The following is a 115343-nucleotide window of genomic DNA, read 5'->3' as shown; positions in this document are numbered from 1 at the left end:
CAGCCCGGCGCGCAGCCGGAGTGGTTCTACAAGGGCGATGGCGCGATCGTCGTTGCCCCGGGCGAGGCCTTGCCGTCGCCGTCGTTCGCCCTGGATGGGGGTGAAGAACCGGAACTGGTCGGGCTGTACGTGATCGGTGCCGACGGTACCCCGCATCGCCTGGGCTTTGCCATTGGCAACGAGTTCTCCGATCACGTGACCGAGCGGCAGAACTACCTGCTGCTGGCGCACTCCAAGCTGCGCGCCTGCGCCGTCGGTCCGGAGCTGCGCAGTGGCACGTTGCCGGCCGATCTGCAGGGCAGCAGCCGCATCCGTCGCAATGGCGAAGTGGTCTGGGAAAAGCCCTTCGTCACTGGCGAAGCCAACATGTGCCACTCGCTGGCCAATCTCGAATACCACCATTTCAAGTATCCGGGCCATCGCCGTCCGGGTGACGTGCACCTGCACTTCTTCGGCACCGCCACGCTGAGTTTTGCCGACAACGTGCGCGCCGAAGAAGGCGATGTTTTTGAAATCGAACTGCCGGCGCTCGGCGCAGCACTCGTCAATCCGCTGCGCGGTGAACCCGCCAGCTTCGCCCTCGGTGGCGTTGGCGCGCTCTGAGCGGCAACAGTCAAAGCAACAGGAGATCGTTCCGTGAACATGCGTTTCCAGAGTTACATCAATGGCCAGTGGATCGAAGGCAACAGCGAAGGCGTCGATGAAAATCCGTCCGACCTGGGCGCGCCGGTCGGTGCCTATGGCAGCGTCGACGCTGCACTGACCTCGCAGGCGGTGGAAGCCGCCGCCGCTGCTGCGCCCGCCTGGGGCTTGAGCAATCCGCAGCAGCGTGCCGACATCCTTGATGCGATCGGCAGCGAGATCATTGCCCGCCGCGAAGAGCTCGGCCGCCTGCTGGCGCTGGAAGAGGGCAAGACCCTGGGGGAAAGCATCGGCGAGGCCACCCGTGCCGGGCAGATCTTCAAGTTCTTTGCCGGTGAGGCGCTGCGCATTCCGGGCGAACGTCTGGCCAGCACCCGTCCGGGCGTGGACGTGGAAATCACCCGTGAGCCGGTCGGTGTCGTCGGCATCATCGCGCCGTGGAACTTCCCGTTGGCGATCCCGGCGTGGAAGATCGCTCCGGCGTTGGCGTACGGCAACACCGTGGTTTTCAAGCCGGCCGAGATCGTGCCGGGCTGCGCCTGGGCGATCGCGGAGATCATCAGCCGTACCGGCCTGCCCGAGGGTGTGTTCAACATGGTGCTCGGTGCTGGCCGCGTGGTTGGTCAGGCAATGGTGGAGCATCCGAAGCTGGACGCGCTGACTTTCACCGGTTCGGTGGGCACTGGCAATGCGCTGCATCGCCAGGCCGCTGCGCGCGGGCTGAAGATCCAAATGGAAATGGGTGGCAAGAATCCGTTGGTGGTGCTGGCTGATGCCGACCTCGACAAGGCCGTGGAATGTGCGGTCAATGGCGCGTTCTTCTCCACCGGCCAGCGCTGCACTGCCTCCAGCCGCCTGATTGTCGAAGAAAGCATCCACGATGCCTTCGTTAAGCGCGTGCAGGAGCGTCTGGCGCAGATCAAGGTCGGCAATCCGCTTGACAGCAGCGTGCACATTGGTCCGGTGGCAAGCGAGGCGCAGCTGGAAACCGATTTGGCCTACATCCGTGCCGGCCACGAAGACGGCGGCCAGCTGCTGTTTGGTGGTGAACAGGTGCAGTGCGCGACCGAAGGTCACTTCCTGGCACCCACCCTGTTTGCTGCCGAGGCCAACCATCGCATCGCCCGCGAAGAGATCTTCGGGCCTGTGGCGGCGGTTCTGCGCGCACGTGACTACGACCATGCGCTTGCACTGGCCAACGACACCGAGTTCGGTCTGTGTGGTGGCATCGTCACCACCTCACTGAAGTACGCCACCCACTTCAAGCGCAACGCACAGGTTGGCATGGTGATGGTCAACCTGCCCACTGCAGGTGTGGACCCGCACGTGCCGTTCGGCGGCCGCAAGGGCTCCAGCTATGGTCCGCGGGAGCAGGGCCGTTACGCGGTGGAGTTCTACACCACGGTCAAGACCGCCTACACCGCGGCTTGAATCAGTCCGGCAGGCGGAAGGGGCCTGCCGGCACATCACGCACGTTGGCTGGAGGGCCGCGTGCGTGATGGCCTGGAAATCTGAGGGAGGGAAGATGGATACCAAACGTTTCGTTCTGGGTGCCGTGCTGGGCGCGTGCGCACTGCTGGGCGGTTGCGGCGGCAATGACAAGGGCGGTGCCCAAACCGCGCAGGCCACCATCGGCTTCAGTCAGGTGGGTGCGGAAAGCGAATGGCGAACCGCCAATACCCGCTCGGTCAAGGAAGGCCTGGAAGCGGCGGGCTTCCGCCTGAAGTTCTCCGATGCCCAGCAGAAGCAGGAAAACCAGATCAAGGCGATCCGTTCGTTCATCGCCCAGCGTGTGGACGTCATCGCGTTCTCGCCGGTGGTCGAGTCGGGCTGGGAAAACGTGTTGCGCGAAGCCAAGGCGGCCAACATTCCGGTGGTGCTGACCGATCGTGCAGTCAAGGTGTCCGATCCCTCGCTGTACACCTCACTGATTGGCTCGGATTTCGTCGAAGAAGGCCGCCGTGCAGGGCGTTGGCTGCTTGAAGACCGCAAGGACCACGAGGGCCCGGTTCGCATCGCCGAGCTGCAGGGCACGGTGGGTTCGGCGCCGGCCAATGACCGCATGAAGGGCTTCCACGAAATCATCGAGGCTGACCCGCGCTTCACCGTGGTGCGCTCGCAGAGCGGCGATTTCACCCGCGCGCGGGGCAAGGAAGTGATGGAAGCGTTCCTGAAGTCCGAAGGCCGCAACATCGATGTGTTGTTTGCCCACAACGACGACATGGCGATTGGCGCCATCCAGGCCATCGAAGAGGCCGGCCTCAAGCCGGGGCAGGACATCCGCATCGTCTCCATCGATGGGGTGCGCGGGGCCTTCGAGGCGATGAAGGCGGGCAAGCTCAATGCCACCGTTGAGTGCAACCCCTTGTTCGGCAACCAGCTGGCCGGGCTGCTGGCCGACGTGGTGGCCGGCAAGCCGGTGCCGCAACGTGTGGTGGTCGAGGAAGGCGTGTTCACCCAGGACCAGGCTGCCGCCGAACTCCCGCGACGCGGTTACTGAGGAAGCGCCGGTGATTCCTGATCACGGCAATGCCGTGCCTGTCCTGCAGGCACGAGGGATCGGCAAGCGCTTTGCTGGCACGGTCGCGTTGGAGGAGGTGGACCTGTGCCTGCGTGCAGGTGAGATCCATGCGCTGATGGGCCAGAACGGGGCCGGCAAGTCCACCCTGATCAAGGTGATTACCGGCGTCATTGCCGGCGATCAGGGGCAGATTCTGCTTGGCGGCCAGCCGATTGCACCGGCGACCCCGGTTCAGGCGCAGGACCTGGGCATCAGCACGGTGTACCAGGAAGTGAACCTGTGCCCAAACCTGTCCGTGGCCGAGAACATCTTCGCTGGTCGCTATCCACGTCGCTTCGGCCTGGTTGACTGGGCGAAGATCAATGCGCATGCCGAAGCGGTACTGCAGGGCGTAGGCGTGCAGGTGGACGTGCGCAGCCCATTGGGCAGCCATCCGGTGGCAATACAGCAGATGGTGGCGATTGCCCGCGCTGTGGACGTGTCCGCGCGCGTGTTGATCCTCGATGAGCCGACCTCAAGCCTGGACGAGGATGAGGTGCAGGAACTGTTCCGCGTGATGCGGCAGCTGCGCGCACAAGGCATGGCGATTCTGTTCGTGACCCACTTCCTCGATCAGGTGTATGCGGTCAGTGATCGCATCACCGTGCTGCGCAACGGCCGGTTGGTGGGTGAGTACCTGGCCACGGCGCTACCGCAGGCGGCGCTGGTATCGGCCATGGTCGGGCGCGAGGTTGCGCTGGCCGGGGGCCGCAAGGCGGACGCTGCTGCTCTCAGGCAGGGCGCTGCGGTGATCGAGCTGCAGGGATTGGCGCGCCGAGGTGCACTTCAGCCGGTTTACCTGACCATCCACGAGGGTGAAGTGCTTGCGCTGGCCGGCCTGCTCGGGTCGGGGCGCACTGAGCTGGCCCGTCTCCTGTTCGGCCTTGATCGCCCTGAAGCGGGCGAGCTGCGGCTGGACGGTGCGGCCAGGCAGTGGCGGCATCCGGCCGATGCCATTGCGGCCGGCATCGCCTTGTGCCCGGAAGAACGCAAGACCGAGGGCATCGTGGCCGAGCTCAGCGTGCGCGAGAACATCATTCTGGCCCTGCAGGCGCGGCAAGGTTGGACCCGCGCGCTTGCGCCGGCAGAACAGCGGCGGCTGGCCAGCCATTGGGTACAAGCGCTGGGGATCAAGACCGCCGATATCGACACACCGATCGGCCTGCTCTCCGGTGGCAACCAGCAGAAGGTGGTGCTGGCACGCTGGCTGTTGACCGAACCGCGCCTGCTGGTGCTCGACGAGCCCACCCGCGGCATCGACATCGCAGCCAAGCAGGAAATCATGGGCGAAGTCGCGCGACTGGCCGGGCAGGGCATGGCTGTGCTGTTCATCTCGGCCGAGATCGAAGAACTGACCCGCCTCGGTGATCGCATCGCGGTCCTGCGCGAGCGCCACATGGCCGGCGTTCTGCCTGCTGGCAGCAGCCAGGCGCAGGTGCTGGAACTCATTGCCGGGCACGAGACGAGGGCCGCCTGATGTCTGCTTCTTCTTCCCGTACTGACCACGCGATCGCGGCACCCCCTGCGGCATGGCGCAACGTGATTTCCTGGCCGCTGTTCTGGCCGCTGCTGACCTTGCTGCTGCTGTTGGCAGGCAATGGGCTGTTCAACCCCGGGTTCCTGCAGCTGCAATGGCGGGACGGACATCTGTACGGCAACCTGATCGACATCCTCAACCGCGCCGCGCCGCTGATGCTGGTGGCGATGGGCATGACCCTGGTCATCGCCGTACGCGGGCTGGACATCTCAGTGGGCGCGGTAGTGGCCATCGCCGCCACCGTGGCGACCTGGACGCTGGGCCACGTGCTGGCGGCGGGCCTGGGTGGGCCCTGGCCCGTGCTGCTGGCCATCGCTGCTGCCTTGCTGGCGGCACTGCTGTGTGGGCTCTGGAACGGTGCCCTGGTGGTCAAGGCCGGCATGCAGCCGATCATCGCCACGCTGGTGCTGATGGTGGCAGGACGCGGTATCGCCCAGCTGATCAGTGATGGACAGATCCTCACCGTCTACTACCCGTCGTATGCCTGGCTCGGCACCGGCTTCCTGCTTGGCCTGCCCGTGCCGGTGTGGATCGCGTTGCTGGTGCTGGCAGCACTGCTGCTGCTGATTTCGCGCACCGCACTGGGCCTGTTCCTGCGCGCCATCGGCCACAACCCGGCGGCGGCCCACGGGGCCGGCATCCGTACCCGCAGCATCACCTTGGCGGTGTATGTGTTCTGTGCCTTGTGCGCCGGTATAGCCGGCCTGCTGGTCAGTGCCAACGTCAGCAGTGCCGATGCCAACAGCGCTGGCCAGTTGTTCGAGCTCGACGCGATCCTCGCGGTCAGCCTGGGCGGCACCTTGCTCAGTGGTGGCCGCTTCAGCCTGGCCGGCAGTGCGATCGGTGCGCTGATCATCCAGACCCTCACCTCGACCATCTATGCCATCGGCGTGCCACCGCAGGTCAACCTCCTGGTCAAGGCGTTGCTGGTATTTGCGGTGATGCTGCTGCAATCCAGCGAGTTCCGCAACGGCGTACGCAGCGTGCTCGCGCGCGGTGGCAAGGGAGGCAGCCGATGAGCGCCATTGGCAACCCGGTGCTGCCTGCACCCCGTGCGCGCCGCTGGCAGGCGGCACACCTGCCGCTGATGGTGACCATCGCCCTGTTCGTGGCGATGTCGCTGGCCGGCGGCATGATGTTCGATGGCTTCCTGTCACCGCAGGTGTTTGCCAATCTGCTCATTGACAATGGCTTCCTGCTGATCGTCGCCGTCGGCATGACATTCGTGATCCTGGCCGGCGGCATCGACCTCTCTGTAGGCGCGGTGCTGGCCTTTTCCACTGTATTGCTGGCCGAGCTGGTGCAGCGCCACGGTTGCCCGCCGCTGCTGGCGATTGCTCTGGTCCTCTCGCTGGGCACCGGCTTCGGTGCGCTGATGGGCTGGTTGATCCAACGCTATATGCTGGCACCGTTCGTGGTGACGCTGGCAGGCATGTTCCTCGCGCGCGGCGCGGCAACCCTGCTCAGTGTTGATTCGATCAACATCGACCAACCGTTACTGGTGAGCTTGGCGAGCGTTCGTGTGCCGGTGCTGCCGGGCGCATCACTTACCCTTGGCGCCGGCATCGCCCTCGCGGTAGTGCTGGCCGGTGTGTTGCTGGCCGTCTGGACCCGGTTTGGCCGCGCGGTCTACGCAGTGGGCGGAAACCCTGCCTCCGCGCGGCTGATGGGGCTGCCTGTGCGCGGTACCGTGGTTTCGGTGTATGCGCTGAGCGGCTTCTGCGCCGCGCTGGCCGGCGTGGTCTATGCGTTGTACATGCTGTCCGGCTACAGCCAGCACGCACTGGGCCTGGAACTGGATGCCATCGCAGCCGTGGTGATCGGCGGCACGCTTCTGTCCGGTGGTTGCGGCTACGTCGCAGGCACGCTGTTCGGCGTGTTGATCCTGGGCCAGATCCAGACCTTGATTGTGTTCGACGGGACGCTCAGCTCCTGGTGGACACGCATTGCCGTTGGCGTGCTGCTGCTGGTGTTCTGCCTGCTGCAACGCGCGCTGGCCGCTGGCCGCAGCCCAAAGGGAGAGTATTGATGAGCACCGATGACACGCAGGCGTCCTCCGGACATGGCTGGAGCCGTCGCGACATCCTGCAGGCAGGTGCGGCCTGTGCCGCTGCCATCACGGCCTCGGCAGCGTTGCCTGCGTCGGCTGCGGTGACTGCCACGCCGGCAGCACCGGCACGCCATGCGACGGTGCAGTGGCAGGAGCAGCCGTTCACACTGGGCCAGGTCACTCTAGGGGACGGGCCTTTCCTGCAGGCCAAGCAGCGCAACCGTCGCTTCCTGATGTCGTTGCCCAATGAGCGCCTGTTGCACAGCTTCCGTGTCACCGCAGGCCTTCCTTCCAGCGCCGAGCCGCTGGGTGGCTGGGAGTCTCCACACTGCGAAATCCGCGGCCACTTCAGCGGCGGCCACTACCTCTCTGCCTGTGCTCTGCTGGTGGCCTCCACTGGCGACGAGGCGCTCAAGCGCAAGGCAGATGCGCTGGTCGACGGCCTGGCGCAGTGCCAGGCCGCCGACGGCTATCTCGGTGCATACCCGAGCGAGTTCTACGATCGGCTGGCCGCAGGCACCGAGGTGTGGGTGCCGATCTACACCCTGCACAAGATCATCGCTGGCCACCTGGACATGGCGCGCCACTGCGAAAACGCGCAGGCAATGCAGACTGCGATCCGCCTGGCCAACTGGCTCGGGACGTGGATGGATCAGTTCGATGACGCGCGCTGGCTGGACATCCTGAAAGTGGAGTTCGGCGGCGTACACGAATCGCTACTGGAGCTGTATCTGCAGACAGGCAGGGAGGACTACCTCCGTTGGGCCGCCCGCTACGACCAGCCCAGCCTGTTGCAGCCGCTCCGCGAGCGGCGTGACGCCCTGGACGGGCTGCATGCCAATACCCAGATTTCCAAGATTGTAGCCAGTGCCCGTGCGTACGAAGTGACTGGCGACCAGGCGCAGCGTGGCCTGGCTGAGTACTTCTGGCAGCAGGTGGTGGCGCACCATACGTACTGCACCGGTGGCACCAGCGACTACGAGCACTTCGGCCGCCCCGGCCACCTGGCCGGTCGCCTCAGTGGCCACAGCCACGAGTGCTGCTGCAGCTACAACATGCTCAAGCTGAGCCGCCACCTGCATGGCTGGAAGCCCGACGCACGCTACATGGATTACTACGAGCGGGTGATGTTCAACGCGCGCCTGGGCACCCAGGATGCCAGCGGCATGATGATGTACTTCGTGCCCATGGATGCCGGCTACCGGAAACTGTTCAATACACCCGATGCCTCCTTCTGGTGCTGTACGGGCACGGGGGCCGAGGAGTTCGCCAAGGCACAGGACACCATCTATTTCCACGGCGATGCCGGGCTCAGCGTCAACCTGTACATCGCTTCGCGGCTGGACTGGCCCGAACGTGGCCTGCGCCTGACCCAGCAGACCCGTTTCCCGGAAGAGCAGGGCAGCACGCTGCGCTTTGAGCTGCGTAAACCGCAGCAGCTGACCCTGCGCCTGCGCATTCCCGGCTGGGCAACCGGCGCGCGGCTGCGCCTGAACGGCGTGCTGCAGGATCTGCCGTTGCAGCCTGGCAGCTATGCCAGCCTGCAGCGCCGCTTTGTCGATGGTGATGTGGTGCAACTGGAACTGCCGATGGCGCTGCACGCTGCACCGCTGCCGGATGAGCCCAGCCTGCAGGCCATGATGTTCGGACCGCTGGTGCTGGCCGCGCGCATGGGCACAGACGGCATTCCCGCTGCGCAGTTGCACGTGTCCGATCAGCGCCCCTCGCTCAACCGGATCCATGGCCAGCAGTTGCCAACGGTCTACCAGCAGGGCGACGCCGCTTGGGCCACCGCACGGCCCGGGCAAGCCCTGGTGTTCGAGGCCGAAGGCATCGATGGCACGCTGGAGCTGGTGCCGTTCCATCAGATCCTGCATGAGCGTTACTCCGTGCATCTGCGCGTGCGCCCGAAGTGGGAGAAGCTGCCTCAGTTCTGATCCACCGTCGCGGCCCGCCGTTGGTCGCATTCGCAGCAGGCGGGGAAGCGGATATTCTCGCCATCCATGCAGGCCAGAGCCGGAACAGAGTCCCTTGAAATGAGCTGAACAACGAAAGAATGCTCCGGCGTGGAGGGCACGGCCGAGGCAAGCCAAGCAATGCAGGAGCTCAAGAGGAGGGCGCATGCAGAACCAGAAGTTGAGCGTGGTCGAGAAGATCGGCTACGGTGCCGGCGATATGGCGGTGAACGTGGTCATCTCGTCGATGATGTTGATCATCACGTTCTTCTACACCGACATCTATGGCCTGAAGCCCACCGATGTGGCGCTGCTGTTCATCGTGGTCCGGCTGATCGATGCGTTTGCCGACCCGCTGATGGGCGTGTTCACCGACCGCCACACGACACGCTGGGGTCGCTACCGGCCGTACTTCCTGATCATGGCGGTGCCTTTCGGTATTTCGGTGTTCCTGACCTTCACCACGCCTGACCTCTCGTACAACCTGAAACTGGCCTGGGCCTACGCGACGTACCTGCTGGTTATGCTGATCTTCACCGCGGTGACCATTCCGTACATCTCGTTGATCGGCGTGTTGACCGCCGATCCGCAGCAGCGCCTCTCCGCCAATGGCTACCGGCTGTTCTTCGCCAAGGTGGCCGCGTTCCTGGTCACCATCGTGGTACCGCAGCTGGCGGTGGTCTGGAGCAGCGGCGGCAACCTCGCGGACGGCTACAAATGGGCGATGGGCCTGATGGGGCTGATGGCCACCGTGCTGTTCCTGTTCTGCTTTGCCAGCACCCGGGAGCGGATCCAGCACGAGGTGGACCGCAAACCGATACGCGAGCAGATCAAGCTGCTGCTGCGCAACGACCAGTGGCTGGTACTCGGCGCGGTCTGCGTGATCGGTACCATCGGCTACGTGATCCGTGGTTCGGTGGCGGCCTATTACGCGAAGTACTTCCTTGGCGGTGATGCGGCGCTGATGTCTGCGTTCATGGCGACCGGCGTGGTCGCGGCGATCCTGGCGATGGTAGCCTCGACTTGGATCACCAAGGTGTACTGCAAGATCAAGCTGTTCCGCTATAGCCAGTTGGCCGTCGGCCTCCTCAGCGTAGCCATGTATCTGCTGGTCAAGCCGGGCGACACCGTGTTGGCCTTCGTCCTCTACTTCCTCATCTGCTTCGTGGTCGATCTGCATGCGCCGGTGTTCTGGTCGGCCATTGCCGAGGCGGTGGATTACGGCCATGCCCGCAGCGGTAAGCGCGCGGCTGGCATGTCCTTCGGCGGCATCTCGTTCTGCCAAAAGGCCGGCATGGGCGTGGCCGGTGCCATCGTCGGCGTGCTTCTGGCGGCCTTCGATTACGTGCCTGATCAGGCGCAGAGCGCACTGTCGCTGACCGGTATCGCTTTGATGCTGACCATCATCCCCGGTGCCTTCCATGCACTTATGGGGGCGCTGATGTTCCGTTACCGAATCACTGATGAGTACTACCTCACGCTCAAGGAGCAGATCGTACCCGAGCAGGCGCCAGCAGGCGGCGGACAAGCGCCACTGCCGATATCCCAACGCACCACGGAATGTATGCCATGATCCAGACCAACCCCTTCATCCTCAACCGCGCCGACCCCTTCGTGTTGCGCGAAGACGGCCACTACCACTTCACTGCATCGGTACCTGAGTACGATCGCATCGTGCTGCGTCGTGCGCCGACCCTGCCGGGGCTTGTTACAGCCGAGGAGCGCGTGCTGTGGCGTGCGCCGGCCGAAGGCGCCTGGAGCCAGTTGATCTGGGCACCGGAAGTGCATCGCTTCGAAGACGGCTGGTATGTCTACTTCGCCGCCGCGCCGACCCGCGAGATCAAGGACGCGCTGTTCCAGCACCGCATGTACGCCTTGCGTTGCGCCGATGCCGATCCGATGACCGGTACGTGGGCGTTTGCCGGCCAGGTGGATAGCGGAATTGACGCGTTCTGCCTGGATGCAACGCGTTTCCGTCTTCGCGGCCGGGATTACTACCTGTGGGCCCAGAAGCACCCGGACATCGCTGGCAACTCCAACCTGTACATCGCGCCCCTGGCCACGCCGACCACTCTGGCAGGCGAGCCGGTGCTGCTCACCAGGCCGGAACTGGACTGGGAAGTGCAGGGCTTCGCGGTCAATGAAGGTCCGGCGGTGCTGGTGCGCAACGGCAAGGTGTTCGTCACCTATTCGGCCAGCGCTACCGACGAGCGCTACGCCATGGGCCTGCTGTGGGCCGATGAGAACGCCGACTTGCTCGATCCGGCCAGCTGGAGCAAGTCGCCGGTGCCGGTGTTCAGCAGCGATTCTGAGCGCGAGGTCTTTGGTCCAGGGCACAACAGCTTTACGACCAGCGAAGACGGACGGACCGATCTGATGGTGTATCACGCACGCAACTACGTCGGCATCGAGGGAGACCCGTTGTGGAACCCCGATCGCCATGCCTGTGTGCAGCCGCTGCAGTGGGACGCTCAGGGCATGCCGGTGTTTGGCCGTCCAGTGCGGGAGGTGCAGGCATGAGGCACCGTTCGTTGGGTCTCGCCCTGTGCCTGGCCTTGGCGCTGCCGGCAGCCGATGTGCTGGCGCAGCCGGTAAGCACAGCGCAGCCAGGACACACCAACATGCTGAATGCACCGCCGGCGGCAGCCACCAATAAGGGGCCAACGTCGGACGTGCTGGCGCATGACCCGGTGATCCAGCGCCAAGGTAATACCTGGTACCTTTTCACCACCGGTCCTGGCGTCAGCGTGTGGAGTTCCAAAGACCTGAAGAAGTGGGTGCAGCAGGCACCGGTGTTCGCGCAGAGCCCTGCGTGGACGGAGCACATCGTTTCGGGTTTCAACGGCCACATCTGGGCGCCGGAAATCTCCTTCCACGATGGCGTTTACACGCTGTACTACTCGATCTCGTCCGGTGGCAAGAACACCTCGGCGATTGGCGTGGCCACCAACACCACGCTGGACCCGGCGGATCCGGCCTTCAATTGGGTGGATCACGGCACGCTGCTGCGCTCGATTCCGCAACGTGACCTGTGGAATGCCATCGACGGCAACCCGATCGACGATGTCGACGGCACGCCGTGGCTGTCGTTCGGCTCGTTCTGGGGCGGGTTGAAGCTGGTCAAGCTGGGCCCTGACCGTCGCAGCTTGGCTGAGCCGCAGGAATGGCACACCATCGCCAAGCGCGAGCGCTCGATCTTGGTAGATGATGCCGAGCCGGAACCCGCGGCACTGGAAGCGCCACATATCGTCCACCATGACGGCTGGTTCTACCTTTACCTGTCCTGGGACCATTGCTGCCGAGGCATCAAGAGCGATTACCGGGTGATGGTCGGCCGCTCACGCACCCTCCAGGGCCCGTACCTGGATCGCGACGGCAAGCGCCTGGACCAGGGCGGCGGCACCGAAGTGCTGCGCGGCAACAGCCGCTGGATCGGTCCGGGTCACAACAGCGTGCTGCGCGACGGCGGCAAGGACTACCTGGTGTTCCATGCCTACGATCCCAAGGACGATGGCCTCCCTAAGCTGCAGTTGCTGCCACTCACCTATGATCGCGAAGGTTGGCCACAGGTTTCGTTTAAGTGAGTTAGACGACCCCGCTTCGGCGGGGTTTTTCATGGGCCGCAGACACGGGCCAAGCTCATTACCCGACAGCCTTGCCGCAACGTCCTGCAGGACGTTGCGGCGCGCTAGGGCATCCTCGCAGCAGTTGCGATCAATTCATCGTAGTCCCTGAAGCTGATGAAGTCCTTCTGCTTGCAACGATCTGAAATTGCGTTCAGTGGTTGCACTCCCAAAGCGATATCTTTCAGTAGGCCTCCAACAAACTCACTGATAGCCTCGATTTGGTTCTCATGAACCACATCAAGTGAATCTTTCGGTGGTTGCCTCTTGGGGGCATTTGAGAAAGCCTCTAGAGCAGCAATTCCGTCAGATTGCTTTCCTTCTAAAAGAAGCAACACCCCCTGTAGATATCGAGCGCATGAAGAGTGGGTCGCTGTGAGTTCATCGAGCATGTTCTCTAGAGGGCGGGTGTCCTCGCTCTTCCCAATATTGAGAAGGACATCCAAACTAAAGAGGCTCATAAGGGCAAGATCGCATCCTCCATCGGCGGATACGATCTGGCATCGCAACGCTTCGGTGTGGTTGCCCATCGATGTAAGATGGGCTGCCATTTCGTAGCATGCCCCGACATGGCCCAGGTTGTGAGCCATTGATAGCCACCTCAGGCAGTTGTCATCCTTGATGCCCCTGAGTGTCGTGCCGATCCAGTACATGGCACCGACATGTCCATTGCTTGCGGCCAGCAGAATTACATTCTTCTCCGCCAGCGAAAGCGTGTGTCGCGCCATCAGAAGGGGGATGCACCTTTCATTTATGACCTGTTTGAGCTTCTTGATGAGCTCGTCCCACTCAAGTCCAAAATCGCGCTTTGAGCAGCTATTTAGATGCTTCTTGGCAGACGGGTATGGCTTGTCGGGCAGGGTGGAGTACTCAGCCTTTCTTTCAGCCTTGTAAGCGTCCGCTGTCTGTCCATTTGGCAGATAGAGGTCCTCAGTCGCAATCTCGAGGAGTGCTTCTGAGAGATCGCTGTGGAGGTGGCCAAGCCAGCGGCCTACGCTGAGAACGTAAGTCGTGCCGTTGTGCGAAACGGAAGTGGTCGTGCGATTCTTCATGGCCGCCCTTGCTTAGCTATGCGCTCGATCGCAGTATGCTTGCGCCGCGAAAACTGCTTCGCTGAAGGACATGCCAGGGTGGCGTTCCATGTAGTCAATCGCAATGTTGAGCACCAGTCGCTCGGGGCCAAGCGGGCCGGAGGCAAGCATCTTCTGCTCGGTATCAATACGCGCAAGCGTACGCCCTTTGTGCTTGCGACGTTCACGGGTGGCGAGCAGGGAAGGGATGATATCTGCCATTGTTCAGCTTCCTAGGTAAGGTGCAGGAGGCTGATGACGCTGACGCGCGGATCCACCCCCCACTGGTTCAGACAAGTGAGAAAAGAGAATCCGTAATTTGCGCGTGCGCCGACCACGAATAATGTCGTGGGGAAACGGTAGCGAACCCCCAGCGAAAGATCAAGTAGGGAGCACGCACTTGAATGCCGCCCTCAAGCTGAGGATGGCGGTCGCTTATTGTTGATGGATGCCGCGGGCGTCAGGTCGCGGCACCTACAGCGTCCATCCCTACCTCGCAGCCGGCCGGAGAGGTGCCGGCTGCGAGGTCCAACAGTCCTTACTGCAGCTTCAGCATCACGATCGCCTTGGCTGGCAGCTTCACCTGCAGCGAACCCCCACGGAGGTCTGCACCGGTAAACGCCTGCGGTACCACCGCATCGGGTTTGTCGAAGGTGTTCAACGAAGTGATCGCCGGTGCACTGAGGATCTGCCCGCTGACCGAGGAAGCCGAGGCCAAGCCATCGACCTGCACGCTCACGCTGGCCGCGTTGTCCGGATCCAGGTTGGTCAGCGCCACGTACACATGCCCATCCTTGGCCTTCACAGCCGAACCATGCACAGCCGGCACCGTGTACTTGCCGTACGTGTACTTGGGCGCCTGCAACTGCATCGGCAGATGGGTGGCGTCCTGGTACGGCTTGTACATCGCAAACACGTGATAGGTCGGCGTCAACAGCATGCGGTTGCCATCGGTGAGGATCATCGCCTGCAGCACGTTGATCATCTGCGCGATGTTGGCCATGCGCACACGGTCGGCATGCTGGGTGAAGATATCCAGCGTCAGCGAGGCCACCATCGCATCACGCAGCGTGTTCTGCTGGTGCAGGAAGCCCGGGTTGACGCCCGGCACGCCCATGTACCAGGTGCCCCATTCGTCCACGACCAGGGCAACCTTCTTCTCCGGGTCGTACTTGTCCATGATCGCGCTGTGCTTGGTGATCAGCTCGTCCATGCGCAGCGCTTCAGACAGCGTCTCGATCCAGCCGTCCTCGTCGAAGTCGGTTGAAGAGGCGCGCGGCGGCCACTGCCCGGGCACCACGTAATAATGCAGGCTCAGGCCGTCCATGAACTTGCCGGCCTCGCGCATCATCACTTCGGTCCAGTTGTAATCGTCCACGTTGGCGCCGGGGGCGATCTTCAGGATCTTCTGGTCGGCCGGTGCCTTCACGAAGGTCTGGTAGCGGCGGTAAAGATCAGCAGCGTACTCCGGACGCATGTTCCCACCGCAGCCCCACAGCTCGTTGCCCACGCCGAAGTACGGCACCTTCCAGGGCTTGTCGCGGCCATTGGCACGGCGCTCTTCGGCCAGGGTGGAGCGGGTCGGGGCGGTCATGTACTCCACCCATTGCGCCATTTCGTCGGCAGGTGCGTTGCCAACGTTGCCGGCGACGTAGGCGTCGGTGCCCAGCAGTTCGGTGAACTCCATGAACTCGTGGGTGCCGAAGGCGTTGTTCTCTTCCACGCCACCCCAGTGGGTGTTGATGCTGGTCGGGCGCTTCTCGCGCGGTCCGACGCCATCTCGCCAGTGGTACTCATCTGCGAAGCACCCTCCCGGCCAGCGCACGTTGGGCACCTCGATGGCCTTCAGTGCGGCCATCACGTCGTTGCGGTATCCGCGGGTATTGGGGATCGGTGAATCCACGCCGACCCATAGGCCGCCGTAGATGCCAGTGCCCAGGTGCTCGGCGAACTGGCCGAAGATGTGCTTGGACACCTGCGGTCCGGGTTGATCGGCCTTGAGCGTGGCACGCACCTTGACCTCGGCGGCGTTGGCGAGGCCGCTAACCAAGGCCAGCGCGGCCAGTGCGAGCGGGAGCCGGCGCAACCACGGCCGACGGTTTCCGTTTGAATTGATGGGCATCAGTGTTCCTCCTGTTGCCATTACATGCGGATCGGCAGGCCCGCCTCGGGTAGTGCACCTGGTGGGCCCGCCGACGGCCGCGGTGCAGAGTGAAAAGGATCAAAACTGGTAGCGCAGGCCGACCGCATAGGTACGGCTGAACATGCTGGTGCCCAGGTTGAACAACTGGCGGTTGCCGTAGTAATCCTGGTACTTCTCGCCGGTGAGGTTGGTGGCATCCAGGGTCAGCACCAGCGAAGGCGTGGCCTGCCAGCTGAACTGCAGGTCCATCGAGCCTTCGCCTGCCGACCACACCTGGGTAGGCATCGAGCAGCAATAGTTGTAGCTGGTCAGGAACTTGTCCCGGTCCACCCAGGACAGGCGCGAGGAGAAGCGGCCGCGCTCGTACATCAGCACCACGCTGTAGGACCAGTCGGAGACACCGATCAGTGGGTTGGTCTTGTAGCCCAGCAGCCGGGTGGAGTCCGCCTCGTCGTATACCGGGTCCTTGGATTCGCCGTCGATCCAGGTGTAGTTGCCCTGGATGCCGATGCCACGCAGCCACTCGGGCACGTTGTCCGGGAAGTACTGGAAGCCCAGTTCGAGGCCCTTCAGCGTACCGGCACCGGCATTCTGCGGTGAGGTCAGCACATAGTTGCCGTTCAGTGCCGGGCTGCGGTCGTCGACGGTGATGCTGCGGTCGGCGTTGAAGATGAAGCCATCGACATCGCGCAGGAAGGCCACGGCGTAGATGCTGTTGCTGGCGCTGAAGTAGTACTCCAGGCCCAGGTCGATGGTCTTGGCATCCACGGGCGCCAGGTTCGGGTTGCCGCTGGTGGCGTAGCCGAATGTGGCCGCGGTGGAAGAGGGGGGCGTCAACACCATGGCCGGGTTGAGCTGGGCGAACGCCGGGCGGCTGATGGTCTCGCCGTAGGCAAGGCGGGCCCTCAGCTTTTCCGTCGCGTGCCAGCGCAGCACTGCGCTGGGCAGGACGTCGGTACGGCTCTTGCCCATGGACGTCGGCACCCAGCCCTGGACAAGACTGTTGTAGCTCATCTCGGTGCGGGCACGCACTGCGCGTACGCCGACCTGGCCATCGAGCACGCCCACCGGCAGGTCGGTACTGAAGTCGGTCTGCAGGTAGGCGGCGTAGGTGTTCTCTTCGATATCGAAGAAGCGTGCCGGGTCATACAGCGGACGGCCACTGCTGAAACCATAGAGTGCCCGCATGTCATCCGAGTGCGAGAGAAGGTACTGGTGGTCGGCAATGATCCAGCGCCGCGGGAAGTTGGCCTCGCCGGAGTAGAACGAGGCCGGGCTGGTCCGGTACAGATCCGGGTGCAGGTCCACATCACGCTGGCTGGCACAATTGGCCACTGTACCGCAGTCGGCCGAGCGGTCACCGGCCTGCGAGGTCGCGCTGCGACGATCAAGGCGCACGCCGAACTTCAGCGATTCGAAGAAACCGGCGTCGAAGCGGTACTCGCCGTCGGTCTGCCAGGTCAGTGCATCACCTTTGTCGCGGCCATGCTGGTCGTAGTACCAGGCCAGGCCCCAGCCGCGTGGATCGGTCAGGTCGCTCTCGTCGATGTCCGCGGTGGCAGGGTTGTCCGGGAAGGACAGCGAGGGCGTGCCCGAGCCTGCGTTGTTGAAGTCGACCGCCATCCTGTGGCGCACGCTGCCCATGTCCAGGATCTGGTTATGCCAGTCGTACTGTGAGGTCTGGTAGACCACTTCAGACTTCAGCTTGAAGTTGTCGGTGAACTCCCACTTTCCACCCAGCGCGTATTGGAACGTATCGGTCCTGGCGTTGCGCGCCTGGGTGCTGGTGAAGATGTACGGGTTGTTGATGTAGTTTTCCTTGACCACGTTGCTGTCCGGGTACAGCACGCTGTCCTGGTAGCGGTCAGGGTTGTTGGCGAAGGCGAACAGCAACGAGTTGGAATCGGTATTGCGGTAGCCGTTGTAGAACGCCTCGAAGGTGTACTCGGACCAGTCATTGGGCTGGAACTGCAGGGCCAGGTTGGCAGCCGGTCGCTTGCGTTCGCCAAAGCGGTTCCAGCCGCCCAGGGCATCGCGCAGCAGCACGTACTCGCGCTGTGTGCCATCGACATCGAGGGTGGAGCCGGGCGTCGTGGACAGGGGCGTGCCGCGGTCGACGATGCGCTGGCCGTTGGCCCCGAACTCGGGAACGCGCTGGAAGGTATCGGCGAAGTAGGGGTCGGCCGAACCATTCCAGATGTTCTCGTCGCGGTAGTTGGTGCGCGCGTAGCTCAGGTTGAGCAGGGCACCGAACTCACCGGCGCGGGTGGACCAGCGATCGCTGAACAGCGCGCTGAGGTTGGGATCGAACTTTCCGGTATTGCTGGCGTGGATGCCGCGCGCGGCGACCGAAACCTTGGAACCGTCGAAATCCAGTGGCCGATGCGTGCGGATGTCGATCTGCCCGGCGATGCCGCCCTCGACCAGATCGGCCGAGCGGGTCTTGTACACGGTCACTTCCGAAAGCAGGCTCGCCGGGATATCGGCCAGCGCCACCGAGCGCCCGGTGGAGGTGAACATCTGCCGCCCGTTGATCGTGGTGGAGGCATCCCCCAGCCCGCGGATGGTCACCCCGGCCACCTCGCCACCGCCACGGCCAGTGGTCTGCACACCGGTCACCCGCTGCAGTGCCTCGACGACGTTGTTGTCCGGGAACTTGCCGATGTCTTCGGCAACGATGGCGTCGACCACCTGGCGGGTGGCCTGCTTGATCGCCTGTGCCGAGATCAGGCTCTGGCGTACACCGCGAACTTCCACGGTGTCCAGGGCGACCGCATCATCGGTGGTGGTATCGCCGCCGGCCGCCGCTGGGCGGTCCTGCGCCTGGGCCGGGCCACTGATCGCTAGGGCCAGTGCCAGTGGCAGCAGTGCAGGGGGTGGGAGTGAAGCGTGTGCACAATTCATTGCGTTTGACCCTCAGGCTGAAGTAGCGGGGAAAACGTCGTGCGTGGGGGTGCACGAGACCGCTGCAGGGCCTTCATGGCCCTGCAGTTGCAGTCAAGCGGGGGAGATCAGAAGCGGAAGCGCAAGCCGAGCGAGAACGTGCGCTCGGCCATGATCAGGTCGCGCGGGAACAGGTTCGGATCGCTGCCGAAGTAGTTGCGGGTAACCTTGCCCAGCAGATTGGTGGCTTCCAGCGAAACCGTCAGCGACGGATCGATGTCATAGCTCATCGACAGATCCAGATAGTCGGTGGGCGCCACGTAGATTGACTGCGGCTGGTCACCACTGGCGGTATAGCTGAGCGCGTACTCGCTGCGCTTGTTCCAGGCCAGGCGGCTGGAGAACCCGCCCTGCTGGTACATCAGCACGGCGTTGTAGGCGCGGTCGGAGACGTTGACCAGGTCCTGCTTTTCGCCGGTCGGCGAGCTAGTCTGCGCGTCGATGAAAGTGGCGTTGAGTTGCACGCCAAAGCCGGACAGCCAGCCGGGCAACTGGTCGAAGAACTGGGTATAGGCCAGCTCGATGCCTTCAAGGCTGCCGCGCCCGGTGTTGCGCGGTCGGCTTACCGAGTAGACGACGCCGTTGATCAGTTCGTCGTCGGCGTAGGTCTGGATGTAGCCATCGATGTTGCGCTTGAACACCGCGGCCGACAGCATCGAGCCCGGCCGGAAGTACCACTCCAGCGAGACATCGAGGTTCTCCGAGGTGATCGGTGCCAAGTCCGGGTTGCCGCCGGTACCGGTGGCGGGCACGGTGTCGGTGGCCCGGTACAGCGACAGCTGCGGGTTGAGCGCTGCGAAGCCCGGCAGGGTGATCGACTTGCCATAGGTGGCGCGCAGCAGCAGGTTGTCACGCAGGCCGAGATTGGCGCTGAAGCTGGGCAGCACTTCATCGCGGCGCTTGGACAGGCTCACAGGCGAGGACGTGCCATCGAGCACGGTGGTGCCGGCCAGGTCCGATTCCATGCGCGCCGCGCGCACGCCGATCGCACCATCCAGCGGCAGGCCGAACAGCTGCATCGAGTAGCGGCCCTGCAGGTAGGCGGCGTAGCTGTCTTCCTGGTCGTTGAAGTACAGCAGTGGGTTGGCGGCCGGCGCGGCCGGACTCTGCCCCATGGCGCTGCGGACCAGCCCGGAGTTGCGCAGCAGGTAGCCGCGGTCGGCAACCATCCACTGCGGCGTGGAGGTTCGACGCTCGCCGTTGAGGAAGTTCGACGGGGTTGTCGAGGCCAGCCCGGCGAGCTGGTTGACGAACACCGTGCTGCCGCTGATGTTGGCCATGCCGCCGGTATCGGCCGCAACGTTCAGCGCCTCACGGCGGCTGGCGCGCACACCGGCATCCAGGCCGGTGAACGGGCCGGCGTCGAGCTGCAGGTTCATGTCGGTCTTCCAGGACCAGTCCTTGCCTTCCTGGCGGCTCCAGGCATCGAAATACTGGTTCAACCAGTACTTCGATGGATCGGTGACGTCCAGTGGCCGGCCATCGGCAGTGCGTGCCTGGGCGTTGCTGGCCCCACCGTTGCCGAAGTCCATCTCCAGCAGCGGGGCATTGAACGCGGTATCAAGGATGAAACTGCGGTTATCGGCCTTGCTGTAGGTATAGGCCAGATCGCTGGAGAGGGTGATTCGCTCGCCGCGCCAGCGCCCTCCGATCGCGCTCTGCCAGGTATCGGACGAATTGGCAAAGGCCTGGTTGCTGGTCAGCGTGAACATGTCACGCGCAACCAGGTGTTCCACCACCTGGCTGCCGGGCTTGAGGCCCATTTCCACCACGTTGCCCATATTGACCAGGGTCGGTAGCGGAATCAGGAAGTTGACCTGGCTGTCGTTGTCGTACTTTGTGTAGAAGTTCTCGAAGTACAGCTCGGTCGAGTCGTTGGGCGCCCATTGGAAGGTAAGGTTGGCCGAGCTGCGCGTGCGATCGCCGAGCGTGTAGATCGAGCCGATGGTGTCGGGAATGTAGACCTGCTGGTCGCCACCAGTCGGGTCATCCTTCAGGCTGTAGATGCCGTTGAAGGTGTTGCTTTCCTGATAGTCCTGCGACTGGTAGGAGGCGCTGGCCATGATGCCGAAGCGGCCATGCTCGCCATCCCACAGTTTGTTGATGGTCAGGCTGGCGTTCGGGTCTGCCTGCTCGGAGTTGCGGCTGTAAACGGCACGCGCGCTGCCGGCGATGGTGAACGGCTGATCGAAATCGAAGGGGCGGCGCAGGCGCACGTCGATCAGGCCGCCGATTCCGCCTTCGATGTTCTCCGCGCCGCTGGTCTTGTACACGTCGACGCGCTGCAACAGGTCGGCCGGGATATCGGCCAGGGCCATGCTGCGGCCAGTGGTAGTGAAAACGTTGCGGCCATTGATTGTGGTCACCACGTCGGGCAGACCACGCACGAGTACAGTGCCTACCTCGCCGGCGCCCCGCGCCACTTGCACGCCCGTGACGCGCTGCAGTGCGGCGGCCACGCTGTTGTCCGGCAGCTTGCCGATGTCTTCTGCAACGATCGAATCCGTGATTTGCGCACTGTTTTGCTTGAGCGAAATGGCGCTGGCGATGCTGTTACGCACGCCGCGCACCTGTACCGTATCCAGTTCGGTAGCGCCTTCTTGCGTGGTGCTGGCCTGCTGCGCCTGTGCGCTGCCAATGATGGCCAATGCCAATGCAGCTGGCAGAGCGCCGGTGACCAGCGGCTTACGCCGCACGTTCTTGCTCACGATATGCATCGCGTTGAACCCCTCCCAGAGTTTCTCTTGCAGGCACGACCGGTGATACAGCCGCTGGTCCGACAGGCAGGATGAAGGTCGCTGCGGAGCCGAGCATCGAACGTGGGGGCGGTTCGATGGCTCTCAACCGCGCCCCTCACCAGGCGCCATCGGTAACGACGACTGCTAGTTGGCAGTGAAGGGGAGGATAGGACAGCGACTGATAACCTACTAATAATTTGTCACCGCTTTGCCATATGGCTATTGCAATGCTGCGGTGCGGAATTTTTCGGTGATGCCATGCCATCGCGATGAGGACCCATGCAGTATTTGCCATGGTTGTTGTGGGCGCTGCTGACTATGCTGCCCCGCACTGAAGAATTACGGGGCAACGAACGTGACGCAGCGAGTGTTTGGTGAGCTATCCGATGGCACCATCGTGCAGGCCATTGTCCTGAAGAACGCGTATCTGAGGGCTGAGATACTGACCCGCGGTGGGGTGCTGCGGAGCCTGCAGGTGAACACTCCTAACGGCCCGGTAGAGGCCGTGCTGGGCCTGCCCGACCTGGCAGCATACGTGGCAGATACCGATAACCTCGGCATTCTGGTGGGGCGTTACGGCAATCGCATTGCTTGCGCGCAATACGAGCATGCGGGTGTGCGCCATCGGCTGGACGCTAATGAAGGGCGCAATCACCTGCATGGTGGACGGCATGGTTTCGGCCGCCGGCTCTGGACCGTGCTTGAGCAGACGCCGCACCGCCTTGTTCTTGCGCTTACCTCACCCGCTGGCGAGGGGGGCTATCCGGGTGCCTTGGATGTCACCGCTACCTTCGAGCTTTCCGGTGCTGCACTTCTGCTGACCTATCACGCGAGAACCGATGCCGAGACACCGGTGAACCTCACCCACCATCCGTACTTCAACTTGGCTGGTGACCCACAAGTCCCTGCCGACAGGCAATGGCTAAGGGTCCCGGCGAGTCATTTCCTGCCGGTGGATGCCGAGCTGATTCCCACAGGGGAGGTGCGTGATGTCACCGGCGGTGCTTTTGATTTCCGTCAGGCAGTGGAAGTCCGGCTGCGGCGTACCGACGAGGCGCAGGTGACCGCCTCGTCCGGCTATGACCACTGCCTGGTTCTGGATGACGATGCCGATTGCAGTGCAGAGCTCTACTCGCCGCATAGTGGGGTGGCGATGCGGATAGCCAGCCCGATGCCGGCGATGCAGTTCTACGAGGGACAGGCGCTCGACCACAGTCAGCCTCAACTGGGCCGTGGCTTCTGCCTTGAACCGCAGGGATTTCCGGACGCGCCGAATCAACCACATTTCCCTTCGACGATGCTGTCTCCTTCGCAGATCTACTTCCATCCGATTCGCTACACCTTCGCACACCTCGACAATGTCAGCTCGTGGGATGAGATTGTGAAGGAATTGGATGCTCGCGCGGGCACATGAACGTGTAGGGCCCCCGGCAGTGGCATGAGTTCCACAATGTGACCTACGCCACCGACGCGACTCTAATCAGGTCCCTGGCCCGGTTGTCGCATCCCTGACCGGGCCACAGGCAAATCCTCAGGCCTCTCCACCGAAGAGCTCGAGCATACGAGCTACTTCGCTTTTGTATGTTGCTGCCTCGCCTAATCGCTCATCAGCTTTGGAAGCTGCCCGCCTGTGGTTGATTGGCAACTGGACGGGCGGCGTGTAGCGGACCAGCAGGTCGAGATGCTTCTTTCGGGCGAATCAGGCCTCTTGTGGAAGCAGGTCTCATGCATTATTGGCTTCTCCTTGCAGTTGCAATCGACCAACGGCTTGAGGGCGCGAGCGCTGCGCGGGGGCAGGCGTGTCTGCTTCCACTGAGGCTGCGGCCAGTGTAAATGCTATCCGCTATAGTGGTGTGGACTTCCCTAAAGGATCTGGGCTGCAATTGACATGGAAGAACATGATGAAGAGTCGAAGTCCGCGGGCCTCAAGACGAAGCGAGCTTGGAACAGCGCAGGTGAGTCGTTCAGTCCAGATGACATCGAAAACCCTGAAAAACTAGACGCCATGCGCGCGACCCAGCCGTTATGGGATGACGACCTAAACGAGCTAGTCATCTTTCCCAAGGGGGAGGCTAGGGCGGGACGAAAAGCCACCCGCGCGCATTTCAAGCTTAAGGCGGGGCAGCCACGGACGATCCTCAACAGAGACAGCGCTGATCCTGCGCACAACGACGCGATCACGATTCTTTACGACAGCCTGCGTAGGCGAGATGTTACGAAGGAAATTTACGCTAAAGCCTGGGGTGCGAACAACAAACGTGCCGACGTTGAAGTCTGGAAGGAACATGTCGCAAGCGATTACGTATGGCATCGCGACCCTGGTACTCGGATTCTGATCGCGCCGGATCGCTTCATTCAGCCTGATATCGTCGGCTTCGATTCCAAGAGGATGAACCGGACGGTCCGCAATCCAGCCGTCATCATAGAGGTCGTCCATCATCATTGGCCAGACCTTGATACTTGGGCGTATCTAAAGAGCCTATCGTCGATGCAGCACATTGTGGTGTTCTACTTCGTGAGTAGCCATTCTGGATATAGTAACTTTGCGAGCAGTTTGAAGCGCTCGGAAGGGGGCACTAAGATTGTTGGAAGTCACTTCCTCAAATCCGGTGAGTGCTACGAGGAAGAGCGACTTGTAGCGTTCTGCGGGGATGAAGGGCGCTTCTATCAAACGTGCAAGCGGATGGGGATGGATTGCGGGCGAAGGGCGTTTAAAAGCCAAGGGGTCCTGCCCAAAGAATAGGGTTGTTCTGTTGGCTGAAATACCTCTCAAGATCGAGGCTGCCGTCCGAAGAACCGTTCATTTGATTGTGCACTGCTAACAAGTTCGACCGCCCGCCTCATGGCCTCGAGGTCGTTGCTCATTCGGATGCTCTCAAGTTCAATGAAGTCCTCCGTTTGAGCCTCGCTCAGCGTGGGAGGGGGGGTAAGCGCTTCTGGTGTGACGCATCGATAGACGTCAGATGCAACAACTTGGAAAAGCGGCCCGGCGGCCTCTAATCTGAAGCTGGCGATGTAAACATGGGTTGTGGATCGGTAAGCATGGATGGTTTGCCACGGCGAATGAATGGGTTTGCCAGTCTGGAGGCGCAGTTGCATGCCAACACCATGGGCGAGGATTGACTCATGAACGGCGGACAGATCGCCAGTTTGACTAAAGAAGGTCGCAGTCCAGCGTACTAGGTCTTCCAGTTGCGCCGGGGTGAGTTCGGTGCCCAGATTGGCGCAAGCCTCTTTCCAGTCACGCGTGGGTGTGAACCGGATAGCATCGGCACCGAGAACGAGTGCAGCCACCAAATGCGGCTGGATGTCGATGAACGTGCATTCGTGGCGAGCCATGGTTTGATCGCAGGAAGAATCGTGGTGGTTATGGCAGTTCCTTGTCGATTGTCAACCTGACGCAATCCCCGGTGCGCAATGAGGAGTGGAGCTTTCAAGGATAGAACTTGCCCGGGTCGCTAAGCTGCTTTGCAAATTGCCCCCTCTGGTAGACCGGCAATTCCACCGGTGGCGTGTAGCGGGCCAGAAGGTCGATCTGTTTCCTTCGCGCGAGCTCTGGCTTCTTGTGGAAGTAGGCCTCATGCAGCACCGGCACCCTCTTGCTGATGCTGTGGCCCGTCAGCAAGGCAATGTCCTCGTCGGGGATTCCCTTGTGATGGAGCTCCGTGGCGATGGTGTGCCGAAACGCGTGCAGCCCAATACCCTTCCCGAAACCTAGGCTCTTCAGGTAGGTGCTGAACTGGTTGAGCGCGGCCTGGCTGTAACGCTGGTTCGATTCACCCGTCTTGCGGTTCACGCCGGCGGTCAGGTGGGGGAATAGTCGGGGATGGCCGCATGCCCGGATATCGGCCACAAAATCCAGGAACCCCGCCTCGAGCACGGGGGAGGGGACGGGCAGGGTTCGAATGGCTGACTTTCCTTTCAGGCGCTGCCGGCTCCGATCGCGGGTCTTATGCGCAAGGTCGGGATCGACGGTCTTCTGGATCCGGATGCACCAGACGCCTGCCTCTTGCACCACATCCGCCAGTTTGAGCTGGGCGATCTCGTTGATGCGCGCCCCCGTGCAGAGGCCGAGGATGGGAAGCCACCAGCGGTGGGGGTACTTGCTAGCCCATGGAACATATGTCCCAGGGTTGAAGATGCGCTTGAGTTCTGCGTCATCAAAAAGGCGTTCAGGCTTGTCGGGATCCACGACCAAATCCTTCTTGATCTCGTCGAATGCGACCATAGGGGACGCAACGATGGCCTTGGATTTTTCGAGCTTCTTGAAGAACGTCGATAGAAATCGACGGTGTTTCTCAAGAGTGGCCGGGGCTGGTGGTGTGACGTTGAGTTGCTTGCCGCACTCCACTGCCTGGTTGTAAGTGAAGCCCCGGTATGCCGGGTCGGATAGGAACCGGTCCGGTAGCCAGCGAATCAAGTCCCAAAGCCTGTAGATATGGGCGTGGTCGATGCGCGAGACGGGGATGTCACCGCAGGTCAGCAATAGCAATCGCAGGGTGCGTGAGGTTGCTTCGACCGTCTCTTTGGCGAGGCAGCTGTAGTCGCCGCGATTGCGGACGTAGTCATCGATTTCCACGGAAAGCAAACGACCTGGTGTCGCCACAGGTAGCGGCTCGGGGTAGCGCGTGCCGTTCTTCGTAGAGCGCGGTCGCCTAGTGCGCTCACAGACGGTGTTGAAGATGTCTTGAGCGTGGATTGCCGCCTCTCGGCCGGTAACGACCAGCTTTCCGATACGGACCCTCCCGATACGGATGTCGGTCATCTGCAAGGAGTCGCTGGGGTCGTCGACGTAGGATTGTAGGGAGGGTAGAAGTGTCTCGCGGGGCATTTCTGGCTTCCATCGTTTCGATGGAAGTACGAATAAAACAGGCTGCAAAATCGTCAATAGAAAATGACGTCTTCCGTTTTTGCCTCAGGCCATTCCTGAGGTGGTGGTTGTAAGGCCTTAAGTCGCAAATGTGTTACTGCGCATGGTGGCGGTCGCACCTCTTTTGAATCAAAGGGTTGCGGTGGGTGAGCTTCACGATTTTCGCAGTCATTTTTGTACTGTTTAATTTCTACAAGCTAACAACTCCCTCTGGGATGCTAGTTTAGTTCTGTACGGCTGTTAAACGGCGCGGTCAGTTGATGGCTGAGAAATCACTTGGGAGGTGGAGCTGTGGCGCAACGACTCGGTCCATTGTTAGGGATTGCGATCCTCTTCGCGCCCCTGGCTGCCAGCGGTGGGACGCCCACTGACCCCGAGCTGCGCGGTGAGCTTCTGCGGATGAAGGATGCCGATCAGGCGGTGCGGGACCTCCCGCTGACCACCGAGGGCGAGGAGAGGGTGCTCAGTGCCGTCGATGCGGTGCACACCGCTCGGCTGAAGGCGATCGTTGCGGCCCATGGCTGGCCGACCGTGGCGCAGGTGGGCCAGGACGGGGCGGACGCGGCCTGGCTGCTGGCCCAGCATGCCGACAAGGATCCGGCGTTCCAGCGCTCTGTTGCGGAAGCCATGGAGACCTTGGTAGCGACGGGGCAGGTCAAAGCGTCCAATTACGCCTACCTATGGGACCGCACCCACGACCCCCAGCGCTACGGAACGCAGGGGCGTTGTGTGGACAAGGGGCGTTGGGAGCCCCGCGCGGTCGAGGCGCCTGAGAAGCTTGAGCAGCGTCGTGCTCAAATGGGCCTGACGCCCATGGCGGAGTATCAAGCGATGGTCTCCAAGCACTGCGAGCAGTTTGGGCGTTAAGATCGAACCCGCAGTTGGGGCACTGCGCGCGGAGAGGCAGGGGTGAGGCCTGCTTTTCTAAAATGGATCTTGGGAGCCCCAAACAACTCCGGTGGGCCAACATGGTGTCGCAGGGGCTTGCTGGTGGGCAGCTACTTGGCGGGGGATGGACGCATGGGCGCTTTCGTAGGTGGTGCGAAGAGTCTGCTTTGGACGGCGCTAGCAGTGGGCGCTTTCAGCGTGCCAGTAGCGGCGCGCAACCCGGCGGCGGCGTCGCACGCCTCGGCTGCAGCTCCGCACGAGGCGGACATCCCCTTCGAGCGCTTCACGCTTCCCAATGGGCTGCGTGTCATCGTGCACACCGACCGGAAGGCCCCCATCGTGGCAGTTCACCTGTGGTATCAGGTCGGATCCGGTGATGAGCCTGCCGGTCGCACGGGTTTTGCGCACCTCTTCGAGCATTTGATGTTCCGCGGCACCGAGCATTACCGCGACGCCTACTACGGCCCGCTGCAACGCGTCGGCGCCACCGACGTCAATGCCACGGTTACGCCGGAGCGCACCAACTACATGCAGGTGGTTCCATCCACGGCGCTGGACCTGGCGCTCTGGATGGAGTCCGATCGGATGGGGCATCTGCTGGGTGCCATCGACCAGAAGGCGCTGGACACCGAACGGGGCATTGTCGAGAACGAGAAGCTGCAGCGGCGTGGCGTGCCTTACGGGCTCGTATGGGAGCAGCTCTCCCGGTCAAGCTACCCGCCGGGGCACCCGTACCATCATTCGACTTTCGGATCCGCACGCGATCTGCAGGCGGCCACGCTTGCCGACGTCCAGGATTGGTTCCGGACCTGGTATGGCCCAAACAACGCGGTGCTGGTGCTGTCAGGCGATGTCGGCGTTGAAGAGGCCAAGAAGAAGGTCGAGTCCTATTTCGGGCATATCCCAGCGGCGCCCGACGTAACAAGGTATCCCGTGGACGTCGCCAAGCGGGCGTCTACCACCCGGGAAACGTTGTCCGATCAGGTCCCTCAAGCGCGCGTTCACCGCACATGGAACATCGCAGCTCGTGGGACGCCGGACTTTGATCAACTGCGGGTGTTGGCTCACATTCTGGGAGGAGGCAATGCCTCCCGGCTGGGCAAGCGCCTAGTGCACTCCGATCAACTTGCCACTGACGTCACGGCAGAGGCAGGGGGGCAGCTCGGATCGCGCTTCATGATCGTCGCCAACGTGCGCGACGGTGTCGACCCGTCGGCCGTGGAAACCGCCATCGAGGTGGAGCTTCAGCGTCTGCTGAAGGAAGGCCCCACCCTCGATGAGGTGCAACGTGCGCGGACCGCGATGCGGGCCGAGTTCGTGAAGAGCATCGAGCGTAACGGTGGGATGGACGGCAAGGCAGAAGTGCTCGCCGCCTGTGAGGTATTTGAAGGCGATGCAGGCTGTTATCGGCGGTCCGCCGACGTGGTGGCAACCGCCACGCCCGACCAGCTGGTTCGCGTCGCTCGACGCTGGCTGGGGCAGGGGGATCACGTTTTGACGGTCATTCCGGGCGCCCGTGCTGCGTTCGCTGAGGAGGCCGAGCCGGTTGACGCGGTGTCCCAGGCGCAAGGCCCAAGCAAAACCCATCGCGCTGCAGCACCGGGTATGGATCGCAGTGCAGGGCCGCCGTTTCCTGAAAGCTATCCGGAGTTGAGATTCCCTGCGATCGAGCGGGCGGCGCTGTCGAACGGCACCCACGTGATACTGGCTCGACGGGAGGACGTCCCGCTTGTTCGCATGTCGTATCAGTTCCCGGTGGATCCCGCGGCAACTGCGGGTCTGGCAGACATGGCGTTCAGCATGCTGGCGGAGGGGGCAGGGGATCACGATGCCCTGGCGTTCGCGGCGCGCGCTGAATCGCTGGGGGCGGAGCTGGGTTCCAGTGTCGACGTGGGCAGCGGCGCGGTGACCCTGGTCGGTCTCAGGGACACGCTTGACGATTCGGTTGCGCTGTACGCGGACATGCTGCGCCGACCGCGTTTTGAGCAGGCAGCAATGGAGCGCATGCGTGCCGCCAAGGTGAGTGCGCTTCGGGAGGAGGCGGCTAACCCACAGCGCTTGGCCACGAGCCTGTTTCCTGCGCTGCTGTACGGGCTCGATCATCCGTACGCCCAGGCCTTCAATGCACCGGGCACCGTGGCCTCCGTTGAGGCTTTGCGCCGCGATGACCTCGTGGAGTTCCACCGCGCCTGGATCCGGCCGGAGCGGGGCACGATTGTCGTGGTCGGGGATACGACGCTCCAGGAGCTGATCCCGGTCCTTGAGAGGCATCTGGGCGACTGGCGCGGGTCGGGTGGGATCCCTGAGGTGCGCATCGACGACCGCCTGCCCGCGCAGGCCAGGCCACGGGTGTTTCTGGTCGACAGCCCTGGCGCTCTGCAGGCCACCCTGGTGGCCGGGCAGCTGGTCGCGCCGAGTTCAGACCCCCAGACGTTGGCCTTCGAGGTCGCCAATTCCGTCCTGGGGGGATCGCCAAGCGCGCGCCTCAACATGAATCTGCGAGAGGCCAAGGGCTGGTCCTACGGGGTGATCTCCAGTGCGGCCAATGCCCCGATAGCGCGACCCTGGCGCGTGGTGGCGCCGGTGCAGTCCGACCGCGTGGCGGAGGCCATGGCGGAGATTCAGCGCGAGATTGCGGAGTACGCGTCCGGACCGGCGCCTGCCAGGCAGGACGAGGTTGCACGCTTCCGGGACAGCCAGGTGCGGCGTCTGGCGGGCAGTTTCGAGACACGGGAGGCCGTCGCTTCGGAGATCGCAGACATCGTGCGGTTCGACCGGCCAGACGATTGGACCACACAGCGCAGCAGCGCTCTCCGACAACTCGATCTCAACGAGGTCCGGGCCGCTGCTGCCGCGCTGGATGCCGGCAGGTTGACGTGGGTCGTGGTGGGGGACTTGTCCAGTATCGAGGCACCCGTGCGTGCCATGGGGCTGGGTGAGGTGATCGTGATCGATTCGCAAGGTGCGCCTCTGCAAAATGAGAAGCCCCGGTCGGGCGGGAGTGGCATGAACTAGACGCGGCAATCGGGTCTAGATTGCTTGCAAAGATCTCAGGTACGAAGATTTGTATGCAATGCGTCTTAGGCGTTCCGGCGGGCGAATGGGCTGCTCTGAGGAATCAGTGGCATGGGGCGCCCAGCCGGGGTAGTAGCACCACAGCTGAATTGTTTGTCCAAGGGAGGGGTATGAACAATTACACGGTCTACTTGCTGCGTGAGGACATAAAGACGGACTACGACGCGATCGCCGTCCAAGTTCCTGGCATTCCCGTAGTAGATGGTGCGTCCCACTACGGGACTCTGTTCGTGAAGCCGACAGCACCACGGGAGCCGAAGTGGTCTCCCTTGTTCACGCCCTTTGTGGACAAGAAGAAGCTTGGACATGTCCAGTCCTCCGCAGCCGTCCTCATCGTCCCTGTGGACAAGCGTCTTTTCGCCGTTACGTTTGGCCAAGGAAGGCATCTACTAAAGCCCGAGGCTTTTGAAGAGCGGTTTGGGCTGCTCGTAACACTGAACTCCGTGCGGCAGGATGCTCTACGTAGTGTGGATAAGCGTGCCTTCGTGGATGACCAAAACAGCCGTGTGCAAACCAGTCAGGCATCTGCTGCGTTGGAATTCGGCATCGATATCGAGCGCGACCTTATTCGGGGCATCGTGGGCTATCCCGATGCGCCTGAGATGGGGCGCCGGTTGTCGGGATCGGATGCCCTCAACTTCACCAGCAAAGCGGATATCCCGGAGCTGAGGAGGCAGCTGCGCCGCTATCTTCGGGCCTACTCTTCCACCGACTACAAGGAGAAGTTTCCTTGGGTTGATCAGGTTCGCCAGCTGAGGCCCAAGGGTCAACGTGCAGTAGAGCTAGATGCCCTGCTGGTGGAGAAGCTAAAGATCGCTTGGCAGCAAGGTGGGCGGGTAGAGGGTTGTTGGCTTGCTATTCCGGATGTGGTGGACTGGGCCCGCATCGCAGGCTTCAAGTTCACCCGCAAGAAGAACGAAGGCATGTCCTCGGATCTCCACCTGCCTGGCCTGGTACAAGCATATCCGGATGCAGAGCCGGACATTGAGTTCTTGCGATGCCGGCAGGCATTCGCAGTGGATGAGGAGCAATGGACCGTAGAGGACTGGCAAGTCTACCGCTGCATCCACTGTGAGCTGGAGGATGGTGGGAAATCTTACGTGCTTTCCGCAGGGAACTGGTTTGAGGTCCATGATGATTTTGCCGCAAGCATCGAAGAATTCTATGCGAACATCGCCAAGTTCCCTTTAGAGCTGCCGATCTACAACCACGACGATGAGGCGGCTTACAACCAGGCCCTTGTGGACGAGGGCAATGGGGCCTGGTGTTTGATGGACCGGAAGCTTCTCAACGTGGGCGGGGTGCACGACAAGGTTGAGTTCTGCGATGTCTATGGGGCTAAGACTCTCTTGCACATAAAGCACTACGGTAGCTCCAGCGTGCTCGGGCACCTGTTCAATCAGGGGTTGGTGTCAGCCGAGTTGCTTAAGTCAGACAAGAGCTTCGTGCAACTCGCCAACGAGAAGATCGATCCGGCTCATGCGCTTGACCTTCCGTTTGACGTCCCGCGTGACGTCACAGATTACAAGGTGGTGTTCGGTGTAATAAGCCAGTCTGAAGCGCCAGGACTGCATCTGCCATTTTTCGCCAAGGTTGTGCTCAAGTCTGTATGTACGCGCATCCTCGAGCGTGGCTTTGGAGAGGTCATGCTTGCCAAGATCTCCGTCGATCAAGACAAAGTTAAGGTGAAGAAACTGCCGCCAGGTAAGAAGCCAGCGAAGCGCGGGCAAAGGATGGCACGGGGCGGCCACTGAGTCGCTTCAGCTGCCAGTGTTGTCCTGTTCGGGTCTATTCGGAGTGCATTGTTGGAGGAGTGGTTATGACCAGGGAAAATCAAGCTGTGCAGAAGTCTGCCATCCCACCTGAAACGGATCTGGAGGGCCATCAATGGCCCAATGAAGTCCGTTTCATCCCGTATTGGGGTGACCTCTACTGGGGTGGGACGGAGGGGCGGCGGGTGCTGTTGCTTGGCGAGTCGCACTATCGGACGGAGGGGGCGAGCGATTCGCTGGAAGTGACCCGTCCTTTCACTCAAGACCATTTCCGAGAGATGGCCTTGCCGGTTCGGAACGGCCGTGACGGACCCTTCTTCAAGGCGCTCGATCTGATCCTCACCGGGCGGCAGGACTTCCGACTCCAAGACGCCGCCGAGACTTGGAGACGCGTGGCATTCCTGAACCTCTCCCAGGCGTTCGCAGGTTCCCAGGCAAATCACCGGCCGCGAAATCAGGCGCTGCGCGACGGCGGGGACGTATTGGTTCGAGACATTCTGCCGGCGCTTCGGCCGGATGTGGTGCTGGTGCTCGGTCGCACCGCTTGGCGGTTCTTTAGTCACGGCGAACCGCGACCGGGCTTGGAGCCCTTCATCGCCCAACAGGTGAATCGAGGGGCGGGCAAGCGACGCTACATTGAATCTCGGGAAGTCTGGTCGCTGGACTACACGGGAGGGTCTGCCCTGATGACGTGGGTCTACCATCCATCGTGGAACGTGGATACGTGGCAGGATCGGGCGCGTGCGCTGCGCCATCTCATCTCACTTGCGAAACAGAACTGAGGCTGTCGGGTCTCCCTGGGCAGAATAGGGAAGGGCAGACAACGGCGATCTCGAATGAGTTATTTTATCTCGTTAGGGTGTATTGACAGTTGTGGTGCGATGTTGCAGCTTTGTGTGGCTGTTCCCTCTTAATGAAGGAGTCAAGTTATGTCGATTAAGCCTGGCCCGAAGCCAATAGCTCCGTCCACCGGAGAGCCGGATAAGCGTCGACGAGATAACAAGGATACCCCAGGGAATACTCCGGGCTTGAAGCCTCACAAGCATAAGCCCGGAAAATGACTTAAACCGGAGCTGTTCTTAGGGCAAGAAAGCAATAGGGCTGAAATGTGGCAAATGGCCGACGCCGCTGTGGCGTCGGCTTTTATCACTGCGGCCGGGTTCGTCGAACTGGATAGCCGAGCTGATCAGGGTTGCGCGGCGATCTCTCCGTGCAAAGGATCCCATTAGGCGGTCCGCGCCTTCTTGTGATCGCCGAGGGCTGGGAGAGGGCACTCAGCGCCGCTGAGACGGTGCACACTACTGATGCGACAAAAAAATGCGCGAGTGCGGACGCTAGTCTGTTGGTGTGTGATCTCCGAGCCCGGTACCAGGTAGAGACGCGCCAGAACTTAAGCTCGTGGCGAGCGGGACGAAAGGGCCGTCTGGGTCTTCGTGGATGGGACTGATACGTGCCGACGAACGGCTACGGAAGTGCAGCGATGGCCGTGGCATTACGCTGAGAAGCCCTAGAGGAGACGCCGCCTTTCAGCGTCCGGCTCCTAGGGTCATCCTTGTAGGGACTAAATTTTCTCCGATACCCGCCGCTCTGTTAGAAATGGGCATCGACTTTCAACGAGGCTAAAGGCTCCTTGCGCCCGCGAACAGGGACGCTGGGGGCTGGCATAGTTTTGGCGAAGCAATGCACGGATCGAACTCTGATCCGGAGCATCGGGTGCCCATAGCCCACCCACACTCTATGAATGAGACAAACTATGGAAAACTGGCTGGCACAGGGGCTCGCTGTTGTTGTCATCTCGAGCATCGTTTCGTCACTGGCGAAGTGGGCCTATGCCAAGGCCGGTTTTTGGAATGAGAAGTTAGGTCTTGCTATGAACAGGGCCGAGCTGAGGAAGGTTCAGCACCTGGCTTCGGACAGGTCGAACCTCCTGCAATTCTTGCTGACCCAGCTTCTGTGGTGCTTCTGCTTCCTGGCAATTGCCGCGATGGTTGCGCCATTGGCCTATGCGACCGGCGGGCTTCATTGGTTGGGTGTGATCGTCACCATTGGGGCTCTTGCGATCTACGGTTGCGTGATCTTTCCGTTAGGTATGATTGTTCGCATTCGCAAGGGTGATTCGTATATTCAGCGCCAGATAGCGCGGATTGAGCGTGGCGAAAAATTCTTTGAGACAAGAAGGTCGAGTCGTAGGTCATCAGATGACTCCACAACCTAGTCTCTGTGCCGGCCTAACAACGGAAAGGCGCGTGCGGGGCGAGTAGGCGCCAATGCGGAAGCTTCGCTAGAACTGGAACACTATCCGAACCTGAGAGCGAGCCAAGCGGTAGCCTCTTCCAGGTCCAGCTTTAGCGATGCATAGGAGCGTCGCAAAAGGCGTGGAGGAAGGAGGCCGTCCCACTTCTGCGTGACCAAGTTGTTTGCAGAGTGAAGAAGCGTCTCTGGCGATGGCAATGGTATCTTTGCCACCCGCCCGAGCACCTTGATCACGTCATCGAGACTTCTAGCCCCCTTGGAGATTTCCACGCCCAGCCTACCGGCCTGAGAAGTGAATCCCTGAGCGTTTAGGAGGCAGGCGATGGCTTCATTCGAAGAGTCTCCCAGCCACGTCAGCAGCAAGGCATCGCTGCCCTGGTCGAGGAGAACCTTCCCGTCCAGGCTCAATTGACGGTAGGCGCTCTGCGCCTCCTGCAGGAAGCGAGAGGCAGTGGGATCCAAGAAGTCTGGTTTGATCTCTTGCTGATACAGCCCACGCATCTTTTGACGGACCTGGGTGTGGACCTGCCCGCCCGTTCCATTGAAAAGAGGCGGGGTGCCGCCCTTCGCTGCGGCCACGTAGATCGTCTTTTGGGCGTCGTCGATCTGCTCGACAAGCCAAGTGCGGCCGCCAAACAATATTCGCTGGCCGACGGTCAGCAGTTGGGAAACGGGGATCGTGCCTAGTGCCTTGCCGGCGGCCACGATCCGGAACTCTTCGTCGACGCTGAAAGCGGCGTAGAAGGTGTAGTGGTTGACCAACTTGTCGCCGACCGGGCCGTGGAGCAGCAAGCCGGAGCCATCCTGAATTAGCACCTGTTCTTGGCCGAGGTGGCGAAGCAACTCTGCGAACGCGTCTTGGGACAGGCCGTGGAACGGTCCTTGATCTGCGCAGAGCAGCTGATACGCTTGAGCTGCCCTAAGCCCGCCGTATTGGGCAATGGAAGAAAGCAACTGCTGGACGAGCGTTGAAAGGTGTAGGCCGTTGACCGAAGGCGGTTCAAACCACCTCTCCAGCAATAGCAGCACGCAAGCAGTGGACTGAACTGTGTCCAGTCGAAGCCTTGTCTTCAACGTCGACTCAGCGTCGATTGAGTCCTCGATAACGTAGCCGCGCAACACCGCTGGCTCTCCACGGCGGCGCCCGGAGCGACCAAGGCGTTGGCGAAGGCTAGCCACGGAAGGTGGTGGGCCAATTTGCGCGATGCTCTTCACCGCTCCGATATCGATGCCCAGTTCCAGGGTGTTCGTGCAAATTGCGCTCGCTGGACGACCCTTTTGTTTCAGGGCCGCTTCTGTGTCCGAGCGTATTTCCTTGGACAGGCTCCCATGGTGTGGCCAGAACTCTCTCGGCCGGCCGTCCTGCTCGCTCAGCAGGTTGAGGAGGTGCGTGTAGCGTTCAACCTCCCTTCGGCTATTGGGGAAGATCAGGTTGTTCGTCCCTGAAAGCACCCGGTAGAGGTGCTCGGCCACCGCAGCGGGAGCCGCGGGATTCTCGTCGGACCCGGCGTCAGGTGCGGGTTGCTCGTAGCCCTTGATGATCAGGTGGAGATCATTTCCGGCTGATGAGGCGTTGACCAGCGCGGGGGCAGCCCCAACACCCGGGCGTAGGAAGGCCCCGGCACTCGAAAAATCCCCCAATGTTGCCGACAGGCCCAGGCGGGGAGTCCGCCGCCGTAATAGCACGTCAATCCGGTGCATCAACGATTGAAGCTGCTTTCCGCGCTCGCTCCCAATGAACGCATGGAGTTCGTCCACGACAACGTAGAGGAGCTTGGAGAACGCGGCGGCTACGGAGGTCCCGCGGTTGCAGAGCATCGCCTCCAAGGACTCCGGTGTGATCAGGAGCACGCCACGGGGGTGCTTAAAGAATCGCTGCTTGGTCGAGCCCGATACGTCCCCGTGCCAAGGCCACACAGGGACTTCAAGGTCCTCGCAAAGCCGCTGCAGCCGTTCAAACTGGTCGTTGATGAGCGCCTTTAGAGGGCTGATGTAGACAATCAGGCCCTCCTCGTCGGTGTTCAGGAGGTGCGTCAGCGCAGGAAGAAAAGCGGCCTCGGTTTTTCCCGAGGCGGTGCTGGCGGCGATGATCACGTCCCGGTCGGCGCTCAGGACGAGGGGGATCGCCAATTCCTGGACCTCACGCAGCGCCTCCCATTGTTCGGTCCAGAGGTAGCGCTGGATTCGAGGGTGCAGCGATTGGAAGGCGCTGGAGGCAGTCATCGTTAGAGCCTGAACGATGCCAGCTCGTCGTCCTCTTGCACGACCAATTCGCCGTCGCCCCCGTGGTCAGCTGCCACCTCGACCGATCCAATCAGGTCCTGCCAGTCCACGCCCTGGTTCTGCTCCAAGACGGCCAAGAGGTTGATAAAGGCGGTGATCGTTGTGCGCGGGGTGCGGAAGAAGCTATCGCCGATTCGATTGGCGCAATGGGTCATGAACTGGTGAATGGCATCGTCGGGCAAGAGATACTTGCTGGCGTCGCCGGCAGCGTAGACATGGCGAATCTTGGTGAGCAGGACGTAGAAATCTTCGGCTGTCAGGCTCGACAGTCGAACGACAGGGCCGCTGAAATCCACCAGCCCGTTGGTGGCAAAGGTATTCTGGGCCAGACGGCTCTGAAGAGCTTCATAGCTGTAGACGCCGCGGCGGGTATCCATCAGGAAATCCGGGGTGCCGCCCAGAACAAAACCAAGGCCAACCGCAGTGCCCTGCAGGGAGTCGTTGAGCATGCGCAGGAGCTGCTCGTAGTTTGCATTCCGGGCCTGGGCGTTGGCCAACTTGTAGAGGTTGACCAGTTCGTCCAGGCACACCAGCAGGCCGCTATAGCCCGCCAGCCGAACAAAGCGGCCCATGAGCTTGAGCTGGTCGTAGACCGATGCGTCGTCCACGATGGTTCGGACGCCCAGCGCTGCACGCGCATCCGTCCGGGTGGCAAATTCGCCACGCAACCAACGAATGGCATCGGACTTGAGCTGCTCGTTGCCTTGCTCGAACCCTCTCCAATAAGCGGCGATCACGTCGGCAAAGTCATAGCCGTTCACCAGTTCGCTCAGCTGCTCGAGCTTCGCGCGAATGACCTGCTCGGTGGATACGCCTTGCGACTTGGACTCGGCCACTGCGGTCGAAATGAACTTCTCGACCACCCCGGGCAGCGCGCCTCCATCGGGCTTGGTCCGAGTGGCCAAGTTCCGCATGAGCTCCGCGTAGAGCGACCGGGCCTGCCCCCCTGAAGCATGCAACCGCCTGTCGGGATTCAGATCCGCGCTGGCCACGACGAGCTTCCGCTCCATTGCAATGGCGCGAACGAGGTTCAAGAAAAAGGTCTTGCCTGCGCCGTACTCACCCACCACCAGGCGGAAGGACGAGCCGCCATCGGCGAGCCGATCGATGTCACTGACCAGGGTTTGCACTTCACGGGCGCGCCCGACCTGGATCAAATGCTGACCGGCGCGTGGAACGACGCCGGCGCGCAGCGACTGGATCACCGCGTCGCGGTCCCTGGAACGGATTGGGCTGCTCATTGCTCGATCTTCTCAATGAATTCGGGGTTGATCTCCAACGGGTCGTCGCCGTCGGAGAATGGGATGTCGTAAGCGTCGAACGACGCATCGTTGAATTGTTCAAGCGCGCCGTCGAGCATCAGCTCCATGTCTGCCGCGCCATCTTCCAGTTCGGCACGAGTCCAAACCGGGCGCGACAGCATGAGGCGCAGCAGCGCGCTGTGTGCCTGGTCAAGCCCTAGCAACTGACCAGCACTCTTCACCTCGGCACCCACCGCTTCCGTCGGCGCGTGATCAGGGGGAGTCGCTTCCTCGTCGGTGAAAATGTTGGCGAGCAACGCGGAGACTTGGGCTGTGTCCCGCTGAAGAGCAGCGATCCGGTCGGGATCGAGCTGGAATGCGCCAGACGCAGCCTTGGGCAATGCGCTGGGGGCTTTGGACGGGCGTGGGGCATGGACGTCGCTGAACACACGAGCGGGATCCACGCCCAACGCTTTGTAGACGCGCTCCAAGAACCGGACCTCCTCTGGGGAGACCATTCCGTCGACTTGGGCCAGCGTGGCCATGGACCCGGCGATGGCGTCCTTTATGTCCCCGCTGAGCGGATCCAGCTTCTTGCGCAACGTAGGCAAGGAAAGCGGTGCCATCGCCAAGAGATCAAGGTGCGCGCGCAGACGCCGTCGGTCACCCTCGCTCAGATGCGTCCAGCTTTCGATTTCGCCTGAAAGGTGCTCAACTTCGTGGGCGCTGAACGTGCCATCAGACTTAGCGACCGTCGAGGCGAGTTGCAGGGTCAACTGGGCCGTTTGATAGGCCTGAGCGTCGGTTCGATGGGTTTGGTCGGGAAGCAGGGGGAAGAGAACGATCGGGTCGTTCTCGCCAGGCACCCGCGCGCCTTCGAGCACATTGGGTTCCATGCCGACCTTGGACTGCTCCAGTGCTCGTGCGAGTTCCCGAATTTTGTCCTTGCCCAAGGTGGTTCCGACTGCCCCAAGCCTTTCCAATAGGTCGGTCAGCTTGATCGACAAATTGGCGGTTTGAACATCCGAAGCGACTTCGGCCAATGCGGTCCGCGTGGCCAGCGGCCAGATCTCTGACGGAAGCAGCAAGGTGCCCTCAATGGATTGGCGGGCCTCAGGGTTCTTGCCCACGAGCCGGCTGAAGGCTCCGAGGTCCTCCGTGCACTGAGAAACAAGTTCCTGCAGCGCCTTTAGGGGCGCTCGCAATGCGGTGACATCGGGAATGTCACCGAAAGTCCTGGTGCCGGCGTCAGTTCGGTCCAGGGCCCGGTTAAAGGGGCGCCGGGTGAACTTAAGCTTGGTGCGGTTTTTTGGCAGCACCATTCCAGGGCCGAACGTCTCTTGATACCGCAGAGCGAAAAGGCGATCGAACTCTTCCGCGCAACGCGTTGCGGCGGTTCGCAGCGGGATCTCTGGATTGAGGCGCACCCACGCCGTGGCCAGCGCGGCGGGCACGGGGACTCGATCCAAGGAGCATTGCCCCAGGGCCAAGCGGATGTAGAAAGGCAGTTCGTAAGTTCGTTCGAACGCGGGAAGCGGCGCGTTGTAAAGCTGCTCGCCTGCTTCGGTCAGAGCCATCCAGTCGAGCAGGCTGTTGACATGACCCTGGACGTTCGGAAGCACGGCAGCATAAGCAGACGACAAACGGCGAAGCATCGCCTCGATAGCGGGCCAGTCTTGCTTGGAATCCGGATCGTTCACCGAATCCAGCAAGATGCGACGCTCCAATCCAAACAGGAACAATCGAACATACTGGATTGCGCAGCCAGGGTCGGTACGGTCCGAAGCGAGCCACTTCAGATAGGCGTGCCGTTCCGCCGGTTCAAAGTCTGCGTAGCCTCCCCAGTAGCGCGTCGTGGACCGGTAATCCCCGTATCGTCCAACGGCAAGAACGCCATTGACCAAGCTGGGCTCGTTCTCACGCGTGCCAGCGGTGGTCAGCCGCGGACCTGTGTAGAACAGGCCGCCCCGGATAACGATGCCCGCGATCTCGATCTCGTCCTGGGCGCCGAGCCAGCGGGTTTTGTCCCAGCCTGCGGGCGGCCGGGGCACCGCGTACTGCTTGGCCGGCACCTCGGCACTCATGGTGACCCGGTGAAGTTCCTCGTGGCTTGGCGAGTAGGCGACGGGCGGGGGCACTGGCGGCAGCGGAAGAGGAGGCGGGATGGCAGCCACGGAACCAGGAGCGGGGAGGCCGTCGGTCACCGTGGTGGCCCGCGTTGAGTGGACAGGTTCCAATTCAGCCATCGGGGCAACTACGGCAGGGGAAATGACGGGGCAATCCTCATCGCCGGTATGCATTCGAGCCAGCCGCTCGGTCACGGCGAGCTTGGCCGCAGCCAGAATTCCTGGGCGCGCGCGCTCCGTTACGTCCACTGTGAGTGGTGGGTGTTGTGGGGTTGAGGGAGAGCCTGAGGCCACAGGTGTCAGTGCCGGCGCGGCGGACCCGGTGGCATTGCGCAGGCTGATCGCCGCTTTGGCCTCTTCTAGGTTTCCGCAGTAGGGATGAGTACCGTCATGCTTTAGCCAATCGATGTGACCCGGTTGAGATGCTCGGAGGGAGGCCGCAGCTAGTTCCGCCGGCGGCCCCTGCACGCCCTTGGAAGGCTGCGTCACCTGATGTGAGGGTTCGGCGCCGGACGGGGCCGTACGGACGCGCGAGTCGGTCTTATCCAGCTCTTGGGTGGGGACGCTAGGCCTAGAGCTGGATTGAGGTCGAGCAGAGGGGCTGCGGGCTGTTGCGATCAACTCGGCTAGGGTGGGCTCGGGTGTTTCCGGCGCTTTAACTTGATGCTGTGGCCGTTTCGGACGTGAGGCCTGCCATTGGGCCCCAAGCCACACGACCACCATCACCGTGGCGAGGATTCCCAAGCCAATCCAGACCTCTTTGGGCACCAATGCGATGGCGACCAGAATTGCGACAATCCAGCCGCCCGCCGTTTGCTTCCTTCTCGCCACGTGGCCCCCTGCCTTTGGCGCTTCCTTCTGGGCATTGTAGCTCGGCTGACTTTAGAGGAGCTGTGCCCGCTGGGATCAAGGGGAAGCCATTGCAATCCGGCCCCGGCGGGGGGACTCCATTAAGCCGGAAGGCGATCCCAAGCGACTCGCCATCTGCTGGCGGACCAGGTTCAGTGGCGTGAAGAAAGCTGCTCTCCGGTCAGGTGGTCCCTGTGCCTCCGCAGGGCGATCACGATCTCATCGTCAGGAAGGTTTTGAGCGCCGGCCAAGAAGACCAACTCTGCCACCTGACGCCTTCGCCGCGCGTCATTGCGCCGCTTTGTTTCCTTTTCTTTGGCTTCTTGCCGCTGGAGAGCAAGCAGTTCCCTGGCCTGTAGCTGCGCCAAGCGGCTCGTGGCGCGTTGGATTTGATCGCGGTAGTGGTTCGTCGAATTCATGGTGGTCTCCTTAGTGGGTGCCACCAGTCAAGCAAGGATCTGGGGTCCGTCAAGTGTTTGACTGTTCGGCATTTTCGAAGTTGGGCCGATATGTGTTTTTCCTTGAAATCTAGCGCGGATCAAAAAGGCGAAGAGCGCACTTAGGCATCCTGGCGGATGCGTGCGCCGAGGGCTTAGCCCTTGGAACCCTGAACCTCTGCGAGGATTTTCAATGGCACAAGGTGATTCATAGAGATATGTCTCGCTTAGCCTTTATCGCTGTCTGCCGCGCACCAAGGAGAGCTTTAGAAAACTCTAAGTTGCTGGAGCGGTCCGCTGGAGAAGGAAAAGTGCTTCGGCGAGAGGGAGTGGATAGCCAAAGTACCATCCCTGTCCTACAGCGTCGGGCGCTGACTTGCGTAGAAGGGCCAATTGCTCGGCTGTCTCTATTCCTTCTATGATCACGTCCATGTCCAAGTGCCGTGCGATCTGATATATCCCCGGTAGTACAGGGCGCAGAGGGGAGTCTTCAGTAATCGCGGCAACAAACACCCGGTCAATTTTGATGCCCTGGAAGGGGGATGCGGCCAAGTGGGAGAAATTGGCACTGCCCGTCCCAAAATCATCGATCAGGAAGCTGTAGCCGAGTTTCTCCAGGATGCTCATGCTTGCCCTCGCGGCCTCACACAGGCCTTCCCGCTCGGTTACTTCGATTCGGATCTGCGATGGCAGGATGCCTGCGACCTTTACCAGTCCATCGAGGTGGCGCACCAAGTATTCCTGGGATAGGTCGATCGGCTCCGCGTTTACGCTCAGATAGATGTGGGGATGGGCGCGCAAGGAGGGGCCCAGCTCCCGCAGCGCCCTAGTGATCACGTGACAGAAGATCAGTGGAGTTAGACCAAACTGCCTTGCTATGGGGACAAAAATAGACGGAGGGATTTCCTCCTCGCCTGGTGGATACCATCTACAAAGGGTTTCGAATCCAACCAGTTCGTGCCTATTTTTGATCTGTCGAAGCGGCTGGTATACCAGTTGAAGCTCTTCTTGCTCGATGGCTTGGGCTAAGCGTGCTTGAATCGATCCATGCTGTGCTCTGCGCCTCCGGGCTAGAACATGGGCTGCCAAGGGGCCGCCGAACGCGGCCGCGCAAATCGCCAGCAAAAGAATCCAAGGAGATAGATGCCAGATCGACCGGCGAGGTGTCTTTACCACCACGCAAGCATTGTTAAGCGTGCTGCACTGCCGGTTTTCAACGAAGGAAAGGCGGGGTGCATCACTTTCAATCGGTCCGAATTGGCGGATTGCGTAGACGCGGTGATTAGAGGAAATGTTGATAGCGATAGTGCTGGTGCCTTCTGGGTCCAGCCCATCGAACGCCGACGTTGCGGATACACTGAATGTGTTGCCTCGGGCGATAATAGTGGTCGCCTCATAGGGCGTTCCTCCCAAATCTCTACTCAGCCATACGCGTGAGTTTCCTTGCTCAAAGGTGGGGGGCGGCAGAGATTGCGCGGGGAGGATGCCCCAGAGGCCAGAACACTGCAGCTCGAGATCGTGAATGCGTCCCAAGTCTGTGATGAAGCTGGAGTGGAAGGTGATCGTTTTGAGTCCCTCCAAGTCCTTCTCGGAGCAGGGCGCCCCTTGCAGTCGCTTGGCTTCTTCTGTCGCCAAATGGCGTGCGCGGGTAATGGCTTCGGATCGGCTCAGCACCGCCTGAACTATCCGCTCTGAGGACGCATTGTCTTCTGAGTAGAGCATCGCTTGCGCCGCCGCAATCATCACCGCGAAGGCGACTGCGGTGATTGCTATAGCCTCAATGGCTGCCCGACGGCGCTCAATTGTTCGAAATGGCTTCACGCATTGCGCCTATTGCGGCTGGTAGGCCGAGCCTGTGGTGCAGCATGGCGTGGACAAGCACCGGCAGCAAGAGGGGCGGTAGGAATTGGCGGCGTAGACCTGAAGAGGAGGCGCGGTCAGCGCGTGGCAATGTGTGGGTCGTACATACAGAGCGCCATGTTTGCTCTTCCGTTCGTATTGGGCCTGGTAGTACTGCGGAAAGGTGGTTCTCCAGCTGCTGCGGACTTGCAGGGTGGTTCCAGGTATGAGCACGTGGCTCAATTGCTTGGGCAGCGCGGTGGCATAGTGCTTCTTCGGCGTTAAGAATGGAGGAAGCCAGCATCCCTTACTTCAGTCGGCAGGAAGTGAGCCAGTCCATCGCTGCCCGCTTCCAAGCTCCTTGAATTCGAACCCGGATACGCCCGGTGCCGAACCATCAAACCCTCAATACTTATTGTGGGAAGTTCAGGGCTTTCGTCTAGAGCGCCTCTATTACCTCGTCTAAAGTAGTTAGAAGACAGTACTCGACGACGGTTTCCGGAGATCGCTGCTTACCCTGTAGCGGGTGGCTGCGAGTTTGGATCGGGCGACGAGCGCGCTGAATAGCTCGGTCGGCCCCGGCTACTACCTCGCCGGACATGTAATTAAACGTTGGTATCCGGGCGCCCGATGTCGAATGCTAGACTTGTGATCTTAATGATGCAGAGGAGGATTGTAGAGCATGGATCGACGCCGGGTATCATCCTTTCGGTTAGCTCTGTGTGCGCTAATGTTGGTGATGGGCAACAGCCATAGTGCCAACAGCGCGTTGTACTACGTTAGGCATTCCACCGAAGGTGGCGTCTCTCAGGAAGGCATTTCGGAGTACGCTGGTTTCCATGACGTGGAGTTGCGGCAGGGTGAGAACGGGAGGCGCAGCGTGCACATTCAGCCGCTGTGGTGGCGCGAGGCCAACGGGCCGGAGGGCGATTTCGACGCTGCTTCTCTCGACCCTGACAACCCTGAGCATGCTCTGCTTGTCGAGGTAATTCGTGGTGGATTCTCGTCGGCAATCGATGGCTCGGGCAAGTCAGGGGCACTCAGTTTCGAGGCAGTCGAATCAAGACCGTCAGGCCTTTTTTCGACGGCCCGTCTCTTAGAATTAGTTCGCCTCCTTGAGCTCTGATGATCGCCAGGGCAATGCTAAGGCCTAGGCCGGTTCCGCCACTGCGGCTGCTGCGCGAAGCCTCCAGGCGCTGGAACGGTTGCATCATACGTTCGCGTTGCTCCGCTGGAATGCCTGGTCCCTGGTCTGTCACAGTGATATGGATCGCTTCGCTATCGCTCCACACCTCTAATTTTGCGCCGCCCCCGTATCGTCCCGCATTGTCTACTATGTTCGCCAGCGCTCGCTTCAGGCTGCGGGGGAAGCCAGCGTAGCTCACGCCCGCTTGGCCATTCAGGCATACCATATGGCCGGTCTCGCGCGCATCTTCGACCACTGTTGAGAGCAGTGCATGGACATCGAACGGCTCGCGCTCGCATTGCAGATGGGTAGCAGTGCTGTAATCCAAAATTGAATCGACCAGCTCCTGCATGTCATCCAAATCGGCACGCCAGCGCCTGCGCGCGGCTTCGTCGACCAGTAGTTCAGTGCGCAGGCGTAGACGGGTCAGCGGCGAGCGTAGGTCGTGCGAGACCGCCGCTAGGAGCTCCTCGCGGCCCTGCGCGGCCTGCTGCAACTGCAACTGCATCTGGTTGAAGGCCTGAGCGGTCTGACGTACCTCGCGCGGTCCTTCCAGTGGTAATGGCGGCGCGTGAAGGTTATGGCCCAAGACTTGTGCAGCTGCACCCAGCCGGGTTAGTGGACGGGTCAGCCAGCGAACCACTAGCAGTGCAAGGAGCACAATCAGCAGAGTTCGCAAGCCATATATGCGCAGGAGGTAATCACCGAGTGCGTGTGTAGGTTCAAGCTGCAGCCCGGCCTGCCCCTCGCGCACGTCGAACTGCAGCCAGCGCCCGTGTGCACTACGCACGCGCAGCTCGAACTGCCCGGTGACATGGCGCGCCGACAGCACCTTGTCATCCTCGCGCCCCTGGGCGTCATACAGGCGCAGGCGCTTCAGATGCAGTTCGCGCGGCGTGCCCAGTTCCGCCGCCAGCGAAGCACGCAGCAGCTGCTCCACCGCACGGTCACGCGCGCGCAGCGAGACGTGGCCGCCATCGTCGACCGCCCGCACCGTCAGGTCGGCCGTGGACAGCACGGCAGGGTCGGCACCGGCCAGCGGCGAGTCGGGAGCTTCCAGCAGGCGAAGGGTCTGCGCCACGTGCGCGGCAGTCAGGCGCGCGGGTATCTCGGCCACGCGCTCATAGCGGGCGTCGTGCCAGACGGTGCCGGTCAACAGCTGCGCCAGCAGCATGCCCGTCACCAGCACCAGCACCAGCCGCCCGTACAGCGTGCGCGGCCAGCCCAAGCGCGCCTCAGTCATCTGCCTGCACCGGACCGGCCAGGCAGTAGCCTCGGTTGCGCACGGTGCGGATCAGTAACGGCGCGCGGCTGTCATGTTCGAGCATCTGCCGCAGCCGGCTGATGCACATGTCGATGCTGCGGTCGCTGGGCATGCGGTCACGGCCGTACACCTGTTCCACCAGGAAATCGCGCTCGAGCACTTCGTCCGGATGGCGCAGAAACAGCTGCAGCGCCGTGAAGTCGGTTTCGCCCAGCAGGTGGCGGCGGCCATCGTCGGCCTGCAGCAGGTGGGTACGCGGGTCCAGGGTCCAACTGGAGAAACGCAGCCGTGCCATGTCCGTCATGTGGGCCGGGGCCGCCTGCACGGGCGCCTGCCGGCGCAGCACCGCGCGCAGGCGCAGCAACAGCTCACGCGGGTCGAACGGCTTGGCCATGTAGTCATCGGCGCCAGATTCCAGGCCGAGGATGCGGTCGGCCGGTCGCCCGCGCGCGGTCAGCATGATCACCGGTAGCGCGGTCTGCTCGCGTAGTTGCTGGCACAGCGCCAGTCCATCCTCACCGGGCAGCATCAAGTCCAGCACCACAGCATGGAAGGTCTGCGCAGCTAGGGCCGAGTGCATATCCGCGCCATTGCCGACAACCGCCGTCTGCAGGCCCTGCTGGCCGAGGTACTCCGCCAGCAAAATACCAATCTCTGGATCGTCGTCGACAATAAGAATGCGGGCGTTGCTGGCGGAAGTGTGAGTCATTCCAGCATCTTCCCAGAAGCGGCGCCTCCCTGCATATCAAGGAGGCGCCCCTGTTCGCCTTAGAAGCGCGCGCGGATGCTGAAGGTCGTGGTGCGCGGTTCGCCGAAGATCAGCCCGTCGTAGAAGCCGTACTGGTTGTAGTACAGCTTGTCGGTCAGGTTGTTCACGTTCACCGCCAGCTGCACGGTGTCGGTCAGGGCGTAGCGCGCCATCAGGTTGACCAGGGTGTAGCCGCCCATCGGCAGGTTGCTGGCGTCGTACCTGCCGCCGCCCAGCGGCCGCCCCGGGTTGGTCGACATCACCGTGCCGCTCTGCATCGACAGGCCACCACCCACGGTCAGCTTCGACAGCGCACCGGGCAGCGTCCACGCGGTGTTCAAGCGCAGCAGGTGCCGCGGATCTTGCTGGTAGGACAGGCCGTCCACCTGCAGCCAGGTGTAGCCGGCATACACGTTCCAGCCTTCGGCCAGGCGCCCGGACAGCTCCAGGTCGGCACCCTTCGACTTCACCCCGTCCACCGCCCGGTAGATGGTGAAGCCGGTATCCGGGTGCACTTCACCGGTGCTCTCGGCCACGTTGTTCTGTTCGTTGCGGAACACGGCCAATGCCGCATTCAGTGCGCCACCGGCCCATTCGCCCTTGATGCCGGCCTCGTAGCTCTTGCCGGTTACCGGGTCGAGCAGGATGTCGTTGGCATCACGCACATTGCCCTGCGGGCTGAACACATCGGTGTAGCTCACATAGGCCGAGTAGTTGCTGGCGAAATCCCACACCAGGCCGGCATAAGGCGTCACCACCCGCTGTTCGCCACTGGCCGCACCACGGGTACGCACATTGGCCTGGGTGTAGGTCTGGGTATAGGTCTTGTAGTTGCTCACGCGGGTGCCCAGCACCAGCGACAACGGCTCGGCCAAGCTGAAACGACCGGCCAGGTAACCGCCCAGGTTCTGGGTGATGGTCTTGCTGCGGGCTGGGGTACGGAACGTCTCAAACGGCGCGTAGTTGCCGTCCCAGGTCCGCCAGTCATCGATCGGAAGGCCGACCGCGCGGTACTGGCAGCCACTCCACGGGACCACGCCCGCGATGGTGCAGTTGCCCAGCGCGGCGCCGAACGTGTAGTCGGTGATCTCGCTGCGGTAGCCATTGAAGCCGGCCATCAGCTGGTGCTCACGGCCAAATAGTTGCAGTGGGCCGTTCACACTGATGTCAAGGTTGTCGCGCCGGGTTTTTGACTCGCCGTGAAAGGCGTTGAGGAAAGCGCCGCTGCCATCCCGGTTCCAGAATCCGGCAAAGCCTCGGCCGCGTGCAGCGTTGTTTACCTTGGCCACGCCGTAATGGGTGTAGCTCTCGCCGTTGTCGTGGGCGAAGGCCGCGCGCAGCTTCCAGTCCGCGCCCAAGCCTTGCTCCACGCTGCCGAACACCGAAGTGTTGTCACGTTTGGCCACGCTCCAGTCGGCTGCCGGGTTGGTGCTGCGCGACAGGTTAGTGCGAGTGCCGTCGGCCCACCAGATCGGCACGTTACTGCCCCATGAGCCGCCCCCATTTCGGGTGCGCTCATATTGCACCCCCAGGTTCACCACGGTGGCATCGCCCAGGTCGGCCTCGAAGCTGGCTAGGCCGCCCAGGCGCTGCAGGTCTTCGCGCTGGCGGAAGGTATCCGAGTCCTCGGCACTGACCACGAAGCGGCTGCGCACGCGGCCGTCGGCGGTCAGCGGAACGTTCACGTCGCCCATCAGGCGGCGCTTGTCATGGCTGCCGAGGGTGAGCGCGGCGGCGCCACCGAATTCTCGGGTCGGGCGTTTGCGTTCCAGGTACACCGTGGCCGACGGATCGCCGGTACCGCCCAGCAGGCCGTTGGCACCGCGCACCACCTGCACATGGTCGTACAGGTCCATGTTCAGGCCTGCGCCGCCGCCAGTGAAGCTGCTGGCGCCGTTGATCAGCATGCCGTCGACCTTGAAGTTGCCGATATCGAAGCCGCGCGCACGGAAGGTGGTGCGGCCAGCGTTGTCCAGCGAATACGTGGTAATGCCGGTGGTACTGGTCAGCACGTCATTGATGGATTCGATCTGCAAATCGTCCATTTGTTGCCGGGTCACAGTGGTCACGGACTGCGGAGTCTGGCGCAGGCTCAGGTCCAGGCCGATGGCGGCCTTGCTGATCGGCAGGGTGTAGCTATCGGCCTGGGACTGACGGCGCGCCTTCACTTCCAGTCTGTCAAGGGTTGTGGGCTTGGAATCTACAGGCGCCTCAGCGTTGGCGAGCAACGGCAAAGTGAGCGCGATAGCTAGAGCAATGGCGTGTCGGGAAGGAACTTGGCTGCAAGCCGAAGCACGGCGATACATGGGGGAAATCCTTTAAGATTTGCGAATGGGATCTATTCTTATTTGCAAATCATAGCCTTCTGTTAAGTTTTGGTGATGGGCTGTTGTGTAATGAAGTGTAACGGGGGCGATTTGCTCAATTGGCGGCCCATCCCGTGGCGGCCCCATCATTGCGGATGGGATATGGAACTTAAGCTATTGATGATCTTGGTTAGTAATGTGGTGGTATGGGTTTAAATGGGTGAGAGCGATAATGATGAGCGGCCAGTTTAATTCTGCGGGGAGGGGGGTTGTACTTTTTGAGGTTTTCGGTGGTAATGCAATGCGTTGGCTTTCTTATGTGGCGTCTGTCTGAGTGAATTAGTATTCTTGGATGTTTGGATCTGGACAATTTTCACATTGACAATGTAAAAAAACGCGGCAAAAAGGTGGGATAAGAATTCGGGGCGATCGCTTGGCTATCTATCACTCGCGCGTTAAAACCTTCAGTCGCGGCAAGGGGCACTCATCCGTTGCCGCCGCTGCCTACCGTGCCGGTCTCCTGCTCATGGACGAGAGGACCGGCAAGCGTCACGACTACCGGCGTCGTGGGGGCGTCATAGAAACCCGATGCGTTGTCCCCGAGGACGCCCCCGACTGGTCGGTCATTCCAGCGCAGCTCTGGGTGGCGGCCGAGCAGGCTGAGCGGCGCAAGGATGCAACGGTGGCCCGCGAGTTTGAGATCGCCTTGCCACACGAGCTCACCGACGAGCAACGGGCCGCCCTGGCCTGGGAGCTGACCAGCGCCTTGGTGGATCGGTACCGTTTCGCAGCGCAAGCCAGCATCCACTCGCCCGATGGAAAGGACGGCTTGAACTGGCACCTCCACATCTTGGTGACGACCCGGAGGATCGACGCTCAAGGGCTGGCAGACAAGACCAGGGAGCTGGACGGCGGGGCCTCTGGCAAGGTTGAAGTGGAGTGGGCGCGCGCGATGGTTGCCCGGGTGACCAACGCTCACTTGGCAGCGGCCGAGCTGGATGTCCGGGTGGACCACCGTCGGCTGCCATCCCAAGCCGCGGAAGCCTTATCCCGAGGAGATCTACCCAAGGCCCTTGCATTGTCGCGCCGGCCCACACAGCACTTGGGGAAGGACGCGGCGGCGATGATGCGTCGAGGGGCGCAGTCGGATCGCGCCGACGGCAATGAGCGAATCGGCGAAGAGAACGACGCAGCTTTCGAAGCCATGCTGAATGCACTCGAGCATCAGGGCCGTGTTATGCCAGAGGATCCCAGCGACCACGCGGGCGAAAGACGGGAGCGCGGGGAGAGTCGCAATGCACGCACGGAGAGCGCGCCCGGCATTGGGCAAATCCGTGGCCTTCGCGGCTGGCCAGGTTCGCACCTGTTGGGCCTCCGCATCCCGCCTTCAAGGGAAGTGGCTTCGGCCGACGGCCTGTTTGAACGAGCGCGGCGGCTCTGGCTAGACGAAGCCGTGACTGCGATCTCCAGCCGTCTGCAGGCCACGCGAACGCTCTTTGAGAAAGGGTTGGACTGGTGGAACGAGCGCCTTAGCGACGACCGGCTGCGGACAATGTTGACGCGGCTTGTAAAGCACCTGACCACGCTCCGCCGGTGGGCGAGCGAGTGGAGGAGGCGCGAGGGGGCGGAGAAGAGGGCGATGGGACTTCTGCACCGAGCAGAAAGGGCATTGGAGGAGTTCGTGGAAACCCGTCCTCGTCCGTCCGAAGAGGGGCTGGCCGACTGGGCTCGGCAACGGGGCAGGAGGTTGGCGGCGATTGATCAGCGCTTGGAGGGCTTGAAGAAAGCCCGCGACGAGCTGACGCCCCAAGCCGAAAAGGACTGCTTGGAACGATTGGACATTTCGGTGACCCACTTGGAGACCTTTAGCCAAGCCGCCATTGACGTGGCCGAAGGCTTGGCAGAGGCACCTGGCCGTAATTCAGGACTGCTGGAAGGGGAAGCGCGCCGGCCTGCCTTCACCCCCAGTCGGCCCCGGCTGCACTGACTGGCCGCCACGGCATCGACGGCATTGGATGGCGGCGCGTGAGAGGTGGTTCATTCAGCGATGCCGCCTCGCACCCCTTCTATGGACTCACAAAGTGCCCCGTCAGTGACGGGGCATGTCGTGTGAACTGAACTGTCGCTCAGTGAAGGGTTGGTCTGTCGGGCTTTGCGGACGCAGAGTGGACCGACTTCGATTCTTGGGCTCGGCGCTCAGACAACAAGGTGTTCAGGGGGGGCAGCACGGCGCGATCCACCACTTTGTCCTTCGTGCGGTATTGCCTACGGGCCAAAGGCGGCTCGTTCTGAAGAGCGGCGAAGTTGCCATTTCGGCGGACGATCATCTTCGCGGCGACCCGCAACGCACGATCTATATCCGAGTCTTCTTCGGCTGGTGTTCGCTCGGGCTCTTGGTAGGCATACCCACTGAGAAGCTGGGAAGCGATGCGGATCTGAGGGTCTGGCATGGAAAGCTCCTGTGAGCATTGAAGGAGCCTTCATCAAAGCGCGCCTTTGCCCAAGCACAACCCCAAGTAATGCGTGGTTATTCACAGATATGAGATCTGCTCGCGATGGCGTTGGCGGTATGCGATTAAAGTCCGGATCGCTGGCGGTAATGTGGCTGCAATGGAGCGTTAGGCTACCGGCACTGCACGCGTTCCAAGGCCTGTTTGTGCGTCTTGAACTAGCTCGCGTTCGAATTCAGTTAGCGATGCGACACGTGCAATATCAAGTTGTCGTAGTTGGCCAACGGCTTCATCAATGGTGTCATGCTGAGCGAAGTACGGGCGCAATTTCTCTGCGATTTGGATAGGAATTCCATACTCATCCAGCGCAATCAAGCCACTTGTCGTGAACAAGGTCTCAATCTTTGCGGCATACACGGAGTAGTCCCCCGCTTCCCCATTCCTACTCATGTAGACGGCGCGTTGGATGCGGTCGAGCACCATTAGGTAGCGGGGGAAGTGGAAGCCAGCCCAAGTTCTGACGAAATCCAAGACTTCCTCAACGACGCGGTCCGCCTCTGAAGAATCTTGGTCGGCGAGCTCAAGATCGATCAGCTGCTTAACGCTCTTGGCTGATGCTAGGCGACTTATCTTCCACGCGAGTTGGCTTCCAGATAAAACCGTGCCTCCGATCCGCTTCTTCCCAATCAAGAACTTCCATATCAATTCACAGGCGTACTTTAACTGCTCGTAATCTGGAAAGCCCTGCCAAAGCAGCATGTCCAATCCTTCGCTGCCGGCCGCCCACAAGTGCTTGGCGAGGGCATTTTGCGCGCCAGGGTCTATTCCTGAATTTCCACGCAATACCTCAATGGGCAAGAGCGAGCTCTTCTGAAGCGCGGTCATGCGGGCCTGGGATTCTGGTGTTAGGAATTCTTGGTCTAGCTGAATGAGTAGGGAGTCTGGCGTGCGGTCATCTTGGTTGACCAGAGGAATGTCTACCAGTGGCAAGTCCGCCTGAGGTGCAGCATTAAATAGGTAGACTCGGCCAACAAAGTGTCGCAGCATTCGTCCTGATCGGCCTCGGATGTTGTTAAATGTAAAGAAGTCGAACTTCTTTAGGGCCACCTTGTTGTCAAAAATGACAACATTCTTTGCTTTCGTGTTCACGCCTTCAATTAGGGTTGAGGTGCAAACAAGATAGGGAAGTCTACCGTGATTGAATTGACGTACGGCATACTGAGCGATGGCGCGCGGGACCTTGCCGTGGTGAACCCCTATACCTGTCAAGAAGCCTCGGGCGACTGTCCAGTCGGGATGATAGTTCTTGGCGAGCCAGTCATAGGCGCCTTTGAGTTTGGGCTCCCTCGTGCCCAGTCCGGCTGCCGCTAGGGCCGTCGCAACTCTTCGTGCGCTTGCGGGCGAAGCGCAGTAGATGAGGGTGGATTCATGAAGCCCTCGGCAGAGTTCCACGAGGGCCTTCATGTTGTCCCCGTCCTTCGGACTGACATTGATCTGCTCAGTCACTACGGTTGCGTAGTCAGTGTCAACGAATATAGACCCTGTCAAGCTCGAAAGCTGAGCGGAAATTTCTTTTATGCTCGGTCCTAGCATGTAAAACTGTGCGCCAGTCTTCAGTAGGCGATGTAATGCTTGGTTTAGCAGTAACGCGCGGTCCGCATCTTGTTTAGGGTCAAGTTTGTAAAATTCATCGATAACGAAGAGGTCGATTGATGGGAGTGTGTCCACATCTAAGACGCGTTCCTGGGTCATCACAAAGATGTTCTTGGAAGAAACCTCCTGGGTGGGATGGGTGATCAGCTTGAAGGTATCTCCGAAGCGTTCCGCCAAGCGTCGCCTGGTCTCATCGATCAGCGCAATGGTCGGCACCACAACGGCAACGTTGCCGTAACGCCCCGAAGCGATTAGCGCATCAATCAGTAGGCTCTTTCCGAAGCTCGTTGGGGCGCTCAGCACAATGCTCTGACCAGCAACCAACCTCTGGTAAACCTCAGCCTGCTTTCGGTGTAGCACCACGTCTTCCATGCCGGTGGGCCGATGCGCCTCCAAGGCAAGCTCCTCTCGGACACTGAGCTCGTCATTGGCGATATAAGGAAACAGTCCGCGCGCGCGCGCCAAGCTCTCTACGATGACACTGCATGGCCCGAAGCTGGTTTTGTTCTCCAGCGCATACAAAACAGCCTCTTGGACCGCAGTGTCGTCGAATTTGTTCAACTCTGCTCGACTGACAAGAGATGCTAGGTGCTGGGTGGCACGGAAAGGGTCCGCCAGGATGGAGGCGGGGTCCGAAAACTGAAAGACGTCCGATGTCATAGGGCCTTCATTGCCTCAAGCTTCTGATGGAGGGCTTCTACCAGAATCTTCTTCGTTTTCAACGGCACCAAGAAAAGATGAATGCGGTGTGGGACGCTGGCAACCCGCCTGTCGAACCTCTTCTTGATGAAACGCATTTCTGAGACCAAGGCTCGTTTGTATGCTTCAGAGGACGCGTCATGTTCGGCAGTGGCTTGGCCATCGTAGGTGAGGAGAACTGGAATGCAAAAAGCTTCGAATACTTGGTCTAGCGACGTTCGTTCATCCAGTAAGGCTAGAAGTTGCCGCCCATGCGGCCAATCTTTATCAACCTTGTTGAGGATCGCGACGAATTCGCTTCGTAGGAAGTCGGCCGTCAGGTGCTGCTCCAGCTCCTTTACTACATCGCGAATGGCAGAGCCAATCTCTTCGTAAAATTTAACCTCCCCTAGCCAAAGCTCCAGTCCTGTCTCAGAGGGGACAACATGGACCGCGTCGAATCCCTTAACCGTGTCATTTACAGAGTCCTTGTAATAAATCTTAGATACAGCTGGTAGGGTTCCCATCGTCTTCTTAAGAATGACGTGGAGTAACAGCTCGCCAAACTCGCCCCTATTCTTGAACTTTCCTGTGCTGTAAACCGACTTTGCCGCTTTCCTGATCATTCGCACCGCCGACTCGTGGCCGATCTGGCTGTACTCACTGTAGGTGAGGCAGAAGTCCGGAAGTGATTCCATTAGATAGTCGACCAGCGCAGAGTGCCGCCACTGCTTCCCTTCATAGCCCGCACATAGACCCGAGATCGACCTATCGGAACCGATTTCGTGCAATACGAGTTCTAGCATCCCTGATTCTCACGGCTTGAGACGAGCCGCCCCTGTGTTCACAATAGCAGAGGGCTGGTCCTCCCCGTCAACGGCCTCGATAGGCATCAGCTAGCGCGTTTTTGGGTCCGTCTGGAGGTGAGAGTGTCGCAAGCTTAAACGCTCAGGCTCGTTGCCCCTCCGGCGTCTCGCCGCGTTTCTTGTCTGGTCCGGACGCTGACATGGAAAGCTCTCACCAAAGCGCATCGGAGAGTCTCGTGGGGTTAACGTAGATTCCAAAGGCGGTGACGCCAGGTACGCGCTCTCATATGAGGGCGTGTCGGTTCCAACGAAGTGCTAGGTCAAAGGTCTGCCGCCTTGTGGGTGGAAATGGCGGATTTCTGGCGGATCATGAGACCGCGTGAGCGTTCCCGGTCCATTTGTTGGAATTTCATTAACAGTAGAAAGATAAGTCGCCGATGCTTTCTCTGTGCACCAGCGCAAACCGTTTGGTGCTATAGGTATCAATAGTCCATACAGGCAGAAGACCATGACCGACACGAACGATCAGCCCAGCGGAACCGCCAACGTTTTGCATCAGATGAAGGCTTACAGGGCGCTATCCGAGGAATATGGTGCCGATGGCGCTAACTTGCTGGGCAGCAAGAGCCTGGAGAGAAACGGAGTGAAAGTTCCCCCGGAAGGAGTAGCTCATTGGGCCCAGATCAACTCGGCTGCGGAGCAGGGTCGGATGGATCTTGAGTCGGAAGGGGCCGTGGCCGCTTGCAAGGTCAATGCGTTGGTCGGGGCAGTGTTTGCGAGCACCGTGCCAGGATCTAGTAGGGCGGAACAGATCTCGGATGAGCTGGACGAAGCCGTGGAAGAGGAAGAGGAAGAGGATTTCGAGGACGAGGACGAGGATGAGGACGAGGACGAACGCCCGGACTTCGGCTATGAGGACGAGGAAGACAACGACGAAGCTGCTCTAGATCACATCCATAAAATCAATGAGAACGCCGGCGATTGAGGTTGTCAGCTGTCGTCAATTGCGGGGAGGGAAGGGTCAGAGTAGTCTTGGACACTCCCTTGGACACACTCTGCGGGTGTCCAGGTCGAAAAAACCTAACAACTTCAGGCGGTTGGATGGGGCTGCATAGTGTCCCTCTCACTCCGCCAGATACAAAGAAGCGCCTGCAGATCCTCGATCTGCAGGCGTTTTTCTTTGTTCAACGCAGTAACACACGGCCGCGCCGCACGGGCGTTGTGCAGGCCTAGTGGGTGGTGCCAGCCGCGTCCTGCCCGACTTCGGGCGAGGAATAGAGCCTGGGCTCCGGCACCGCATGACCCGGATGAGCGGGCGGCGCAATGCCGCTTGGCGTTTCGCGCCAGAGAATTGCCAGTGTGCAGTCATTGGCACGTTGCCTGCACATTCTTTCCGCTTTGCGTTGTGCGGCGTCCGCCGTCTTTTCCCCAAGTGCAAAGCCCATGGCGACGGTGCCGGTAGCGATCGCCGAATATCCCACCGCGGTGGTCGTGGCAGTCTGCGCGCAGTTGCGGGACCGAACGGCGCAGTGCTGCAGTGCGCGCTGCATCGCAGCCGACAGCGTGCTGTGGTTCATGGCGTAGCCGTAGCGGCCATCGTCGTCGTAGACGATGGCGGAGGCCGCGTTGGCGCCGGATGACAGGCACAGCAACAGGCCAAGTGACAGGGGGCGCATCCAGTTCATTCCCATCTCCATTTTCTGCTGATGGTGGATCAGACCGGGTTTGAAGCGCAACGTTGCCGCCACTACGCCGAGCCCGCAGTTCATCGAACCGCGGGCGGCACCATCGGTTGACCGTCAGAGCCTCACCGTCACCCCCACCTGGAAACCACGCCCCGGCAACGGCGCGATGTACTTCAACGGCGAGTTGTGCGGGCGTGCTTCTTCATTGAGCAGATTGCTGCCGTTGATGAACACCTCCATGCCGGCGATGTAGCTGTTGCGTACCGGCAGCTCACGGCTGACCTGCAGGTCGACCAGGTTGAAGGCATCCAGTGGCACTTCCTCGCTGACGTTGCGGCCGAGGTACTTCTGCGTGTCGTAGTAGGTGCTGGACAGCTGCGCCTTCCAACCCTCGCGTTGCCACTGCAGATTGGCGCCGTAGCGGTTGGTCGGCATGTTCGGCAGGTACTCGCCGTCGTTGTGGGCACGCAGCGAATCGGGGTGATCGGCCTTGTTCTTCACCAGGTCGGCGAAGGCGGAGATGTTCAACGTGCCATAGCGGCCAAGGTCCAGGGCCTGCGATGCGTCGATCTCGAAGCCCTTCACCGTGGTGTCGGTCTGCTTCCAGTATTTCAGCGGCAGGCGGTTGGCGGTCTGCACGCCCGAGTAACCCAGGTACAGATAGTTCTCGTACTTCATCCGATACGCGGTGGCCGACAGTTCGAACCCTCCGATATGGAACAGGCCGGTCAGCTCCAGGTTTTTCGCGCGCTCTGGCTCGAGGTTCTGGTTGCCTTCTTCCTGGGTCATCACCGAGTAGTGCGCGTTGCTCGCATACAACTCATTGATCTCCGGTGCGCGCTGCGAGGACGAGTAGCGCACCTTGGCGGCGAACAACGGACCGAGCTCGACATACGAACCCAGGCCGTAGCTGTTGAGCCGGTAGGAACGATCCTGCAGTTTCGTGTTGGCGGCATTGCGCGCGGTCTTGAAGCGGCTCGGCTGCAGTTCGTGACCGACACGCTCGTGGCGCACGCCAGCGTCGAAACTGGCCCAGCCGTAGTCCAGCGTCTCCTTCAGGAACACTGCATTGCTGCGGGTGTCGACGTCAGGCAGGTAGCGCAGCGAGCCGCTGCCGGTGACATCACGCGACTGGTGGCTGTAACCGAGCAGGCCGCTGAGCGGACCGACACGCTGATGGCTCAGCAGCAGTTCGGCCTGGGTGCTCTCGAAATCGTAGTCGTTGGCCCGGGTGGCACCCAGCCGTTCGCCCGAGGTGTTGTCCAGCTTCGAAACACGCAGTTCGGCGCGCTCGAACCACGGCAGCGGGTCGCGCAACAGGGCTTCCAGTGCGTAGCGTTCCTGCTTGATCACCACGCCCACCGGCAATGCGTTGGCGTAGTTGGAACCGAACGACAGGTTCTGCATCGAGAACCCGGGCACGCCGTATTCGCTGTCCTTGGCATCGATGCTGACACCCACGTAACCACGGTCGAAGAACAGGGTCGACCCGAACGCCACCTGCGAATTGCGCGCGTAACTGTTGCCCAACCGGTGATGGTAATCGGGCGTCACATCATTGTTGATCTGCTTCTGTACGTATGACGGCGTGCCGGCGACATAGGCCGGATTGACCGGATTGATATAGGTACGGCGTTGCCAGACCGAAGTCGGGTTGTTGGTGTAGAACGAGAAATCACCATCGGCCCAGTCCGGGTTTTCGGTCATGAACTGGTCGATGTAAGGCTGCGAGGCCTTGTTGTAGATCTGCTGGACGCGCGCCTCCTTCTGGCAGCTGTCGGCCAGCGCCGAGTTGACGCCGCCGGTCGGCGGAAACAGTCGGGTGTTGCAGACACTGGCCTTGCTGTTGCCGGGGATGTCGTAGTGCGAGATGCGCTGCCGAGAGACCTGCAGGTTGGTCGAGAGGTTGCGCTGGTTGTTGAAGTTCATGCGGAAGCCCTGCGCGTCGGCGGCATTGAAGCCCTTGCGCAGGACCAGTTCCATCGACTGGTCCCTGTCTTCCATGCTGCGCGAGATCAGGCCCGGATCGATCTCCACGCTGCCGCCGATCGCATTGCCGCCGTAGCGCACGGTGTCGGAGGACTTGTTGACGGTCACACTGCGTACGAACAGCGGATCGAACGGAATGTTGATGTCGCCGCTGATCGCGTTCATGCCGAGGATGGACTGGCCGTCCTGCAGGATCTGCACGCGGTTGCCGCTGAGGCTGCGGATGACCGGAGCGCCCGCGTTTGGCCCGAAGGCGCTGCTCTGCACGCCGGAGACGTGTTCGAGCAGGCCGCCGAGGGTGCGGTTCTGCGCCTGTGGGTTGTCGACAGTGACCCGGGTGTCGATGCGCGAGGGCTGGGAGGCCTGGACTTGGAGGGTGGGGAGGGTGGGTTCGTCCGCGGCCTGGGCGGTGTGGACGGCGAACAGAATGGCAGCAGCAAGCAGGTGGCGACGCATGGCATGATCCGTGAAAACAATGTGAAATGTTATAACGTAACTATTTGTATCGACAAGGGCGAAATGGGCCTTGCGGCAGGCGGTGGATATGAGAATGGTTCTCATATGAAAATGCGGGACGATCCCCTCTGGTCCCATCATGCTCAACCTCACCCTTGCCGACCTTGATCGCCTGGGCCGCAGCAGCGGCTTCCGCTATCGCCTGCCGGTGTCGGCCGCCGATCTGTCGGGTGAACAGTGCGTGGTGCAAGGCAGGGTGGAGCAGCGTCGCCTGCGCCCGGGCATGACCCTGGCGCTGTCGGACGTGATCGCCCATCAGCCGTTCGAGGCAACTTCGGAATCGCCGCCGGCCTTCTCGGCGATCGTGATGCTGGAGGGACGCGCAGGGGCGCGGCTGGCGGGGCAGGCAGTGATCGGCATGAACCCGGGTGCCGGCACGATGGTGCTGGCCGAGGCAGCACCGATGACCGCGATTCATCCCGCCGGGCAGCGGATGCGCAGCCTGAATGTCTCGTTGGACGCACCTGCCGGGATTGACGACCCGATGATCAGCGAACTGCTATCCACCGCGCATCGCACCGGTCACCCGCGGTTGCGTGGCTGGCAGGTTCCCGGGCATCTCGAGCACGCCGCTGACCAGCTGCTGTCGGGCAGCTGGCACGGCGCGATGCATGCACTGCTGTGCGAGAGTATCGGCCTGCAGATGCTGGCCCTGGCGCTGGGGTCGCCTGCGAGGGAGGCATCGCCGGACCTGCGTGTTTCAGCACGTGACCGCCGCATGCTGCAGCGGGTGATCGATTGCCTGCAGGCGGCACCGGCCGCCGAACACAGCCTGGAGGATCTGGCGGGCCTGGCCTGCATGAGCCCAAGCAGCCTGCGCCTGAAGTTCCAGCAGGTGTATCAGTGCTCGGTGTTCGGCTGGCTGCGCGAGCATCGCCTGCAACTGGCCTGCGCGCAGCTGCGGCAGGGCTGCAGCGTACAGCAGGCCGCGCATTTCGTCGGTTACCGGCATGCCACGAATTTCGCGACCGCGTTCCGTGCGCGCTACGGCATCGCGCCCAGCCAGCTGCGCTGACGCCGGATCAGCGTCGGCAGTGCGCATACATCTGCTGCGTCTACGCATACGTGTGCTCACGATCAAATGACAATAATTCTCATCCAGCCTTTCTCTCCTGCTGGATCTCCCATGCCCGCCTGTATCCGCCCGCGCGCCCTGGCAACCGCCATCGGCACGACCCTGGCGCTGTTCAATACTGCCCACGGCGCCGAGCGCGCCCCCGCCGCGAACACCTCGCAGCTGCCCACCGTGCAGGTCACGGCCGATCTCGATGGCAGCACCGAATCCTCACGTTCCTACACCACCGACTCCATGGGCACGGCGACGGGGTTGTCACTGACCTCGCGGCGGACGCCGCAGTCGGTCAGCGTCATCACCCGCCAGCAGATCGAGGACCGGGGCCTGCTCAGCACCGCCGATGCGCTGGCCACTGCTCCGGGCATCTCGGTCACGCGCAGTGATGCCAACCGCTACTCGTTCTCGGCACGCGGCTTCGACATCGACAACTATCAGTTCGATGGCGTGGTGATGCCGGTGCTGTCGCCGTGGAATTTCGGCGAGAACAACCTGGACATGGTGGTGTACGACCGCATCGAGATCGTGCGCGGCGCCAATGGCCTGATGACCGGTGCCGGCAATCCGTCGGCGGCGGTGAACTACGTACGCAAGCGCCCGCTGCGCGACGTTGCTGCCAGTGGCGGCATCAGCCTCGGCAGCTGGGACGCGCGCCGTGCCTGGGTGGACGTGTCCAGCCCACTCAGCCGGGAAGGGCGCGTGCGTGGCCGCATGGTCGCTGCGCAGGCCGAGGGCGACAGCTACACCGCTGGCCTGGACAGCACCACGAAGACGCTCTACGGCGTGGTCAGCGTGGACCTGGGCGAGGACACCGGATTGATCGCCGGTATCTCCTACCAGGCCAACGACAATCGTGGCTTCGGCAGCGGCTTTGCGCTGTTCAATGCCGACGGCACGCGTACCCGCTTCGACCGCTCGGTATCGGCCACCGCGCCGTGGGCACGGATGAGCACCGATACCCGCAACGGCTTCTTCGATTTCAACCATCGCTTCGGCAACGACTGGCAGGCACGCGTGTCCTACAGCCGCTCGCATACCGATATGGAGATGAAGCATCTCTACCGGGGCGGCTATCCCGATCCGGTGACCGGGGCGATGCCCAATGGCAACAGCTTCACCCGCTACGACGGTCCGGTGCGCCGTGAGGCGGTCAGTGTCAGCCTGACCGGTCCCTTCCAGCTGTTCGGCCGCCAGCACACGGCGTCCGTCGGCTGGTCGCGCTCACGCGACGAGATCGCACTGGGGCAGTACCGCGCACTGGCCCCGTTGCCGCCGTTGGCCAGCTATTTCGACTGGCACGGGCCGGGCACGCCCGAGCCGGTGTGGGCCAGCAACAAGACCCAGGCCGATGATCTGGACAATCATCAGAGCGGTGCCTATGCCGTGGCGCGGCTGTCGCTGGCTGATCCGCTGCATGTGATCGTCGGTGGCCGCCTGAGCAACTGGGAGACCGACCAGGTCTACTTCGGCAGCAAACGGAAGTACCGCTACCGCAACGAGTTCGTGCCCTATGCCGGCGTGGTCTGGGACCTCAACGACTACAGCAGCGCCTACGCCAGCTATACCGGCATCTTCAAGCCGCAGAACAACCGCAACGAATCCGGACAGATCCTCGACCCGGTCAGCGGCCGCAGCTATGAGCTGGGCGTCAAGGGCAGCTGGCTGCAGGAGCGCTTGAATGCGTCGGTGGCGCTGTTCCGCACCCAGCAGGACAACCTGGCCGAGGCCACCGGTGGTCTGGTCGAAGGCAGCACGCAGGCGGCCTACCGCGCAGTGAAGGGCGCAACGGTAGACGGCCTGGAACTGGAACTGGCCGGTGAGCCGCTGCCGGGGTGGAGCCTGGGCACCAGCTTCACCACCTTCATCGCGCAGGACGCGCAGGGCAGGGCGATCAACACCGCCAAGCCGCGCAGCCTGTTCAAGCTGTTCACTACCTGGCGGCTGACGGGTGCCTGGGACCGGCTGACCATCGGCGGTGGCGTGGACTGGCAGAACCGCATGTACCAGACCGCCACCGCGCCCGGAAATCGCCGGGTGCCGGTGCAGCAGCCCAGCTACGCACTGGTGAACCTGATGGCGCGCTACCAGTTCAGCTCCAATGTGTCGGCGGCGGTCAACATCAACAACCTGTTTGATCGCCATTACTATTCGCAGATCGGCTTCTACAACCAGGGCTGGTACGGGGCACCGCGAAACGTGATGTTCACGGTGAAGGTGGGTTACTGAAGATGCCGTCGCGCGGTTCAGGGATCCAGCGGATCCATCGGATCGATGCGCAGCGATTCGGGAGCCGGCACGAACGGGATCGCGTAGGGCGAAACGCGTGAACCGACCTTGCCCGGAACGTAACCCAGTTCATGGCGGTTGCGCTCGCTGAAGGCGCTGCTGGCGACCGAATCGATATGCGATGGACTGCTGACCACCAATGCCGGTTGCCGCGGCGGTGCCTGCAGGGCCGCCAGCAACCGGGCCGCATTGCGCAGATTGGTGGTGGTGTGGCGGGCATACGGCTCGATGATGATTGCATCTGCGGGAATGCCGAAGCGTGCCATCAGCGCTTCGCGCATCTGTACCGCTTCGACGCTGCGGGTGCCGCGTGGATGTACCGCACCACCCGAGACGATGAGGAAGGGTGCATCACCTGCCGCGTAGCGCTGCGCGGCCGCCTTCAGGCGCAGCTTGCTGCCGGCGCTGAGCGGGGTGGTCAATTCGTCCGGTCCCTGGCCCAGCACGATGATCGCGGTGTACGGATGCGCATTCCAATCGAGCTGCCGCGCACGCGCAAACGGCGCGGCGTTCATTCCCGCGCTGATCGGCTCGAAGCGGATCGCATCGAGGCGGTCATTGGCATCGAGCAGGCCTACCGCCACCGCGATGCTGCGATCGAAGGCGGTGTAGGCCGCGCTGGCGTCCACCTCGCTCATTTGCACGGCAATGGCGACGTCGCCGGCCAGTCGCGTGCTGCCCGCCGCGCCGACCGGGCCGTCGATGGCGTCGTAGCGGGGCGGCTGGCCCTGGCCATAGACGGAGAGAATGTTGTTGAGGCCTGCCAGTTCCCGTTCGATGGCTTGGGCGTGCGCGGGAGCCGCGGCGATCAACAGGCCGGCCTGCGTGGGCGTCCAGCGTGCGGACGCGAGCGTGCAGGTGGCGGTCCGGCAGTCGGCCAGCTGCTGCATGCGTTCGGCCAGGAGGGCACGCGCATCACCGGGCAGCGTATCGGGCTTCAACTGCATGAGGGTGGGGAACAGTCGTGCGGCCAGCGCGGCGCTGTCGCGGTCGTCGGCCGCCGCCGCAAGCGGCAGCGCCGCCGCGGCAAGCAGGGCAAGGGACAAGGCAAATCGTCGATGCATCACCAGCTCCTGCTCACCATCAGGCGGACGTTGCGGCCGAACAGCGGCCGTCCATAGATTGCCTCGGCCGAACCCTGTCCGGCCAGGGCATCGGTGCGGGTGTTGCCCTCGGTGAGTCCCTTTTCATTGGTCAGGTTGTCGCCCACCAGCTGTGCGCCCCAGTTGCCGCGTTTCCATGAAACGCCCAGCCCCAGGGTCTGGTAGGCAGGCAGCGCCGTCTGGTTGAACAGATCAACATAGGATTTGCCGACCACGTCATAGCGCAGCCAGGTCTCGAACTGGTCCTGGCCGTGCTGGAAGCTGAAGGTCGGGCGGAGGTTGCCGTAGAGCTTGGGCTCGCGAACGATCTGCTTGCCGTTGACGGCGGCCGGATCGGCGCCGGAATCGTTCTGCAGGCTGTCGTACTGCGGATCGCTGACCGTGATCGAACCGGCAATGCTGAACCAGTCGAGCGGCCGGAACAGCCCATCCAGTTCGATGCCCTTGGAGACGGCGGTACCGATGAACGGCACCGACTGGTCATTGCGGCCGGTCGTCGGGTTGAACGCCACGAACGAGGCGTTGAGCGGGTCGAACTTCGTGTAGAACGCAGTCAGGTACAGGTAGGACCGGGCGAATCCGGCCTTCAGGCCCAGCTCGTACTGGTCCAGCTGGGTCTGCACGATGGTGGGATCGATCGAGCGTGCCACTGACGAGTTGGGAACGATCTCCATGTGCGAGACGCGGGCGTAAGCACCCACCGAAGAGGTGAAATCGAAGTTCGCACCGACGGTCCAGTTGGTCGCGGACGGATCCAGGCGATGGTTCTGGACGACGCCGGTGAACCGGCGCGTGGTGTTGTCGGCCAGTGTGGTGCGGTCGCCGAGGTCGACCTGGGCGGTCTGCTCTGCATAGCCTTCATAGCGGTAGCGTTCATGGCGGATACCTGCGTCGAGCTTGAAGCGGTCCGTCAGTGCCCACGTGTCATTGGCATACACCGCGAACATGCGGGCATCCACTTTGCCGCGATTGAGGGTAGTGGTGTAACGCAGCGCGCCCTTGTCGGTGACGTATCCCAAGGGGGCGCCATCGTTGCCGTAGGCCACCAGATCCAGCAGGCGTGGCTTGCCGCGCATCTCCATCAGCATATCCTGGTACAGACTGAAGGCCGTGGTGCCGAAGAAGGCCGTATATGCGCCGATGTTCAGATCGTGGCTGCCCCAGGCCGTTTCAAACAACCGCGTCGCACTGAAGTCGGCCTGGCCGGAGTAGAAGTCCGAATCTGCGGCCCGGTACTGGGCCGAGATCACCAGGCCGGAGTCGGCATAGGGGTCGTAGGCGCTCGCCCCGTTGCTGCCGGCCAGAGCGTAGCCCATCCGCGCGAAGCCGGCGCCGAAGGCGCTACGGGCCGCGCCCAGATAGCCGTTGGCGAAAGTGCGTGCGTCGACCGGGTTGGTGGTCGAGTACAGTGCGTCGAAGGTGTTGCGGCCCTTGGTGTAACCGGTTTTCAGCGAGATCGTCCAATCGCTGGCGGTATTCTCGTACTGGAAGCCGATGTTGCCGAAGCGCATGTGCCGGCCATCGGCCAGGTCGCGGTTCATGCCCTGCAGGACGCCGCCGCCATCGAGGTATTTCAGGTTGACACTGCGCAGCGACGGCGAGTTCAGCGTACCGTCGAAGTAGTCGATGTACGGGTCCAGCGGGACGCTGGGATTGCGCGGATCGGCGACCGGGATCGGCAGGTAGAACGTATTGTGGTCATCGACGAAGGTACCGCTGACCTTGAACCAGCTGGTGTCATCGAAGTAGTGCTTGATGTTGCCCCTGATCTGCCCGCCCTTGTCGTTCGGGAAGCCGTTGTCGCGGTAGCCATCGTGCTGGCGCAGGAATCCACCGACCGCATAGAAGGTGTCCTTGCCGAGGGCGCCGGACTGGTACATCTCGCCACGGTACAGCCCGGTGTCACCGACGGTCAGCTGGGCCTTGCCGTGGGTCTGTTCCGAGCCCTCGGCCAGGATGTTGTTGACGATGGCGCCGCCACTGCTCGCATAGATCGGCGCCGGACCACCACGCACGATCTCCACCCGCTGGTTCATCACGTCGAACCGGTTCATGCCGTCGCCGGAATTGAAGAAGTGGCCATCCAGCTCCTGGTAGAGCGGCAGGCCGTCCTGCTGGAAGGCGATGAAGCCACGATCGGTGGGAATGCCGCGCAGCCGGGTGATGTTCTGCACCTCGCCGCCGGTGGCTTCGACATGGATGCCGGGCACGGACCCGAGCAGGTCGGCATAGCTTTTCGGTGCGAGTTTCTGCACGTCTTCGCGGCTGAGCGAATTGACTGCGAAGGACGCATCGAAACGACGCTGGGTGCGCGCCGCACCGGTGACGACCACCGCATCCAGCGTTGCGGCGTCGACGCTGCCCTGGTTCTGGACCGGGGCGTCCTGCGCAGAAGCGTTGCCGTGCAGGGATATCAAGGCCAGGGAGATTCCCAGGACCAGGGGGCTGATGTTCATCGGAGGGCGGCCATGCAGGGAAGGGGGACCGCTGCACGGTAGGTCCGGGCGATGACGGAATTGTTTACTTCGGCGGAAATAAACAATTAAACGATGGCATCGGCGCCCAGCTGGTGGATCGGCAGCAGCGCCGCGCCCACCGATACCGCAGATCCTCCCAGCCGTGACACATGCACCTGCGGCAGGCGCAGGCTGTCCAGCGCGCTGCTCCAGCGTGCCGGCTGCTGCAGGTGTTGCCCCAACGCTTCCAGTACCTGGCGGGGCAGCGAACCGGACAGGATCACGGCGCCCGGATCGAGCCACGCCACGCCGGTATTGGCCGCTGCGCCCAGCTGGTTTCCCGCGCGTTCGGCCCAGGCACTGATAATGCCGGCATGGCTTTCCAGGCAGGCCTCCAGCTCGAACAACGAAGGAATTCCGGCGCCGGCCTCGCGCAACGTGGCCAGCAGGTCGATACCCGAGGGGCGCGGTGCGTCCATGCGGAACAGGCGGCCGATGTCGCCTGCATTGCCGAACTCACCGCGCATCACATCACGCCGGTGGATCACGCCGCCACCCACGCCGTGGCCGACATACAGCAGCAGCGCCGAAGCGCAGTCGCGGATCAGACCGCTGTCGTAATACTCTGCCAACGCCGCCAGGGTTGCATCGTTCTCCACCCACACCGGGAAGCCGAAGTAGTCTTCGAAGAACTGGTCGTTGTCGATGTCGCGCCAGCCATGCAGCCAGTCCACCGCGTGCCGGCGTGCCGGACCGGTTTCGACCACGGGCCCCGGAACGGCCACGCCGAGGCCAAGGAACCGCGCGCGCATCAGTCCGGTGCTGCTGGTGAGGCTGCGCAGGCGCTGGTCCACGCAATGGACGAAATCGTGGGGATCTGCGCTGTCGAATGCGGTGGCATCACGGGCGATGAGCTGACCGGCGAAATCCACCAGTGCGATCTCCAGCCAACCGGGATGCACCGTGGCACCGGCGGCATAGCCGCCCCGGCCGGACAGCGCTAGTGGCACCGACGGACGGCCGCGCTGGCCATCGGACAGCTGTTCCTGCTCCTCGATCACTTCCAGCATCAGCAGCTCACGCGCCAGGCGGGTCAACGCGCCGTTGTGCATGCCCAGCTGGTGGGCGATGGTGATGCGGGGAACCGCGCCCATCGTGCGCAACAGCCAGATGATGCGCTTATGGTCGGCCTCCAGCGCGATCAGCGGCTTGCGGCGCAGCCGCGATGTCGGGGCCAGGCTCACGGGCGCAGGCCCTCGGTGCGTGCTGGAGGGATGGGCCAGGCCAATGCAGCCAGCGAAAGCAGGCTGCCGATGGCGACCAGCGAGACCAGGGTGACCGAGGTGTCCAGATCGCCCGCCTGTATACCGGGCAGCACTTCGCCCAGCAGCAATGAAGAGGCCGCGATGGATAGCTTCATGGTTCCGGTGAGCAGTGCAAAGCAGCTGAGGTCATCGTCGCGTCCGCCATGGATGGCGTGGCGACGGGCGATCAGCGCGGTGCGTCGCCACAGTACCAGGCCGACGCTGGCCACCGCCGTCCCGTGGGTCGCGGCACATGCAATCGCTATGGGCGTGGAGGGGAGGGCCAGGTACACGCCGACGGCTCCGACGGCCAGCACCGACATCAACGCGAGCATCCCGGTCTCGCTGTGCAGCGTTGTACGCAGGCGCAGGCAGAGCCAGGGGGCAACCACCATGCCCGCCACCATCGCGAAGGTCAGCGCTGCCCCATGTTCGGCGAAGGGGAACAGACGCCCTGCCAGGCCGACCAGCGTCGTCTCCGCCGCCGCGGCCAGCAGAACCGGCAGCAGCGCTGGCAGGGGCAGGGCAACAGCAGCGGGCGTCCTGGTTGCGCTGGGCCGTGGGGGCGTTGCGACGCAGGCCAAAGGAAGCGCAGCGGCCGCGATCAGCACGCCGATGACCATGCAGATCAGCAACGCGTTGCCACTGCCCTGGGACGCAGGCGTACCGACCACGACGAACAGCGCCGAGGCAATGCACAGCTTGGAGATCGGCACTACCACGGCGCGGGTGGAGACATAGCGCATGGCCTCGACCTCGTCACGGGGCAGCAACGACGTCAACGCGTTCTGGGCCACGTCGTAGACTGCATAGCAGGTACGGAACAGCAACGATGCGACCAGCAATGGCAGGAAGGCGGGCTCGGTTGCGTTGCCCGGGCTGAACAGCAGGCAGGCGCTGGCCGCCGTGCCGAGCCCGCCGATGAGCTGCAGGCGCAGGGCGAGGCGCTGCTGGTTGCGCAGGCGGGTGAACACGGCGGCCAGCAGCAGATCGAGCAGGCTGCTGTAGGCCAGTGAAATGGCCAGCAGCTGGCCGGTGTGGGCCGCCGACAGCCCCAGCCGGGCGTGCAGGTAGTAGCCCAGCACCAGATCCACGAATGACCAGGCCAGGGTGCGGGCAAAGTGGCCGGCGGCATAGAGGTGCCGTGGCGAGGGCTGCGCGTTCAACGCCGTGTACTGGGGGAGAAGAGCCGGAGATGCTGGATCGTTCTACTACCCCTGTGTGACATGGTCCTGACATGGCGGGTGGCCGGGCATTCAGCGCGTGGCTTGCACCCCCTGCCGCGGGCGTGCAGCATTTGCCCTGCTGCCCCCACCACGCGTCACGCAGCGCTTTCTTCACTGGAACGGAGCAACGTATGAAACTGTTGTCCGCTGTGTTGTTGTCTGCGCTTTCGCTCTCCGCCGTTCCGGCGCTGGCAGTGGAAGCTTCGCGCTCACCGCTGCTGGGGCGCTGGTCGCTGGATATCGCCACGTCTGCACTTCCCGAAGCGCAGCGCCCGAAGCATGTGGTGCTCGAGTTCAAGGACGCCGGTGCAGGGCGTTGGAGTTCACATGTGGACATCGTCCTGCACGACGGCAAGACCATGAAGTCCGACGGCACGCTGGCGCTGGACGGCACGCCGGGGCCCTTGTCCGGTACTTACGGTGCGGACAAGGCCAACCTGAAACTGCCGGCGCCGAACACCCTGGTGATGCAGCTGGTGGACCACGGCACGCCGGCCTCCACCCGCATCTATACCGTGGCGGCCGACCGTACGACGATGACCGAGACCAAGGCGTTCTACGGTCACGACGGTACGCCGATCCTGCAGACCAATCTGTTCAAGCGGATACCGTAGCGGCGCCGCCTGCACCACGCCCGCACAGCGGGCGTGGTGAATGCAGCAGCCTTATACCGTAGCCGGGTCGCGCTTGCCGGTGTCGATGCCGTACTTGTCGATGGCCTCCTGCATCCGCGAGCGCTCGATGCGGCCTTCGTCGGCCAGTGATTTCAGGGCGGCCAGCACGATGAAGTGGCGATCCACTTCGAAGAAGGTGCGCAGCGATTCACGTGTGTCGGAACGGCCGAAGCCATCGGTGCCGAGTGCGGTGAAGCGGCGGTCGTTGACGAAGGGACGGATCTGGTCGCCTACGATCTTCATGTAGTCGGTGGCCACCACCACCGGGCCTTCATGGCCCTGCAGGCACTGCTGCACGTAGGGTACGCGCGGCTCCTCGGCCGGATGCAGCAGGTTCCAGCGTTCGGCGGCCAGGCCGTCGCGGCGCAGTTCGGTCAGGCTGGTGGCGCTCCACACATCGCTGGCGACGCCGAAGTCCTGCTGCAGCAGTTCTGCCGCGGCTTCCACTTCGCGCAGGATCGAGCCGCTGCCCATCAGCTGCACGCGTGGCTGCGAGGCGGTATCGGCGGCTGCCGGATGCAGCAGATACAGGCCCTTCAGGATGCCCGCTTCCACGCCCTCCGGCAGTGCCGGCTGCGGGTAGTTTTCGTTGAGCACGGTGATGTAGTAGTAGATGTCTTCCTGGTCGACATACATGCGGCGCAGGCCGTCATGGATGATCACCGCCAGCTCGTAGTTGTAGGTCGGGTCGTAGGACACGCAGCTCGGAATCACCGACGACAGCACGTGGCTGTGGCCGTCATCGTGCTGCAGGCCTTCGCCCATCAGCGTGGTGCGGCCCGACGTGGCGCCGAGCAGGAAGCCGCGGGTACGTGCATCGGCAGCGGCCCAGGCCAGGTCACCGACACGCTGCAGGCCGAACATCGAATAGAAGATGTAGAACGGAATCGTGGCCAGGCCGTGGTTGCTGTAGGCGGTGCCGGCGGCGATCCACGAACAGATCGCACCGGATTCATTGATGCCTTCCTGCAGGATCTGGCCGTCCTTGGCTTCCTTGTAATAGCTCAGCTGGCCGGCATCCTGCGGGGTATACAGCTGGCCCAGGTAGGAGTGGATGCCGATCTGGCGGAACAGGCCTTCCATGCCGAAGGTGCGCGATTCATCGGGCACGATCGGAATCACCAGCTTGCCCAGGTCCGGGTCCTTCAGCAGGCTGGTGAGGATGCGCACGAAGCCCATGGTGGTGGACTGGCCACGATCGCCGCTGCCCTGCAGCTGGGTGTTGAAGATCGACAACGGCGGCAACGGCAGCGGATCGACCTTCGCCAGCCGCGCCGGCAGCTGGCCGCCCTGGATGCGGCGGCGCTCGGCGAAGTAGGCGGCCTCGGCGCTGCCGGGCTCCGGACGCAGATAGGGCATCTCCTCCAGCTGCTCGTCGCTGACCGGCAGGTTGAAGCGGTCGCGGAAGGCGCGCACCGCATCGGCGCTCATCTTCTTCAGCTGGTGGTTGATGTTCTGGCCTTCGCCGGCTTCGCCCATGCCGAAACCCTTGACCGTCTTGGCCAGGATCACCGTCGGCCGGCCGCGGGTGTTCACCGCCTGCTGGTAGGCGGCGTACACCTTCTGCGGATCGTGGCCACCACGTGCCAGCGCCCAGATCTCGTCGTCGCTCATGTGCGCGACCAGCTCCAGCAGCTCGGGGTAACGGCCGAAGAAGTGTTCGCGCACATAGGCGCCGCTCTGCGACTTGAAGGTCTGGTAGTCGCCATCCACGCATTCCATCATGCGCTGGCGCAGCAGGCCGCTGTGGTCGCGGACCAGCAGGTCGTCCCAGCCGCTGCCCCAGATCAGCTTGATCACGTTCCAGCCGGCCGCGCGGAAGGTGCCTTCCAGTTCCTGGATGACCTTGGCGTTGCCGCGTACCGGACCGTCCAGGCGCTGCAGGTTGCAGTTGACCACGAACACGATGTTGTCCAGCCGCTCGCGGCCGGCCAGGGAAATTGCCGCCAGCGATTCGGGCTGGTCCATCTCGCCGTCACCGAGGAAGGCCCAGACCTTGCGGCCCTGGTGTTCTTTCAGGCCGCGGTATTCCAGGTAGCGCATGTAGCGCGCCTGGTAGGCGGCGGTCAGCGGGCCCAGCCCCATCGATACGGTGGGGAACTGCCAGAACTCCGGCATCAGGCGCGGGTGTGGATACGAGGACAGGCCTTCGCGGCCGGCTTCGCGGCGGAAGTTGTCCATCCGTGCCGGATCGATGCGGCCCTCCACGTACGCGCGGCCGTAGATGCCCGGCGCCGAATGGCCCTGGATGTAGATCATGTCGCCGTCGAAGGTGTCGGTGCGGCCACGGAAGAAGTGATCGAAGCCGACGTCGTACAGCACCGCCGCGGACTGGTAGGTGGCGATGTGGCCGCCGACGTTGGAATGCTTGCCGGCACGCAGCACCATCACCATCGCATTCCAGCGGATCATCGCATTCAGGCGGCGCTCGATGGCCAGGTCTCCCGGGTAGGCCGGCTGGCGCTCGGGCGGGATGGTGTTGACGTAGGCGGTCCAGGCACGGGTATGCAGGTCGCCGTGCTGCTGCGCGTCCAGATCGCTCAGCTGGTCGATCAGGTAGTGCGCGCGCGGCCGGCCGCCGGCCTGCATCACCGCCTCCAGCGATTCACGCCACTCCCGCGTTTCCAGCGGGTCGGTATCGAAGGGGATCAGTGCTTGGTTCATGACGGTCTCCAGAAGGCGCCGGCTCTGCCTGGGCGACAACACCGGCAGGGCGCACAGCACTGGAGCGGGGTCGCAACGGCGGGGCCGTGACGCGAAGGGCGACCGTGGCGGCCACCGAGAAGACAAGCGTAGGCCGGGCCCCCTGGCTTCGATAGGCGGGCCCGGCTTGGGTCTCTGGCAAGCAAGGGTTGGCACCGCGCGCCGTATCATGCGCGCATGCGCTGGGTGCGGCCGCTGATCAGGCCGGGGACAGCCCAGGCAGGAACACCGGGATGATCGCCACGCCGACGCCCAGCAGGCACCAGGCGACGATGGGCAGCCAGCGCGCCAGGCGTTGGGCGGATTCCGGTGCACGTCGGCCGCCGATCCACAGCAGCAGCGTGAGCACACCTAGCGCATAGGCGAGGACGACGACTACCGGATGCACATGGATGACCCGGCTGGGCGGCCACATCTGCTGCTGGTAGGCGGTGGTGTGGGCGACCAGCAGCAGGAACAGCAGGCTGCTGAGGGTGTTGATGGCGGTGCGTGCGTTGATGGGAGCACTCCTTGTGCGGGCTGCCGGGACAGTGCAGGGGCCGCATTCTAGCGGCTGCCTGCCGGTCGTTGAAACGCCACTGTCATCGATGGCGGTCACCCTGCGGGGCTTTCCAGCCTCGGGGTGGTTGGCCGGCCGTGAACAGCGTGAGGATCTGGGAGAAGAGCTACCAACTGCGGCGCCGGCTGTTGCGTGGCTTCTTCCTGCGTCGCGGTTCGGCCAGCGAGGATGCCGAAGACCTGGCGCAGGAGGTCTACCTGCGCCTGCTGCGCAGCACCGGCGAAGATGCCGATGCGGTCGAGAACCCGGAAGCCTACCTGTTCACTGTGGCGGCCAACCTGGCGCGCGAGCATGCGCGCGCGCGGTCGTCGCTGCCGCCGCTGGAAGATGTCGATCTGTTGGCCGAAGTGCTGAAAAGCGAAGAAGACATCGAGGGTGAATTCGAGCGTGCGCAGCGCTGGAGTGATATCCGCAGCACCATCGCACGACTGCCGGCAACCACGCGGCGGGTGATGGAGCTGCACTACCGCGACGGGTTGGACTGCCCGGGAATCAGCCAGCAGCTGCAGGTGTCGGTGCACATGGTGCGCAAGCACATCGGCAGGGGGCTGGAGGCCTGCAGGAAGGCGCTGGGCGCCAGGGAGCACACATGAGCCGGAACTCATCGACCGTGGCCGACGACACGATCGCCTGCGAGGCCATGGGCTGGTTCCTGCGCAATCGCGACGGAACACTGGGTGAGGCCGAGCGGGTTGCGTTCCTGGACTGGATGAAGTGCTCGCCGGAGCATGTGCGCGCCTATATGCGCGCCCTCGCGCTGCACCGGCAGGTCGGTGAGGCGCTGCAATCGCCGTTGCCTGAAGAGGCGCCGGTGCCACCGCGGCAGATCGCCGCCAAGGTGGTGCCGCTGTTCGGTAGCGTGCATGCGCCGCCGCGCGCTGTGCGGCCTCGGGGGCGTGCGCGCTGGTGGGTGATGGCTGCCGCAGCCTGTACGGCCCTGCTCGGCGTGGGCCTGGTTCCGCAGCTGATGCCCACCGCGCAGCTGTACAGCGCCGACCATGGTGAATTGCGTGACCTGGTGCTGCCCGACCAGACCCAGGTGCGGCTCAACGCGGACAGCCGCCTGCGGGTACGCATGGGCTGGTTCAGCCGCAAGGTGGAGCTATTGCAGGGTGAGGCCACGTTCGACATCGCCCGTGACCGCCGTCCGTTCGAGGTGGAGGTGAACGGCCTCGAGATTCGAGACATTGGCACGGTGTTCGATGTCGCGCGACGGTTGCAGAGCACGCGCATCGGCGTGGTTTCCGGCGAGGTGGAGATCTGGAGCCAGGGTGCGGACGCCCGGCGTCTTGCGCAACTGGGCGAAGGCCGGGTGGTGCAGGTCGACGCGCGCAGCCATGCGGTGGAGTCGCTGGATGTACCGTTGTCGATGCTGCTGGACTGGCAGCAACGCAAGGTGTCCTTCCTGGATGAGCGGCTGGACGAGGTAGCCGCTGACTTCAACCGGCACAACCAGGTACAGGTCCGCGTGCTGGACGAAGGCGCTGCATCGGCACGGTTGTCGGGCAGTCTCGATGCGCATCGCATCGGTGCGCTGCAGGCCTTCCTCGAACGCGACCCGCGTTTCCTGGTGAGGCGCGAAGGCGACACCGTGCGGGTCGGCAGTCGCTGAGGCCGACGTGGCCGTGGACTGTCAGAAAAAATTCATCGAATCCGCGTTCTCCACTTCGGTGGATGCGGGCTCTTACTTGGGAGAAGCCACTGCCGAGCCACGCAGCGGCGCCTGCTGCCTTCTCTCTTCCAAGGACCCGTGATGCGCAACACGCTCTACCTGTCGATCATCCTCGCCCTGTCTCCCTGCAGCGTGCCGCTGGCGGTCGCGGCCACTGCCGATGGCCTTGAGGCCCGCGTTTCGGCGCCGATCGCGGCGCAGCCGTTGGCACGTGCACTGGAGCAGTTGTCGCGCAGTTCCGGAGTGCAGTTCCTGTACTCGGCCGGCGGTGATGCGCGCATGGCCGGTGCGGTGCCGCGCGGTGCTACCGTCAAGCAGGCGCTGGACGCACTGCTGGCCGGGACCGGCCTGGGCTACACCGTGGTCGATGGCAACGTTATCGCCATCGATCCGGCGCCCGTAAGCAACGCGCCGAAGCCGGCCGCGCCGAAGCCGCGCGAGGCAGAGGCGGTGGTGGCGCCGACCCTGGACACCGTCAAGGTGATTGCCGCGCACGAGGTGATCGACCAGAAGAAGTCGTCGCCAGTGATCAAGGATTCGGTGGTCTACGACGAGATGGACAGCTACGGCGACGAGACCCTGGCCGAGAGCCTGATGGCCGCTCCAGGCCTGAGTGCGGTGGAGGATGCCGGCGAGCCACGTTACGTGACCGTGCGCGGCGTACAGGCCAACCTCAACTACACCACCATCGATGGCATCGCGATTGCCAGCGTGGGAGGCAGTGGCTCCGGCGAGCGAATGAACAACCTGCAGCTGATTCCCAGCGACATCGGCACCCGTACCGACATCTACAAGAGCTTCAGTGCGGAGCAGGCACCGGATGCGATCGGCGGCGTGATCGACATCATCAGCCGCAGTGCTTTCGACCGGTCCGGCAAGTACGTGTTTGCCGATGTGGCGGGCATCTATTCCACCGCCGAGACCAACGTCGAGCGCAGCGCAGGCGGAAACCACGAGACTCTGGGCCACTTCGGCAAGAGCGCCAAGATGGTGTCCTCCAACCAGTTCGGCGCCGACCAGGAGTTCGGCATCGTTGCGGTGGCACGCTACGAGCAGCGTTCACGCAACAGCGTCAAGCGCTGGGTGGAGTCGAACTACTACTACAACGACGCTGGCAAATACCTCGCCGACGGTACCACCGGTCCGGACGAGGCCAAGGGCTGGAACGGGCTGCGTGCGCCTGGCAACTTCAGCACCGGCACCTATACCAACTTCATCACCAACTTCGGTGGCTCCGCCAAGCTTGAGTGGAAGCCCTCGGATGATCCGTTCTACGCATCGCTGCTGCTGTACTCGTACCGGTTCTACGAGAACTCGACGATGAACAAGACCGATCTGTACGGCAATGCCAAGTTCCCGATCCGCAACCAGACCGAGGACAGCGGCACCACCCAGATCAACAGCATCTACATCAAGAACCGTCACGACCGCTGGGACCGCAGCAACCGTGGTGCCATCGCCAGTTTCAACTGGGACATGGGCGACCGTTCGCGGCTGACCCTGCGTGGCGGCCATACCGAAGAGACCTTCCACAACAACCAGGTCTACTGGGGTGTGCGCGCCTACCCAAGCAATCTGTTCGTCGACTACGAGAACGACAGCCACGGGTTCCCCAACGCGGTGGCGGTTTCCGATTCCAGCCTGCTGACCAGCTCCGCGTTCAAGCTCAATCCGGCGCAGGCCTATGTCTCCCCGCGCGATGCCAAGGAGAGCATCGACAACCTGCGCGCGGATTTCAGCTACAACATCGACGCCGATGCGCGTGGCTTCGGCCTGGCCACCGGCGCCGAGTACCGCCATCTGAAGATCTGGCAGGACATCGACTTCGACTACTTCAAGAGCAATGCCACGCTCAACGATTACCTGTATCCGGGTTCGACGCTGCTGGGCAGCGTGCCGGGCTTCCCGCTGATCGACAACCGCAAGTGGAACGAGGAACTGCTGCCGAAACTGGGCAACAACAATGCGGCGTATCCGAATGCCAACTTCACCAGCGACTACAAGTATGTGGAGGACATCACCAATGCCTATGTATCCGCGCACTACGCCTGGGACCGGCTGCTGCTGATCGGCGGCCTGCGCTACGACCACACCCGCTTCGATGCCTACAGCCCGTTCAGCGATGATGGCGGCACTACCTATACCTCCGCCTTCCGCAATACGAGCGGTGGCTACAACAACCTGCTGCCTTCGTTGAATGCGACGTTCAGGCTGAGGGAGGACCAGCGCCTGCGCTTCTCCGCCAGCCGCACGCTGGGCCGGCCGACGCCGAGCAACATCGCCCAGGCCACCAGCACCAGCTGTGGCGATGACGAGGAGGGCAGGGGCTTCTGCACCATCAAGCAGGGCAATGCCGATCTGCAGCCGCGCCGTTCCACCAACATCGACCTGGCGTGGGACCTGTACTTCAACGGAAACAACGGCCTGGTCTCGGTGGCGCTGTTCGACAAGGTGATCAAGGACGACATCTACACCCTGACCACCTTCGAGAACGTGGGCGATGCCCGCTACCGGGTCACCCAGCCGATGAACACCGACGAGTCCACGCTGCGCGGCGTCGAGTTCGCGGTGGCCAACCGCAACCTGCAGTGGGGCCGCCAGCGCTTCGACATGTACTTCAACGCTACGCGGCTGGAAGGCCAGACCAACTACCGCATCAGCGATGGCACCGAGCGCCGCCTGGATCGCCTGCTGTACCAGCCGGACTGGTCGCTCAATGGTTCGGTGATCTGGCGCATGCCGTGGAAGAGCGCGCAGCTGCGCCTGTCCGGCACCTACCGCAGCCGGATGCTGGTCGACTTCGGCGACACCCAGTGGCTGGATTCGTACTACGACCCATACATGACCTTCAACATGGGCTTCAGCCACAAGCTCAGCAGGCACGTGACGCTGAAGTACGAAGCCAAGAACCTGTTCAACACCCAGCCGACCTACAGCACCGGCCCGAACGGGCGCTTCCGTACCGAGATCGACGACTACGGCCGCTTCTTCTACTTCCACATCATCTACAACTGAGGGCACAGCCGTGGAGACGATCAATCGCAGGCGATTCCTGGCCCTGGCCGGCCTGTCCGCTGCCGGTGCCTGGATGGGCACGGCACACGCGCTGGCCGCGCAGGCCGATGCCACCGCGCTGAACCCGCGCAACCTGCTGGCCAAGCCGCGCTTTGCCAGCACACCCTTCACCCTGGGCGTGGCCTCGGGTGATCCCTCGGCCGATGGCATGGTGCTGTGGACGCGCCTGGCGACCGAACCGCTGGTGTTCGGCGGTGGCATGCCGACCCGGCCGATGGCGGTCGAGTGGCAACTGGCAGCAGACGATGGCATGCGCAAGGTGGTGCGCCAGGGTTCGGCAATGGCGCATCCCGAACTCGGCCACGCCGTGCACGTGGAGCTGGACGGGTTGGCGCCCGGACGGCCCTACTGGTACCGCTTCACCGTAGGCGGCCACGCCAGTGCGGTCGGTTGTACCCGCACGCTGCCCGCAGCCACGGCCGCAGTGGATCGTGTGCGTTTTGCGGTGGCCGGTTGCCAGCACTACGAAGAAGGCCACTACACCGCGTGGCGGCGCATCGCCGAGGAACCGCTGGATTTCGTCTTCCACTACGGTGATTACATCTACGAAGGCGAAAGCCAGCCGGGCCTGCGGAAGATGAACGGCCAGCCGTTCACCAACCTGCGCAACCACGTCGGCCCGCAGATCTACACGCTGGATGATTACCGCCGCCGCTACGCCCAGTACAAGAGCGATCCCGACCTGCAGGCCGCGCATGCGGCGGCACCGTGGTTCGTCACTTTTGACGACCATGAAGTGGACAACAACTGGGCCGGTGCCGAAGACCAGGATGACACGCCCAGCGAAGTGTTCCTGCTGCGTCGCGCACAGGCGTTCCAGGCCTACTACGAGAACATGCCACTGCGCCGCCCGGCATTCCCGCGCGATGGCCACATGCAGATGTACCGGCGCGCACGCTACGGCACGCTGATGGACCTGCACCTGCTCGACACCCGCCAGTACCGCAGCAAGCAGGTGAACATGGCGTTGCGTGAGGAGGTGGAATCGCCGGAGCGCAGCATTGTGGGGGCGAAGCAGGAGCGCTGGCTGTTCGACGGCCTGGCCGATGCTGCACCACGCTGGCACACGATCGCCCACCAGGTGGCGCTGGGCAACTACATGCGCGAGAAGGACGGCGTGGTGCAATCGTCCGACGACCAGTGGTCAGGCTATCTGGACAGCCGCCGGCGCCTGCTTGACCACATCCAGAAGGTGGGCTTCGGCAACGTAGTGACTGCCTGCGGCGACGCGCATCGCCACTATGCGAGTGATCTGGTGCAGGACCACCGTGACTCGGGCGTGATCTCCAGCGAGTTCCTCGCCACGTCGATCACTTCCGGCGCCGATGGCCAGGGTGTGGACGCGTATGCCAGGAACCAGCTTGCGCACAGCCCCTATCTGAAGGCGACCATCGACAAGCGTGGCTACGTGCTGTGCGATGTCACCCGCGATGCGTGGATCGGCGACATGAAGACGCTGGATACCGTGATGCAGCCGAATGGCGCGGTGCAGAGCTGGAAGCGCTACGCGGTGGAGCACGGCCGGCCGGGGCTGCAGGAGGCCTGATCCTACCGGTCTGGCCTGTAGAGCCGAGCCCATGCTCGGCAGCTCTTCGATAACTGACCGGAAAAGCAGCCGAGCATGGGCTTGGCTCTACAGAGATCCTTCAATCGTGCTCGAACCGCAATGGCTCGCTGCCCATCGCCGGATCACTGGTGCCGGGGCGCCCATCCTCGGCGCGGCCGGCCAGGCGCAGGGCACTGTCGCCCGCACCGACGAGCAGGTCGTACCAGCCTGCGGTGGGCGTTGCGTCCCACGCCAACGCGGTCTCTGCATGTGCGGGCAGCACCAGCGTCTGCTCGGGCATATGCCCGGCATAGGCGCCCGGCTGCACACGCACCTGCTGCGCGCTGTCACCCAGATTGCGCAGGCGGAGCCGCAGTTGGCCATCCGCACGATCGGTTGAAGCCTGCACGGCAGGACCCGTGGCCGCTCCCTGGAAGTGGCGGTGGAAGCCGTTCGGGCCCAGCAGCCACAGGTCATAGCGACCCTGGGCGTCCAGCGGCCAGCGCTCGCGCAGCGGCATGCCCGGCAGCAGCGTGTAGCGGCGTGGCACCGCATCCAGCCGCAGCCGGTCGTAAACATGCAGCACTGCTGCTGCGCCTTCGCAGGACAGCGCCAGATCCACACCCGAGGCGTCGACAGCGGCAATCGATGCCTGCGGCCGGTAGGGCAGGGCACGCGCCGGGCGCACGCCGCTTTCCTGTTTCGCCGGCTTCAGTCCCTCGGGCAACGCGGGCACGGTGCGTCCCGGCAGGGCGGCGGCGCGCGCGGCCACCGCGCTCACGTCCGGCAGGCCGCGTACGAACGGGCGGGTATCGCGCTGGGCGAAGTCGAACGCGTTGCTCAGGTCGCCGCAGACCGCGCGGCGCCACGGCGAGATGTCCGGTGCGGCCACACCGAAGCGACGTTCGATCAACCGTATGACCGAGGTGTGGTCGTACACCTGCGAATCGACCCAGCCACCGCGGCTCCACGGCGAGATCACATACAGCGGCACGCGCGGACCCAGCCCATATGGGCGGCCACGCAGTTCGGCGAGGTCGTACTTCTCGTCGCCCGGTGCCGGATGGCGGTGGTACTCGCCCTCGGTACTGACCGAAGACGCACCGGCCCAGCCGGTGCCCAGCGGTGAAGGCGGTGCCGGTGGCGGCATGTGGTCGAAGAAGCCGTCGTTCTCGTCGAACATCAGCAACAGCGCGGTGCGGCTCCACACCTCTGGATCGGCGGTCAGCGCGTCCAGCACGCGCGCGGTATAGGCCGCGCCCTGGGCGGGGCTGGAGGGGCCGGGATGCTCGCTGCCGGCCGCGTCGGCAATGATGAAGCTGACCTGCGGCAGGCGCCCACCGATCACGTCCTGGCGCAGCTGCGCCAGGCCACGGGTGCTGACGCCGCGTGCGCGCAACTGCGGGTCATGCCCCGGCGCGGCGCGATGGGCCTGGCGGAATACCTCGAAACCGGCCAGCGGGTTGTCGGTGAAGTTGTCGGCCATGTCCTGGTAGATCTGCCAGGACACGCCCGCCTTCTGCAGGCGCTCGACATGGCTGGTCCATCGGTACGACGCCGGATGCCCGCCCTGTTCCGGGAAGTTGTCGTGCGAGTTGGCGATCACCGGGCCACCTGCACGCGCGTGTGCATCATTGTGGCCAGTCCACAGGAACACCCGGTTCGGGTTGGTGCCGGCCTGCATCGCGCAGTGATAGGCGTCGCAGATGGTGAAGGCGTCGGCCAGCGCGAACTGGAACGGCAGGTCGCTGCGCTGGAAGTAGCCCATCGAGTGGTTCTGCTTGGCCTTCGGCCATTGCCCCATGCGCCCGTGGTCCCAGGCACGCTGTGCGTCCGGCCAGGTGTGCGGTGTGCCTTCCACCCGCATGTAGCCGAAGTGCGCGGCGGTATCCAGCGGGAACGGCGCGATCGCGCGCGCGCCGCTCGCGTCGGGCTGCAGCCACAGGCTGCGGGTGCGGCCACCGGCCAGCAGGGCCGCGGCAGGGGCCACGAAGCGATCACCGAAACCACGTACCCCAGGCAGCGTGCCGAAGTAGTGGTCGAACGAACGGTTCTCCTGCATGAACACCACGATGTGCTGCAGGTCTTCGAGGCTGCGCGTCTGCGCCGCAGGCGCGATCGCTGCGGCCCGGGCGATGCTGGGCAGCAGCGGGGAAAGGCCGGCGGCAACGCCGGCCTGCAACAACCGGCGTCGGCCGATATCGGTCACGGGCTCACTCACAGGTCCACACGGAAGGAGATGCCGACGGTGCGCGGGGCGCCGATGAAGGCGTTGTCGCGGCCGTCCACCCCTGCAAGATACCGCTTGTCGGTGAGATTGCTCACCACCAGGTTGGCACCCATGCCCTTCAGGCGCGGCGACAGCCCCTGCAGGTCGAAGCCGATGTTGGCGTTGAACACGGTGGCCGAGGGCAGCTTGTTGACGTTGGCGGCGTCGAGATAGCGCGTGCCCAGGTAACGGCCGGACAGGCCGAAGTTCCAGTTCTCGCCCTGCCAGTCCGCCGACAGCACCAGGGTCTGTTCGGGCTGGCCGATCACCTTGGCGCCATCGACGATGCCCAGCTGGGTATCGCGTGCTGCATCGCCACTGCCCAGGTACTTGGAGCGGTTGTAGGTGTAGGCGGCGTTGAGCCGCCAGCCGTTGTCCCAACCATAGCCGAACGCGGCTTCCAGGCCGTTGCTTTCCACGCCGCCGAAGTTCTCGTAGACACCGTCGGTCTCGCCCAGGTAGTCGATGCCGCTGACGAAACCTGCCGGCAGATAGACGATGCGGTTGTCGAACTTGATGTTGTACAGGGTCACCGAGGCGGTCAGCGGCCAGCGGCTGATGCGCATGCCCACTTCGATGTTGTCGGCGGTCTCCGGTTCGACGTTGCGGAAGCGCTGCGGGTCGGTCTCGCCGAGCACGCCGGAGGGAATGGCGGCGAAGTTCTGCGAGAAGCCGGCGAAAAACTCCATGCCTTCCACGCCCGGCGCCCAGGTGAAACCGGTCGACAGCAACGGGTCGGACTTGGAATCGGAGGTCACGTGTTCGCTGGCGCCGATCACGCGGCGACGCGACTGGTCGACGAAGAACTGCTTCACGCCCAGGCGTGCACTGAACGGCCCGAAGCGCGCCACGTCCTCCACGTAGTACATCTGCTCGTCGACCTTGTACTTGTCTTCGAACTGAACCCAGTACGGCTGGTGGTCGAAGTCGATGCTCTGGCCGACGTTGAGCAGGCGGTGCCAGTCGCGGCGCGCCGAACGGTCCAGCTTCTCCACCCACAGGCCGCCGCGGATCGTGTTGTCGACCGCGCCGAAGGTCTGCCGCCACTCGACGTCGGCGGTCACGCCCTTGCGATCGTTGTCGTAGTGGGTGTGGCGATACGACTGCGCGCCCAGCACGTTGCCGGCGTAGCAGTTCGGATCGTACTCGGCGGTGAAGCCCAACCGTGGCGTGCAGCTGGCCAGCCGCTGTGCCGCGCTGCCATCAGGATTGACGAAGAAGATCTGGCCGCGGTTGCTGCCGCCGTACACGGTCTTGCCACCGAGGTACTCCGACTCGGGGCGGCCCGCACCATCATCGCTGACCTGCGCCAGGTACGGTGGCAGCCAGTCACCGCGGCCCTGCATGCGATGCCCATAGGCGGCCACCGACGCTTTGAAACCATTGCCGCCGTCAAAGGCCGCACGCAGGTAGCCGAAGGTGTTCTCGCGCAGGGCGCGTGAACCGGAGCGGTAGTTCTGGTCCAGGTAGGGAATGCCGGTGAGGGTGCCGACCAGGTTGTCGCGCTCCGGGTTGGTTGCGAAGCCCGTCGGCGAAACGCTGGTGTATTCGGGCTCGTCGGCGTCGTTGTAGGACAGGTAGCCGGTCAGCGTCCAGCGGTCCAGTTCGGTGATGAACTTGCCGGCGATGTGGTCGTTGCTGGCGTGGCCGGTGCCGTCGATCCAGTCGTGCACCTTCGACGAGGAGGCACTGACCCAGGCGCGGGTGTGGCCGCCGAGCAGGCCGGTGTCGTAGCGCACGTAGTACTTGCGTGCCTCGTTGTCACCGGCACCGACCACGAAGCGCAGGCGGCTGTCCTGCAGCGGATCGCTGGTGAGGAAGTTGAGCGTGCCGCCCAGCGCCTCGTTCGAGCGCGAGGAGATATCGGCGGTGCCCTGGCTCACTTCCACCGTCTCCAGATCAAGGGTGTCGATGTAGCGGTTGGCCAGCGATCCACCGCCGTAGCCCGAACCACCGTTCGGCAGGCCGTCGATGGTGGTGCCGATCTGCTGCGTATCGCGGTTGGTGACGAAGCCGCGCATGCTGATCTGCGTGCCCCACACCGACGAACCGGTGGCATCGGCCTCGCTGACCACCACGCCCGGCACTTCATTGAGCGCATCGTTGACGCTGCTCATCACCGTCTGCCGGTTCAGTGTTTCTGCGCGCACCGAGGTCTTGGCGTAGCTGGTGGCCTGGCCGATCACCTGCACCTGGTCGAGGGTGCGGGCATCGCTGCTGCGCGCTTCGGCCGTCTCGCCCTGCGGTGCTTCGGCCAGGGCGTCCAGTGCGGGGGCGATCAGCAGGGCAAGCAGCGAAACACGGGGAAAGCGCGCAATCGTTCGCATCGATACCGGACCTTGAAGGGAGAGAAGCCCCCGAGTGTCGGCAGCACCAATGACATCGACATGACGTAGAGATGCAGGAACCGTGTTGTGTGACGGCCGGCACCTGCTGCCTGCTTCAGTACCGCGCGTCCTTGGGTTTCGGGTCGCGCGGCCAGTCCTTGCCCTTGTTGGCGAAGTCCGGCCGCGGCTGGTTGATGAAATAGCCGGCGATGTCCACCGCGTCCTGGTCGGGCATCACCTGCTGTCCCAGTGGCGGCTCGCGGGTCACCGCCGGCGGCATGTTGTGCTTGACGAAGCCGGCGGCCTTGTACAAGCGCGCCATGCCGGCGCCGATGTTGAAGCTGTGGTCGCCCCATAGTGGCGGGAAGGCGATGTCACCGCTGGCGTCGCGCCGTCCTTCGCCGTTGTCGCCGTGACACGCTGCGCACTGCACGGCGTACAGCGCCTGGCCGCGGTTCGGGTCCGGGGTCAGCGTGCTGTCGATCGGTCCTTCGCTTGGGGCGGCGACCTTTGCACCGTCTGGTACAGGACTGCTCAGCCACGCCATGTAGTCGAGCATCGCGCGCATCTGCGGCGCGTCCTTCGGCAGCGGCTTGCCGTTCATCGAACGCTGCAGGCAGCCATTGATGCGCTCGGCCAGCCCTATCACCTTGCCCGGTCGCGGCATGTAACGCGGATAGGCACCACCGCCGGTGTTGAAGTAGTGGTTGCCGAACGGTCGCTTGCCTTCGGCCATGTGGCACGAATTGCAGTTCAGATCGTTGCCGACGTTGTCCGGCAGCAGCCGCGCGGTTTCGTTGAGGAGGCGGCGACCGAGCATCACCGATTCGGCATTGCCCAGCCCGGCGATCTCTTCGGCGCTGGGCGCGTGGTAGTGGCCGACCACCTTGCCCTGCGCATCGAGGATATCGATCGTGCTGGCCACGGTGGCATCCAGGTCCGGGTACAGGTGGCGATAGGCAAGGGTGCCAGCACCGGCCAGCAGCGCCATGGTGATCGCGCTGCCGATCAGCAGGCGGGAACGTCTGCGCGAACGCTTCATCGTGCGGCCTCCTGCGGAACGTAGTGCACCGGCTTGTCGCGCACCACCCGGCGCATCCGCGCCACGTCGACCTCGGTCACCGCGCCGGCCTGGTTGCCCCAGCTGCTGCGGATGAAGGTCAGGATCTGTGCCAGCTGCGCGTTCGGCAGCTGCTCGAAGCCGGGCATGGTGAAGGCCATGCGGTCATGCGGGGTATGCGGCGTGCGGCCGCCGATCAAGGTCACCTGCACCAGCGAACTGGGGTCATCGGCGAACACGATCGAGTTGCCGGCCAGCGCCGGATAGACGCGGGGCATGCCGCGCCCGTCGGCACGGTGGCAGGCCTGGCAGTGCTCCGCATAGGCCAGCGAACCGGCAACACGGTAGTCGCCGCTGCGCAGTGCGGCGGTGGTGGTGTCGGTACCGGGGGACCACTGCGCACTGCGGCCCTCACGCGCCGGCAGCTGTTTCAGGTAGCGGGCCATGGCCAGCAGGTCGGCGTCGGACAGGTACTGCGTGCTGTGCTCGACCACATCGGCCATGCCACCGAAGGCCGCCGATCGATCGGTGCGACCGGTGCGCAGGAAGTCGACGATCTCGCCCTCGCTCCAGCTGGCCAGGCCGGTCGATTCGTTGCGCAGGTTCTTCGCGTACCAGCCTTCCAGCACCGAACCGGACAGGAACTGGCGGCTGCCATCGTCGGCCAACGCCTTTTCCTGGAACGCCAGGCCGCGTGGCGTGTGGCAGGCACCGCAATGGGCCAGGCCTTCCACCAGTTCGGCACCACGCTGCTGGCCGGCATCCAGCGACGGATCCGGGCTGAAGCTGCGCGGGCGTGCGAACAGCAGCTGCCACCAGGCCAGTGGCCAGCGCATGTTGGCCGGCCACGGGATCGTGCTGTCGGCGTTGTCCTGCTTCACCGGTTGCACCGAGCCCATGAAGTAGGCGTACAGCGCCTTGATTTCGGCATCGCTGGCGATCACGTACGAGGCGTACGGCATTGCCGGATACAACGGCTGCCCATCGTGACGGATGCCGCGACGTACCGCGCGCTCGAAGTCGGCGTAGTCGTAGGCGCCAATGCCGGTGTCCGGATCGGGCGTGATGTTGGTCGAGTAGATCGTGCCCATCGGCGTCTGCATGCCGAGGCCACCGGCGAACGGCTTGCCGCCGGGCGCGGTGTGGCAGGCCGCGCAGTCGGCCGCGCGCGACAGGTACTGTCCCTGCGTGATCAGCGCCGGATCGTGGATGTCGACCTGCGCCGTCTGTCGCGGTGCGAACCAGTAGGGCGTGGTGCGGGCGATGCCGTAGGCGGCGGCCAGCGTGGCGGCCAGGGCAATGGCGAGCTTGAACGAGGTGCGCATGGCGGCACTGTGGGGAATCCCGCGCGCGCGTTCATTGATCCGGATCAATGACTGAACGGATACAGCTTTTACACCAAGCTGAATCGTTCCTGCGTTGTCATCAAGCCGTCATCCACGCGCGATAGATGGCCCACGCGCGCGTCGCTAACCTGCCACGCTGTCGCACCTTTTCCCCGATTGCCCATGAAGCGCCTGCTGCTGTTGTTGCTGGCGTGCGCCGGCCTGTGGCTGGCTGCATGCTCGCCCTCGATCAATGCCTCGTCCACCTCGCTCGCCGATCGGCTGATCGCGCCGGGTGGCGTATCGACCCTGCTCGATCGTCCGCGCATTGCCGCAGCCATTGCCGAACTGCCCAATCGCCACGGCTTCGCGCCGGGCCGCGATGGCGTGCCGATCTTCTGGCGTGTGTTCGATCCTGGCGATTACGGCGCGCGTTACCACTACCTGCCGCAGCGCCACGAGAACGGCCTGCCGCTGGATACCGGCTTGAGCCTGGCAGTACCGCGACCGTTCCGCGCGCAGGCACCGCGCGGCACCGTGGTGCTGCTGCACGGCTGGATGATGAATGGTGATTCGATGCTGCCGTGGTCGTTGCAGCTGGCCGAATCCGGCTACCGCGTGGTCACGCTCGACCTGCGCAACCATGGACAGTCCGGTACTGGGCCGTCGGGCTATGGCACCTATGAATCCGACGATGTGGTGGATGTAATCGGCGAGCTGCGCGCACGTGGTGAAGTAACCGGCCCGCTGTACCTGTTCGGCGTGTCCTATGGCGCCGCCACAGCGGTATTCACCGCCGACAAGCTCGGCGACCAGGTGGAAGGCGTGGTGGCGATGGAATCGTTCGCCAATGCCGGTGTAGCGATCCGCACGATGATCCCGCACCTGATGGGACTGCAGCCGGAAGGCCTGAAGGCGCAGGCGGTGGCGTCGTACGCGCGCTGGCGCTACGGCGGCCAGGACATCAACCAGGTAATCGCCGCCGCCAGCCGCCGCATCGACGTCGATCTGGACCGCGTGGATGTAGCGCGTGCGCTGGCCGATACCCGCGCCTGCGTGCTGTTGCTGCACGGGCAGGGCGACCAGCACATTCCGGTCAGCCAGGGCCGCGAGTTGGCCCTGGCCAACCCACGCGCGCACTACATCGAGATGCGCGGCGAGGACCACATCACCCTGCCGCTGCGGCTGGACCTGCTGGCTGGCGTGGTCGACGACTGGATGGCGCGCGACGAGCATCACCCGAAGAGCGCCTGCCCGGCACCGCAACTGCCGGCCCAGGCCGAGTGGCTGACGCGTAGCTGAGAAAAGGGGACGGAGGGGATCAAGTCGTTTCCCGCACACCAAGGCAGGAAACGACTTGATCCCCTCCGTCCCCTTTTTCTGTCAGGCCACCCGTCGTGCCAGTGCTCGCGCGGATGCGGCTACGCCCAGCAGCAGCGCGGCCACGCACAGGAAGGCGAATCCGAGGCTGGTGCCGTGTGCCAGTGCACCGATCGCTGCCGGGCCGGCGAGGATGCCGGCGTAACCCAGCGTGGTCACCGCAGTGATGGCGATGCTCTCCGGCATCACCCGTTGCTGGCCGGCCATCGAGAACAGTGCCGGCACGATATTGGCGCAGCCCAGCCCGACCAGCACATAGCCCGCCAACGCCACCGGGAACGACGGTACCAGCGTGGCCAACGTGAACCCGGCTGCGGCGGTGATGCCGCCGAAGACCAGGGTGCGGGTGCGGCCGAGGCGCTCGACGATGCCGTCGCCGAACAGGCGCATCGCGGTCATCGCCAGCGTGAACAGCGCGAAGCCGGCGCCGGCCTGGTCACGCGGCACCTGCCGCACTTCGGCCAGGAACACCGCGCTCCAGTCCAGCATCGAGCCCTCGGCGAGGAACACCACGAAGGCCAGCACGCCGATGAACAGCACCACGCCGTGCGGCAGCGCCAGCAGTGGGCCTTCGTGCAGGATCCGTTGCGGTCGCCAGTGCGGCGCCGACAGCACCGCAACCAGCAGCAGTGCCGCCACCGACACCAGCGCGGCCAGCCACAGCGGTGTACCCAGGATCAGCAGGCCGGTCATGCAGCCGGCGCCGACGAAGCCACCGATGCTGTAGAAGGCGTGGAAGCCGGACATCATTGCGCGCCCGGCGTCGCGCTCGACCGCGACCGCCTGCATGTTCATCGCACAATCCAGTGCACCGACGCCGGCGCCGAACACGAACAGGGCCGCGCCAAGCGCCACCGGCGAGGGCGCCAGCACCAGCAAGGGCAGGGCGCACAGCATCATCGCGCAGGTGATCACCATCACCCGTCGGCAACCCAGCCGCCCGGTCAGCGCGCCCGCCAACGGCATCGCCAGCAGCGAGCCTAGCCCGAGGCACAGCAGCACGGCGCCAAGGCTGGCGTCGGACAGCCCGGCCTTGGCCTTGGCGTAGGGCACCATCGGCGCCCACGCGGCGGTGGCGAATCCGGGAATGAAGAAGGCGGCACGGGTGGCGTGCTGCTGGGCACGTGGGGATGAAGGCGTCATGCGCGATGCGAAGCTCCAGGGGACGTTCATGAAATCGTTTTCAGGCCGGATCGGCAAGTGCCATGCGTGACATCGGGCGACGCATACGATTGCAGTGACCCGATCGCGTCACCAGCGATTAACGTCGCCCACGGACAGTGGCTGCACGGTCGGCACCCCGCCGGCCGCTGCCGGAGATCCGTACATGAGCACGACACCGACCATCCTCCTCGTCCATGGATTCTGGGGCGGGGCGGCACACTGGGCCAAGGTGATCCTGGAACTGCATCGCAACGGCCACGACCGGGTGCAGGCGGTGGAATTGCCGCTCACGTCGCTGGCCGACGACGCAGGACGCACCCAGAAAATGATCCGGCAGATCGACGGTCCGGTGCTGCTGGTCGGCCACTCCTACGGCGGTGCGGTGATCAGCCATGCCGGTAACGAGCCCAACGTGAAGGGCCTGGTCTACATCGCTGCCTTCGCGCCTGATGCCGGCGAGAGCCCGGGTGGCATCACCCAGCAGCACCTGCCGGAGGCGGCGCCGAATCTGGCACCGGACAGCGATGGCTACCTCTGGCTGCGTGCGGACAAGTTCCATGAGAGCTTCTGCCAGGACCTGAGTGCCGACGAGGGCCGGGTGATGGCGGTGACCCAGAAGGCGCCGCTGGCCAGCACTTTCGGCGACACGGTCAGCGATCCGGCGTGGAAGCACCGGCCGAGCTGGTACCAGCTGTCCCGCCACGACCGCATGATCGCGCCGGAAAACCAGAAAGCCATGGCCGCAAGAATGCAGCCCAAGCGCCTGCTGGAGCTTGATGCCAGCCATGCCTCACTGGCCTCGCAGCCGAAGGAAGTGACCGCGCTGATCCTGGAGGCCTGCGCCGCCATCGGCGCCTGATCCCGCACCAGCACACCGCACGACAGCCGGGGCGCAGGGGAGTACACTCCTGCGCCTGCGGCCATCCGGCCGCGTCCCTCTCTTCCCTCCAGCCGCCGCCAGAGGATCCCACCCTATCGTGGAGGTCCCGCCGTGCTGTCTGTGCCTGTCCGTTTTCCGCGCTTGTTTCCGCGTCGCCTGCCGCTGCCGCATGCACTGGCTCAAGGCCTGCTACTGCTTGCACTGAGCAGCGGCACCGCTGCTGCCCAGTCCACCCAGGACGAGGACAAGGCCAAACCGGCACCCGCCTCGCAGACCCTGCAGACCGTGCAGGTCACCGCCAACCTGCTCGGTACCATCACCGAGGGCAGCGGCGCCTACACGCCCGGCACCATCGCCACCGCCACCCGCCTGGTGCTGACGCCGCGACAGACGCCACAGACCATCAGCGTGATCACCCGCGCACAGATGGATGACTTCGGCCTGCACGGCATCGATGACGTGATGCGGGTGACCCCCGGCATCAGCATCGTCACCTACGACAGCGAGCGCACCGAGTACTACGCGCGTGGCTTCGCGGTGCAGAACTTCCAGTACGACGGTATTCCGATGTCGCGTGACTCGGCCTACTCGGCGGGCAACACGCTCAGCGATACTGCGATCTATGACCGCATCGAAGTGCTCAAGGGCGCCACCGGCCTGCTGACCGGCATGGGTGATCCGGGCGCGACCATCAACCTGGTGCGCAAGAAGCCGGGCGAGGACTTCGCCGGCAGTGCCTCACTGGGTGTCGGCCGCTGGGATGACTACCGCGCCGAGCTCGATGTCGGTGGTCCGCTGACTGCCGATGGCCGCGTGCGTGGCCGAGCAGTGGGGGCCTGGGAAGACAAGCACTCCAACCTGGACAACTACCAGCGCACCAGCAAGGTCGGCTATGCCGTGCTGGAAGCCGATCTGGGCGAACGCACGCTGCTGTCGGTCGGTGGCGACGTGATGGACAGCGACCCGAAGGGCTCGACATGGGGCGGCATTCCGCTGCTGGACAGCGCCGGCAACTTCAACCGCATGCCGCGCTCGTTCAACAATGGTGCGCAATGGGCCGGCTGGCGCCAGTACGTGCGTACCGGTTTCGCTACGTTGGAGCACACGTTCGCCAACGATTGGATCGCCAAGCTGCAGCTCAACCACCAGGTCAACGGCTATGACGCCGCACTGGCCGGTGCCGCCGCCGGCAATCCCGATCCGTTGACCGGCGAGGGCGTCAGCCTGTGGCTCGGCAAGTACGTTGGCAAGACCGTCAGTAATGCCGCCGACTTCTACGTGAGCGGGCATTTCGGCCTGTTCGGGCGTGAGCATGAGCTGGTGGTTGGCGGCAGTGCCTCGCGCAAGCGCTGGACCAATACCGGCTACGGCCCGCAGGCGGGGTTCCCGGATACGGTGCCGGACTACCGCAGCTGGAATGGCGACATTGCCGAGCCGCAATGGCAGCGCAGCTACGAGAACAATGAAGTGACCCGCGAGAACGGCCTGTACGTGGTCGGCCGCTTCGACGTGGCCGATCCGTTGAAGCTGATCGTCGGCAGCCGTCTGGCCAGCTACCGTTCGCCGGACACGCGCGAGACCGGCGTCTATGTGCCATATGCCGGCGTGGTCTACGACCTCGGCGAGCACTATTCGGTGTATGCCAGCTACAGCACCATCTTCAAGCCGCAGGGCCAGCGTGACGAGCAGGGCAAGGCACTGGATCCGCTGGAAGGCCGCAGCTACGAGATGGGGCTGAAGGCCGAGTTCTTCGATGGACGCCTCAATGCCAGCGCGGCGCTTTTCCAGCTTGATCAGGACAACTTCGCCCAGCCCACCGGCGGCAAGACGCCGGATGGCCAGGATGCCTACCGCGCGTTGATGGGCGTGCGTACCAAGGGCTATGAGCTTGAAATGTCGGGTCAGCTGGCCGAGGGCTGGCAGGTGCAGGGTGGGTTCTCCCACAAGATCGCCCGCCAGGCGGGAACCAAGGTGACCACGCTGGAACCGGAGAACCAGTTCAGCCTGCACACCAGCTACCGCCTGCGCGGTGCCTGGCAGGGGCTCACGCTGGGCGGTGGCGCGCGCTGGCAGGATTCCACGTTTGGCGAGATCACCAACCCGGCCACCAGCGCGCAGGTCGTGCATCGCACCCAGCCGTACTGGCTGCTTGATGCGATGGCGCGCTACCAGTTCAACGATCGCCTGTCGGCCACGGTCAACGTCAACAACCTGCTCGACAAGCGGTACTACACGATCTTCAACTGGTACAGCACCTACACCTGGGGTGAGCCGCGCAATGTGCGGCTGACCTTGAACTACAGGTTCTGACACGGGTTTTGTAGAGCCGAGCCCACGCTCGGCTGCGGTTTGACAACCAGCCGAGCGTGGGCTCGCCTCTACAAGTACGCCCGCGATGCTGGATGGCATCGCGGGCGTTGTCGTTACAGCGGCAGGTCGAACACCAGCACTTCGGCATCGTTGCCGTTTTCCAGCGTCAATTGGGCTTCGTCGCTGACCTGCAGTGCATCGCCGGCTTCCAGGGTGATGCCATTGACCTGCAGCTGGCCACGCGCCACCTGCACATAGGCGCCACGGCCGTTGCCGAGCGCATGGTGCAGCTTCTGGCCGCCATCGAGGATGGTGGCGAAGATGCGGGCATCCTGGTGGATGCGCAGCGAACCGTCGGCACCGTCCGGCGAGGCGATCAGGCGCAGCTGGCCGCGCTTGGTCTCCGGCGCGAAGTGGGTCTCCTCGTAGGACGGCGTGATGTTCTCGGTGTCCGGGAAGATCCAGATCTGCAGGAAGTGCACGGTTTCGTCGGCCGAGTGGTTGAATTCGCTGTGGGTGACGCCGCTGCCGGCGCTCATGCGCTGCACGTCGCCATAGCGCAGCACCGAACCGGTGCCCATCGAGTCCTTGTGTTCCAGCGCACCGCCCAGCACGTAGGAGATGATTTCCATGTTGCTGTGGCCGTGGGTGCCGAAGCCCTGGCCGCCGGTCACCTTGTCTTCGTTGATCACCCGCAGCGGGCCGAAGCTGACGTAGCGTGGGTCGTAGTAGTTGGCGAAGGAGAAGGTATGGCGCGAGGACAGCCAGCCATGCTCGGCCAGGCCACGGGTAGCGCTCTTGCGGATCTGCAGCATGATGGAATCTCCTTGTTCGATGGTTTCGATGGGGCGGGGTGGGCTGGCAGCCGCTGTGTTTCCCGGTTGGAGAGAAGTATCCGCTTGCGCCCTGGGTTTGAAAAACGGATAGTTTTGACAGCCATCATCGAAAAATTCGAATGCTCAAGCTCAGCCTCGATGCCCTGCAGATCCTGGATGCCATCGACCGCCGTGGCTCCTTTGCCGGCGCCGGCAAGGCCCTGCACAAGGTGCCCTCGACCATCTCCTACACCGTGGCCAAGCTGGAGGAGGATCTGGGCGTGCAGCTGTTCGACCGGGTTGGCCCACGCGCCGAGCCGACCGACGCTGGCCGCGCCCTGCTGGACGAGGGCCGTCACCTGTTGCGCGCGGCCCGCGAGCTGGAACTGCGGGTGCGCCGGGTGGCGTCGGGCTGGGAGACCGAGCTGACGCTGGCGGTGGATTCAGTGTTCCCGACCTGGCTGCTTGGACCGGACATCGCCGCGTTTCGTGAGGCGGAGGCGCCAACCCGGTTGCGGCTGATCGGCGAGGCGCTGTCCGGCACCTGGGAGGCCCTGCTGGACCGCCGCGCCGACCTGCTGGTCGGTGCACCGGGCGAGGGCCCCAGTGGCGGTGGTTACGTGGTCGAGCCGCTGGGCACGGTGGAGTTCGTGTTCGCGGTCGCACCCGAACATCCATTGGCTGCAGTACCGGGCGTGCTCGGGCGCGAGCAGCTGGTCGAGCACTGCGCGATCGCCGTCTCCGATTCGGCGCGCCGGCTGTTGCCACGCACGGTCGGCCTGTTGATGGGGCAGGAGATGCTGACGGTGCCTGACATGGCCAGCAAGCTGAAACTGCAGTGCGAAGGCGTGGGCTTCGGCTTCCTGCCCGAGCCGTGCGCGCGCGCCGCGGTCGCGCGCGGCCAGCTGGTGATCCGTGAGGTGGAGGAACACAAGCCGGAAGAAACCTTCTGGCTGGCCTGGCGCACCGGTGAGGATGGCGCTGCATTGCGCTGGTGGCGCGAGCGCCTGCGCAGGCCGGAGCTGCTGTCGCAGTGGTGGCAGGCAATGGCCAGGGGGTAGGGGTTTGGCAGGGCTGCGCCCTGCACCCGCCGAAGCAACAGCCACAGCCAAAGCCGAAGCAAAAGCTGGTTTCCTGAGGGATGGCGAGGTGGCTCCGGTTGCGGGGGGGCGCTGCAAGTACGTCCATGTAAGCTCGGTCGCCGCATCCATGCGGCTCACGCCCCCGCAACCGGACCCACCCCGCCTTCGATAGTTTTCCGTGAACTGTCCGCACTTCTGTAGAGCCGATCTGACGGATATCGAAACATTCGAACTCGATGGAGATTCATCCACGAATGGCGTGGATCCATCAGATCGCGGAAATCTGTCAGAGGTGGGGCGGCATGGGCAGGCAGGACCGTTGGCGGCATGGATGCCGCCATCGAGCCCCCATGGATGGGTTTACGGCGTGTCCTGCCTGTCCATACCGCCCCGCCAACCCACGGAACACCAGCTGTTGCTGTTGCTGTTGCCGTTGCCTTGGCTTGAAGCATCTGCAGGTGCAGGGCGCAGCCCTGCCGAAAAACACACATAAAAAAACAGCAGGCCGAGGCCTGCTGTTTCGGTGTAATGGTGCGCCCGGAGAGATTCGAACTCCCGACCGCCTGGTTCGTAGCCAGGTACTCTATCCAACTGAGCTACGGGCGCCAATTACATAAACTTGTTGTGCTGACTGTGTATGGTGCGCCCGGAGAGATTCGAACTCCCGACCGCCTGGTTCGTAGCCAGGTACTCTATCCAACTGAGCTACGGGCGCGCGGTACACAATCAAATTTTAAAACATTTCCAGCGGCGGATGCTGAAAACCTGTCGAGTGGTGCGCCCGGAGAGATTCGAACTCCCGACCGCCTGGTTCGTAGCCAGGTACTCTATCCAACTGAGCTACGGGCGCCCTGCGACAGGAGCGGAATTATGCGGATGTCGGCGCGAACCGTCAACAGTTTTGTGAAAATTTTCATCCAACTGAATGAAAAAGCTGTCAGCCACGGCGTCCGGCGCCTTCAGCCACGCGAAATGATCGGCGCGCGTGCCCAGTTCCTGCGCGGACAGCACGCGCAGCTGCGCGTCCACATTCGGCAGCTTCGCCAGCAGCGTCTGCATCGATCCGGTGGGCGCCAACCAATCGTGCTCCATCAGCACGGCCTGTGCGCTGCCATGCACGCGCGCCATCTGCGCATCGAGGTCTTCGTCCATGCCGGTCGCGGCGTAGTGGTTGTTCAGGCCCACGCGCGCCCAGTCGGCAATCAACCCGCGCGCCTCCGCGCCGCCGAAGCCAAGGCGACGGCCATGCAAGACGCCCTGGCGTTGCGCGATCCATGGCAGGAAGCGGTAGACCAGTGGCAGCAGCCAGCCGCGTGGTGGCGGAAAACCACGCCAGAACGGTGAGCCGCTGGCGGCCAGCCATAGCCGGTTGAAGTGCTGCGGATTACGGCCTGCGTGCACGCAGGCCAGCTGCCCACCGAGACTGTGTCCACCGATGATCCAGGGCAGGGCGCCGGCGTCGTCATCCGCTGTGGCCAGGACCGCCTGGCTGGTTGGCAGATCCTGTTCGAGTACCTCGCGATAGCCCCAGTCCTGCGTGCGCGACGGGCGCAGTGAGCTGCTGCCGTTGCCGCGCCACTCGTGCAGGTAGACCGCCACGCCCTTCGCCGCCAGCGCCAATGCCAGTGGCAGGTAGTGGCGCGCGGCCACGCCCAGTGCCGGAAGCCACAGCAGGCGCGCGACGGGCTGTGCAGGCACGCAGGCGATCACTTCGTAGCGATGGCCGTCGTTGCACTGCACCGCATGGAGGGTCGGCGTCAGGTTCATGCGTGCGGTGCCGCGCCGAAGTGATCGAGCACCAGCACCTCGCTGCGGCCGGGGGCATAGCCCTGCTGCAGGCCGCGTGCAACGTAGTCGATCCCGGCTTCGCAGGCATTGGCCAAGCTCAGGCCGTTGCACAGCTGCGCGGCGATGGCCGAGGCCAGCGTGCAGCCGGTGCCGTGTGCGTCCAGCGGCAGGCGGGCGTGGATGAATTCTTCGCTGCTGACGCCGTCGAAGTAGCGATCGATCACGCGATTGCCCTCATGCAGGTGGCCGCCCTTCAGCAGCACGGCGCCGGCACCGAGGTCGAGCAGGGTGGAGGCAGCCTGTTCGGCGTCATCGCCGTTACCGATCTTCCGGCCGATCAGGAGTTCCGCTTCCGGCGTATTCGGCGTAACCAGCGTCGCCAGCGGCAGCAGGCGCTCACGCATGGCCTTGAGCGCACTTTCCTCCAGCAGGCGCGCGCCGCTGGTGGCGACCATCACCGGGTCCAGAACCACGTGTGGCGGGCGGTGCTTTTCCAGTGCGTCGGCAACGGCATGGATCACCTCGGCGTTGGCCAGCATGCCGAGTTTCACCGCATGGATATCGAAGTCATCGAAGCAGGCTTCGATCTGCGCCTGCAGGAATGCGATCGGTGGCACATGCACGGCGGTGACGCCACGGGTGTTCTGTGCGGTCAGTGCGGCGAACACGGCCAGACCATGCACGCGGTGCGCGGCGAAGGCCTTGAGATCGGCGGGGATGCCAGCGCCGCCACCGGAGTCGGAGCCGGCGATGGTGAGGGCGGAAACGGGGGTGGTCGGGCTCATCCAACGATTGTGCCGTGGTCCCGCAGGGGAAGGTAGACCCACGCCATGCGTGGATGCGCTTCACCTCAATGCCGCCAGCGCGCCCACTGCTGGTACAGCACATAGCCCAGCCCGGTCAGGCCGGTCAGCAGGGCGGGGGCGAGCAGGGCGTCGTACTGCCAGCGCATGAACAGCCAGGCGCCGATGATGCCGCCGGCGAGGAAGCCGCTGATGATCAGGCCGCTGAGGGTCAGGCGTCGTACCTGCAGCGGCAGCCCACGCAGCAGGTGGCCCAGGCCGATGCCGAGGTCGGTGAACATGCCGCTGAGGTGGGTGGTGCGTACCACCGCGCCACTGAAGGTGGTGGCCATCGCGTTCTGCAGGCCGCAGGCCATGGCGGCGGCCAGTGCGCCCCAGATCTGGTGCTGTTCGAACAGCGGAATGGCCACCAGCAGCAGCGCCGATTCCAGTGCCAGGGCCACGCCGTAGCGACGGCCCAGCTGCAGGGTGCTGTCCTGGATCAACAGGCCGCTGAGCATCGCGCCCAGCGAGAACGCGATCAGCAGTCCCCACAGGTGGCCGACCGCGCGCCAGTCACCCTGGGCCAGCGCCATGCCCAACTGGCTGGTGCTGCCGGTCATGTGGCTGACGGCCTGGTGTTCGAAACCGAGGAAGCCGACGACATTCACCATGCCGGCCACGCACGACAGCGCGACCGCGCCGATCCAGACCCAGGTGGGCAGGCGAATTCCCATCGGCGGGGCCCCTCAGGGCCCGCCGAAGCCGCCGTTGAACTGCAGCTCGCTGAAGGTGTTGTTGGCCGGGTCGAACACCGCGCCCCAGAACTGCGTGCCGCCGTCACAGACGCGGATCGCTTCCCGTGCCGGATTGATGCCGCTGTCGTCGGGCAGGTGGAAGGCGTTGATATAGATCAGCCGCTTGCCGGCGCTTTCGATGCCGACGTACTGGCGGTCGAAGTCCAGCACCTTCGGTACCTGTGCCTCCAGCGATGACAGCCGCGCTTCCAGCTGGTCGACCTGCTGTCGGCTGGGCGCCCAGTAGCCGCTGACCCGCCCGGCCTCGCGGCCGGGGCTGGGTCGCGAGCAGGTGTCGAGCACCTGCGCGGCGATGATCGGGCGGGTGACCACCCAGGACTGGCCGGTACGTTCGGCGGTCGGCACGCTGGCCGGGCCGCGCGTGGTGGTGCAGGCGCCGAGCACGGCTGCGAGCGTGATCGCAGCCGCGGGCAGCAGCAGGCGGGTGCCGCGGTTCACAACACCTCCGAAGCGTAATCGGCCAGGCGCGAACGCTCGCCACGGCGCAAGGTGATGTGTGCACTATGCGGCCAGTTCTTGAAGCGATCCACCGCGTAGGTCAGGCCCGAAGTGGTTTCGGTCAGGTACGGGGTGTCGATCTGCTCGACGTTGCCCAGGCAGACGATCTTGGTGCCGGGGCCGGCACGGGTGATCAGCGTCTTCATCTGCTTCGGGGTGAGGTTCTGCGCCTCGTCCAGGATCAGGTAGCGCGACAGGAAGGTGCGGCCGCGCATGAAGTTCATCGAGCGGATCTTGATGCGGCTGGCCAGCAGGTCGTTGGTGGCCTGGCGGCCCCAGGTGCCGCCTTCCTGGTTGTGCGTGAGCACTTCCAGGTTGTCGGTCAGCGCGCCCATCCACGGCGTCATCTTTTCTTCTTCGGTGCCGGGCAGGAAGCCGATGTCCTCGCCGACGCTGACCGTGGCGCGGGTCATGATGATCTCGCGGTAGCGCTGCTGGTCCATGGTCTGGGCCAGGCCGGCGGCCAGCGCCAGCAGGGTCTTGCCGGTACCGGCGGTACCCAGCAGGGTGACGAAGTCGATCTCCGGGTCCATCAGTGCGTTCAGTGCGAAATTCTGCTCGCGGTTGCGCGCACTGATGCCCCACACGGCGTGGCTGCCGTGGCGGAAATCATCGACCAGCGACAGCACCACCTTGCCATCGCCGACCACGCGGCTGACGCGCAGTTCGACCTCGTCTTCGCCGGGCAGGTAGACGTACTGGTTCGGGTACCATTCCTCGCCGTCCTGCGCGAGGATTTCGTAATGGGTACGGCCCTTGTCGCTCCAGCTGCGCAGGTCGTCGCCGTGGCGCTTCCAGAAGTCTTCCGGCAGCTCGGTGGCGCCGGTGTAAAGCAGGCTGAAATCGTCCAGCGCGCGGTCGTTCTCGTAGTCCTCGGACACGATGCCGGCGATGGCGGCCTTGATCCGCAGGTTGATGTCCTTGGAAACGAACACCACCGGCAGATCCGGCGTCTCTTCCTTCAGGGCCAGGATCGCGCCGAGGATGGCATTGTCGGGAATGACCTTGCCAAAGCTCTTGCCCGCGTCGAAATGACTGGTCTGGAAGCGCAGCTTGCCGGCGCTCTGCTTGCCGCGCAGCTGCAGGCCGTTGGGGCGCTGCAGCGGAATGCCGTCGGCCAGGTTGTCCAGGCCGGATTCCTGCACCAGCTCGTTGAGGAAGCGGCTCACCTGGCGGGCATTGCGGCTTGCCTCGGAGGTGCCCTTCTTGCCGTTGTCCAGCTCTTCGATCACCTGCATGGGCAGGTAGACGTCGTGCTCCTCGAATTTGAACAGCGCGGTGGGATCGTGCATCAGCACGTTGGTATCCAGCACGTAGATGCGCTTGCCTCGGGTCATCGTCGATTCCTGGTTACGGACAGGGAAAAACCACCACGGCCTGCTGCGGGGCAGGGTGATGGCAGACACAGTAGGCAGTGGGACTCACTTGGACTGGGAGGCCTTCAGTTCGGCGAGAACGGCATCGGCATGGCCGGCAACCTTGACCTTGCGCCAGGACTGCACGATGCGGCTGTCGGGGGAAATCAGGAAGGTGCTGCGTTCGATGCCACGTACCTGCTTGCCGTACATGTTCTTCATCTTGATCACGTCGAAGGCGCTGCACAGCGCTTCGTCGCCATCGCTGACCAGCGGAAAGTTGAAGCCCTGCTTGGCACAGAAGTTGTCGTGCGACTTCACCGAGTCGCGCGAGACACCGAGTACCACCGCGCCTGCCTTCCTGAACTTCGGCAGCAGCGCGTTGAAGTCGATGCCTTCGGTGGTGCAGCCGGGGGTGCTGTCCTTGGGATAGAAGTACAGCACCAGCCAGTGGCCGGCGTAGTCGCCGAGAGTGGCCTGTTCGCCACCGGACAGCGCCAGCGGCAGGGAGAGGGTGGTGCTGTCCAGGGTATCGCCGTTGTTCATGAGGTCCTTCTGTCGAGCCTGGGTTCTTTCTACGACAATTGCATGAAACGCCACGCGCCCGTGAGAGGCGCGCGAAAAATCCGCACTTCCGATCAGAATTTCATCGGGTCCATGATCGCGTCCAGGTTCAGGTGGTCGCAGAACTCGAGGAAATCGTCGCGCAGCGCGGCGATGTGCATGTTGGCCGGCACGCCGATGGTGACCTGCGCGCTGAACATTTCCGCACCGGTCTGCATGGCGCGGTAGCGCGTGCTCTGCAGGTTCTCGATGGTGATGCCCTGGCGGTCGAAGAAATCGGCCAGCTGGAACAGGATGCCCGGCTTGTCGGCGGCGATCACCTCGACGATGTACGGCAGCAGGTTGGACTGCGCCTGCTTGGCGGCGGTGCGGTACCAGACCAGCTTCAGGCCTTCCTCGCGCTCGAGCCGGGTCAGCATCGCTTCCAGCTTGGCCACCGAGTCCCACGAGCCGGTGGCCAGGGCGGTGACCGAGACATCGCGGCCGACCGTGGCCAGGCGTGCGTCCACCAGATTGCAGCCGCTGTCGGCGATGCGGCGGGTGACGGACAGCAGGGGGGACTCCGGATGCGTCGTATAGGCGTTGATCAGGAGGTGGTTTTCGCTCGGCGCGGGGCGCGGGGTGGTGTCGGTCAAGGCGATTCCGGGTAATGCATGCGTTAGTCTGAATGCCCGCCAGAGGCGGGGATCCACCGGTGTCCAGCATACTTGCCCGTGCTTTCGCGCCGCAAGTAACATTCAAGTCGCCCCCGGCCTTTCATGGCGGGCGTTTTCCCTTCCCAGCCAAGAGCAGCACGTCCTTGTCCCTTTCCGGCCTCATCACCGCGCTGGCGACCCCGTTCCGGGCCGACGGCGCCCTCGATCCCGACGGTTGGCAGCGCCTGCTGCACCTGCAACTGGAAGGTGGCGTCCATGGCGTTGTCGTAGCCGGCTCGACCGGTGAAGCGGCAACCCTCACCGATGCCGAGTACGACCTGCTGCTGGCCAGCGCGGTCGAGCGCATCGGCGGCCGCATCCCGGTCATGGCCGGTACCGGCCTTTCGGGCACCGCCAAGACCATCGAACAGACCCGCCGTGCCGCCGCGCTCGGCGCCAGCCATGCGCTGGTGGTCACCCCGCCTTACGTGCGGCCGACCCAGGCCGGCCTGATCGCGCACTACCGCGCGGTGGCCGACCAGGGCGGGCTGCCGGTCGTGCTGTACAACGTGCCCGGCCGTACCGGCTGCGACATGCAGCCGGAGACCGTGGCCGAGCTGGCCAGCCATCCCAATATCGTTGGCATCAAGGAAGCGGTGGGTGACACCGGCCGGGTGCAGGCGCTGCTGGCCCTGCGCAGCCCGAAGTTCGCGGTGCTCAGTGGCGACGACGGTACCGCCGCGCGTTCGATCCGGGCCGGCATCGATGGCCTGATCTCGGTCGGTTCCAACGTTCTGCCGGGCGCCTATCGCCGGATGTGCGAGCTGGCCGCCGCGCACGACCACGAAGCTACCGAGTCCTGGGATGCGCGCCTGCAGCCGTTCCATGATTTCTGTGGCGCCGAACCCAACCCGATCCCGGTCAAGGCGCTGCTGCGCCGCATCGGCATCGGTCACGACCTGCGCCTGCCGCTGCTGCCGCTGTCGGCAGCGCATCATCCGGCCGCCGACCATCTTGCCGGCGACATCGCCGCCCTCGAAGCCCTTTCCAGCCACTGACCTTCCGTCTTGGTCTGACCCAGGAGATTCACATGCGTCAATCCGTTTCCACCGTCCGCGTGTTGTCCTACGCCCTGCTTGCCGTGGCTGTCGCCGCCGGTACCACCGGCTGCTTCAAGCGTGGCGTCAAGGGCGACTACGCCCTGGCCCCGGAAATGCGTCCGCTGGAAGTGCCGCCGGACCTGAACCTGCCGACCACCACCGGTGACAACAAGGTGCCGACGCTGGCATCGGCGACCAAGCCGGCCGCGCCTGCGGCTGCGGCCCCGGCCGTGGGCAACACCGGTTTCACCATCGCCGGTGGCAAGGACGAGGCTTTCGCCAAGGTCGGCACCGCGCTGGAAGGCGTGGAAGGTGTGACTATTGCCAGCCGCGCGCAGCTGCTGGGCTCGTATGACGTGGCCTACGAAGGCAGCAACTTCCTGGTCCGCGTGGTCGCCGTCGATGCTGGCGCCTACATCTCCGCGGTCGACCCGCGTGGCCTGCCGGCCACCGCCGAAGCGCCGGTGAAGCTGATCGCTGCGCTGAAGGCGAAGCTGGCGCAGTAAGGGCTGGTCGGGTGGGGGCGGGCCTTGGTCCGCACCCGCTCTGGTGGAGGCCGACCTTGGTCGGCGCTTCTGTGCCAACCAAGGTTGGCACCTACCGGATCGCAAGGTTGGCATACCGGATCTTGCGGTTGGCGTTTAGCGGAAAACAGAAAAGGGCGCCCGTGGGCGCCCTTTTCGTTGCCGCCGTGGGCGCTTCTCAGCGCTCCAGCAGCTTCAGCTTGTCCGGCTTGCCGTCCCATTCGCCAGCATCGGCGGGCGGGTCCTTGCGCACGGTCAGCACCGGCCACTCCTTCGCCAGCTCGGCGTTGAGGGCCACGAAACTTTCCTGGCCGGCAGGAACATCGTCCTCCGGGAAGATCGCGTTGACCGGGCATTCCGGTTCGCAGAGGGTGCAGTCGATGCACTCATCCGGGTCGATCACCAGGAAGTTGGGGCCTTCGTGGAAGCAATCCACGGGGCACACTTCCACGCAATCGGTGTGTTTGCACTTGATGCAGTTTTCGGTGACGACAAAGGGCATGGGCTGGGGGTGGATCGATTCCTGAACCCGCCAATTCTAGAACAGGTTGGCCCCCGGTGTCGGTGCGGGGCGGAAATCGGGCGTCTGGCAGGCGCGGCCGTGGCGGTCATTGGCGGCAGGGCGAGGCCTGTGCGACGCTGCGGGTCAGCCGGCTGCGTCGGATGGCCGGACCCCTTCCCAGCAGGATCGTCCATGTCCCCAGCCCAGCCCAACATCGCCTCCCATGGCGGTGAGAACACTGCATTCATCGTCCTGATCAGCTGCGTGGCCACCCTGGGTGGATTCCTGTTCGGCTTCGACAGTGGTGTCATCAATGGCACGGTCGATGGCCTGCGCCAGGCTTTCAACTCCAGTGAGGCGGCGCTCGGTTTCGAGGTCGCCTCGATGCTGCTGGGCTGCGCGATCGGTGCCTTCCTGGCCGGCTGGCTGGGAGATCGCCTGGGCCGTCGTGGCGTGCTGATCGCCTCGGCGCTGATGTTCCTGGTTTCGGCGCTGGGTGCCGGTGCCGCACACGCCTCCTGGTTGTTCATTGCCGCACGCGTGCTCGGCGGCTTCGCGGTGGGCGCGGCCAGTGTGATGTCGCCGGCCTACATTGCCGAGGTGGCTTCGGCGCGCTATCGCGGGCGTTTGGCCACGGTGCAGCAGATGGCGATCATCTGCGGCCTGTTCGCCGCCTTCCTCAGCAATTACCTGCTGGCCCGTGCCGCTGGGGCGTCGACCGAGCCGCTATGGCTGGGCCATGAGGCCTGGCGCTGGATGTTCTGGATGCAAGCGCTGCCGTCGGGGCTGTTCCTGCTGTTGTTGCTGGTGATTCCGGAAAGTCCGCGCTTTCTGGTCGTGAAGGGGCGTCAGCAGCAGGCGAGGGCGGTACTGTCGCGGCTGTACGGCGAGGCCGCTGCGGCGGCCAAGCAGGCCGAGATCAAAGCCAGCCTGGCGCAGGACCAGCACAAGCCGCGCTTTGCCGACCTGCGCGACACGGTCAGCGGCAAGCTGCGCCCGATCCTCTGGGTGGGCATCGGCCTGGCCATGTTCCAGCAGCTGGTCGGCATCAACGTGGTGTTCTACTACGGCGCGGTGCTGTGGCAGGCGGTGGGCTTCTCGGAAAGCGATGCGCTGCTGATCAACGTGCTGTCCGGCGCGCTGAGCATCGGCGCCTGTCTGCTGACGGTGCTGTTGATCGACCGCATCGGGCGCAAGCCGCTGCTGTGGATCGGTTCGGTCGGCATGTCGGTGGCGCTGGTGCTGATGGTGGTTGCCTTCGCCAGTGGCAGCCTGGCCGACGGTCGCCTGCAGTTGTCCGACGGCATGGGCCGACTGGCGCTGGTGGCAGCCAACGTCTACGTGGTGTTCTTCAACATGTCCTGGGGCCCGGTGATGTGGGTGATGCTGGGCGAGATGTTCCCCAATCAGATCCGTGGTCCGGCGCTGGCGGTGGCGGGCGCCGCGCAATGGACCTCGAACTTCGCGATCACCGTGACCTTCCCGATGCTGCTGGCCGGCATCGGCCTGGCCGGCGCCTACGGCATCTATACGGTGGCGGCCATCCTCTCGATCTTCTTCGTGGTCCGCTACGTGCGCGAGACCAAGGGCAAGGAGCTGGAGCAGATGGAAGGCTGACGGCGACTGGCTTCGGTTGCATTCCGTTGGCGCCTGCCTGTCCAGAGTGTGAGGGGGCAGGCCGCCCTCTCCAGGACGCGCAAAAGCCCATCCATGGTGCTCGATGGCGCCATCCATGGCGCCAACGGTCCTGGAGAGGGCGGCCCGCCCCCTCCTGACAGTTTCATGGTGCGTGCGGATGCGGCGAAGTGCTGGTCGGTTGTTGCCGCAGCTCGCGGGAAACCGTCCAGAGTCGGTGGGGTCACCCAGGGCAGGACCGTTGGCGCCAAGGATGGCGCCATCGAGCCCCCATGGATGGGTTCACGGCGTGTCCTGCCCTGGGTGACCCCACCGGCTCAAGCCGATTGCAGGCAGGCGCCAAAGCGACCAACCCGACCGCAATCACTGCAATCCCGGAAAACAGAAAAGCCCGCACAAGGCGGGCTTTTTCGGTTCCTGCTGCGGCGACTGGCGCTCCCTAGGGGACTCGAACCCCTGTTTTAGCCTTGAGAGGGCCACGTCCTAACCACTAGACGAAGGGAGCGTAACTGTGTCGCTGCCGAGGCAGGAGCGCTAGTATATGCACCTCGATGCCATTGGGCAATCCCGAAACTTCAACCGGAAGCGCCAACATCATTTCCTCTGCTACATCACCGTTCAGCCTGCGCGTCATCCCGCGCGACCAGCACACGATCTCCCGCAAGGACATCAGCCCGAACGCCCTGCGCGTGCTTTATCGCCTGCGCGATGCCGGCTTCGGCGCCTACCTTGTCGGCGGCGCGGTGCGCGACCTGCTGGTCAATGGCCAACCCAAGGATTTCGACGTGGCCACCGATGCCACGCCCGAACAGGTCAAGCAGCTGTTCCGCAACTGCCGCCTGATCGGTCGTCGGTTCCGCCTCGCCCACGTCGTGTTCGGCCGCGAGATCATCGAAGTCGCCACCTTCCGTGCCAACAGCGATGACGGCAGCGGCGACCGCGAGATGGAAAACGGCATGCTCGTGCGCGACAACGTGTACGGCACCATCGAAGACGACGCCATCCGCCGCGACTTCACCTGCAACGCCCTGTACTACGCCATCGAGGACTTCTCGGTGCGTGATTACACCGGCGGCTTCGAAGACGTCCAGGCGCGCCTGATGAAACTGATCGGCGACCCCGAGCAGCGTTATCGCGAAGACCCGGTGCGCATGCTGCGTGCGGTGCGCCTGGCGGCCAAGCTCGGCTTCCAGATCGAAGAGGGCACCGCCGCGCCGATCCCGCACCTGGCTGGCCTGCTCAACGAAGCCGCACCGGCACGCCTGTTCGAGGAGGTGCTCAAGCTGTTCCTGTCCGGGCACGGCGTGGCCAGCTTCGAAGGCCTTGAGCGTTACGGCCTGCTCGACGTGCTGTTCCCGGAAAGCGCCAAGGCATTGAAGTCCAACCGCACCGGTGCGCTGCGCCGCATGCTGGTCGAGGGCCTGGCCAACACCGATGCGCGCGTGGCCAACGACGAGCCGGTCTCGGCGGCGTTCCTGTTCGCGCTGCTGCTGTGGCCGGCGTTCTGCCGCGCGCAGGCGACCCTGCTCAAGCAGGGCGTGGCACCGGAGGAGGCACAGCGCCGTGCTGCCGACCGTGTGACCGTGCAGCAGCTGAGCACCATCGCATTGCCGCGCCGCTTTTCGCTGCCGATGCAGGAAATCTGGCTGCTGCAGTCGCGCTTCAGTTCGCGCCAGCGCAAGCGCGTGTTCCGTACCCTGACCCACCCGCGCTTCCGCGCCGCGTTCGATTTCCTCAGCCTGCGCCAGGTCGCTTCGTCCGAGCATGCAGTGGATGTCGAGTTCTGGCGCGAAGCACAGGCGCAGTCCGGTCGCGAGCTGGAGTCGTCGCTGGATGCGATGCACAGTGAAGACGGCGATGACGAGAGCGGGGCACCGCGCAAGCGCCGCCGTCGGCGTCGACGTCCCGGTGCTGCTGCGGCGGGCGAGTAAGCGATGACCTTGGCCTGGATCGGCCTCGGCGCCAACCTTGGCGACGCGGCCGCGACCGTGGGCGCGGCGATTGCCGCGCTGGACGGCCTACCAGGAACGCGCCTGCGACAGGCCTCGAGGCTGTACGCCACGCCGGCGTGGGGCAATGAAGACCAGCCGCCGTTCGTCAACGCGGTGGCCTCGGTCGAAACCACATTGCCGGCCGATGAGCTGCTGCAGGCGATGCTGGCGCTGGAGCGGGGCTTTGGCCGCGTGCGCGATCCGGCGGTGCACTGGGGGCCGCGCGCGCTGGACCTGGACCTGCTGCTGTATGGCGCGCAGGTGCTCGACCATCCCGGCCTGCAGGTACCGCATCCCTACATGCACGAGCGTGCCTTCGTGCTGGTGCCGCTGGCCGAAATCGCGCCGGATCTGGCCATTCCCGGCCATGGCCGCGTGCAGGATGCAGTGATGCGGGTGGATGCCTGCGGGATCGCGCCGATAGGGTGATAATGCCCGGGTTATCTCCCCCGGTTATCAGCACATGAGCACCCACGCAGACAGCAAGCCCTGGACCGTTCCCGCCCTGGCCGAGGCCAAGCGCAATGGCCAGAAGCTGGTCATGTTGACCGCCTACGACGCCGGCTTTGCCCGTACCTTCGATGCCAATGGCGTCGACCTGATCCTGATCGGCGATTCGCTGGGCATGGTCGTGCAGGGCCATGATTCGACCCTGCCGGTGACCGTGGCCGACATGGTCTACCACACCCGCGCCGTAGCCCGTGTGCTGCAGCGTGCGCTGCTGGTGGCCGACCTGCCGTTCGGTGCCGATGCCACTCCGGAGCGCGCGCTGGATGCATCGCTGCAGCTGCTGCAGGCCGGTGCCGAGATGGTCAAGATCGAAGGTGCCGGCTTCAAGGTCGACATCATCCGCTACCTGGTCGAGCGTGAGATTCCGGTCTGCTCGCACTTGGGCCTGACCCCGCAGTCGGTGCTGCGCCTGGGTGGCTTCAAGATCCAGGGCCGTGGCGATGCCGCGCGCCAGCTGGTGGAAGATGCCAGGGCCGTGGCCGCTGCCGGCGCCAGCATCATGGTGCTCGAATGCGTGCCGACCCCGGTCGCCGCCGAAGTGACCGCGGCGGTGGATGTTCCGACCATCGGCATCGGTGCCGGCCCGCAGTGCGACGGCCAGGTGCTGGTGCTGCACGATTTCCTCGGCCTGGACAGTGGCCATCGCCGTCCCAAGTTCGTCAAGGATTTCCTTGCCGAAGGCGGTTCGGTGGCCGGTGCCACCCGCGCCTATGCCGACGCCGTGCGCGACGGCAGCTTCCCCGACGAACAGCACGCCTACGCCCAATGATCCAGACCTTCAACGAGCTCGGCGCGCTGCGCGAGCAGATCGCCCAGTGGAAGCGCGAGGGCCTGCGCGTGGCGCTGGTGCCGACCATGGGCAACCTGCATGGTGGCCATCATTCGCTGGTGACCCTGGCCCGCCAGTACGCCGACAAGGTGGTGACGAGTATCTTCGTCAACCCGACCCAGTTCGGGCCGAACGAGGACTTCAGCCGCTACCCGCGCACGCCCGAGGCTGACGTGGCCGGGCTGGAGCAGGCCGGCTGCGATGCGGTGTGGCTGCCCAGCGTCGAGGCGATGTATCCGCTGGGCGTGGACAAGACCACGCAGATGCACGCGCCGGGTGTCAGTGAAGTGCTGGAAGGCGCCAGCCGCCCGGGCCACTTCGACGGCGTGTGCACGGTGGTGGCGCGCCTGTTCCTGCAGGTGCAGCCGGATGTGGCCGTGTTCGGCCGCAAGGATTACCAGCAGCTGGCCGTGATCAGGCAGATGGTGGCCGAGCTGTCGTTCCCGGTCCAGATCGTCGGTGCCGAGATCGTGCGCGACGAGGATGGCCTGGCCAAGAGTTCGCGCAACCAGTACCTCAACGCCGAACAGCGACCGGTTGCGACGACCATTCACCGCACGCTGCTGGGCATGCGCGAAGGCTACGTGGCCGGGCACACGCGGGTGCAGATCGAGGCCGACGCCACGGCGGCGCTGCAGGCGGCCGGTTTCCAGGTCGACTACGCCGTGCTGCGCACGCCCGAGCTGGCCGAGCCGACCTTCGACGGCGGTGGCCGCGTGGCGCTGATCGCCGCGCGCCTGGGCACGACGCGCCTGATTGACAACCTGGAGTTCTGAGCCGCACGCGGCTTGGGGGCGCCCGCAACGGGCGCCTCTGCACTTCCCACGGACGGGAGACCGGAAATGAAAGCCCCCAGCACTGATACCGGCCGCCTCGCCCAGGCCTCGATCCTGGCGGTGCTGGCGGCAGGCATGTTGCCGGCCCAGCTGTTTGGCGGCCTGTTGTTCGCGCTCGAATTCAGGCGTACGCCGATGCCTGCGCTCACCGGTGGTGGGCTGATGTTCGTACTGGCCGTCTGCAATGCCATCGCGGTGTTGCTGCCGATGGCGCTGATCCTGCAGTCTCAGCAGCGCCTGCGCCGGGCCGGCTTCGTGCTGGTCGGCTTCGGGCTGGGCGTGCTGGCCATGGCCACCTGCGCCTGGCCGGGGGAAAACCAGGGGCCCTGGCTGCAGCGCCTGCGCTACGTCGATACCTTCGATGTGATCAGCTATGCCTTGCAGGTGCTGGCCGCGGGAGGCTTCGGGCTGGTCGCCGGGCTGGCCTTCCATACGGTGTTCCGGCTGTCTCTGGAAGGCAGTTCCGGGCACGCAGCGCCGCCGCCGCCGGGGGAGGGCACCTGAACAGCCTTCAGCGTCCTGCTGCAGCCCCCTGACGATGGTCAAGCGGGTGCTAGAATCCGCTCTTTCCTTTGCCGTTGCAGCGCCCCCATGCACCTGTCCCTGCTCAAGACCAAGATCCACCGCGCCACCGTCACCCATTCCGAGCTGAACTACGAAGGCTCGATCGCCATCGATGACAACCTGCTGGCTGCCACCGGCATCCGCGAGTTCGAACAGGTGCACATCTGGGACGTGACCAACGGTGCGCGCTTCTCGACCTATGCCATCCGCGCCGAAGCCGGCAGCGGCGTTGTCTCGCTCAACGGTGGCGCCGCGCGCCACGTGCAGGTCGGCGACATCATCATCATCGCCGCGTTCGCCAGCATGACCGAGCAGGAAGCTGACAGCTTCAAGCCGAAGCTGGTGTACGTTGATGGCAAGAACCAGATCACCCACACCAACGACACGATCCCGACCCAGGCCGCATGACAACGAACAACGGATTCGACTCGCTGCATTCCCATGCCCAGCGCCTGAAGGGCGCAAGCATCCCCAGCCTGCTCGCCGCCGAACCCGGCCGCGTGCAGGATCTGGCGCTGCGGGTCGGTCCGTTGTACGTCAACTTCGCCCGGCAGAGATACGATGCCGCGGCGCTGCAGGCATTGCTGGCTTTGGCCGCCGACCGTGATGTCGGCGGTGCCATCACCCGCCTGTTCCGTGGTGAGCAGGTCAATCTGACCGAAGGTCGCGCCGCACTGCACACCGCACTGCGTGGCGACGTGGTCGATGCGCCGGTGGCGGCCGAGGCCTATGCCACCGCGCGCACGATCCGCCAGCGCATGGGCGTGCTGGTGCGCGCGCTGGAAAACAGTGGCGTGACCGACGTGGTCAGCGTCGGCATCGGCGGTTCCGATCTCGGTCCGCGCCTGGTCGCCGATGCACTGCGCCCGGTCAGCGGTGCGCGACTGCGCGTGCATTTCGTGTCGAACGTGGACGGCGCCGCCATGCAGCGCACGCTGGCTACGCTGGATCCGGCGAAGACCGCCGGCATCCTGATCTCCAAGACCTTCGGCACGCAGGAAACCCTGCTCAACGGCCAGATCCTGCACGACTGGCTGGGTGGCAGCGAGCGTCTGTATGCAGTCAGTGCCAATCCGGAACGTGCCGCCAAGGCCTTCGCGATCGCCGCCGATCGCGTGCTGCCGATGTGGGACTGGGTGGGTGGCCGTTATTCGCTGTGGTCGGCGGTCGGTTTCCCGATCGCGCTGGCGATCGGCTTCGAGCGCTTTGAACAGTTGCTGGAAGGCGCGGCGCAGATGGATGCGCATGCGCTGGATGCACCGCTGGAGCGCAACCTGCCGGTGCTGCACGGCCTGACCGACATCTGGAACCGCAACCTGCTGGGCCATGCCACGCACGCGGTGATGACCTACGACCAGCGCCTGGCGCTGCTGCCGGCCTACCTGCAGCAGCTGGTGATGGAAAGCCTGGGCAAGCGCGTGCAGCGTGACGGCCAACCTGTCACCACCGACACCGTGCCGGTGTGGTGGGGCGGGGCGGGCACCGATGTGCAGCACAGCTTCTTCCAGGCGCTGCACCAGGGCACCAGCATCGTTCCGGCAGATTTCATCGGCTGCGTGCACAACGACGATCCCTACACGATCAATCATCAGGCCCTGCTGGCCAATCTGCTGGCGCAGACTGAAGCACTGGCCAATGGCCAGAGCAGCGACGACCCGCACCGTGATTACCCGGGCGGCCGCCCGAGCACACTGATCCTGCTCGACGCGCTGACCCCGCAGGCGCTGGGCGCACTGATCGCCATGTACGAACACGCTGTGTACGTGCAGTCGGTGATCTGGAACATCAATGCCTTCGACCAGTTCGGTGTCGAGCTTGGCAAGCAGCTGGCCAGTGGCCTGTTGCCGGCGCTGCAGGGTGAGGATGTGGCGATTGCCGATCCGATGACCCGCGAGATCCTGGCGCAGCTGAAGGGCTGACCCGGCCTGCGGATGTGCCGGCGCCGGCCGGCCATCCCATGCCTCTCCGGTTGCCTTCGATCCGGTCGCGCATGAGTGTCTGCGCGGCCACTCATTCCGTCCTGTTTCCGTGCTGCACATGCCGCGCATCCGCGTGCCTGCCGCAGCGCAGCTTGACTGCGCATCGCGTGCCAATGCAGTGTGCACGGGCGGCTGTACCTGTCATCCAGTATCGCTCGCAGCATGAAGTTGATGCCAGGGACTGGCCGTATCCGAAGGGACGTGGAATCGATCCATGTCCTCAACGCCTCATGTTGTGAATGACAGGAGATTGCGAATGGATCTGAATGACGATGTTGTGTCCGGCTGGCTCAATGGCTCGGACGATGTGGATGGGTGCGCCAACCCTGCGGGTTCGCTGTTCATCTACGGTGCGGCAGCCACCGAAGCGGCCCTCACCGGAGCTTCGGACACCATGATCACCGGGGGCACCAACGAGTGCACCACCACGGTATCGGTGATCAACCACTGCCTGTGTTGCTGATGTAACCCGAGCCGGCACGCAGAGGCATGCAGCTGCGTGCCGGCGACTGGAACAGACTTCCCGATACCTTGCAGGGGGCGTAATGACCGCTTCTCCGGCTGCGGCTGCGTTTGCGCGCATCACCGAACATTTCCTTGCCCATGCGCGCGCCGCGTTGGCGACTGGCCTGCATGACCCTGCCATTGCGCTGCAGCCCGATGAGCGCGAACTGCTGCACGCGCAGGGCGACGCGGCGCTGCGTGAGCATGCCCAGCTCAAGGTCAACCGCGTGCTGCTGCTGGAACTGCACGCCGCTGCACGCAGTGGTGACATCGGCCCGCTGGGCAGTGCGGGTGCGCTGGACGAATTCGTTGCCCTGGCCACCAGCGAGGGCTTCCGTACGCATCTGCAGCGACGCTATCCGGTGCTGCTGCCGCGCCTGACGCGCATGCTCGAAGGACAATGTGCGGCGGTGGTGGAGCTCGCTGTGCGCATCGGCAGTGATCGTGCGGCGCTGGCAGGGTTGCTGGGCGCGCCGGCGGGCACGCTGCATGCCGTTGCATTGGGACGGGGTGATCTGCATGGTGGCGGCCGGACTGTGGCACGGCTGCAGTTCGAAGGCGGCACGGTGATGTACAAGCCACGCTCATTGCGCATCGATGCGACGCTCGACGGCCTGTTGTGCACGCTCTTCGGTGACGGCCCTGACCGCGTATGCGTGCCGAAGGTGATTGATCGTGGCAGCCACGGCTGGGCCGCCTTCGCCGCGCACCGCTACTGTGCCGATGACGTTGAACTGCGTGCCTACTATCGCGGTCTTGGCCATTGGCTGGCGATCCTGCGCCTGGTGGGTGGCACCGACATCCATCTGGAGAACCTGATCGCGGTCGGGCCGGTGCCGGTTGTGGTCGACGCCGAAAGCGTGTTCTCCCGGGTAATCGAAATCGAGCCATCAGGACTTGGCGATGCGTACGACACCGCCGTCAAGCTGATGCGCAATTCAGTGCTGCGTACCGGAATCGTGCCGTTCCGTACTACCGGCCTGGGCATGGAAGGCGTGGATCTGTCTGCAGCCGGCGCACTGCCGGGCGAGCAGCCGCGGGTGCAGGTGCCGGTGATTGTCGAGGGCGGGACGGAACCGGCCCGGTTGGGCATGGTCGAGGCCGAGGTCTCCGTTGCGCAGAATCATCCCAGCGCGCAGCCCGATGTGTCGTTGTACTGGGACCACATCAGCGAGGGCTTCATCGACGCCAGTGGGCGCCTGCGCGCGCTCGATGCCAAGGGCGAACTGATGCCACTCCTGGCGGCTTTCGAAGGCTGCCAGGTGCGCGACGTGCGGCGGCCGACAATGGCCTACGCAGAGCTCGGGCGGATGCTCTGGCATCCAGCCTCGCTGCACAACGAAGCCCAGGCGGTTGAACGCGCGATCGATCTGCTGGTGCGCAATGCAGCGGTGTCACCGGCTGCGCCATCGGACCTGGACACCGTCCGTAGCGAAGTGGATGACCTGCGCCACGGTGACATTCCGATCTTCACTTCGCAGCTGGACGCAGCGCGCATCCGCTCCATCGCCGACAACTGGCGTGCGATGCGCATCGACCTGGAAGACGTGACCATCCGCAGCACGCTGGTGGCCACCGACCTGAACCAGCATGCGCTGGCCCGCGCCGAGGCTCGATCCGGCTACAGCTATGCCGCACAGCATCCGCGTGCGGACGACCTGGACGCGCGCCGTCGTACGCTGGCCGCGCGCGCGGTGGAGAGCCTGCTGCGGCTGGCGGTGCATGGTGAGGACGGTTCGATGACCTGGATCACCCCCGAGGTGACCCGTACCGGATGGACCGTCCAGCCGGTGCAGCCCGACCTGTATTTCGGGCTGGGAGGTATTGCATTCGCATTGGCGGCTTACCACCGGGAAGTGGAGCAGGGGCGTGCCGACCCGGTAGCGGGGCTGGGCCCGGCCATCGATGGCGCCCTTGCGGTGTTCCAGACCATGTGTGAGCAGCACCCCGCCGAGATCGATGGTGGATTCGTCGGAACCGGTTCACAGATATGGACATTGCTGGCATTGCACGACCTGTTGCAGCGACCGGCGTTGCTGGTGCTGGCGGAACGTTGTGCGGAAGCCGCAGAGCGTCGCGGCTTCCAGGAGGCGACAAAGTTCGAACTGATTGATGGCGTGTCCGGCATGATCCTGCCGTTGCTGTCGCTGGCCGCGGCTACCGGGAACGCACGCTGGCTGGAGCTGGCGGCCGCAGCGGGGCGTCGCATGCAGGAAGCGGCGATCGTCGATGCCGACGGCGCACGCTGGCCGACGCCACAGTTCCGCGAGCCGATCGGTGGCTTCGGCCACGGTGCGATGGGCATGGGCTGGGCGCTGGCACGGCTGGCGCGTTCGGATGCCGGCAGCGTGCCTGAGCGAGCGGCCTGGCGGCAGTTGGCCGAAGGAGCGTTTGCGTTCCAGGCGGCGCTGTTCGAACCGCATACCGGGCACTGGCGTGACATCCACCTGCAGGATGGGCAGAAGAACTTCCCGACCTGGTGCCATGGCAGCGTTGGTATCGGTCTGGCGGCGGCGGATCTGTATGCCCGCACCGGCGATCCCGCGCAGTTGCGTGACATGCGGCGGGCTGTGGCCGACGCGCGCGGCAAATGGGGGTTCAGCCACACCCTGTGCCACGGCGATGTGTCCACCCGGGAGCTGCTGGTGCTGGCGGCTGCGCTGGATCCGGAGGGATGTCCCTATCCGCAGGATGAGGCGGCCATCGAGATCGTTTCTTCAATCGAGGAGCACCAGGGCATGGTCGGCGGACTGACCCGCGCGGCCTTCACTCCGGGCCTGATGATCGGCCTGGCAGGTGCGATCTATGGTTTCCTGCGCATGCATCCGGCCTGCGCGCTGCCGTCGCCGTTGCTGCAGGAGACGACAGTGGCCCGGGTCGATGCACCGGCATCGCGTTCCAGTACCGCGCAGGACCGAGCGGTGCTGGCCGAGGTCTGAGCCGGACGGGGCCGGCCGCGATCAACGGCTGGGATCGCGTTCCGGGCTCGGTCGCTTGGCCAGCTTGCGCTGCAGCGAACGCCGGTGCATGCCGAGCAGGCGTGCGGCCGCCGATACGTTGCCACCGGTCTCGTGCATCGCCTGCTGGATGTGTTCCCACTGCAGGCGGCTGATCGGCGTCATCGCGTCCGGCACTTCCATTTCGCCATCGTCGGCCGGGCCGTCATCTTCCTCGCCGAGGGCGCGCAGGATCATCGGCACCGTGGCCGGCTTAGGCAGGTAGTCGTCGGCGCCGAGCTTGATCGCCTCCACGGCGGTGGCGATGCTGGCGTAGCCGGTCACCAGCAGGATGCGCATGTCCGCGCGCAGCGCGCGCAGTGGTTGGATCAGTGCCAGGCCGGAATCGCTGCCCAGCTTCAGGTCGATCAGCGCGAACGCCGGCGGATGCTGGCGGGCCAGTGCCAGTGCACTGGCGGCGTCCTGCGCGGTCTGGGTTTCCAGCCCCTTGCGGGCCAGGCTGCGCTGCAGGGTACGCAGGTACAGCTCGTCGTCGTCGACCAGCAGGCCCAGGGTGGAGTGGTGAAGGCTCATGGGGTGTCCTCGCGTGGGGCCAGCGGCAGGCGGAAGCCGACGCGGCTGCCGGCCCCCTGGGCCGGGCGCATCCACATCTCGCCGTCGAGGCGTTCGATGGTGGCATGGGACAGGGCCAGGCCGACGCCCATGCCCTCGCTTTTGCTGCTGCCGAACAGCTTGCCCGGCAGCACCGCGGCGCGGGCGTCGAAGCCGTGGCCGTAGTCGCGGACTTCGCCGATCAGGTCGTCGCCTTCGATGCGAAGGTCCAGGTCCACGCGCGGCCGGCCGGCCTGTTCGCCGGCATCAGCGGCATTGTTGAGCAGGACCATCAGCAGATGGCCCACGCCCGGGTCGAGTGGCAGCCGCAGCGGCGCATCGTCGTTGCGGTGCAGGTCGATGGTCGGCCGCACCAGGCGCCACTGTTCCAGTACCTGCTGCGCGCTGGAGTGGCTGCGCCCCGGTGCATCGGCCGAGGCCGGTGCGGCCAGCGCCAGCACGCGCTCACGGCACTGCACCAGCAGCTCGCGCAGGGTTTCCATGTCTTCGCGGACTTCGGGCTCTTCGCTGCGCTCGGCGACGTCATCGGCGAGCAGGGTCATGGTCGCCAGCGGCGTGTTCAGTTCATGTGCCACCGAGGCGGCATGGGTGGCCAGGGCGACGATGCCTTCGTTGCGGGCGAAGCGCTCGCGCAGCGCCGACAGTTCCAGTTCGCGCTGGCGCAGCGCCAGTGCCAGGCGGGTGGAGAAGGCCAGCACCACTGCGGCGGAAATCAGGAAATTGGCGACCACGCCCCAGCGGTTGAGATCCTGCGCACGGAAATAGCCATCCGGCAGCGACTGGCCGAAGATGCCGCTGGCGGCGTAGCCGAGCAGGCAGGCCAGCGCGACCGCCAGCGCCCAGCGCAGGGGCAGGGCGAAGGCGGCCAGTGCGATCAGGATCAGGAACAGTGAACTGAACGGGTTGGCCATGCCACCGCTCCAGCCCACCATCCAGGTCAGGATGATCACATCCACCAGGATGTGGCCGAATGCGGTCAGCGGCGCGGTGTCGGCCGCTTCCGGGCGCAGCTGGGTATAGACGTTGAACAGGGTCAGCACGGCCACGCCGGCCCACAGCGGCAGCTGCGGCAACGGCAGGCCCAGCACCCAGGTGGCGACCAGGATGGTGGCGGCCTGGCCACCTACGGCAAGCCAGCGCAGGCTGCACAGGGTTCGGAGAAACGGGGCGTCGGGACCGGTCATTCACGCTCATCCTATGCGTTCACGCGTGACCGTGCCTGCGACAATCGGCCGCAGCCGTGCCGCCGGCTGAATGCGAGTCACCCGGAATGCGGGAGCGGGCGGTAGAATGCGCCCATGCACGACGCCGTCACCCGCCCGACTCCCCCCTCCGATGCCACCTCCTGGCCCCGCCGCCAGACCCATGCCGTGCAGATCGGCGGGGTCACCGTAGGTGGAGGCAAGCCGGTGGTGGTGCAGTCGATGACCAACACCGACACGTCTGACGTGGCCTCCAGCGTGAAGCAGGTGGCCGAGCTGTGGCGTGCCGGTTCGGAAATGGTGCGTTTGACCGTCAACACCGTTGAAGCCGCTGCGGCGATCCCGCGCATCGTCGACAAGCTGGCGATGATGGGCATCGACGTGCCGCTGATCGGTGACTTCCATTACAACGGCCACCAGTTGCTGACCGCCGAACCGGCGTGTGCCGAAGCGCTGGCCAAGTACCGCATCAACCCAGGCAACGTCGGCTTCGGCAAGAAAAAGGACCTGCAGTTCGCCCAGCTGATCGAGTTCGCGATCCGCTACAACAAGCCGGTGCGCATCGGCGCCAACTGGGGCTCGCTGGACCAGGCCCTGGCGGCGAAGCTGATGGACGAGAACAACCTGCGCGAACAGCCCTGGGACGCCGGTCGCGTGCTGCGCGAGGCGCTGATCCGCTCGGCGCTGGATTCGGC

At 63.9% G+C, this 115343-nt stretch carries 84 protein-coding genes and 4 tRNA genes (2 of these 88 only partly in view); 43 read left to right on the top strand and 45 right to left on the bottom strand.

Annotation, left to right across the window (positions count from 1 at the left end):
• From araD1 to AC5P6E_RS08755, 10 genes are all read left to right on the top strand, one after another.
• Positions 1-603, top strand: the 3' portion of a protein-coding gene (gene araD1 / locus AC5P6E_RS08800) for an AraD1 family protein (RefSeq protein ID WP_495230877.1). Its footprint begins 402 nt before the window's first position; only the last 603 of its 1005 coding nucleotides appear in the window; its start codon lies beyond the left edge, outside the window; the stop codon is at positions 601-603.
• Positions 604-642: 39 nt separating this feature from the next.
• Entirely contained in the window at positions 643-2073 is a 1431-nt protein-coding gene (locus AC5P6E_RS08795; protein ID WP_495230920.1) for an aldehyde dehydrogenase family protein, read from the top strand.
• Positions 2074-2167: 94 nt separating this feature from the next.
• Positions 2168-3142: an ABC transporter substrate-binding protein gene (locus tag AC5P6E_RS08790; protein WP_495230876.1), complete on the top strand. Its 975-nt coding sequence runs from the start codon at positions 2168-2170 to the stop codon at positions 3140-3142.
• A 10-nt stretch (positions 3143-3152) separates the two neighbouring features.
• Positions 3153-4679: a sugar ABC transporter ATP-binding protein gene (locus AC5P6E_RS08785; protein ID WP_495230875.1), complete on the top strand. Its 1527-nt coding sequence runs from the start codon at positions 3153-3155 to the stop codon at positions 4677-4679.
• Positions 4679-5758 carry an ABC transporter permease gene (locus tag AC5P6E_RS08780; protein ID WP_495230874.1) on the top strand — a complete coding sequence of 360 codons (1080 nt, stop codon included), beginning with the start codon at positions 4679-4681 and terminating at the stop codon, positions 5756-5758. The genes AC5P6E_RS08785 and AC5P6E_RS08780 overlap by 1 nt, the downstream gene beginning before the upstream one ends.
• On the top strand, positions 5755-6768 hold the full coding sequence (gene yjfF, locus AC5P6E_RS08775; RefSeq protein ID WP_495230873.1) for a galactofuranose ABC transporter, permease protein YjfF: 1014 nt from the start codon (positions 5755-5757) through the stop codon (positions 6766-6768). Before AC5P6E_RS08780 ends, yjfF begins: the two co-directional genes overlap by 4 nt.
• A complete protein-coding gene (locus AC5P6E_RS08770; protein WP_495230872.1) occupies positions 6768-8726 on the top strand; it encodes a glycoside hydrolase family 127 protein in 1959 nt (652 codons plus the stop codon). Before yjfF ends, AC5P6E_RS08770 begins: the two co-directional genes overlap by 1 nt.
• Before the next feature lie 184 nt (positions 8727-8910).
• Positions 8911-10317 carry an MFS transporter gene (locus AC5P6E_RS08765; protein ID WP_495230871.1) on the top strand — a complete coding sequence of 469 codons (1407 nt, stop codon included), beginning with the start codon at positions 8911-8913 and terminating at the stop codon, positions 10315-10317.
• Entirely contained in the window at positions 10314-11264 is a 951-nt protein-coding gene (locus AC5P6E_RS08760) for a glycoside hydrolase family 43 protein (protein WP_495230870.1), read from the top strand. Before AC5P6E_RS08765 ends, AC5P6E_RS08760 begins: the two co-directional genes overlap by 4 nt.
• Positions 11261-12328 carry an arabinan endo-1,5-alpha-L-arabinosidase gene (locus AC5P6E_RS08755; protein ID WP_495230869.1) on the top strand — a complete coding sequence of 356 codons (1068 nt, stop codon included), beginning with the start codon at positions 11261-11263 and terminating at the stop codon, positions 12326-12328. Before AC5P6E_RS08760 ends, AC5P6E_RS08755 begins: the two co-directional genes overlap by 4 nt.
• A 104-nt stretch (positions 12329-12432) precedes the next feature.
• Here AC5P6E_RS08755 and AC5P6E_RS08750 read toward each other — a convergent pair whose 3' ends face one another.
• The 5 genes from AC5P6E_RS08750 to AC5P6E_RS08730 all read right to left on the bottom strand — a co-directional run bounded on the left by AC5P6E_RS08750 (position 12433) and on the right by AC5P6E_RS08730 (position 21231).
• The gene (locus AC5P6E_RS08750) at positions 12433-13419 is read right to left on the bottom strand and encodes a hypothetical protein (RefSeq protein ID WP_495230868.1); all 987 of its coding nucleotides are present in this window, start codon (positions 13417-13419) and stop codon (positions 12433-12435) included.
• Positions 13420-13431: 12 nt separating this feature from the next.
• Positions 13432-13659, bottom strand: a complete 228-nt coding sequence (locus AC5P6E_RS08745) for a hypothetical protein (RefSeq protein WP_495230867.1) — start codon at positions 13657-13659, stop codon at positions 13432-13434.
• Between the two features lie 316 nt (positions 13660-13975).
• Complete coding sequence (locus tag AC5P6E_RS08740) at positions 13976-15559, bottom strand: alpha-N-arabinofuranosidase (protein WP_495230866.1); 1584 nt, start codon at positions 15557-15559, stop codon at positions 13976-13978.
• Positions 15560-15658: 99 nt separating this feature from the next.
• Entirely contained in the window at positions 15659-18484 is a 2826-nt protein-coding gene (locus AC5P6E_RS08735; protein ID WP_495230865.1) for a TonB-dependent receptor, read from the bottom strand.
• Between the two features lie 107 nt (positions 18485-18591).
• A complete protein-coding gene (locus tag AC5P6E_RS08730) occupies positions 18592-21231 on the bottom strand; it encodes a TonB-dependent receptor (RefSeq protein WP_495230864.1) in 2640 nt (879 codons plus the stop codon).
• Between the two features lie 385 nt (positions 21232-21616).
• Here AC5P6E_RS08730 and AC5P6E_RS08725 point away from each other — a divergent pair, with 385 nt between their 5' ends.
• Both AC5P6E_RS08725 and AC5P6E_RS08720 read left to right on the top strand, forming a co-directional pair.
• Complete coding sequence (locus tag AC5P6E_RS08725) at positions 21617-22675, top strand: aldose epimerase family protein (RefSeq protein WP_495230863.1); 1059 nt, start codon at positions 21617-21619, stop codon at positions 22673-22675.
• A gap of 474 nt (positions 22676-23149) precedes the next feature.
• Positions 23150-24004, top strand: coding sequence for a hypothetical protein (locus tag AC5P6E_RS08720; RefSeq protein WP_495230862.1), 855 nt, complete (start codon positions 23150-23152; stop codon positions 24002-24004).
• 26 nt (positions 24005-24030) lie between these two features.
• Here AC5P6E_RS08720 and AC5P6E_RS08715 read toward each other — a convergent pair whose 3' ends face one another.
• Both AC5P6E_RS08715 and AC5P6E_RS08710 read right to left on the bottom strand, forming a co-directional pair.
• Positions 24031-24600 (bottom strand): hypothetical protein, encoded by a 570-nt coding sequence (locus AC5P6E_RS08715; protein ID WP_495230861.1) that lies wholly within the window; start codon positions 24598-24600, stop codon positions 24031-24033.
• Positions 24601-24694: 94 nt separating this feature from the next.
• Complete coding sequence (locus tag AC5P6E_RS08710; protein WP_495230860.1) at positions 24695-26092, bottom strand: site-specific integrase; 1398 nt, start codon at positions 26090-26092, stop codon at positions 24695-24697.
• A 330-nt stretch (positions 26093-26422) separates the two neighbouring features.
• Between AC5P6E_RS08710 and AC5P6E_RS08705 the strand changes: the two genes are divergently transcribed.
• The 5 genes from AC5P6E_RS08705 (at position 26423) to AC5P6E_RS08685 (ending at position 34081) form a co-directional block, all read left to right on the top strand.
• Positions 26423-26998: a DUF6624 domain-containing protein gene (locus tag AC5P6E_RS08705; protein WP_169448810.1), complete on the top strand. Its 576-nt coding sequence runs from the start codon at positions 26423-26425 to the stop codon at positions 26996-26998.
• Positions 26999-27202: 204 nt separating this feature from the next.
• Positions 27203-30034, top strand: a complete 2832-nt coding sequence (locus AC5P6E_RS08700) for a M16 family metallopeptidase (protein WP_495230859.1) — start codon at positions 27203-27205, stop codon at positions 30032-30034.
• 170 nt (positions 30035-30204) lie between these two features.
• A complete protein-coding gene (locus AC5P6E_RS08695; RefSeq protein ID WP_495230858.1) occupies positions 30205-31848 on the top strand; it encodes a DUF6119 family protein in 1644 nt (547 codons plus the stop codon).
• A gap of 65 nt (positions 31849-31913) precedes the next feature.
• Positions 31914-32648, top strand: a complete 735-nt coding sequence (locus AC5P6E_RS08690) for a uracil-DNA glycosylase family protein (protein ID WP_308306557.1) — start codon at positions 31914-31916, stop codon at positions 32646-32648.
• Between the two features lie 971 nt (positions 32649-33619).
• Positions 33620-34081 (top strand): hypothetical protein, encoded by a 462-nt coding sequence (locus tag AC5P6E_RS08685; RefSeq protein WP_308306558.1) that lies wholly within the window; start codon positions 33620-33622, stop codon positions 34079-34081.
• 80 nt (positions 34082-34161) lie between these two features.
• Here the strand turns inward: AC5P6E_RS08685 and AC5P6E_RS08680 are convergent, their stop codons facing one another.
• The 8 genes from AC5P6E_RS08680 to AC5P6E_RS08645 all read right to left on the bottom strand — a co-directional run bounded on the left by AC5P6E_RS08680 (position 34162) and on the right by AC5P6E_RS08645 (position 48260).
• A complete protein-coding gene (locus AC5P6E_RS08680; protein ID WP_495230857.1) occupies positions 34162-36342 on the bottom strand; it encodes a DEAD/DEAH box helicase in 2181 nt (726 codons plus the stop codon).
• 2 nt (positions 36343-36344) lie between these two features.
• Complete coding sequence (locus AC5P6E_RS08675) at positions 36345-37643, bottom strand: ATP-binding protein (protein WP_346602128.1); 1299 nt, start codon at positions 37641-37643, stop codon at positions 36345-36347.
• On the bottom strand, positions 37640-39727 hold the full coding sequence (locus tag AC5P6E_RS08670) for a tellurite resistance TerB family protein (protein ID WP_495230856.1): 2088 nt from the start codon (positions 39725-39727) through the stop codon (positions 37640-37642). Before AC5P6E_RS08670 ends, AC5P6E_RS08675 begins: the two co-directional genes overlap by 4 nt.
• A gap of 1043 nt (positions 39728-40770) precedes the next feature.
• Positions 40771-41037: a hypothetical protein gene (locus AC5P6E_RS08665; protein WP_495230855.1), complete on the bottom strand. Its 267-nt coding sequence runs from the start codon at positions 41035-41037 to the stop codon at positions 40771-40773.
• Between the two features lie 294 nt (positions 41038-41331).
• Positions 41332-42876, bottom strand: a complete 1545-nt coding sequence (locus AC5P6E_RS08660) for an EAL domain-containing protein (protein ID WP_495230854.1) — start codon at positions 42874-42876, stop codon at positions 41332-41334.
• A gap of 1058 nt (positions 42877-43934) precedes the next feature.
• Positions 43935-45323 carry an ATP-binding protein gene (locus tag AC5P6E_RS08655; RefSeq protein ID WP_495230853.1) on the bottom strand — a complete coding sequence of 463 codons (1389 nt, stop codon included), beginning with the start codon at positions 45321-45323 and terminating at the stop codon, positions 43935-43937.
• Positions 45316-46053 carry a response regulator gene (locus AC5P6E_RS08650; RefSeq protein ID WP_495230852.1) on the bottom strand — a complete coding sequence of 246 codons (738 nt, stop codon included), beginning with the start codon at positions 46051-46053 and terminating at the stop codon, positions 45316-45318. The genes AC5P6E_RS08655 and AC5P6E_RS08650 overlap by 8 nt, the downstream gene beginning before the upstream one ends.
• A 59-nt stretch (positions 46054-46112) precedes the next feature.
• A complete protein-coding gene (locus AC5P6E_RS08645; protein ID WP_495230851.1) occupies positions 46113-48260 on the bottom strand; it encodes a TonB-dependent siderophore receptor in 2148 nt (715 codons plus the stop codon).
• Between the two features lie 571 nt (positions 48261-48831).
• On the opposite strand from AC5P6E_RS08645, the gene AC5P6E_RS08640 reads away from it, so the two are divergent.
• Entirely contained in the window at positions 48832-50385 is a 1554-nt protein-coding gene (locus AC5P6E_RS08640) for a MobA/MobL family protein (protein ID WP_495230850.1), read from the top strand.
• A 631-nt stretch (positions 50386-51016) separates the two neighbouring features.
• Here the strand turns inward: AC5P6E_RS08640 and AC5P6E_RS08635 are convergent.
• Positions 51017-53161, bottom strand: coding sequence for a DEAD/DEAH box helicase (locus AC5P6E_RS08635; RefSeq protein WP_495230849.1), 2145 nt, complete (start codon positions 53159-53161; stop codon positions 51017-51019).
• On the bottom strand, positions 53158-53985 hold the full coding sequence (locus tag AC5P6E_RS08630) for a HamA C-terminal domain-containing protein (RefSeq protein WP_495230848.1): 828 nt from the start codon (positions 53983-53985) through the stop codon (positions 53158-53160). Before AC5P6E_RS08630 ends, AC5P6E_RS08635 begins: the two co-directional genes overlap by 4 nt.
• A 508-nt stretch (positions 53986-54493) precedes the next feature.
• On the opposite strand from AC5P6E_RS08630, the gene AC5P6E_RS08625 reads away from it, so the two are divergent.
• The gene (locus tag AC5P6E_RS08625) at positions 54494-54970 is read left to right on the top strand and encodes a hypothetical protein (RefSeq protein WP_495230847.1); all 477 of its coding nucleotides are present in this window, start codon (positions 54494-54496) and stop codon (positions 54968-54970) included.
• 244 nt (positions 54971-55214) lie between these two features.
• On the opposite strand, the gene AC5P6E_RS08620 is transcribed toward AC5P6E_RS08625, so the two are convergent.
• On the bottom strand, positions 55215-55670 hold the full coding sequence (locus AC5P6E_RS08620) for a DUF4189 domain-containing protein (protein ID WP_032953406.1): 456 nt from the start codon (positions 55668-55670) through the stop codon (positions 55215-55217).
• A 114-nt stretch (positions 55671-55784) separates the two neighbouring features.
• Positions 55785-58115: a TonB-dependent receptor gene (locus tag AC5P6E_RS08615; protein WP_019338283.1), complete on the bottom strand. Its 2331-nt coding sequence runs from the start codon at positions 58113-58115 to the stop codon at positions 55785-55787.
• A gap of 139 nt (positions 58116-58254) precedes the next feature.
• Here AC5P6E_RS08615 and AC5P6E_RS08610 point away from each other — a divergent pair, with 139 nt between their 5' ends.
• Positions 58255-59190, top strand: a complete 936-nt coding sequence (locus AC5P6E_RS08610) for a helix-turn-helix domain-containing protein (protein ID WP_019338284.1) — start codon at positions 58255-58257, stop codon at positions 59188-59190.
• A gap of 111 nt (positions 59191-59301) precedes the next feature.
• Positions 59302-61473 (top strand): TonB-dependent alcaligin siderophore receptor FauA, encoded by a 2172-nt coding sequence (fauA, locus tag AC5P6E_RS08605; protein ID WP_109814954.1) that lies wholly within the window; start codon positions 59302-59304, stop codon positions 61471-61473.
• A 17-nt stretch (positions 61474-61490) separates the two neighbouring features.
• Here the strand turns inward: fauA and AC5P6E_RS08600 are convergent, their stop codons facing one another.
• The 4 genes from AC5P6E_RS08600 to AC5P6E_RS08585 all read right to left on the bottom strand — a co-directional run bounded on the left by AC5P6E_RS08600 (position 61491) and on the right by AC5P6E_RS08585 (position 67562).
• Positions 61491-62597, bottom strand: coding sequence for a YdcF family protein (locus AC5P6E_RS08600; protein WP_010484259.1), 1107 nt, complete (start codon positions 62595-62597; stop codon positions 61491-61493).
• Positions 62597-65092: a TonB-dependent receptor domain-containing protein gene (locus AC5P6E_RS08595; protein WP_019338286.1), complete on the bottom strand. Its 2496-nt coding sequence runs from the start codon at positions 65090-65092 to the stop codon at positions 62597-62599. Before AC5P6E_RS08595 ends, AC5P6E_RS08600 begins: the two co-directional genes overlap by 1 nt.
• Before the next feature lie 86 nt (positions 65093-65178).
• Positions 65179-66336 (bottom strand): ROK family protein, encoded by a 1158-nt coding sequence (locus AC5P6E_RS08590; RefSeq protein ID WP_126560112.1) that lies wholly within the window; start codon positions 66334-66336, stop codon positions 65179-65181.
• Positions 66333-67562 (bottom strand): MFS transporter, encoded by a 1230-nt coding sequence (locus AC5P6E_RS08585; protein ID WP_019338288.1) that lies wholly within the window; start codon positions 67560-67562, stop codon positions 66333-66335. Before AC5P6E_RS08585 ends, AC5P6E_RS08590 begins: the two co-directional genes overlap by 4 nt.
• Positions 67563-67753: 191 nt before the next feature.
• Between AC5P6E_RS08585 and AC5P6E_RS08580 the strand changes: the two genes are divergently transcribed.
• Entirely contained in the window at positions 67754-68236 is a 483-nt protein-coding gene (locus AC5P6E_RS08580; RefSeq protein ID WP_495230846.1) for a LuxR family transcriptional regulator, read from the top strand.
• A gap of 51 nt (positions 68237-68287) precedes the next feature.
• On the opposite strand, the gene aceE is transcribed toward AC5P6E_RS08580, so the two are convergent.
• Complete coding sequence (gene aceE / locus AC5P6E_RS08575; protein ID WP_341926282.1) at positions 68288-70960, bottom strand: pyruvate dehydrogenase (acetyl-transferring), homodimeric type; 2673 nt, start codon at positions 70958-70960, stop codon at positions 68288-68290.
• Positions 70961-71198: 238 nt separating this feature from the next.
• On the bottom strand, positions 71199-71597 hold the full coding sequence (locus AC5P6E_RS08570) for a hypothetical protein (protein WP_019338289.1): 399 nt from the start codon (positions 71595-71597) through the stop codon (positions 71199-71201).
• A 38-nt stretch (positions 71598-71635) separates the two neighbouring features.
• On the opposite strand from AC5P6E_RS08570, the gene AC5P6E_RS08565 reads away from it, so the two are divergent.
• The 4 genes from AC5P6E_RS08565 (at position 71636) to AC5P6E_RS08550 (ending at position 77851) form a co-directional block, all read left to right on the top strand.
• A complete protein-coding gene (locus AC5P6E_RS08565) occupies positions 71636-72151 on the top strand; it encodes an RNA polymerase sigma factor (protein ID WP_019338290.1) in 516 nt (171 codons plus the stop codon).
• Positions 72148-73170, top strand: a complete 1023-nt coding sequence (locus AC5P6E_RS08560) for a FecR family protein (RefSeq protein ID WP_019338291.1) — start codon at positions 72148-72150, stop codon at positions 73168-73170. Before AC5P6E_RS08565 ends, AC5P6E_RS08560 begins: the two co-directional genes overlap by 4 nt.
• 141 nt (positions 73171-73311) lie before the next feature.
• Positions 73312-76245 carry a TonB-dependent receptor gene (locus tag AC5P6E_RS08555; protein WP_312720525.1) on the top strand — a complete coding sequence of 978 codons (2934 nt, stop codon included), beginning with the start codon at positions 73312-73314 and terminating at the stop codon, positions 76243-76245.
• A gap of 10 nt (positions 76246-76255) precedes the next feature.
• Positions 76256-77851, top strand: a complete 1596-nt coding sequence (locus tag AC5P6E_RS08550) for an alkaline phosphatase D family protein (RefSeq protein WP_019338293.1) — start codon at positions 76256-76258, stop codon at positions 77849-77851.
• A 100-nt stretch (positions 77852-77951) separates the two neighbouring features.
• On the opposite strand, the gene AC5P6E_RS08545 is transcribed toward AC5P6E_RS08550, so the two are convergent.
• The 4 genes from AC5P6E_RS08545 to AC5P6E_RS08530 form a co-directional block, all read right to left on the bottom strand.
• The gene (locus tag AC5P6E_RS08545; protein WP_019338294.1) at positions 77952-80060 is read right to left on the bottom strand and encodes a phosphocholine-specific phospholipase C; all 2109 of its coding nucleotides are present in this window, start codon (positions 80058-80060) and stop codon (positions 77952-77954) included.
• 8 nt (positions 80061-80068) lie between these two features.
• Positions 80069-82447: a TonB-dependent receptor domain-containing protein gene (locus AC5P6E_RS08540; protein WP_019338295.1), complete on the bottom strand. Its 2379-nt coding sequence runs from the start codon at positions 82445-82447 to the stop codon at positions 80069-80071.
• A gap of 115 nt (positions 82448-82562) precedes the next feature.
• Positions 82563-83489 (bottom strand): c-type cytochrome, encoded by a 927-nt coding sequence (locus AC5P6E_RS08535; RefSeq protein ID WP_495230845.1) that lies wholly within the window; start codon positions 83487-83489, stop codon positions 82563-82565.
• Entirely contained in the window at positions 83486-84832 is a 1347-nt protein-coding gene (locus tag AC5P6E_RS08530) for a c-type cytochrome (RefSeq protein ID WP_495230844.1), read from the bottom strand. The genes AC5P6E_RS08535 and AC5P6E_RS08530 overlap by 4 nt, the downstream gene beginning before the upstream one ends.
• Positions 84833-85015: 183 nt before the next feature.
• Between AC5P6E_RS08530 and AC5P6E_RS08525 the strand changes: the two genes are divergently transcribed.
• On the top strand, positions 85016-86134 hold the full coding sequence (locus tag AC5P6E_RS08525) for an alpha/beta hydrolase (RefSeq protein WP_019338298.1): 1119 nt from the start codon (positions 85016-85018) through the stop codon (positions 86132-86134).
• A gap of 81 nt (positions 86135-86215) precedes the next feature.
• Here AC5P6E_RS08525 and AC5P6E_RS08520 read toward each other — a convergent pair whose 3' ends face one another.
• Positions 86216-87355, bottom strand: a complete 1140-nt coding sequence (locus AC5P6E_RS08520) for an MFS transporter (RefSeq protein WP_010484275.1) — start codon at positions 87353-87355, stop codon at positions 86216-86218.
• A gap of 184 nt (positions 87356-87539) precedes the next feature.
• On the opposite strand from AC5P6E_RS08520, the gene AC5P6E_RS08515 reads away from it, so the two are divergent.
• On the top strand, positions 87540-88235 hold the full coding sequence (locus tag AC5P6E_RS08515; RefSeq protein ID WP_099559268.1) for an alpha/beta fold hydrolase: 696 nt from the start codon (positions 87540-87542) through the stop codon (positions 88233-88235).
• A gap of 132 nt (positions 88236-88367) precedes the next feature.
• On the top strand, positions 88368-90566 hold the full coding sequence (locus AC5P6E_RS08510) for a TonB-dependent siderophore receptor (RefSeq protein WP_197654871.1): 2199 nt from the start codon (positions 88368-88370) through the stop codon (positions 90564-90566).
• A gap of 113 nt (positions 90567-90679) precedes the next feature.
• On the opposite strand, the gene AC5P6E_RS08505 is transcribed toward AC5P6E_RS08510, so the two are convergent.
• Positions 90680-91381: a pirin family protein gene (locus tag AC5P6E_RS08505; protein ID WP_053442818.1), complete on the bottom strand. Its 702-nt coding sequence runs from the start codon at positions 91379-91381 to the stop codon at positions 90680-90682.
• A gap of 140 nt (positions 91382-91521) precedes the next feature.
• On the opposite strand from AC5P6E_RS08505, the gene AC5P6E_RS08500 reads away from it, so the two are divergent.
• Positions 91522-92442 carry a LysR family transcriptional regulator gene (locus AC5P6E_RS08500; RefSeq protein ID WP_043402395.1) on the top strand — a complete coding sequence of 307 codons (921 nt, stop codon included), beginning with the start codon at positions 91522-91524 and terminating at the stop codon, positions 92440-92442.
• A gap of 550 nt (positions 92443-92992) precedes the next feature.
• On the opposite strand, the gene AC5P6E_RS08495 is transcribed toward AC5P6E_RS08500, so the two are convergent.
• The 10 genes from AC5P6E_RS08495 to AC5P6E_RS08450 form a co-directional block, all read right to left on the bottom strand.
• Positions 92993-93069: transfer RNA gene (locus tag AC5P6E_RS08495), tRNA-Arg, on the bottom strand.
• A gap of 32 nt (positions 93070-93101) precedes the next feature.
• A tRNA-Arg gene (locus tag AC5P6E_RS08490) sits at positions 93102-93178 on the bottom strand.
• A 58-nt stretch (positions 93179-93236) separates the two neighbouring features.
• Positions 93237-93313 (bottom strand) — tRNA-Arg (locus AC5P6E_RS08485).
• On the bottom strand, positions 93304-94230 hold the full coding sequence (locus tag AC5P6E_RS08480) for an alpha/beta fold hydrolase (protein ID WP_029550837.1): 927 nt from the start codon (positions 94228-94230) through the stop codon (positions 93304-93306). Before AC5P6E_RS08480 ends, AC5P6E_RS08485 begins: the two co-directional genes overlap by 10 nt.
• On the bottom strand, positions 94227-95036 hold the full coding sequence (gene thiD / locus AC5P6E_RS08475) for a bifunctional hydroxymethylpyrimidine kinase/phosphomethylpyrimidine kinase (protein ID WP_019338316.1): 810 nt from the start codon (positions 95034-95036) through the stop codon (positions 94227-94229). The genes AC5P6E_RS08480 and thiD overlap by 4 nt, the downstream gene beginning before the upstream one ends.
• Before the next feature lie 65 nt (positions 95037-95101).
• Positions 95102-95770: a YoaK family protein gene (locus AC5P6E_RS08470; RefSeq protein ID WP_010484284.1), complete on the bottom strand. Its 669-nt coding sequence runs from the start codon at positions 95768-95770 to the stop codon at positions 95102-95104.
• 12 nt (positions 95771-95782) lie between these two features.
• Positions 95783-96289, bottom strand: coding sequence for a hypothetical protein (locus tag AC5P6E_RS08465; protein ID WP_019338317.1), 507 nt, complete (start codon positions 96287-96289; stop codon positions 95783-95785).
• Positions 96286-97686 carry a PhoH family protein gene (locus AC5P6E_RS08460; protein ID WP_010484287.1) on the bottom strand — a complete coding sequence of 467 codons (1401 nt, stop codon included), beginning with the start codon at positions 97684-97686 and terminating at the stop codon, positions 96286-96288. Before AC5P6E_RS08460 ends, AC5P6E_RS08465 begins: the two co-directional genes overlap by 4 nt.
• Positions 97687-97770: 84 nt before the next feature.
• The gene (locus AC5P6E_RS08455) at positions 97771-98250 is read right to left on the bottom strand and encodes a peroxiredoxin (protein ID WP_010484289.1); all 480 of its coding nucleotides are present in this window, start codon (positions 98248-98250) and stop codon (positions 97771-97773) included.
• Between the two features lie 92 nt (positions 98251-98342).
• Positions 98343-98903 (bottom strand): glycine cleavage system transcriptional repressor, encoded by a 561-nt coding sequence (locus AC5P6E_RS08450; RefSeq protein WP_005409051.1) that lies wholly within the window; start codon positions 98901-98903, stop codon positions 98343-98345.
• Between the two features lie 164 nt (positions 98904-99067).
• Here AC5P6E_RS08450 and dapA point away from each other — a divergent pair, with 164 nt between their 5' ends.
• Together dapA and AC5P6E_RS08440 are read left to right on the top strand one after the other, a co-directional pair.
• Positions 99068-99961, top strand: coding sequence for a 4-hydroxy-tetrahydrodipicolinate synthase (gene dapA / locus AC5P6E_RS08445; RefSeq protein WP_019338318.1), 894 nt, complete (start codon positions 99068-99070; stop codon positions 99959-99961).
• A 32-nt stretch (positions 99962-99993) separates the two neighbouring features.
• A complete protein-coding gene (locus AC5P6E_RS08440; protein ID WP_010484296.1) occupies positions 99994-100509 on the top strand; it encodes a hypothetical protein in 516 nt (171 codons plus the stop codon).
• Positions 100510-100705: 196 nt separating this feature from the next.
• Here AC5P6E_RS08440 and fdxA read toward each other — a convergent pair whose 3' ends face one another.
• The gene (gene fdxA, locus AC5P6E_RS08435; protein WP_004153066.1) at positions 100706-101029 is read right to left on the bottom strand and encodes a ferredoxin FdxA; all 324 of its coding nucleotides are present in this window, start codon (positions 101027-101029) and stop codon (positions 100706-100708) included.
• Between the two features lie 192 nt (positions 101030-101221).
• On the opposite strand from fdxA, the gene AC5P6E_RS08430 reads away from it, so the two are divergent.
• Positions 101222-102646: a sugar porter family MFS transporter gene (locus AC5P6E_RS08430; protein ID WP_019338319.1), complete on the top strand. Its 1425-nt coding sequence runs from the start codon at positions 101222-101224 to the stop codon at positions 102644-102646.
• A gap of 448 nt (positions 102647-103094) precedes the next feature.
• Here AC5P6E_RS08430 and AC5P6E_RS08425 read toward each other — a convergent pair.
• Positions 103095-103169, bottom strand: a tRNA-Glu gene (locus AC5P6E_RS08425).
• Positions 103170-103221: 52 nt separating this feature from the next.
• On the opposite strand from AC5P6E_RS08425, the gene pcnB reads away from it, so the two are divergent.
• From pcnB to AC5P6E_RS08380, 9 genes are all read left to right on the top strand, one after another.
• Complete coding sequence (pcnB, locus tag AC5P6E_RS08420; protein WP_495230843.1) at positions 103222-104595, top strand: polynucleotide adenylyltransferase PcnB; 1374 nt, start codon at positions 103222-103224, stop codon at positions 104593-104595.
• 3 nt (positions 104596-104598) lie between these two features.
• Positions 104599-105084 (top strand): 2-amino-4-hydroxy-6-hydroxymethyldihydropteridine diphosphokinase, encoded by a 486-nt coding sequence (folK, locus tag AC5P6E_RS08415; RefSeq protein WP_019338321.1) that lies wholly within the window; start codon positions 104599-104601, stop codon positions 105082-105084.
• A gap of 34 nt (positions 105085-105118) precedes the next feature.
• On the top strand, positions 105119-105934 hold the full coding sequence (panB, locus tag AC5P6E_RS08410; RefSeq protein WP_019338322.1) for a 3-methyl-2-oxobutanoate hydroxymethyltransferase: 816 nt from the start codon (positions 105119-105121) through the stop codon (positions 105932-105934).
• Positions 105931-106770 (top strand): pantoate--beta-alanine ligase, encoded by an 840-nt coding sequence (panC, locus tag AC5P6E_RS08405; protein WP_010484306.1) that lies wholly within the window; start codon positions 105931-105933, stop codon positions 106768-106770. The genes panB and panC overlap by 4 nt, the downstream gene beginning before the upstream one ends.
• A 66-nt stretch (positions 106771-106836) precedes the next feature.
• The gene (locus AC5P6E_RS08400) at positions 106837-107334 is read left to right on the top strand and encodes a hypothetical protein (protein ID WP_019338323.1); all 498 of its coding nucleotides are present in this window, start codon (positions 106837-106839) and stop codon (positions 107332-107334) included.
• Between the two features lie 87 nt (positions 107335-107421).
• Positions 107422-107802, top strand: a complete 381-nt coding sequence (panD, locus tag AC5P6E_RS08395; RefSeq protein ID WP_005409061.1) for an aspartate 1-decarboxylase — start codon at positions 107422-107424, stop codon at positions 107800-107802.
• Positions 107799-109313, top strand: coding sequence for a glucose-6-phosphate isomerase (gene pgi / locus AC5P6E_RS08390; protein WP_019338324.1), 1515 nt, complete (start codon positions 107799-107801; stop codon positions 109311-109313). The genes panD and pgi overlap by 4 nt, the downstream gene beginning before the upstream one ends.
• A 316-nt stretch (positions 109314-109629) precedes the next feature.
• Entirely contained in the window at positions 109630-109836 is a 207-nt protein-coding gene (locus AC5P6E_RS08385; RefSeq protein WP_010484314.1) for a DUF6229 family protein, read from the top strand.
• Positions 109837-109918: 82 nt separating this feature from the next.
• A complete protein-coding gene (locus AC5P6E_RS08380; RefSeq protein ID WP_495230842.1) occupies positions 109919-112816 on the top strand; it encodes a type 2 lanthipeptide synthetase LanM family protein in 2898 nt (965 codons plus the stop codon).
• A gap of 21 nt (positions 112817-112837) precedes the next feature.
• Here AC5P6E_RS08380 and AC5P6E_RS08375 read toward each other — a convergent pair whose 3' ends face one another.
• Positions 112838-113407 (bottom strand): response regulator transcription factor, encoded by a 570-nt coding sequence (locus AC5P6E_RS08375; RefSeq protein ID WP_012510702.1) that lies wholly within the window; start codon positions 113405-113407, stop codon positions 112838-112840.
• Entirely contained in the window at positions 113404-114630 is a 1227-nt protein-coding gene (locus AC5P6E_RS08370) for an ATP-binding protein (protein WP_019338326.1), read from the bottom strand. The genes AC5P6E_RS08375 and AC5P6E_RS08370 overlap by 4 nt, the downstream gene beginning before the upstream one ends.
• 114 nt (positions 114631-114744) lie before the next feature.
• Here AC5P6E_RS08370 and ispG point away from each other — a divergent pair, with 114 nt between their 5' ends.
• Positions 114745-115343, top strand: partial view of a flavodoxin-dependent (E)-4-hydroxy-3-methylbut-2-enyl-diphosphate synthase gene (gene ispG / locus AC5P6E_RS08365; protein ID WP_495230841.1) — the start only. The gene runs 667 nt beyond the window's last position; the window shows 599 of its 1266 coding nt (coding positions 1-599); its start codon is at positions 114745-114747; the stop codon falls past the right edge of the window.

It is taken from the genome of Stenotrophomonas sp. YJH_SMC_16, from assembly GCF_059367875.1.
This window is presented reverse-complemented; position numbering and strand designations above follow the sequence as displayed.

What these genes read in the sequence shown, in the direction of transcription:
- AC5P6E_RS08595 (WP_019338286.1), bottom strand. Translation starts at nt 65,092, where the DNA reads ATGAACATCAGCCCCCTGGTCCTGGGAATCTCCCTGGCCTTGATATCC.
- AC5P6E_RS08695 (WP_495230858.1), top strand. Translation starts at nt 30,205, where the DNA reads ATGAACAATTACACGGTCTACTTGCTGCGTGAGGACATAAAGACGGAC.
- AC5P6E_RS08685 (WP_308306558.1), top strand. Translation starts at nt 33,620, where the DNA reads ATGGAAAACTGGCTGGCACAGGGGCTCGCTGTTGTTGTCATCTCGAGC.
- AC5P6E_RS08760 (WP_495230870.1), top strand. Translation starts at nt 10,314, where the DNA reads ATGATCCAGACCAACCCCTTCATCCTCAACCGCGCCGACCCCTTCGTG.
- AC5P6E_RS08675 (WP_346602128.1), bottom strand. Translation starts at nt 37,643, where the DNA reads ATGAGCAGCCCAATCCGTTCCAGGGACCGCGACGCGGTGATCCAGTCG.
- AC5P6E_RS08765 (WP_495230871.1), top strand. Translation starts at nt 8,911, where the DNA reads ATGCAGAACCAGAAGTTGAGCGTGGTCGAGAAGATCGGCTACGGTGCC.
- AC5P6E_RS08525 (WP_019338298.1), top strand. Translation starts at nt 85,016, where the DNA reads ATGAAGCGCCTGCTGCTGTTGTTGCTGGCGTGCGCCGGCCTGTGGCTG.
- AC5P6E_RS08690 (WP_308306557.1), top strand. Translation starts at nt 31,914, where the DNA reads ATGACCAGGGAAAATCAAGCTGTGCAGAAGTCTGCCATCCCACCTGAA.
- AC5P6E_RS08520 (WP_010484275.1), bottom strand. Translation starts at nt 87,355, where the DNA reads ATGACGCCTTCATCCCCACGTGCCCAGCAGCACGCCACCCGTGCCGCC.
- AC5P6E_RS08755 (WP_495230869.1), top strand. Translation starts at nt 11,261, where the DNA reads ATGAGGCACCGTTCGTTGGGTCTCGCCCTGTGCCTGGCCTTGGCGCTG.
- aceE (WP_341926282.1), bottom strand. Translation starts at nt 70,960, where the DNA reads ATGAACCAAGCACTGATCCCCTTCGATACCGACCCGCTGGAAACGCGG.
- AC5P6E_RS08720 (WP_495230862.1), top strand. Translation starts at nt 23,150, where the DNA reads ATGGAAGAACATGATGAAGAGTCGAAGTCCGCGGGCCTCAAGACGAAG.
- AC5P6E_RS08470 (WP_010484284.1), bottom strand. Translation starts at nt 95,770, where the DNA reads ATGGGAATTCGCCTGCCCACCTGGGTCTGGATCGGCGCGGTCGCGCTG.
- AC5P6E_RS08615 (WP_019338283.1), bottom strand. Translation starts at nt 58,115, where the DNA reads ATGCGTCGCCACCTGCTTGCTGCTGCCATTCTGTTCGCCGTCCACACC.
- folK (WP_019338321.1), top strand. Translation starts at nt 104,599, where the DNA reads ATGACCTTGGCCTGGATCGGCCTCGGCGCCAACCTTGGCGACGCGGCC.
- panD (WP_005409061.1), top strand. Translation starts at nt 107,422, where the DNA reads ATGCACCTGTCCCTGCTCAAGACCAAGATCCACCGCGCCACCGTCACC.
- AC5P6E_RS08500 (WP_043402395.1), top strand. Translation starts at nt 91,522, where the DNA reads ATGCTCAAGCTCAGCCTCGATGCCCTGCAGATCCTGGATGCCATCGAC.
- AC5P6E_RS08650 (WP_495230852.1), bottom strand. Translation starts at nt 46,053, where the DNA reads ATGACTCACACTTCCGCCAGCAACGCCCGCATTCTTATTGTCGACGAC.
- AC5P6E_RS08385 (WP_010484314.1), top strand. Translation starts at nt 109,630, where the DNA reads ATGGATCTGAATGACGATGTTGTGTCCGGCTGGCTCAATGGCTCGGAC.
- AC5P6E_RS08555 (WP_312720525.1), top strand. Translation starts at nt 73,312, where the DNA reads ATGCGCAACACGCTCTACCTGTCGATCATCCTCGCCCTGTCTCCCTGC.
- AC5P6E_RS08770 (WP_495230872.1), top strand. Translation starts at nt 6,768, where the DNA reads ATGAGCACCGATGACACGCAGGCGTCCTCCGGACATGGCTGGAGCCGT.
- AC5P6E_RS08625 (WP_495230847.1), top strand. Translation starts at nt 54,494, where the DNA reads ATGACCGACACGAACGATCAGCCCAGCGGAACCGCCAACGTTTTGCAT.
- AC5P6E_RS08380 (WP_495230842.1), top strand. Translation starts at nt 109,919, where the DNA reads ATGACCGCTTCTCCGGCTGCGGCTGCGTTTGCGCGCATCACCGAACAT.
- AC5P6E_RS08745 (WP_495230867.1), bottom strand. Translation starts at nt 13,659, where the DNA reads ATGGCAGATATCATCCCTTCCCTGCTCGCCACCCGTGAACGTCGCAAG.
- AC5P6E_RS08665 (WP_495230855.1), bottom strand. Translation starts at nt 41,037, where the DNA reads ATGAATTCGACGAACCACTACCGCGATCAAATCCAACGCGCCACGAGC.
- AC5P6E_RS08680 (WP_495230857.1), bottom strand. Translation starts at nt 36,342, where the DNA reads ATGACTGCCTCCAGCGCCTTCCAATCGCTGCACCCTCGAATCCAGCGC.
- AC5P6E_RS08535 (WP_495230845.1), bottom strand. Translation starts at nt 83,489, where the DNA reads ATGAAGCGTTCGCGCAGACGTTCCCGCCTGCTGATCGGCAGCGCGATC.
- panB (WP_019338322.1), top strand. Translation starts at nt 105,119, where the DNA reads ATGAGCACCCACGCAGACAGCAAGCCCTGGACCGTTCCCGCCCTGGCC.
- AC5P6E_RS08750 (WP_495230868.1), bottom strand. Translation starts at nt 13,419, where the DNA reads ATGAAGAATCGCACGACCACTTCCGTTTCGCACAACGGCACGACTTAC.
- AC5P6E_RS08530 (WP_495230844.1), bottom strand. Translation starts at nt 84,832, where the DNA reads ATGCGCACCTCGTTCAAGCTCGCCATTGCCCTGGCCGCCACGCTGGCC.
- AC5P6E_RS08540 (WP_019338295.1), bottom strand. Translation starts at nt 82,447, where the DNA reads ATGCGAACGATTGCGCGCTTTCCCCGTGTTTCGCTGCTTGCCCTGCTG.
- AC5P6E_RS08670 (WP_495230856.1), bottom strand. Translation starts at nt 39,727, where the DNA reads ATGAGTGCCGAGGTGCCGGCCAAGCAGTACGCGGTGCCCCGGCCGCCC.
- AC5P6E_RS08635 (WP_495230849.1), bottom strand. Translation starts at nt 53,161, where the DNA reads ATGACATCGGACGTCTTTCAGTTTTCGGACCCCGCCTCCATCCTGGCG.
- fauA (WP_109814954.1), top strand. Translation starts at nt 59,302, where the DNA reads ATGCCCGCCTGTATCCGCCCGCGCGCCCTGGCAACCGCCATCGGCACG.
- AC5P6E_RS08580 (WP_495230846.1), top strand. Translation starts at nt 67,754, where the DNA reads ATGAAACTGTTGTCCGCTGTGTTGTTGTCTGCGCTTTCGCTCTCCGCC.
- AC5P6E_RS08715 (WP_495230861.1), bottom strand. Translation starts at nt 24,600, where the DNA reads ATGGCTCGCCACGAATGCACGTTCATCGACATCCAGCCGCATTTGGTG.
- AC5P6E_RS08710 (WP_495230860.1), bottom strand. Translation starts at nt 26,092, where the DNA reads ATGCCCCGCGAGACACTTCTACCCTCCCTACAATCCTACGTCGACGAC.
- AC5P6E_RS08790 (WP_495230876.1), top strand. Translation starts at nt 2,168, where the DNA reads ATGGATACCAAACGTTTCGTTCTGGGTGCCGTGCTGGGCGCGTGCGCA.
- fdxA (WP_004153066.1), bottom strand. Translation starts at nt 101,029, where the DNA reads ATGCCCTTTGTCGTCACCGAAAACTGCATCAAGTGCAAACACACCGAT.
- AC5P6E_RS08610 (WP_019338284.1), top strand. Translation starts at nt 58,255, where the DNA reads ATGCTCAACCTCACCCTTGCCGACCTTGATCGCCTGGGCCGCAGCAGC.
- AC5P6E_RS08375 (WP_012510702.1), bottom strand. Translation starts at nt 113,407, where the DNA reads ATGAGCCTTCACCACTCCACCCTGGGCCTGCTGGTCGACGACGACGAG.
- AC5P6E_RS08740 (WP_495230866.1), bottom strand. Translation starts at nt 15,559, where the DNA reads ATGCCCATCAATTCAAACGGAAACCGTCGGCCGTGGTTGCGCCGGCTC.
- AC5P6E_RS08620 (WP_032953406.1), bottom strand. Translation starts at nt 55,670, where the DNA reads ATGAACTGGATGCGCCCCCTGTCACTTGGCCTGTTGCTGTGCCTGTCA.
- panC (WP_010484306.1), top strand. Translation starts at nt 105,931, where the DNA reads ATGATCCAGACCTTCAACGAGCTCGGCGCGCTGCGCGAGCAGATCGCC.
- AC5P6E_RS08735 (WP_495230865.1), bottom strand. Translation starts at nt 18,484, where the DNA reads ATGAATTGTGCACACGCTTCACTCCCACCCCCTGCACTGCTGCCACTG.
- thiD (WP_019338316.1), bottom strand. Translation starts at nt 95,036, where the DNA reads ATGAGCCCGACCACCCCCGTTTCCGCCCTCACCATCGCCGGCTCCGAC.
- AC5P6E_RS08655 (WP_495230853.1), bottom strand. Translation starts at nt 45,323, where the DNA reads ATGACTGAGGCGCGCTTGGGCTGGCCGCGCACGCTGTACGGGCGGCTG.
- AC5P6E_RS08515 (WP_099559268.1), top strand. Translation starts at nt 87,540, where the DNA reads ATGAGCACGACACCGACCATCCTCCTCGTCCATGGATTCTGGGGCGGG.
- AC5P6E_RS08400 (WP_019338323.1), top strand. Translation starts at nt 106,837, where the DNA reads ATGAAAGCCCCCAGCACTGATACCGGCCGCCTCGCCCAGGCCTCGATC.
- AC5P6E_RS08430 (WP_019338319.1), top strand. Translation starts at nt 101,222, where the DNA reads ATGTCCCCAGCCCAGCCCAACATCGCCTCCCATGGCGGTGAGAACACT.
- AC5P6E_RS08460 (WP_010484287.1), bottom strand. Translation starts at nt 97,686, where the DNA reads ATGACCCGAGGCAAGCGCATCTACGTGCTGGATACCAACGTGCTGATG.
- yjfF (WP_495230873.1), top strand. Translation starts at nt 5,755, where the DNA reads ATGAGCGCCATTGGCAACCCGGTGCTGCCTGCACCCCGTGCGCGCCGC.
- AC5P6E_RS08630 (WP_495230848.1), bottom strand. Translation starts at nt 53,985, where the DNA reads ATGCTAGAACTCGTATTGCACGAAATCGGTTCCGATAGGTCGATCTCG.
- AC5P6E_RS08600 (WP_010484259.1), bottom strand. Translation starts at nt 62,597, where the DNA reads ATGCATCGACGATTTGCCTTGTCCCTTGCCCTGCTTGCCGCGGCGGCG.
- AC5P6E_RS08505 (WP_053442818.1), bottom strand. Translation starts at nt 91,381, where the DNA reads ATGCTGCAGATCCGCAAGAGCGCTACCCGTGGCCTGGCCGAGCATGGC.
- AC5P6E_RS08795 (WP_495230920.1), top strand. Translation starts at nt 643, where the DNA reads ATGCGTTTCCAGAGTTACATCAATGGCCAGTGGATCGAAGGCAACAGC.
- AC5P6E_RS08370 (WP_019338326.1), bottom strand. Translation starts at nt 114,630, where the DNA reads ATGACCGGTCCCGACGCCCCGTTTCTCCGAACCCTGTGCAGCCTGCGC.
- AC5P6E_RS08560 (WP_019338291.1), top strand. Translation starts at nt 72,148, where the DNA reads ATGAGCCGGAACTCATCGACCGTGGCCGACGACACGATCGCCTGCGAG.
- pgi (WP_019338324.1), top strand. Translation starts at nt 107,799, where the DNA reads ATGACAACGAACAACGGATTCGACTCGCTGCATTCCCATGCCCAGCGC.
- AC5P6E_RS08455 (WP_010484289.1), bottom strand. Translation starts at nt 98,250, where the DNA reads ATGAACAACGGCGATACCCTGGACAGCACCACCCTCTCCCTGCCGCTG.
- AC5P6E_RS08480 (WP_029550837.1), bottom strand. Translation starts at nt 94,230, where the DNA reads ATGAACCTGACGCCGACCCTCCATGCGGTGCAGTGCAACGACGGCCAT.
- AC5P6E_RS08440 (WP_010484296.1), top strand. Translation starts at nt 99,994, where the DNA reads ATGCGTCAATCCGTTTCCACCGTCCGCGTGTTGTCCTACGCCCTGCTT.
- AC5P6E_RS08780 (WP_495230874.1), top strand. Translation starts at nt 4,679, where the DNA reads ATGTCTGCTTCTTCTTCCCGTACTGACCACGCGATCGCGGCACCCCCT.